General features: G+C 45.0%; 103 protein-coding genes, 1 tRNA gene and 3 pseudogenes (2 of these 107 cut by a window edge). 20 read left to right on the forward strand and 87 right to left on the reverse strand.

The genetic code is table 11. The annotated features are described in order from the left end of the window. From FDZ78_RS00335 to FDZ78_RS00435, 22 genes and pseudogenes are all read right to left on the reverse strand, one after another. A protein-coding gene (locus tag FDZ78_RS00335) for a Fic family protein (RefSeq protein ID WP_124076067.1) crosses the window boundary here: on the reverse strand, positions 1-962 show its 5' portion. 79 nt of this gene lie to the left of the window's left edge; 962 of the gene's 1,041 nt are visible here — the first part of the coding sequence; the start codon lies at positions 960-962; its stop codon lies beyond the left edge, outside the window. Between the two features lie 36 nt (positions 963-998). Beyond that, positions 999-2,660: an RNA-binding domain-containing protein gene (locus tag FDZ78_RS00340; RefSeq protein ID WP_136408925.1), complete on the reverse strand. Its 1,662-nt coding sequence runs from the start codon at positions 2,658-2,660 to the stop codon at positions 999-1,001. Between the two features lie 5 nt (positions 2,661-2,665). Next, positions 2,666-3,727 (reverse strand): Fic family protein, encoded by a 1,062-nt coding sequence (locus FDZ78_RS00345; protein ID WP_136408924.1) that lies wholly within the window; start codon positions 3,725-3,727, stop codon positions 2,666-2,668. Between the two features lie 182 nt (positions 3,728-3,909). Next, positions 3,910-4,143: pseudogene (locus FDZ78_RS00350) on the reverse strand (cell filamentation protein Fic); the annotation flags it as partial. Positions 4,144-4,180: 37 nt separating this feature from the next. Continuing rightward, positions 4,181-5,107, reverse strand: a complete 927-nt coding sequence (locus FDZ78_RS00355; protein ID WP_136408923.1) for an O-methyltransferase — start codon at positions 5,105-5,107, stop codon at positions 4,181-4,183. Continuing rightward, positions 5,079-6,443: an ATP-binding protein gene (locus FDZ78_RS00360; protein ID WP_136408922.1), complete on the reverse strand. Its 1,365-nt coding sequence runs from the start codon at positions 6,441-6,443 to the stop codon at positions 5,079-5,081. Before FDZ78_RS00360 ends, FDZ78_RS00355 begins: the two co-directional genes overlap by 29 nt. Positions 6,444-6,658: 215 nt before the next feature. Next, positions 6,659-7,885, reverse strand: coding sequence for a transposase (locus tag FDZ78_RS00370; protein ID WP_124076708.1), 1,227 nt, complete (start codon positions 7,883-7,885; stop codon positions 6,659-6,661). Between the two features lie 93 nt (positions 7,886-7,978). Then, positions 7,979-8,620: a restriction endonuclease gene (locus FDZ78_RS00375; protein WP_136408921.1), complete on the reverse strand. Its 642-nt coding sequence runs from the start codon at positions 8,618-8,620 to the stop codon at positions 7,979-7,981. Positions 8,621-8,630: 10 nt separating this feature from the next. Next, complete coding sequence (locus tag FDZ78_RS00380) at positions 8,631-10,211, reverse strand: DndE family protein (protein WP_136408920.1); 1,581 nt, start codon at positions 10,209-10,211, stop codon at positions 8,631-8,633. Beyond that, positions 10,201-11,802 carry a DNA sulfur modification protein DndD gene (locus FDZ78_RS00385; protein ID WP_240740312.1) on the reverse strand — a complete coding sequence of 534 codons (1,602 nt, stop codon included), beginning with the start codon at positions 11,800-11,802 and terminating at the stop codon, positions 10,201-10,203. The genes FDZ78_RS00380 and FDZ78_RS00385 overlap by 11 nt, the downstream gene beginning before the upstream one ends. Next, a complete protein-coding gene (locus FDZ78_RS14755) occupies positions 11,759-12,316 on the reverse strand; it encodes an AAA family ATPase (RefSeq protein ID WP_240740311.1) in 558 nt (185 codons plus the stop codon). Before FDZ78_RS14755 ends, FDZ78_RS00385 begins: the two co-directional genes overlap by 44 nt. Continuing rightward, positions 12,313-13,656, reverse strand: a complete 1,344-nt coding sequence (gene dndC, locus FDZ78_RS00390; RefSeq protein WP_136408919.1) for a DNA phosphorothioation system sulfurtransferase DndC — start codon at positions 13,654-13,656, stop codon at positions 12,313-12,315. Before dndC ends, FDZ78_RS14755 begins: the two co-directional genes overlap by 4 nt. Before the next feature lie 13 nt (positions 13,657-13,669). Beyond that, entirely contained in the window at positions 13,670-13,894 is a 225-nt protein-coding gene (locus tag FDZ78_RS00395) for a helix-turn-helix transcriptional regulator (RefSeq protein WP_136408918.1), read from the reverse strand. Between the two features lie 139 nt (positions 13,895-14,033). Further along, complete coding sequence (locus tag FDZ78_RS14535; RefSeq protein WP_160631898.1) at positions 14,034-14,537, reverse strand: hypothetical protein; 504 nt, start codon at positions 14,535-14,537, stop codon at positions 14,034-14,036. Beyond that, entirely contained in the window at positions 14,534-15,214 is a 681-nt protein-coding gene (locus tag FDZ78_RS00400) for a hypothetical protein (RefSeq protein WP_136408917.1), read from the reverse strand. The genes FDZ78_RS14535 and FDZ78_RS00400 overlap by 4 nt, the downstream gene beginning before the upstream one ends. 18 nt (positions 15,215-15,232) lie before the next feature. Further along, positions 15,233-15,424, reverse strand: a complete 192-nt coding sequence (locus FDZ78_RS00405) for a hypothetical protein (protein ID WP_136408916.1) — start codon at positions 15,422-15,424, stop codon at positions 15,233-15,235. Next, the gene (locus FDZ78_RS00410; RefSeq protein WP_136408915.1) at positions 15,408-16,208 is read right to left on the reverse strand and encodes a relaxase/mobilization nuclease domain-containing protein; all 801 of its coding nucleotides are present in this window, start codon (positions 16,206-16,208) and stop codon (positions 15,408-15,410) included. Before FDZ78_RS00410 ends, FDZ78_RS00405 begins: the two co-directional genes overlap by 17 nt. Next, the gene (mobC, locus tag FDZ78_RS00415) at positions 16,189-16,554 is read right to left on the reverse strand and encodes a plasmid mobilization relaxosome protein MobC (protein WP_136408914.1); all 366 of its coding nucleotides are present in this window, start codon (positions 16,552-16,554) and stop codon (positions 16,189-16,191) included. The genes FDZ78_RS00410 and mobC (FDZ78_RS00415) overlap by 20 nt, the downstream gene beginning before the upstream one ends. A gap of 185 nt (positions 16,555-16,739) precedes the next feature. Then, positions 16,740-17,150, reverse strand: a complete 411-nt coding sequence (locus tag FDZ78_RS00420) for a DUF3408 domain-containing protein (protein WP_136408913.1) — start codon at positions 17,148-17,150, stop codon at positions 16,740-16,742. Position 17,151: 1 nt separating this feature from the next. Beyond that, complete coding sequence (locus FDZ78_RS00425) at positions 17,152-17,937, reverse strand: DUF6371 domain-containing protein (RefSeq protein ID WP_136408912.1); 786 nt, start codon at positions 17,935-17,937, stop codon at positions 17,152-17,154. Continuing rightward, on the reverse strand, positions 17,924-18,289 hold the full coding sequence (locus FDZ78_RS00430; protein WP_124076059.1) for a DUF3987 domain-containing protein: 366 nt from the start codon (positions 18,287-18,289) through the stop codon (positions 17,924-17,926). The genes FDZ78_RS00425 and FDZ78_RS00430 overlap by 14 nt, the downstream gene beginning before the upstream one ends. Before the next feature lie 4 nt (positions 18,290-18,293). Next, entirely contained in the window at positions 18,294-18,680 is a 387-nt protein-coding gene (locus FDZ78_RS00435) for an AlpA family transcriptional regulator (RefSeq protein ID WP_136408911.1), read from the reverse strand. 351 nt (positions 18,681-19,031) lie between these two features. Here FDZ78_RS00435 and FDZ78_RS00440 point away from each other — a divergent pair, with 351 nt between their 5' ends. Then, on the forward strand, positions 19,032-19,346 hold the full coding sequence (locus FDZ78_RS00440; RefSeq protein ID WP_136408910.1) for a HigA family addiction module antitoxin: 315 nt from the start codon (positions 19,032-19,034) through the stop codon (positions 19,344-19,346). A gap of 11 nt (positions 19,347-19,357) precedes the next feature. After that, entirely contained in the window at positions 19,358-19,882 is a 525-nt protein-coding gene (locus FDZ78_RS00445) for a GNAT family N-acetyltransferase (protein WP_136408909.1), read from the forward strand. A gap of 67 nt (positions 19,883-19,949) precedes the next feature. On the opposite strand, the gene FDZ78_RS00450 is transcribed toward FDZ78_RS00445, so the two are convergent. From FDZ78_RS00450 to FDZ78_RS00565, 24 genes are all read right to left on the reverse strand, one after another. Then, on the reverse strand, positions 19,950-21,407 hold the full coding sequence (locus tag FDZ78_RS00450) for a hypothetical protein (protein ID WP_136408908.1): 1,458 nt from the start codon (positions 21,405-21,407) through the stop codon (positions 19,950-19,952). Positions 21,408-21,425: 18 nt separating this feature from the next. Further along, on the reverse strand, positions 21,426-22,205 hold the full coding sequence (locus tag FDZ78_RS00455; protein WP_107033380.1) for a hypothetical protein: 780 nt from the start codon (positions 22,203-22,205) through the stop codon (positions 21,426-21,428). Next, positions 22,202-23,146, reverse strand: coding sequence for a DUF1848 domain-containing protein (locus FDZ78_RS00460; RefSeq protein WP_124076303.1), 945 nt, complete (start codon positions 23,144-23,146; stop codon positions 22,202-22,204). The genes FDZ78_RS00455 and FDZ78_RS00460 overlap by 4 nt, the downstream gene beginning before the upstream one ends. Before the next feature lie 234 nt (positions 23,147-23,380). Next, positions 23,381-23,692 (reverse strand): helix-turn-helix domain-containing protein, encoded by a 312-nt coding sequence (locus tag FDZ78_RS00465; protein ID WP_107033382.1) that lies wholly within the window; start codon positions 23,690-23,692, stop codon positions 23,381-23,383. After that, on the reverse strand, positions 23,685-24,029 hold the full coding sequence (locus tag FDZ78_RS00470) for a type II toxin-antitoxin system RelE/ParE family toxin (protein ID WP_107033383.1): 345 nt from the start codon (positions 24,027-24,029) through the stop codon (positions 23,685-23,687). Before FDZ78_RS00470 ends, FDZ78_RS00465 begins: the two co-directional genes overlap by 8 nt. A 166-nt stretch (positions 24,030-24,195) precedes the next feature. Continuing rightward, the gene (locus tag FDZ78_RS00475; RefSeq protein ID WP_124076298.1) at positions 24,196-25,302 is read right to left on the reverse strand and encodes a site-specific integrase; all 1,107 of its coding nucleotides are present in this window, start codon (positions 25,300-25,302) and stop codon (positions 24,196-24,198) included. A 109-nt stretch (positions 25,303-25,411) separates the two neighbouring features. Next, entirely contained in the window at positions 25,412-25,810 is a 399-nt protein-coding gene (locus FDZ78_RS00480) for a helix-turn-helix domain-containing protein (RefSeq protein WP_136408907.1), read from the reverse strand. Positions 25,811-26,019: 209 nt separating this feature from the next. Further along, positions 26,020-26,886: a protein adenylyltransferase Fic gene (fic, locus tag FDZ78_RS00485; protein WP_136408906.1), complete on the reverse strand. Its 867-nt coding sequence runs from the start codon at positions 26,884-26,886 to the stop codon at positions 26,020-26,022. Then, positions 26,883-28,037, reverse strand: a complete 1,155-nt coding sequence (locus FDZ78_RS00490; RefSeq protein ID WP_136408905.1) for a Fic family protein — start codon at positions 28,035-28,037, stop codon at positions 26,883-26,885. Before FDZ78_RS00490 ends, fic begins: the two co-directional genes overlap by 4 nt. A gap of 260 nt (positions 28,038-28,297) precedes the next feature. Beyond that, on the reverse strand, positions 28,298-28,996 hold the full coding sequence (locus FDZ78_RS00495) for a hypothetical protein (protein WP_123399928.1): 699 nt from the start codon (positions 28,994-28,996) through the stop codon (positions 28,298-28,300). Between the two features lie 13 nt (positions 28,997-29,009). Next, on the reverse strand, positions 29,010-30,176 hold the full coding sequence (locus tag FDZ78_RS00500; RefSeq protein WP_123399926.1) for a DUF3800 domain-containing protein: 1,167 nt from the start codon (positions 30,174-30,176) through the stop codon (positions 29,010-29,012). An 88-nt stretch (positions 30,177-30,264) separates the two neighbouring features. Beyond that, positions 30,265-33,387, reverse strand: a complete 3,123-nt coding sequence (locus FDZ78_RS00505) for a type I restriction endonuclease subunit R (protein ID WP_123399924.1) — start codon at positions 33,385-33,387, stop codon at positions 30,265-30,267. 3 nt (positions 33,388-33,390) lie between these two features. After that, positions 33,391-33,972: a restriction endonuclease subunit S gene (locus FDZ78_RS00510; RefSeq protein WP_136408904.1), complete on the reverse strand. Its 582-nt coding sequence runs from the start codon at positions 33,970-33,972 to the stop codon at positions 33,391-33,393. Beyond that, positions 33,918-34,691, reverse strand: coding sequence for a restriction endonuclease subunit S (locus tag FDZ78_RS00515; RefSeq protein WP_137426155.1), 774 nt, complete (start codon positions 34,689-34,691; stop codon positions 33,918-33,920). The genes FDZ78_RS00510 and FDZ78_RS00515 overlap by 55 nt, the downstream gene beginning before the upstream one ends. After that, on the reverse strand, positions 34,688-36,256 hold the full coding sequence (locus FDZ78_RS00520) for a type I restriction-modification system subunit M (RefSeq protein ID WP_123399920.1): 1,569 nt from the start codon (positions 36,254-36,256) through the stop codon (positions 34,688-34,690). The genes FDZ78_RS00515 and FDZ78_RS00520 overlap by 4 nt, the downstream gene beginning before the upstream one ends. Before the next feature lie 294 nt (positions 36,257-36,550). Further along, positions 36,551-37,237, reverse strand: a complete 687-nt coding sequence (locus tag FDZ78_RS00525) for a hypothetical protein (RefSeq protein WP_123399918.1) — start codon at positions 37,235-37,237, stop codon at positions 36,551-36,553. Continuing rightward, the gene (mobC, locus tag FDZ78_RS00530; protein ID WP_123399916.1) at positions 37,221-37,598 is read right to left on the reverse strand and encodes a plasmid mobilization relaxosome protein MobC; all 378 of its coding nucleotides are present in this window, start codon (positions 37,596-37,598) and stop codon (positions 37,221-37,223) included. The genes FDZ78_RS00525 and mobC (FDZ78_RS00530) overlap by 17 nt, the downstream gene beginning before the upstream one ends. An 18-nt stretch (positions 37,599-37,616) precedes the next feature. Next, positions 37,617-38,630 (reverse strand): relaxase/mobilization nuclease domain-containing protein, encoded by a 1,014-nt coding sequence (locus tag FDZ78_RS00535; RefSeq protein WP_123399914.1) that lies wholly within the window; start codon positions 38,628-38,630, stop codon positions 37,617-37,619. Between the two features lie 175 nt (positions 38,631-38,805). Further along, entirely contained in the window at positions 38,806-39,870 is a 1,065-nt protein-coding gene (locus FDZ78_RS00540; protein ID WP_136408902.1) for a hypothetical protein, read from the reverse strand. A 160-nt stretch (positions 39,871-40,030) separates the two neighbouring features. Further along, positions 40,031-41,671, reverse strand: a complete 1,641-nt coding sequence (locus FDZ78_RS00545; RefSeq protein WP_240743520.1) for a virulence-associated E family protein — start codon at positions 41,669-41,671, stop codon at positions 40,031-40,033. Positions 41,672-41,805: 134 nt separating this feature from the next. Then, positions 41,806-42,183, reverse strand: coding sequence for a helix-turn-helix domain-containing protein (locus tag FDZ78_RS00550; protein ID WP_123399910.1), 378 nt, complete (start codon positions 42,181-42,183; stop codon positions 41,806-41,808). A 103-nt stretch (positions 42,184-42,286) separates the two neighbouring features. Next, the gene (locus FDZ78_RS00555; protein WP_136408901.1) at positions 42,287-42,877 is read right to left on the reverse strand and encodes a hypothetical protein; all 591 of its coding nucleotides are present in this window, start codon (positions 42,875-42,877) and stop codon (positions 42,287-42,289) included. A 376-nt stretch (positions 42,878-43,253) separates the two neighbouring features. Beyond that, a complete protein-coding gene (locus tag FDZ78_RS00560; protein ID WP_123399906.1) occupies positions 43,254-44,369 on the reverse strand; it encodes a site-specific integrase in 1,116 nt (371 codons plus the stop codon). A gap of 90 nt (positions 44,370-44,459) precedes the next feature. Then, positions 44,460-45,221, reverse strand: a complete 762-nt coding sequence (locus FDZ78_RS00565) for an AlpA family transcriptional regulator (protein ID WP_136408900.1) — start codon at positions 45,219-45,221, stop codon at positions 44,460-44,462. A gap of 597 nt (positions 45,222-45,818) precedes the next feature. Between FDZ78_RS00565 and FDZ78_RS00570 the strand changes: the two genes are divergently transcribed. From FDZ78_RS00570 to FDZ78_RS00600, 6 genes are all read left to right on the forward strand, one after another. Beyond that, positions 45,819-47,201, forward strand: coding sequence for an ATP-binding protein (locus FDZ78_RS00570; RefSeq protein WP_136408899.1), 1,383 nt, complete (start codon positions 45,819-45,821; stop codon positions 47,199-47,201). A gap of 312 nt (positions 47,202-47,513) precedes the next feature. After that, on the forward strand, positions 47,514-48,275 hold the full coding sequence (locus tag FDZ78_RS00580; RefSeq protein ID WP_136408897.1) for a metallophosphoesterase: 762 nt from the start codon (positions 47,514-47,516) through the stop codon (positions 48,273-48,275). A 262-nt stretch (positions 48,276-48,537) separates the two neighbouring features. Continuing rightward, positions 48,538-49,521 (forward strand): IS30 family transposase, encoded by a 984-nt coding sequence (locus FDZ78_RS00585; RefSeq protein WP_124076259.1) that lies wholly within the window; start codon positions 48,538-48,540, stop codon positions 49,519-49,521. A gap of 422 nt (positions 49,522-49,943) precedes the next feature. Then, on the forward strand, positions 49,944-51,074 hold the full coding sequence (locus FDZ78_RS00590) for a hypothetical protein (RefSeq protein ID WP_136408896.1): 1,131 nt from the start codon (positions 49,944-49,946) through the stop codon (positions 51,072-51,074). Between the two features lie 20 nt (positions 51,075-51,094). Next, positions 51,095-51,880: a metallophosphoesterase gene (locus tag FDZ78_RS00595; protein WP_136408895.1), complete on the forward strand. Its 786-nt coding sequence runs from the start codon at positions 51,095-51,097 to the stop codon at positions 51,878-51,880. Next, a complete protein-coding gene (locus FDZ78_RS00600) occupies positions 51,864-52,439 on the forward strand; it encodes a metallophosphoesterase (protein WP_136408894.1) in 576 nt (191 codons plus the stop codon). Before FDZ78_RS00595 ends, FDZ78_RS00600 begins: the two co-directional genes overlap by 17 nt. 80 nt (positions 52,440-52,519) lie before the next feature. Here the strand turns inward: FDZ78_RS00600 and FDZ78_RS00605 are convergent, their stop codons facing one another. From FDZ78_RS00605 to FDZ78_RS00715, 24 genes are all read right to left on the reverse strand, one after another. Further along, positions 52,520-53,551, reverse strand: a complete 1,032-nt coding sequence (locus FDZ78_RS00605; protein ID WP_136408893.1) for an alcohol dehydrogenase — start codon at positions 53,549-53,551, stop codon at positions 52,520-52,522. An 8-nt stretch (positions 53,552-53,559) separates the two neighbouring features. Beyond that, on the reverse strand, positions 53,560-54,582 hold the full coding sequence (locus tag FDZ78_RS00610) for a virulence RhuM family protein (RefSeq protein ID WP_136408892.1): 1,023 nt from the start codon (positions 54,580-54,582) through the stop codon (positions 53,560-53,562). Positions 54,583-54,608: 26 nt separating this feature from the next. Continuing rightward, entirely contained in the window at positions 54,609-55,370 is a 762-nt protein-coding gene (locus FDZ78_RS00615) for a DUF2971 domain-containing protein (protein ID WP_240740309.1), read from the reverse strand. 84 nt (positions 55,371-55,454) lie between these two features. Further along, on the reverse strand, positions 55,455-57,437 hold the full coding sequence (locus tag FDZ78_RS00620; protein WP_136408891.1) for a hypothetical protein: 1,983 nt from the start codon (positions 57,435-57,437) through the stop codon (positions 55,455-55,457). Positions 57,438-57,442: 5 nt separating this feature from the next. Continuing rightward, on the reverse strand, positions 57,443-58,228 hold the full coding sequence (locus tag FDZ78_RS00625; protein ID WP_136408890.1) for an ATP-binding protein: 786 nt from the start codon (positions 58,226-58,228) through the stop codon (positions 57,443-57,445). Continuing rightward, a complete protein-coding gene (locus FDZ78_RS00630) occupies positions 58,221-59,135 on the reverse strand; it encodes a hypothetical protein (RefSeq protein ID WP_136408889.1) in 915 nt (304 codons plus the stop codon). The genes FDZ78_RS00625 and FDZ78_RS00630 overlap by 8 nt, the downstream gene beginning before the upstream one ends. Continuing rightward, a complete protein-coding gene (locus tag FDZ78_RS00635) occupies positions 59,132-60,073 on the reverse strand; it encodes a hypothetical protein (protein ID WP_136408888.1) in 942 nt (313 codons plus the stop codon). Before FDZ78_RS00635 ends, FDZ78_RS00630 begins: the two co-directional genes overlap by 4 nt. Positions 60,074-60,077: 4 nt before the next feature. Continuing rightward, positions 60,078-61,373, reverse strand: a complete 1,296-nt coding sequence (locus FDZ78_RS00640) for a metallophosphoesterase (RefSeq protein WP_136408887.1) — start codon at positions 61,371-61,373, stop codon at positions 60,078-60,080. Continuing rightward, on the reverse strand, positions 61,363-63,666 hold the full coding sequence (locus FDZ78_RS00645) for an LlaJI family restriction endonuclease (protein ID WP_136408886.1): 2,304 nt from the start codon (positions 63,664-63,666) through the stop codon (positions 61,363-61,365). Before FDZ78_RS00645 ends, FDZ78_RS00640 begins: the two co-directional genes overlap by 11 nt. Further along, positions 63,666-65,723: a hypothetical protein gene (locus FDZ78_RS00650; protein ID WP_136408885.1), complete on the reverse strand. Its 2,058-nt coding sequence runs from the start codon at positions 65,721-65,723 to the stop codon at positions 63,666-63,668. The genes FDZ78_RS00645 and FDZ78_RS00650 overlap by 1 nt, the downstream gene beginning before the upstream one ends. A gap of 10 nt (positions 65,724-65,733) precedes the next feature. Beyond that, positions 65,734-67,038, reverse strand: a complete 1,305-nt coding sequence (locus FDZ78_RS00655; protein WP_136408884.1) for a DNA cytosine methyltransferase — start codon at positions 67,036-67,038, stop codon at positions 65,734-65,736. Between the two features lie 18 nt (positions 67,039-67,056). After that, the gene (locus FDZ78_RS00660; protein ID WP_136408883.1) at positions 67,057-67,260 is read right to left on the reverse strand and encodes a helix-turn-helix transcriptional regulator; all 204 of its coding nucleotides are present in this window, start codon (positions 67,258-67,260) and stop codon (positions 67,057-67,059) included. A 115-nt stretch (positions 67,261-67,375) separates the two neighbouring features. Then, positions 67,376-67,870, reverse strand: a complete 495-nt coding sequence (locus FDZ78_RS00665) for a very short patch repair endonuclease (protein ID WP_136408882.1) — start codon at positions 67,868-67,870, stop codon at positions 67,376-67,378. Between the two features lie 6 nt (positions 67,871-67,876). Beyond that, a complete protein-coding gene (locus FDZ78_RS00670) occupies positions 67,877-68,623 on the reverse strand; it encodes a hypothetical protein (RefSeq protein WP_136408881.1) in 747 nt (248 codons plus the stop codon). Positions 68,624-68,775: 152 nt separating this feature from the next. After that, positions 68,776-69,177 (reverse strand): hypothetical protein, encoded by a 402-nt coding sequence (locus FDZ78_RS00675; RefSeq protein ID WP_136408880.1) that lies wholly within the window; start codon positions 69,175-69,177, stop codon positions 68,776-68,778. Between the two features lie 14 nt (positions 69,178-69,191). Continuing rightward, positions 69,192-69,611: a hypothetical protein gene (locus tag FDZ78_RS00680; RefSeq protein WP_136408879.1), complete on the reverse strand. Its 420-nt coding sequence runs from the start codon at positions 69,609-69,611 to the stop codon at positions 69,192-69,194. A 26-nt stretch (positions 69,612-69,637) separates the two neighbouring features. Then, positions 69,638-70,429 (reverse strand): hypothetical protein, encoded by a 792-nt coding sequence (locus FDZ78_RS00685; RefSeq protein WP_136408878.1) that lies wholly within the window; start codon positions 70,427-70,429, stop codon positions 69,638-69,640. Further along, complete coding sequence (locus FDZ78_RS00690; protein WP_168182129.1) at positions 70,429-71,376, reverse strand: relaxase/mobilization nuclease domain-containing protein; 948 nt, start codon at positions 71,374-71,376, stop codon at positions 70,429-70,431. The genes FDZ78_RS00685 and FDZ78_RS00690 overlap by 1 nt, the downstream gene beginning before the upstream one ends. Beyond that, positions 71,373-71,759, reverse strand: coding sequence for a hypothetical protein (locus FDZ78_RS14540; RefSeq protein ID WP_136408876.1), 387 nt, complete (start codon positions 71,757-71,759; stop codon positions 71,373-71,375). Before FDZ78_RS14540 ends, FDZ78_RS00690 begins: the two co-directional genes overlap by 4 nt. Before the next feature lie 297 nt (positions 71,760-72,056). Then, positions 72,057-72,455: a DUF3408 domain-containing protein gene (locus FDZ78_RS00695; RefSeq protein ID WP_168182127.1), complete on the reverse strand. Its 399-nt coding sequence runs from the start codon at positions 72,453-72,455 to the stop codon at positions 72,057-72,059. A gap of 95 nt (positions 72,456-72,550) precedes the next feature. Beyond that, entirely contained in the window at positions 72,551-73,633 is a 1,083-nt protein-coding gene (locus tag FDZ78_RS00700; RefSeq protein ID WP_136408874.1) for a DUF6371 domain-containing protein, read from the reverse strand. Between the two features lie 90 nt (positions 73,634-73,723). Further along, entirely contained in the window at positions 73,724-75,091 is a 1,368-nt protein-coding gene (locus tag FDZ78_RS00705; protein ID WP_136408873.1) for a DUF3987 domain-containing protein, read from the reverse strand. 3 nt (positions 75,092-75,094) lie between these two features. After that, positions 75,095-75,478, reverse strand: a complete 384-nt coding sequence (locus tag FDZ78_RS00710) for a helix-turn-helix domain-containing protein (RefSeq protein WP_136408872.1) — start codon at positions 75,476-75,478, stop codon at positions 75,095-75,097. A gap of 187 nt (positions 75,479-75,665) precedes the next feature. Further along, positions 75,666-76,919: a hypothetical protein gene (locus FDZ78_RS00715; RefSeq protein WP_136408871.1), complete on the reverse strand. Its 1,254-nt coding sequence runs from the start codon at positions 76,917-76,919 to the stop codon at positions 75,666-75,668. Positions 76,920-77,081: 162 nt separating this feature from the next. Between FDZ78_RS00715 and FDZ78_RS00720 the strand changes: the two genes are divergently transcribed. Further along, positions 77,082-77,336 carry a toxin-antitoxin system protein gene (locus FDZ78_RS00720; RefSeq protein WP_205743441.1) on the forward strand — a complete coding sequence of 85 codons (255 nt, stop codon included), beginning with the start codon at positions 77,082-77,084 and terminating at the stop codon, positions 77,334-77,336. A 71-nt stretch (positions 77,337-77,407) separates the two neighbouring features. Here the strand turns inward: FDZ78_RS00720 and FDZ78_RS00725 are convergent, their stop codons facing one another. The 4 genes from FDZ78_RS00725 to FDZ78_RS00740 form a co-directional block, all read right to left on the reverse strand. Further along, a complete protein-coding gene (locus FDZ78_RS00725) occupies positions 77,408-78,520 on the reverse strand; it encodes a site-specific integrase (protein WP_136408870.1) in 1,113 nt (370 codons plus the stop codon). 112 nt (positions 78,521-78,632) lie between these two features. Next, positions 78,633-79,532: a helix-turn-helix domain-containing protein gene (locus FDZ78_RS00730; protein ID WP_136408869.1), complete on the reverse strand. Its 900-nt coding sequence runs from the start codon at positions 79,530-79,532 to the stop codon at positions 78,633-78,635. Positions 79,533-79,798: 266 nt separating this feature from the next. Next, on the reverse strand, positions 79,799-81,235 hold the full coding sequence (mnmE, locus tag FDZ78_RS00735) for a tRNA uridine-5-carboxymethylaminomethyl(34) synthesis GTPase MnmE (RefSeq protein ID WP_124075515.1): 1,437 nt from the start codon (positions 81,233-81,235) through the stop codon (positions 79,799-79,801). A 217-nt stretch (positions 81,236-81,452) separates the two neighbouring features. Next, entirely contained in the window at positions 81,453-83,612 is a 2,160-nt protein-coding gene (locus tag FDZ78_RS00740) for a translation factor GTPase family protein (RefSeq protein ID WP_124075504.1), read from the reverse strand. Between the two features lie 180 nt (positions 83,613-83,792). Between FDZ78_RS00740 and FDZ78_RS00745 the strand changes: the two are divergent. The 4 genes and pseudogenes from FDZ78_RS00745 (at position 83,793) to FDZ78_RS00760 (ending at position 87,067) form a co-directional block, all read left to right on the forward strand. Continuing rightward, positions 83,793-84,217 (forward strand): annotated as a pseudogene (locus FDZ78_RS00745) (FdtA/QdtA family cupin domain-containing protein). Then, positions 84,214-85,353: a DegT/DnrJ/EryC1/StrS aminotransferase family protein gene (locus FDZ78_RS00750; RefSeq protein ID WP_123398378.1), complete on the forward strand. Its 1,140-nt coding sequence runs from the start codon at positions 84,214-84,216 to the stop codon at positions 85,351-85,353. Before FDZ78_RS00745 ends, FDZ78_RS00750 begins: the two are co-directional and overlap by 4 nt. A 17-nt stretch (positions 85,354-85,370) precedes the next feature. After that, entirely contained in the window at positions 85,371-86,237 is an 867-nt protein-coding gene (locus FDZ78_RS00755) for a DNA/RNA non-specific endonuclease (RefSeq protein WP_136408868.1), read from the forward strand. A gap of 35 nt (positions 86,238-86,272) precedes the next feature. Continuing rightward, on the forward strand, positions 86,273-87,067 hold the full coding sequence (locus FDZ78_RS00760; RefSeq protein WP_136408867.1) for an ABC transporter ATP-binding protein: 795 nt from the start codon (positions 86,273-86,275) through the stop codon (positions 87,065-87,067). A gap of 38 nt (positions 87,068-87,105) precedes the next feature. Here the strand turns inward: FDZ78_RS00760 and typA are convergent, their stop codons facing one another. Beyond that, positions 87,106-88,905, reverse strand: a complete 1,800-nt coding sequence (gene typA, locus FDZ78_RS00765; protein WP_107032704.1) for a translational GTPase TypA — start codon at positions 88,903-88,905, stop codon at positions 87,106-87,108. Between the two features lie 109 nt (positions 88,906-89,014). Beyond that, positions 89,015-90,979 (reverse strand): OmpA family protein, encoded by a 1,965-nt coding sequence (locus tag FDZ78_RS00770; protein ID WP_124075503.1) that lies wholly within the window; start codon positions 90,977-90,979, stop codon positions 89,015-89,017. Positions 90,980-91,203: 224 nt separating this feature from the next. On the opposite strand from FDZ78_RS00770, the gene pta reads away from it, so the two are divergent. The 3 genes from pta (at position 91,204) to FDZ78_RS00785 (ending at position 94,450) form a co-directional block, all read left to right on the forward strand. After that, positions 91,204-92,220, forward strand: a complete 1,017-nt coding sequence (pta, locus tag FDZ78_RS00775; RefSeq protein WP_123398375.1) for a phosphate acetyltransferase — start codon at positions 91,204-91,206, stop codon at positions 92,218-92,220. A gap of 33 nt (positions 92,221-92,253) precedes the next feature. Further along, positions 92,254-93,456: an acetate/propionate family kinase gene (locus tag FDZ78_RS00780; RefSeq protein ID WP_107032707.1), complete on the forward strand. Its 1,203-nt coding sequence runs from the start codon at positions 92,254-92,256 to the stop codon at positions 93,454-93,456. Between the two features lie 97 nt (positions 93,457-93,553). Then, entirely contained in the window at positions 93,554-94,450 is an 897-nt protein-coding gene (locus FDZ78_RS00785) for a diaminopimelate dehydrogenase (protein WP_123398373.1), read from the forward strand. 92 nt (positions 94,451-94,542) lie between these two features. On the opposite strand, the gene FDZ78_RS00790 is transcribed toward FDZ78_RS00785, so the two are convergent. Both FDZ78_RS00790 and FDZ78_RS00795 read right to left on the reverse strand, forming a co-directional pair. Beyond that, positions 94,543-95,208: a carbohydrate-binding family 9-like protein gene (locus FDZ78_RS00790; RefSeq protein ID WP_123398372.1), complete on the reverse strand. Its 666-nt coding sequence runs from the start codon at positions 95,206-95,208 to the stop codon at positions 94,543-94,545. A 37-nt stretch (positions 95,209-95,245) separates the two neighbouring features. Beyond that, positions 95,246-95,938 (reverse strand): LysE family translocator, encoded by a 693-nt coding sequence (locus FDZ78_RS00795; protein WP_107032710.1) that lies wholly within the window; start codon positions 95,936-95,938, stop codon positions 95,246-95,248. A gap of 280 nt (positions 95,939-96,218) precedes the next feature. On the opposite strand from FDZ78_RS00795, the gene FDZ78_RS00800 reads away from it, so the two are divergent. Beyond that, positions 96,219-96,292 (forward strand) — tRNA-Arg (locus FDZ78_RS00800). A gap of 242 nt (positions 96,293-96,534) precedes the next feature. On the opposite strand, the gene FDZ78_RS00805 is transcribed toward FDZ78_RS00800, so the two are convergent. From FDZ78_RS00805 to FDZ78_RS00840, 9 genes and pseudogenes are all read right to left on the reverse strand, one after another. Then, positions 96,535-97,035, reverse strand: coding sequence for a hypothetical protein (locus FDZ78_RS00805; RefSeq protein ID WP_240740305.1), 501 nt, complete (start codon positions 97,033-97,035; stop codon positions 96,535-96,537). 4 nt (positions 97,036-97,039) lie between these two features. Beyond that, positions 97,040-99,307 (reverse strand): beta-glucosidase BglX, encoded by a 2,268-nt coding sequence (gene bglX, locus FDZ78_RS00810; RefSeq protein WP_123398371.1) that lies wholly within the window; start codon positions 99,305-99,307, stop codon positions 97,040-97,042. An 18-nt stretch (positions 99,308-99,325) separates the two neighbouring features. After that, a complete protein-coding gene (locus tag FDZ78_RS14920; RefSeq protein ID WP_168182190.1) occupies positions 99,326-100,249 on the reverse strand; it encodes a glycoside hydrolase family 43 protein in 924 nt (307 codons plus the stop codon). Between the two features lie 15 nt (positions 100,250-100,264). Next, a pseudogene (locus FDZ78_RS00815) lies at positions 100,265-102,445 on the reverse strand (glycoside hydrolase family 3 C-terminal domain-containing protein); the annotation flags it as partial. Positions 102,446-102,549: 104 nt separating this feature from the next. Further along, complete coding sequence (locus FDZ78_RS00820) at positions 102,550-103,722, reverse strand: SusF/SusE family outer membrane protein (RefSeq protein ID WP_168182123.1); 1,173 nt, start codon at positions 103,720-103,722, stop codon at positions 102,550-102,552. A 132-nt stretch (positions 103,723-103,854) separates the two neighbouring features. Next, positions 103,855-105,282, reverse strand: coding sequence for a glucan 1,6-alpha-isomaltosidase (locus FDZ78_RS00825; RefSeq protein ID WP_136408866.1), 1,428 nt, complete (start codon positions 105,280-105,282; stop codon positions 103,855-103,857). A 14-nt stretch (positions 105,283-105,296) separates the two neighbouring features. Further along, positions 105,297-106,856, reverse strand: coding sequence for a SusF/SusE family outer membrane protein (locus tag FDZ78_RS00830; RefSeq protein WP_160630634.1), 1,560 nt, complete (start codon positions 106,854-106,856; stop codon positions 105,297-105,299). Positions 106,857-106,884: 28 nt separating this feature from the next. Further along, on the reverse strand, positions 106,885-108,624 hold the full coding sequence (locus FDZ78_RS00835) for a RagB/SusD family nutrient uptake outer membrane protein (protein ID WP_136408865.1): 1,740 nt from the start codon (positions 108,622-108,624) through the stop codon (positions 106,885-106,887). 17 nt (positions 108,625-108,641) lie between these two features. Beyond that, positions 108,642-111,941: a SusC/RagA family TonB-linked outer membrane protein gene (locus tag FDZ78_RS00840; RefSeq protein WP_240740304.1), complete on the reverse strand. Its 3,300-nt coding sequence runs from the start codon at positions 111,939-111,941 to the stop codon at positions 108,642-108,644. Positions 111,942-112,139: 198 nt separating this feature from the next. Here FDZ78_RS00840 and FDZ78_RS00845 point away from each other — a divergent pair, with 198 nt between their 5' ends. The 3 genes in view from FDZ78_RS00845 to FDZ78_RS00855 are tightly spaced (at most 35 nt apart) and all read left to right on the forward strand, a layout consistent with a single transcriptional unit that may run on beyond the window. After that, positions 112,140-112,727 (forward strand): RNA polymerase sigma-70 factor, encoded by a 588-nt coding sequence (locus FDZ78_RS00845; protein ID WP_136408864.1) that lies wholly within the window; start codon positions 112,140-112,142, stop codon positions 112,725-112,727. Positions 112,728-112,748: 21 nt separating this feature from the next. After that, positions 112,749-113,756: a FecR family protein gene (locus tag FDZ78_RS00850; RefSeq protein ID WP_160680991.1), complete on the forward strand. Its 1,008-nt coding sequence runs from the start codon at positions 112,749-112,751 to the stop codon at positions 113,754-113,756. 35 nt (positions 113,757-113,791) lie between these two features. Next, positions 113,792-115,343 carry the 5' portion of a glycoside hydrolase family 97 protein gene (locus FDZ78_RS00855; protein WP_240740408.1) on the forward strand. 533 nt of this gene lie beyond the right edge of the window, so only the first 1,552 of its 2,085 coding nucleotides appear in the window; it begins with the start codon at positions 113,792-113,794; its stop codon lies off the right edge, out of view.

The following is a 115,343-nucleotide window of genomic DNA, read 5'->3' on the forward strand; positions in this document are numbered from 1 at the left end:
GCTCGTTCAGCTGTTTTGGATGTAACGGAAAGAGCTTTTGCCATTTCAGAATGGGTGATGCTTTGATTTGCCTGTATCAACTCATATATCTTTCTTTGTGTGTTGGTAAGTTTTACACCGACACCATTCTTGTTTACACCGACATTTACACCGACATTGTTATTAATCAAGCCATCGCCTTCTTGATACTGTAAAACCCGACGTTTGAGGTTCGATATATGGTGACGAAGCATCATATCCTGCGCTATGGTAGAATTATCATTCTCACGGCTATCAACCAACGACTGGATATACTCTCCCTTGTCTTCTTTTCTGACTATGGAAGGAACCAGTCCCAACTGCCGTTGAATCATATTCATCACCAACCTTGTAGTCCGGCCATTACCGTCCACCCAAGGGTGGATGGTAACCAGCCTAAAGTGAGCCTCAAAACTCAGACGGTAACATGTCGCAATATCCGTTGTGTCAACATTTGCAACTTCTTGATTAAGCCATTCGCAAAAATCAGCTACAGTATGTGAAACCTTGTTATAAGCCAGATAACTTCTGCCGCCAATACCTGCACTGACATTGCACAGGCGAAACTCACCCTTTGACGAATCGAAATGTCCGGCAATAGTGGAGTATTCGCTCCCTGTTCGCCGCATAACAAGGGCAGACAGTTGCTGCAATAACTGAGGCGTATATGTGGGATTCTCAGTTGCAATTTTGAAAGCATAAAGATAAGCATCTTTCAGGTCAACATTCATCATCTGCTCAGTCAGCGAACGTCCTTTGGCGGTAATACCTTCATCGAAAAGAAGTTGGTTCTCAACTTCGGTAACAGCAGAACCTTCAATGGAAGTGGAATTGGTCACGATGGAATAAAGGTAAAATTTATGATAGTCCACCTGATCCTCAACTCCCGAAGCCAGATAAGCTTTAAGAGCCTCCTTTATCTGTGTGTCAAGGTCTTTATTCATTGTTTCTGTCGTTAATTTGAGGGTAAAGTTATCCGATTATTTCTTTCGTCGGTACTTCTGATTCGGATCATTGGGCTTTTCGGGGATGGTGGGTTCAAGTACACCAGCCTCAACCAAATCATAGATATATTTCTTTCTATTATCAAAATGCGCAGAAACTCCAGCACGTTCCAATATCTCTTTACGACTTCTTGGTACGGAGCAAAAGTTGCGAATATCCTGTTGCTTTTTTGATAATTTTAGCCTAACTGGGTCGGTAGGTAGGTCGGATTTTGATGGAACTGGGTCGATAGGTGGGTCGGCTTCAAAGTGAGCTGGGTCGGTTTTACTAATAACTGGGTCGGAAACTTGGTCACTTTTGCGGTGAGGTTGGTCAGTAATTTGCTCACTTTTTGAGGATGCTTGGTCGGTAACTAAGTTACTTTGGTCAGTAACTTGGCTACTTTTCCGGGGAATGGTGATGACGAACTCATTGGAGGCATGGGTGATTTCCTTGTCGGAAACACCATTCGAGAAAACCGCATCCGGGTCATATTCCAACGCACGGCGTACACCGCTTCCAGCTCCCGTGTATGGAAGCAGATAATTTGCGTTTGTGAAAAGGAACACATTACGAGGCATGGAGGTTCCGTTCTTCACATCTTCGATAGTTAGACCATTGGGGAGTGAACCGGGACTGTGTATCTCTACCCGGTCATCAAAGATGAAGATACGAATCGGAGTCTTTATATTCAGCGACCGATGCACCAAGGCATTGACAACATACTCCGTCAGACTCTCGTAGGGAATCTCCATTTCCCCGAGAGAGTTGAAGTCGCGTTTTACCTGCACCTTCCGTAGATTGCGGGTAAAGAAGTTCATGATGGTACGGTACTGATGAAGCAAATTTCCTTCGATTTCCATGTCGTGCATCTTGTCGCGGAACTGAGTGCCTCCGACAGAATTACCGAAGAAGCAGATACATTTAGCCGTAATTTCCGGCAACCAACGCTGAGTGTATTTACCGAAAAGCATCATCGCCGCCTTCGTCATTTGACCGTCAGGACGAATGAAACGAAGATTCCGCAAAAGCCGCTCGATAGTCGCTCCCTTGATGACGAATCCCGCCATCTGGTCAAGCGAGTAGTCTTTCATCGACAGTTCGTCAATCTCCTTGCCACGGAATACCGGGGCGAAACGCTCCATCATATACAGTTTGATGGTGTTGGCATCAAGATCATCTATGGTAGCGTTGCGCACAGCCTCTTCATCGGCATCGTAACGACCGCAGTCGCCCATCATGTCGGCAAGCTCCGAATTGTCAAATACCTTACGCTTGTCCGCTCCATTCTTAACCCATATTATACCTTTATTGTCATGATAAGGCTTGTTTTTGCCTTCTGGAATTGTTGCTACGACAACCGCTCCACCCGTAGTCGGTACATTCTCAACGTCAATTAGTACATTAGGAATCACGTTTTCTGAGGCAATGCTCGTCAGCAGATTGGTTGTTTCCTGCAACTCCATATATGACAGTGCATTGATCTCTCCCGACTTGTCATTGATGCCAATAACAAGTCTGCCGCCACGAGAGTTACTGAATGCCACCATCTCGCAGCCGATGTCATATTTATCCTTTTTCTTTGTAATACGTTCCTTAAACTGCACCTGTCCGGCCTCAGCCAAGTCGCGCAATTGAAGTATTTCTTTTTCAGTCATAATCGTTATTCTTTTGATAAGATTTCCCACCAGCCGTTGCGACGACCGTTGCGACGACTTATTATGCCTTTTTTGACGAGGTCAGAGGTAATGCGCTTGACTGTAGATGCTGATTTCTTTATAGATTTTGCAATCTCAGTCTGGGTGATTTTAGGATTATCCTCGATAATCTTTAGTACGGCTAACTCTTCCAAAGTACAATTCAAAGTGTCAAATTGAGACTTTGGATTGGGCGTCGTGATACTTTGGGCAGATGTTGTCGGAAGGGATACCCCGACGAGCATATCACGGTTGCGGAGTTCATTCTTTTCGCCGAGAATCACATTGCGTAGGAATCGTTCCACAAACTCAGTCGTAGGCGCGATATTTAACCCTTTATAAGACGCTCTTACGAGAGCATTGCGGAAATACCATGAATGTTCTTTGAACATATCGTTGGTTGCCGGAATACCCATCGAGCGGAGATACTTTATGAGGAAAACCGCAGTTGTGCGAGTGTTTCCCTCCCGGAACGGGTGGATTTGCCAAAGGTCAGCAATAAACTGAGACAGATGCTTGATAATCTCTGCCATTGGACGATTTGAATAGTCAAACTCTTTCTCCCGAGATAGGTCATATTCGATAGCTTCGCGTAAGTCAACAGCCGGTTGGTAACTCACCGAGGCATTTCCTCCAAGCACCCATTCCTTTTTGCTGAGTTCGACCTGTCTCAGTTGTCCGGCAAACTTGAATACACCTTCAAAGATACGTCGATGAATAGATGTAAGTCCAACTAAAGAAAATGCGAATGACGGTTCATTGAGAATCTTTGCGATGTTGACGGAAGCCTTGTCTCCTTCTTCATCCACAGTATCATGTCCGGACTTAGTCTCATAGTAAGCCTTGATGCGGGTGCGAGCCTCATCAATGGATATGTCACCCTCGATATGCTGGCGCGCAGTGTCAAGTAGATAGGTCGAAACCTTCAACCCATCCACATCCTGAAGACCGATAGCCGTCTGCCAAGCATCCGCCTTTTCCTTCTGTCCCGGTTCTCCATGAACTATGTATTCGTCAAATTCGCTCATAACAAGTTATTCAATCTGTTAGCATCCTACATTCTATAGCTATAGACTAATTGCGTGCATATTCTTTCACTCCCGGTTTTCCAGAAGTAAAATATTGTTCAAATTCCAGATATTTATCTTCGTAAGCCATATTCTCTCATTTATTGTCAACTACCGAGGATTTCTCGGTAGTTGATTAACTCAGTTATTTCCATTTTGGAAACAGTTGAATCCTGTTTCAATTCTCCCTCAGAAAAAATATTATTCAGGTGCTTGCTTATAGCCGGCACACCCACATCAAATAGCTGCGCCATAGCCTTCTGCGTGCACCAGATACTTTCATCCCGGTACACAACCTGCACACCATCCTCCTTACCCTCAATCTGAAAGATCAGGAACTCCGCCGTGCTATTTCGTATCTCAAACTTCTTAGCCATAAAGTTTTCTTGCGGTACAAAACTTCAATAAATATTTTTATAGTCTTACATCATAAAAATGAGGTAAAAAACGATATATCCGTTTATATTTTTCCACTTCGGTTGCTGTTAATATTCTCTTATCGATTAGTTCTTTTTCTCTTTCTTCAATATCTAAAATCTGGTTTAGATAAGATGCTTCTCTGTATGTTAAGTTTGGAATATTTATTTCATAAGGTTGAATAGTTGAAATAAAATCAAATCCATCAATATTTAGGTCATCTTTTTCACATTCAGAACTAAGGACAATGCCTCCATACGTAAGCATTCTGGCACCGCGGTATTCAGCATATTTTATATTGTAAAGAGGAACAAACGATAGATTATCTCCAATTGAATTTCGTTCTTTAATAATTCTATGACAATAACCTTCTAGCATTCTCTTTATTGTTTCGCTGGAATTAACATCTGCACAACAATTTTCGGTTATATCATAAGGTACTAAGGAACCATAGATTTCTTTAAATTCTTCGTTAGTATATGGAGTATTTCCATTTTTAAGTTCCCTGTTACATGATATGATAATAATACTGCCATGTGGCACTTCTCGAAGGACCAATTCTATGTCTGTAAAAAAAGTCATTGATAGCGTATTGTCATAATCGAGCCAAACAATACTTGGTTTTGATAAATCGACTAGAGACAATTGATCTGAAGATTGGCCATGGAGAATGTTGATGCACGAATAAGGCTTGTTGAACTCCAGTTTATTAGGTTCATATTTCGCCTCTATACTATACATGTCTTTGATATGCAATTCCTTATGAAATAATTTAAAATCGGTAAAAGACAATCCACCAAAACCAATGTATTGATACTTTAATTTCAAAACGCCCATTATCCTTGCAATGGAAGCAAGAAGCATTCTCCGTTCAGCAAATTTGCATGGACGAATCTCATAATTCAACACTGTCGCACTCTTCATTTGCGAGTTCTTCTAGTTTAAGGTAATAATTGAATGTAGTCTCTCCTAATTCTTTAAAACTTTTAACCTCAGCGTGATCTTTCGCAACTTCCGCAGTCTCTTTTGAGACGTCATACGCAATACGAATCGTGCTTTTCTTCCGAGCGATAGTATCCGTATCTAGTGGAGGAGCAATAAAGGTCTTTTCTATGTTCGTAAAATTGTAAGACTTTAGTTCTACTGCTCCAATTTTTGAAGTATTTTCCCAAAGCATAGTCCTGTATTCATTTGCTTCGTCACCCATTTGAGGGATTTTTTTTAGAAACTCAAAAACTTTGAGCATACCATTCTTCATTATTGGAACAATTGCCTTATAGACTTCGGAAGTTGCATCTATTCCTTTCTTGGTTGTAGTTAAGGGCAAATTTAATGTCTCTTCCGAATCAAGGAAAAGAATTCCACGAAACATTACATAGTTAATATGCCACTTGGGTATAGGTTGAACACCCCAGCCGGTTATACTAGATGTATCAGCTTCTAAAACTAAACGATTATTACAATAGATGTACCATCCGGAAAGTTTAGGCTCACCAATTCCACCAAGTCCTGCAATCAATTTATATTTAACATTATTAATTGCCCCTTCGATATGATAAGGGATCGTATTGTTTGATAATAACAACTCTACACGCTTACCTGATAACGGTTTTTCGTTTAGATATATTGTTAGACCTTTCTGTAAACTAAAGTTCAGAAGTTTCTGGATATTATCAGCCAGTGTGGTAATAAAGCCCTCATCAGCAAATAGATTGCTTACTTCTGAATTTAAATTAGTAATACTTATTGATGTTCCATCTACTTCATCTGTATTCGGAATTTCAAGATAGGAAAAGGACCAGTCGTCAATTATATCAGATGTCCCATCCTCATTAGTTATTTTGCGGACCTTTTTGCTCCATTCGTCAACATCAACTTCTACCTTAAATGAATCTTGTTGATGTTTAGATTCAACAGTAAATTTCTTACCTATTTTAAAGAGAGATCTCTTCATACCGATTCCAAAACGACCGACTGTTCCATTACCTTTTGGAGCTTCTTCTGGCCGGCCAAATCGAAACGCATACTTTTTTGCTGTGTCGATTGAGAAACCGCCACAATTATCTTTAATTTCAAAATAGTCTTTATTAACCGTAAGGTATATATTTAGATTAGTGTAATCATTAGGATTTATTCTATTCGCTCCGTCGATAGAGTTGTCTAGTAAATCAATGATGGCGTCTTCTATTGATATATCACGAGTGATCATATCAATAAAAAACTTCTTGGTTGGGTTACCTTCAATTATATTATTTGACATAAATTTATTTTTAGCTATGATAAAACGTGGTCTAACGCATTGACATAAATGGGCAACTCTTCATGTTCGATTCCAAAATGCTTGTCTATCATGAAATCAACAATCATATTACCATCTATTAGTATTATAGGCACAGCACCTGGTTTTATGGAACTATTTTCTGCTTCCTTTGAAAAAGCAATGATTCGGTAAAATTTGAGGTTGTTCAGCCTTGGCTAAGCCGCTAACTGAGCCAACCGATGATTTATTTTCTGAATTATTTTGAGATGCGGAGATTTTCCGCAAGTCGAAATAATTGTTGAGGCGAGATAAGATTCAAACATAAGCCGTTTGAACTGCGCTACCGAAAGATCCGGATAATCCTTCCTTATGACCTCTTTGCAGACATTGAGGGCTGTGAAGGAAAGATTGAACGCAAAGTCAAGCCGCTCCCTGTCGCGGGTCTGCTGTGACTGAAGTCCGGTAAACTGCTTGGCATCGCGTATACCGAACTCGATCTGGAAGCGTGTGCGGTAGAAACCGATGATCTTTTCAGGTCTCATGTCGGTGTCGGTAGAGAAGTAAAGAAGAGGCTCTCCGTTTTCAACCGGACATACCACGATACGGATGTCGCGTTTCAATGCCCTCGAATGTACGACCGCCGTGTGACATCGGGTTTTGATTCCTTTGGAATCCTCATATATGAATGAAGTGAACACGGACATATCAAGAGTTGAGAAATCCACTTTCTCTCCATACTTTTTCTTTCTGCCGCGTCTTCGCGTGGCGGAGGAATCCGGTATGGCCAAATACCTGAGATATGAATTGGCACGTAATCTCCCGACAAACCGGAATCCCATGCCAATCACCTCATTTACAAACTCATATTTGGAGAAAAAGGCATCGGCAACCAGAATATCCGTCAGTGAGAGCAGCTCTGCCGCCTTTGACCTGACAAGTGCCACATACCAGTCAAGCATTGACATTTGTTTCTCAGATTCAAGAGTCCTGAAGTTCGGTGACTGGACAGCACCGAGCATCACACATGTATGTTTACTCAGACTTATTGCCCCGATCGCCATTATCTCCAGACCGCGTTTGACACGTTGTGCCACCCCTGACCAGAAACGGCCTATGCCATATGTCAGGCTGCCTGACTTTGAAATGAACGACGGATCGATTGCCACTGCCATGTCATCGGACGGTCCAAAACAATCCTGCGCCATACCTATGTTGACTTTCATCCAGTCTACGGGTGTCTTGAAATTGGAGGCAAAGGTCTTGGCTGTACGACCGCCATAGCGCGACAGCCGGGTAAAATTGACTTTGCCCGGAATCAACGCCACAGTGCGTATTGTTAAAATCAGCCAGTTGAGGAACCTTTTGCTCATCTTGGTTGTAGTATTTTCAAATACCGACTTACACTGAAAGGTGAAGTCTTTGAGAATCGCCAATACGTTCATATTGTTTAATGTTTTTATAATGAACGCTTTGGCGATTCATTTGTATTTGACGATTCGATATATTAACTTAAGTTTCAACCACTTCGGTGATTTTTACCGAATCATTGAAAAAGAAGACGTAGTAAAAAATAGACCTTGTTCATATTCTCCTTGAACTGCACCACGAAATGCGTCTATCTCTTTTCTACTCACCTTTCCTGTATCCCAACGTTTACATTGGAAAGCGACATTCATAAATGCAAGACCTACTTTTAATTTTCCGTGTCCATCGATACCTCCATCACGACTTTTTTTCGTGACAGTCAAATTATGGAAACCATACTTTCCAAGCAGATTCTTACAAAATGACTCAAAATCATAAGGATTTAGCCCTTTTAGTTGTTTAAGGATTTTGCCTTTAAACTCAGAGGTGTACTGTCTATGAAGTTCTCTGAGTTTAGATAGTTGTGTTATATCTTCTTTAATATTCTTCTGCTTAATATTTCGATTGACAAGACCAAAAGTACGACTTTCTTCATCATATGAAAAGAACTTCTTAGAGGAAGCAGAGGGATAATCAATACCATAAGCATGGCCTCTAAGTTCGACCCTTAAGACAGACAAAGGATCTTGGGCATGGAAATCATACAGTGAGTTTTCTATGATTTTTGCATATATTTCCGAGACAGACAGTGTCTTGTCTGAATGTTTCAGAACTTCTATCGCCGCTTGTGTTATAGTCCTTTCTTGCTTCATATGTAGTTTGTTACTTTTCCTTATAATATTGGACTACTTCAAACAATTCACCTTTTGGTAATTCTTTGATATTTGAAACACACTGACCATTCTCTAATTTCTCAAGATTTCGCATTGCGCGAGAACCATCCTTTTCGCTCAGACCAAGGAATTTGTTTATCGCCTTAGTATTGTTCAGGTCATTTATAGGTAGAAGGAAAGCTGTTTCACACTCTTGAGAGAAGTCAAAATTCCCCTGATTATATTCTGATATACCCTGTGACAAGAGAACAATAGAAACACCATAGGAACGTATCTTCCTTAAAAGAACCTCTAATATTTCTAATGATTTTTTCTCGCGGAAAAGATCATGAGCCTCGTCTATCATCAAAACATAGCGCATGCTCCTATTTCCGTCAACAACCTCAGTTCCACCCATATTAGTAAAGACATTAAATATGTAGTTAATAATGAGGAAAATTGAAGTAAAACGTACAGTGCTATCCAGTTCACCGGATAACGAGAAGTAGTAGTTATTATTTAGGAATATACTTGGATCATTGACTTTTGACGCAAAAAGTTCATACTCGCTGAGTCGTTCCATAATCTCAGTAAGTGTGTCACGAGTCTCTCCAACTGTATCGAGAACGAGATCGTAAATTTCTTTTAAGGAAGGATGTTTGCCATCTTTATGTTTGATAAAAGCCTCTTTAGTCGCGTCCTTTAATGTTTGTTGTTGCTTCTTACCTATATTAGAGTACTTAGCAATAATATCTACAAATTTATTTATTCCCACGAGTTTATTCTTTTCATTAATGTTGTCAATGAAAGAAACAGGATTTAATGGGAATGGGGTATGAGGTGCACTTATACACTCAGTATGGGTCTCGGTAAAGAAGTCACTCATCTTAGATTTATCATCCTCACTGAGTCCTTTGAAGTCAAGAAATAGAAAGTTAACCTGTCCTTGCGTTTTCTTATGAAGCTGTCGAAGGAACTCAAGCGCAAACTGAGTTTTGCCTGAGCCAGATTTTCCAGCAACAGCAATATGTTGGTTATTGTAAAGTCTTGAATTATTAAAGCAACAGTATATGTCCTCTCCTGTAGTGAGATTATATCCCACTTTAATATTTATCGGACCAGAGAAAACACTCTTAGATATGTGTTGATTTCTATTCTCTACGGAGTCAAAGCTCTCAGGGGTATCCTCTATCGCATCAACTCCATTACTAAAATATTCAGTAAGAAAATCGAAGAATGTATACTGAGGATTATGCTCGAAAAGATAGTTTATTTTTTCAAGCCCATGATCAACATGAAGTTTTATATACTTAGGAATCAGCTCATCATTTTTGGTAATTCCATAAGCTTGACAAATCAAGGCTATAAAAAAATCTCGGTACTGTCCGTCAAACAGAATGTGATCTTTATATTCTTTGCCTTGAGAATCATAGGAGGAAAACTCCTGCGGAGTAAATCTCTTCCCGGTTGACAATGAATATCCTAATGCGATACGAGCTATCACATTTTCTTTCGTTCCACCGGGGAGTTTTCTGGTTAATTGGGTTACAACATTTTGGTTCTCACCCGAAGTCCTTATATTAATTTGCATTTTCTCTATTTTTATATTCTTCGAACAGGTTTTCTGGTTTTACTTCCACAAAATGAGAACCGCCTTTTTTATTGCTAATCAAGTAGGATTTACTTACAATAGGTTCAATATAACGGTATTCATCTTCTGTAAGCTCCTTTTTAAGTAGCGGGAAAAGAATAACCTGTTTAGAAACGTTGGGATAGAACTTTGTTAGCACGTTCTTGGTGTGCAGTGGGTCAAATTTTTGCATTGGACTGTCAATGAATACTGGGAACTCTATCTCAGTTTCATCAACTAAAGCACTTAAAAGTGCAGATGCAAACATTTGGCGTTCTCCCATTGAAAGAATGCTGTTATCTATTTTTTTATCATCATAGTCATATAAGCTAATATCAACATCATCACCATTTCCATTGATGTCAACAATAACTTTTTGAACTAGATTAGTTTTATGCAAATAAGATTGAAGTTTAGTCTCTAATTTTTTTGCTAGAGCCTTTTTCTTCTCATCTTTAAAGCGAATGAGGAATTTCTGTATCTTATGAATCAAACGGGTTGCTTCATTATCTACAGCTCTGTTTTGGTCGGCCACATCAATTTTCTTTGAAAGAATCTCTTTCTGCTTCTTATGAGCGATTACTTGCTCATTAATAGATTCAATTTCTTTTCGTTTTTCTCCGATTTCCTCACCAATTGAATCAATTTCTCGATCAAGCTTTTCTTTTCGTGCACGAATCTTTTGAACGTAGTCACTTTCAGCTTTTTTCTCTGCTTCTCGGATTCTTTTTTCTATAGAAAACAGCTCAGCTTTAAGTTTCGAATACTTATTAAACAGTAGTTCAAACGAAGACTTACTATCCTTAACCTTTACGATTAAACGAGTGAAGTCTTCAATCTGTCCCTGACTAAAATCGTGAAGAGTGCTGAAATTTTCGAACTTACTATCATCAAAACCATTATAAAAATGTTTTTTGATGAGTTGCTTTATTTGAGTTTCATAGAACTCTCGCGTCTTGTAGTCAATTCGGAAAGTTATATCTTTTCTAGCTTCCTCAATATCGCCAAGTATTATATCAGTTTTATCGTTGATTCCTTCAAGTTGAAGTATATTTTGTTTGTATGCTTTTTCTGACTCTAGTTGAGATAAGAGTTCAGCCATGATTCCACCAGATAAGCCAAATGGAATAAGGCTATAAAAGTCTTTCAAACCGTCTTCAGTCTCCCTTAATGCAGTATTAAGGTCTGTTTTACGGTTATTTAGTCTATCTAATTCATCAATAGACATTAAGTCACCTTCTCGAATTAGTTGGGATTGTAACTCGGCTGATTCATGACGCTTAATTACACGATCATCTTCCAAGTTATCAATTTCATCTAGCAGGTTCTGGATACTTTCTTCTTTTATTTTTATGGCACTGATTAGCCCGTCAAACTCGAGTTTCTCTTGAGGTTTAGCGGATGCCTTTCTATAATCATCTTGAATCCTTATTAACTCAGATTTCAAGTCCTCATATTTCTGTATACCAAGAACCTGTGAATAGGCGAGACTTAAATCCTTTCTCTGTTCAGGAGTATTGATTTGAGCGAATGATACAATTTTTTTCAGCATCAAAGAAGAAGAACTTAGCAATTTCTATGGGTAGGATATAATCCCGAATAAAAATTTCCTCCTCCTTAGCTATTTCTTCCTTAGATCCAGTAAATAAATCGTTCTTTCTGCCGTCAATTAGAATCTCTAATTCATCGTCATAGTTAGTGGCACTATCGTAAGACCTTACTATAGTAATTTCAGTACAAGGGGTATCGGGTATTTCTACGTCAGTGAAAGTGACTGCCACAGAAAACTTAGTTTCTCCATTTTTCTGAGCTTCAAAATTAAGACTGTTCCCAATGTATTTGCTATAGCCACCTTTCTCGTCAATTTCCTTGCGATATAGTTCATCTACCTTTCCCATGTTTTTGCCATAAAGACACCACACAAGTGACATGAGAAAAGTAGTTTTACCGAAACCATTATTACCGCTAACGATAATCAAATTTCGGTCTCCATCGGGGGAAAGATTTATTTTATTCTTTCCTTTATAGATACGGAAGTTATTAAGTTCGATTTCTCGTATGGTCATGGTTTCTTTTTCGTTTTAACAAATTCTTCTAAACGAGATTCAATTTCAGTCTTAAGTCCACGACGTCGTTGCATCAGCGACTTACTTTTTTGGAGCATCAGAAGTTGTTCGATTAATTCGCCTTCTTCAATATTTTCTTTGCAAATCTCTCGCATTAAATCTGCTTCCAACTTATTTTTCAATTTGCCATCTTCCATAGCGAATGTGGAATTATAGATTTTATTATATATTTCTGATACCTGATGTCCGAAATTGAAATCTCTATACCAATTTACTTGAATAGCAATCAATTCTTGATCGGTAATAAGCTTTATTTGGGGATTATGCTGTTGTAATTCATGTTGTACATTTAATAGACCTTCCAACATTTGAGCACGGTATGTAAACGTATATGGTCCCATATCATTAACCGCTTTCTTACCATCGCGCCGTAGTGGAAATCTATTTTCGATAACATTACGTTCTTGATCAAGTTTTAGTCTAAAATCGTAGAGAGGTTGCATCCATTCTCTACCATTTTTGATTAATGACCGCATAGACTTGTCATCTTTAATAACCGTACAGGTCCAACAACCAAAACGGCTCTGACCACAAGAACCATGACTTTTATCCGTGACAACGGTAGGGCATTCATAATCATCAGCACTTGCGTCAAGATATATATTAAATAGTATCTTGTTGTCGAATCCCCATGGTGATGGGATGGCATTAATTATATACCAAACTTCTTCAAGCAGTAATTCTTTTATAGGAGCATATACAAATGTATTTGCCAAAAGTGTATGCTTAGTAAGGCGTTTGCCATGTATTTCATGTTTCTTGATAGAACGTGCTCTGGTTGCACTTTCTGCTTTTCTGGTGCCAATTAATATTATTGCTTCACCACATTCGTCCACTTGTTCTGTGATAAAACGCGCTGTGGGCTTTATCTTCATTTTTTCGGTACACCATCTAAAGGCAGTGTTAGGAACGGGATAACCCTTGCCTATAACGTTAACCCAAAAAGAATCTTCAAGTCGTGGTGTAGTTTTCCTTACAAATATAGGTAAATCTGCCTCTCTTGCTTTAGTTTCTATTTGCGCCAATACATCATCAACATAAGTTGCAATGATTGGGTTCTCAACCAATGTGTCATTACATACCACATATATTGGGCGTCGTAATTGGAATGGAACTGGTTGCTCTTTTAATTTTAGCATGGCAATCCAGACCAGCATAAGCAATACTGTAGAATCCTTACCGCCACTAAATCCAATTATCCATGGGCGATTTGATTCATCAGCATACGCATACTGATCTAAAATTTCATCGATTATATATTCTATACGTTGATTCTTCATAATAAATGATTTATCAACTTTTAGATACGTTTGATAAACATTGCTTATTCACTAAATCTGCTAATTCTACTTCTAAGAGATTTGCTATTTTAACTAACGTTTCAAGATCTGGTTGAGAAGAATTTGTACACCACTTTGAAACAGTTGATGGATTTACATTTAGCTGTTCACATAACCATTTATTTGTCTTCTTCTTTTCAACCAAAACTACTTTTATGCGATTTATGTCTGTTTCCATAAAATTCAAATCTATTGTTCGGCTGCAAATTTAGTGAAAATTTTTCACACAACCATAAGGGCGATATATGTTATTAAGCATAAAAATGCCCCGACAAGAGGGGATGATTCTTGTCGGGGCGAGTGAGAAGGATGAGGGATTAGTAGAGACGGACGCAGGTTATGTTGGCGGTTTTGACGTCGTATGGTGTGTCATAGTGCTCTTTCGAGAAGGCGATGGCGAGGTGTTGGATGCGGTGTTTGAGCCCAAGTCTTTTGAGGAAGATGATGAAGTTTCCGAGGAGTTCGATGAGGTAGTCATCGCCTTTGTCAGTTTTGACGTAGCCTAAGAGGATTACATTGTCGGGGAGATTGAGCATGCCCTTGGTCTGTGTCAGGACGACAAGTGCAGTAGAAAATGTCGGGTCGTCAGAGGTGAGGCTAATGCCATTGCTGTACTCTTTGTAGGTCAGATTGGAAGGCTGAGTGCCGAATTTGTCGGCGAGATAGTTCTCTACATCGGCGAGTGCATTTCGCACACGCTGGTCGGTATTGAGTGGCTGCTGTGTCGTAGATTCTGTCGGTTTTTCTTCGTTGGGAGCCTTGTGGCCGAAGAGGGTTTTCACACGGGAGAGGAGTTGATTGAGGTTGTTGGATACTTTCATTTTCTGTTGGATTTGGGGTTTGTTTGTGAATTGAGTTCGTTGATTTTTTCTTCGAGGCGGTGCTTCTGATCGAGAGCGCGGGCGGTTTCCTGCACACGGTCTTCGTAGTCTTTCACCTCTTTTTCGATTTGCTTGACACGTTCAGGGTCGCGGAACCAGCTCTGAATGCTGTCGAGTCCTTCGGAGTTAACTCCTCCGTGCATCAGGATGTAGTGATACTTGATGTCGGAGATACGGGCTCGTTCGATGCGCGACTCTTGCCAGATAGTGGCAGCTCCGAAGAAGATGAAGGTGAACACCGAGATGAACATGGTGAGATAGACTTGCCATGATTCCTTGGCGATACGGATTGTCTTTTCAATCTTCTGTACCGGTGGATTGGCGGTGAAGTTGTCAATCTTGTTGGTGATTTCAGTCTTCAGGTCATCGACTGAGGCTGTCAGATTGCTCCCGATTTCGCTGACCGTCTGCGTCTGTGTTTCGATGGATGCCTGCATCTCATCGACTTTTTCTGTAACGGCTGACGTTATGGTGGTACCCATATTGTTCAGATCGTCGGCGGTGGCGCAGTTGAGTTGCGACTCCTTGATTTCGGTGCACGTACCATTGATTGTGCTGAGGTCGTCAGCTATGTTCTGGAGAATATTCTCCGAGAAATTTTCAGAATTTCCTTTCATGTTTTTCAGTTTTTGAAATTACACACTTCTGCCTCTTTTTCTCTTTTGGCGGCGTTTCATCTCGTTGATGAAAGCCTCCTCTTCCGGGTCATAGGCAGGTCCGACTTGGAAGAGACCACCGAGTGCATTGCCGAGTCCTTCGACAATATTGGCTCCCGCTTCAAGCACTTTGCCGACTGCATTTGGTCCCTGTTTAGGCTGCTGTCGCATTGGTTTTGGCGAGGGCGATGCCGGCTGGGACTGCCGTTTTTTTGTTCCGGTCAAGAGCCTTGCAGATGACATCGTAGGAGCATCTGCCGTTGCGGTCAACCTGCGAAGCTTTGAACTTTTGCCCGTCCTTGAAATAGGAAAGACCGTCGACTTCGGTAGAGCCACGTCGGAATTTTTTCCTTACCGTTACACCTTTTTGTGAGAGTTCGCGCTGAAAAGTAGTCCAGTCCTTTGCTGATCTTTTGGCGGCTTGAACGGCGAGATAAATCTCCTGTCGGATTTTCGGCCGTCCTTTAAGACGCTCAGTTTTCACTTGGTCTTTGTTCTCACCATAGGTCAGACCGTACTTCTTTTTCATCTCGTCGCATATCTCGTTGTTGCGGTAATATTCGAAACTGTCGCTTACACATTTGCCGTCATTATCCACCCGGTTATAGACGATGTGACAGTGAGGATGCTCCTTGTCGAGGTGCCGGGCTATGATAAACTGGGTGTTTTTGATACCCATTTTATCCATATATTCCAGCGCGAGTTTCACCATAAATTCATCGCTCATGCGCTCGGCATCTTTCGGAGAATAGGACAAAGATATGTGTCCGCACCAGTGTCTGACCCTGCTGTTGAGATGTCGCTGACACTCAAAACCGTCGATAATATCTTTCGGCGTATCGGTCAGCAGACCCTCGGAATAGAGCAGACGTGCCTCTTTGTTTTTCTCTTTCAGCGCGAGAACATACTCTACGCAGCCGGAAAAACAGCTTCCTTTAGTTATGCCTCCAATCATAAGACAGTCTTGTATAAAGCGTTTTTATCTCCTTGCTCAGACCTTTGAGAGACCACTCCACGAGTTTGAAACCCGCTTCGTTGGCTTTCTTCGCAAGCTGATTCAGATTATTCGCCATGCTCCCGATCTGACGCAGAATCGCCATATCATCGGGTGTGGCTACTGCCGTAACCTTGGCGTTGAGCAGAGCGTGGCGCCAGAAGTCAGACAACTTTCTGCCGGATTTTCGACAGTTTTCCTGAACGGTCTGATACTGTTCTTCATTGAGCCTGACACTGACAACGTATGACTTGCCAGATTTCTCGGATGCTCCCGGAGGAGCTTTCTTTCTTCTTGTGAATGTCATTGTCTTGGGATTTTGAGATTCGACTTTGTGACCATCGGGAACGGACTCCAGCCGCCCGGTAACGGAGGATGCAAGGTCGGAAATGTTTACATTGCCACTACCTTGCTATCCTCCTATTCCTTACAGAATATCCGGATACCGGCGTTGCCGATGGCTTCGCCATTTTCACTGCCTTGGAGCAGTGGTCAGAACGATTTACTGATTAGTGTGAACCAGCCTTCATAATTGGCGGCGTTATTGTCAAGATGCTCATTGATGATGTGCTCGACAAAGTTGCTGACGCTGTAGCCGGGACCACCGAAGAATCGGGCAGTGCGCTCGACACGGTCAAACGTCTCATTGCTGATTGCTACCTGATGTTTGTTGTCCTTGCCGAGTTTAATCGGGGCAAAGAAAGCGGTGCGGTAATCTTCGAGTTCGCTCTTGCGCTGTTTGGCAGTGGGGCGAGGTGACTTTGACTGAGCGGCTTCGCTCTGTTCAGCGATGGGCTGAACTTCTGGGTTGGTAGGATTTTCCATAGTTTCAGAGAAAATGGAATTGTTAGACATATCAGTCATTTCGGATGACTGAGGATTTGAGATTTTTGATTGTGCCATTTCATTCAGATTTTAGAGAGCTTTCGCTCAGTTTGTATTCTTCGATGCCTACGAGTTCCAGATGTAGCGCGTCAACAAGTTGGCGCAATGCCGGATTTCGTTGCATCATTTGTTCAAGGATGCCATGTGGAGTTTGCTCGGATATCAGAAAGTCGGCAATGTCAAGACCTTGTGTACGCTGCTCATCGGTAGCCATCTGTTCAAGCGATTCAAACAGTGTCGCCTTTATTCCGGAATCATCGAATAGCGTCAGTTTCTTGCGCCAATCGTCAGTAGCGTTTAGGTCGGGGACCAGCATCACCTCTCTGTCTCGGAGTGCTTTGATTGCCTCGCGGTTGAGACAACTGCACTTGCCGCCTGTAGCGAGCCACAGATATTGCGGGAGGTAATGTGTTGCGAGTATTGCCGTCTTCTCACTCTCCACAATGGCAACCGGCTTGTCGCGGATATATGGGAGCAGATGCTCACCGAAGAAACATTGGGTTAACTTGAAGTCGGGCAATCTCAACACCGAGTGTACCCAGTTGATGTGTGGAAACGGCTCCTGAACACGATGTCCGGTCAATCGGTCATACAGCATAATCTTTCCGCCACGGACTTCACCATCATTTGAGATTTGCCAGAATACCGTGGCACCTTGCCAATGCTTTGATGTGCCTACGCGATACATTTCCATCAATCGCCGTGCTTCATCACTTCCAATTATCGCCGCCACGAAAGCAAAGAGATTATTGCGGTCGTAGCCACGCATGGTGGCCTCCACCATTGCATCATCAATCCTGCTCATCGGTAGTAACCCTGATTGTTTTCCAATCGGCATTGACCAGCGGGCGCATCACGAATGTAAGCGGATGTGATTTACAGTCTCCAGGGCGTCCGACAATCGCGATATACACGATTGCCGATTCCTGCCAGTTGCGTTTCACCTCGATTCGGTGTGTATTGCCGATTGCCACAGATATTGCAGCGAGCATAGCCGATGCCGTGTAGTCATTCGGAAATCCGCAGGTTGTGTTGAGTTCGAGTATAATCCGTTGCATCTTGGCGGGGAACACGTGGACCGGAAAATCATTGTCGGATGTTTTGGCGTGATTCATCAGTGCGCTGATTACAGAGTCCGGAGTAATATTCTTTTCCATAGGCTCAGAAATTATAGCCCCCGCGGGGACGGCGTTTCATACCGGCAGTGATGGCCGCTGCTGTTTCGGCGAGAGAAGGAGCGGCGGAATGTTTGCGCCCTCCCTCGATCCATGCGTAGATTTCATCCTCATAAAAATAGAGGAGCTTGCCGCGCTTATAGCTCGGAATGGGGTCATTCGGAACTTTGACCGCGCGGTAGAGGGTAGAAAGTGACTTGCCGATTATCTGGCAAGCCTCTTTCGCATACACGAGTCTGCATGAGGACTTGGACTGTTTGGAGAGGCCGGCGATGCCTGCCTTTTCAAGCAGGTCAAGCACTCGATCGAGTTTCTCGGATAGATCGCTTACCACATGTGGCAGCTGGTCGAAAGAGATTTTGGATGTTTCCATATCAGTACGATTTTAAATTGTTTTACGGAAATAAAACCGCGCTGATTGAAAGTGAGTTGTCAGTGTCATATGGACACCTTGAAATAACCGAAAATAACCTCATTTGATCCTGTAAGCTATTGAGTATCAATTCGGGTCGTGCATAAACTTTTCAAGTGGTGATTAAATGAATTTTAGAGTGATTTGATGGTTGGGATTACAGATAACCTAAATTTAAGCGATCTTGACTTAATGCAATATTAAGTTGCCCGATGTAGGGTTCGATGTAATGATGTAAGTTTAGATAAAACAAACTTCACAAATTTGTGAAGTTTGAAAACTGTTTATATCTTTGCATCGTAATACAGTTATATGATAGCTAACAATCTTACTCCGTTTGAACCCACTCATCCGGGAGAACTTATCCGAGATGAACTTGAGGCAAATAGCCTTACTCAGGCAAAACTCGCCGAGAGTATAGGTGTAAAGCATTCTCTGCTTAATGAGATAATCAAAGGGAAGAGAGGGGTTAATACCGAAATAGCTTTACTTATAGAAGCGGCATTGAATATACCGGCTGATTTATTGCTTAATCTGCAAAGTGATTATAATATGCAGATGGCGAAGTCAGACGCATCTTTTATGAAGCGTCTTTCTTCAATTCGTAATATTGCGGCAGTGTTGTAAAGTATTTTTGAATGATAGTTATTGAAACAGACCGATTGATTCTTCGCTCGTGGAAGCCAGGGGATTTACATTTGTTCGCCGAGATGAACAAGGACTCACGTGTTATGCGCTATTTCCCAGCAACACTGAGTAATGCTGAGACAGAGGCTTTCTACAATCGTATTCAGAATGAGTTTGACTCTAAAGGCTGGGGATTATATGCTGTGGAAATAAAATCCACATGTGAATTTATCGGATATGTAGGACTGCATGAGATTGGTTTCGATGCAGACTTCACTCCCGGAGTTGAAATAGGGTGGCGTCTTGCCGCTGACTATCACAATCAGGGATATGCAACCGAAGCAGCCAAAGTTGTGCTGAGTCTGGCAAAGAGTGCGGGGATTGAAAGGCTGTTTTCTTTCACTGCCAAGATAAATGCACCGTCAGAGCGTGTGATGCAAAAGATTGGAATGGTAAAGGCCGGAGAGTTCAGGCATCCTAATCTGTCGGATGATTCTCCGCTGTGTGTTCATGTGCTTTATAAGCTTGATTTATAACAAAAGGGCGAATAACCATGACAAAAGTCACGGCTATTCGCCAATACTATACCGGGAAGTTCCCTTGTTATTTCCTATTCTTCTTTTTAGCTGCCTCTAATTTGGCTTTAACCTCTTCCTCTGCCAATCTCTTGGGGATAATGTCGAGATTAATGGTCTTATAGCGTTTATAATGCTCGAAAAGATAATTCATTTCTTTGGCAGAGAGTAAAGGAATGCGGTCTTTCCCCGGATTCCTATCGGCAAGTTTCGCAATAATAGTTCCTACCTGCACGGAGCCGAAACTTTTAGCAAATACATTTTTGATGAATAAGGCTATGTTTTCGCCTTTCAGTTTCAGGAATTTCCCGACATTATAGCCAAGATGCTTCAGGTCTTCTTTTGACAGGTGATTGCTCCGTAGCTGAACAGCATCGAACCGGGCTAACGGATTGACTGTCCAGATTTTTGCATTATTGTGTAGTTTGTCCAGTTCGTGAGACTCCATGAACTGTTCCATCGTATGTGTGATATATGCACAGATAAACGACACTTGTTCAAGATTATATAGTTCTTCGTGACGTTTTAGTTCGTTAAACGCCTCATCACATCGCTGCTTTCGTGTCATTATCTCCTCGTGCGATTCGATATTGTCTTTATGTTTCTCATAGAAATCACAAATTGGACCCATGTCCTCGAGATAATACACCGAACCATCGGGAGTAACGTAAACCTCTTGCTCTGTTTCCTCTATCAAAGTACTTCCATCCGGATTCTTGTGAACATCCTGAATGCATACCGATGAGAAGAAACCTACATCTTCATCATATTCCCGCTTCTTTTGAATGCGGGTAACTCCGTGTTCATGGTCATAACGCTCCTCATCTGTCATAGAGTCAAGATCTACGTTGTATGCTTCCTCAAGTTCAGCATCATAGTCTCTCGAATCATTATATGATTTCTCAATCAGAATCTCATCGTCAGATAATTCCATGCCTACATAAGCATCTTCTCCATCAGGGAAACGTATATGACGCATATCGTCTACGATTTCCAATACCTCAAACGGTCGGTTTTCATTCATAGGAATGGCAACTTTCGATTCTTCTTTGTTCTCTGCTACACAAGCAGTTTTTGGAATTGGCTCAGAGCATTGCTCCTGTATTTCCGATACATCTATCGTGGTTACTGATACCTTTTCACTGGTCGGAGTTTCGGCAATAGCCATGACTTCACGGCGACGAAAAAGAGCCGAAAGGCGGTTGAACAAGTCTTCGATTACTGATTGAAAACCACAATAAAGACCGATTGATAGGACAAAGAAAACGGCAAAGAGTACATTGCCGGTAAATTGGTCGGTACCAAAACGATGAATGGAAGCGTGGCGACCAAGTAAAGCCATTATGCCACATCCGGCAACAACGGCACTCCAGATAAAAATTTTGTCCCGGGTAGGGGAAGCATAGATCCTCGTGCGCTGGGGCGTATTTCTAATAAGCAAATAGAGGATTAAAATTTTTACGTCTTTATAGACAATTCCACCCACGATTTTGTTCAGACGAAATTAATAATAAGCACTCACAAATATGCGTACCTGGCAACTGAATGGGTTTTCCCAATCATCAGTGTGTTTCTCTAATTTATATTCACATCTCATGCTACGTAACATATTGCCAAACTCATCCATGAGTGCGCCTCGTCCATTCTCTTGATAAAAAGGACTGACACATACTAAAATATGATTGTGACTCATGTCTGAATTTAAAATACTGGCAATGTTGTGACGTTCAAACTCAATGATGTCTAAAACATTCGAGAATAGATGGATTACCGTATCAGATTGCGGACGTATATCGTCTTCTGTCAATTGTCCGGCAGAGACATTATATGCTGTTATTTTAGAGTTTTCATAGAACTGCTCCAAATATTGTAATCCTAGCGTCAGTGAAGCTTTACTTGGTTCGATTACAGTGAAATCGGATATTTTATCGTTGTCAATATAATGGTTCTTAAGAAAGTCAGACAACACCATTTCTGCAATACATTGGCCACAACCATAGTCAACGACAGAGATACTTCCTTCTGACCATACCTTATGTGGGATGCGGTCATACGCTATCTGAAGCTTTTGTCTATGTATTTCTCCGTAAGAAGATATATACATATCAAGCTGCTCTTTAGTCGTGAGGTTGGCGAGGCCGTTTCCCAACTCATCTTTCAGCTTCTTTTGTTTATTCTCTGAAAGTGAGTTGATATGTTGTTTCACAGACTCCACAACATCGTCAAACGATAATCGAGAGGCATTGAATTGTGGGATAAAATGAAATGCTGATGTCTGTTTCATATAATTGAGTCGTTGTCTGGGTTCTGCTGATGCCGAAGGTAATTCTGACGGGCGGAAACCGGGGACGTGTTAGCGTAGCAGTATGCGCATCCGTGCGGGCAGGTATTGTAAGTCCCAATATCCTTTGATGTGATACAACCGCAGAGTGAGCGTTGGCCTTTGTCTGTTTTAGAATTGCGTATCAAAGGTTCTAATTCCGGCGATAATCGGCATATCAGCTCCGGGTCTATGCAGCGGTTGTGACTGATTCCAAATTCTGACAGATCAACTTTTTCGGCGCAGGTCGCAAGTTCGAGACCGAGCTTCATATCTGCCAGTCTGCGTGAAAATTCAACCATTTCGTCCTCCGACCACTCATGATAGTTTATCCCTGCATCGGAAAGATTCCGACCGACTTTGCGATACGAGGATATATCAGCAAAACTAAACACCAGTTTCTCGACATATCCGCGTAATCCGCCTGCTATATTGCTGATTTTATGCAATAAATCCTCTGCCGAAATTCTGTCTGTCAGAATCAACGGGTCGAATCGCCAAACGACTGAACCTAAGCCCAATTCATCAACCAGACGTTTGAATGTTTCAATTCGCCCGTGCAAAGGTGGAACACTCGGCTCTAATCCCTCGGCCTCGTAGTCATTAAGTGTATATTGGACGTAACAACCAATCCCTTTTTGTTTCAAGATTGGCAGGAACGGAAATAGCGGCGCAGGATTCTTCGACCAGAATACGATAAATTTGGTATTGTCAAAAGAAACGTATGAATCCTTGCCATTGTAGGGATTACGCCATCTTACATGCCCTTTGCTGAGACGATTGAAAAACCAGTTACTGTAGAACGCCGGAATATCGGTGGCTCGACTTGCTGAAACAATCAGCGGAGTCTGAGCATCGACAATATTGCCGTCATCTAATGTAAGTTTTTGCTTTTCGTTTTTCATGGTGCAAATTTAATATCAAACATGGGCAATAATAAGGCGCACTAATGCTAATAAATGTTATACATTATAATTGTGGCAAAAAAGCCATATATAAACCGAATAGAGTCTGTTTATCGGCAAAACTTTTATCAAAGTTGAGTCTAACACGGTAAAAACTTGCTGATATCGGCAAGTTTTTACAAGAGTATCCATAATTAAATATGATTGTTCTTTCGGCTCGTGCATTGGGATTATTTACAAAATCGTCAACGACACACGTCTTCCAAGACCTTCGAAGATTCGGAAGAGGGTATTGAGCTGAACATCGGATTTCCCGTTTTCAAGACGGGATATATAGGTTTTCTTTGTACCGATACGCTCAGCAAGCTGTTCCTGCGTCAGTCCCGCTTTAAGACGTTCTGCTTTAAGCGTCTCGGCCAGACAAAAGGCAGCTGCGTCGGCATCAAATTGTTCACGCTCCTGGGTGCCAGCTTTGCCGTATTCTGCATCAAGAAGCTCGTCGAATGTACGCGCCTTCATGATGGCTTCTTTCTTTGCTTTATTCATGTTCTTTATCGTTAAAGTATTCTTTCATTATTTTTTTAGCTCGCTCGATTTGCTGCTTGGGAGTCTTTTGAGTCTTCTTCTGAAAACCGTTGAAGAGAATTACAAGTGAACCCTCGTCAAAGCAACAGAAGATGCGAAATATATTATTTCCGACTTCAACGCGAATTTCATATAACCCGTCCGCATCTTCCATATTCTTCAGAATGGTCTTTGGAACTCTATCCACAGTCTTGACAACGTTGATGCAGTAGTTTATTTTGCGTCTCACTGCATCAGTCTGAGCCACGTAGAACTCCTTGAAGTAATCTTTGTATAGCTTTATGGTTCGGTTCGCCATATCTTATTATGTAACCGCAAAGTTAACTAAAAAGTTTACTTTGGCAAAATTATTCATGTATTTATTTCAGAGAGATTGAGTTGATGGCATCACAGATTATGATTCCAAACAAATCGGTGTTTTTGGGGTGATTCGCTTTTAATATTTGGGATGTTTCACTTGGACGTTATTTCAGCGAGATGGAATTAGCGACATCGCGCTTCTTTTGGTTCACGACCTCTGCATAGATCTGGGTGGTGGCCACGTTTTTATGCGTTAGCATTTTGCTGACAGTGTAGATGTCGGTGCCGTTGGTAATCAGGAGTGTAGCGTATGTGTGGCGGGCGCAGTGGAAGGTTATCCGTCTTGATATGCCTGCGGATTTAATCCACTCTTTCAGCGGATGATTCACCATGTGGCGTTTGAGCCCTTTGAAAATCAGCCCTTCCGAACGTTCACCGCAGAGTGCGAGAGTTTCATCGCTGATAGGGAGGTTGGTTTCTTCCTCGGTTTTCTCAGTACACATTCTGATAAGATAGCCTCCGTCCTGCCCCATCTGGATATGCTCCCATGAGAGTTGCAGAATGTCGCTTATGCGAAGTCCGGTCATACAGCTAAACAAAACCGCCTGTTTCAGAACGGGAATCTTACAAGGTATAGCGACAAGCAGCTTGACTTCCGCGAGTGTAAGAAACTCTTTCTTGACTTCCTTCCACTCGATTTTCTCAAGGAAGTCATTGACATTCTCGCGGAGATATTTCTCCTGATAAGCCATTTTCAGCAAGGCACGGAATGTCGACCAATATCCTGCCGCCGAATTGTGTGAGATTGGCCCTTTCCCATTGTTATGCTGACGTTGGGCAGAGAGAAGATAAGTACGGAAGCCCTTGCAGAAGTCAACTGTCAGATCGCAGAAACGGCACTTGCCCTTGCAGTAGATTTCAAAGTGTCGGAGAACGCAGTCCCATTTCTGATACTTCTGACGGCATTTCTGCTTGAAGTAGGCAAGAAAGTCCATGCGCAGCTTCTCCTTATCAAGAAAATCGAACTGCTCGTTAAGCAACTGCTCGAAGCGACGGCAGCGGATAGCTTCAGCCTTTTCAAGCATTGAGGAGTTAAACTGACGCTCCCGCTCATTCTTGGGCGAGGCATAGATATAGATACCGAGGGTTTCACGGCGGCTCATCCGGTTGGTATGAGGATTACGGATGGCAGGATAGAAATCAAGGTAGAGCGATATGCGTCCACCCGAAATAGCCTTCTGACGAAGGAAAACTTTGGTGCATGTATTCATACGCGTTTGATTTAGAGATTTGATGCGAAGGTAGGGAGTGTTCAAATAGTGGACTCAAACACCCTGTTAAGGGCAATTCCCACCGATAGCCCACCGTAGTTCCACCGCATCAAATCTTGGGTGGAGAAAACAGATTATCAAGCTCTTGCTTTGATATTTTGACGATTCTTCCGACCTTAATCTTGCTTATGCCATAGGTCTTTACATAATGATAAATTTGGTCGCGTGTCATGTTGTACTTTTCAATTGCCTCCGGAATCGTATAGTATTCCGGCTCATTGACTGCAACACCTTTTGCCTTGTCGAAATGCCATTTTGAATAGCGGGCTTCACAACCTATTTTCATTTTCGGAATTCTCTCCTTTAAGACAAGATTATAGATTGCCGAGAGCGACATGCCATAACGCTCCTGTATCTCCGCAGCGGTGTACCATTCGGTAATTTCTTCTTTCCGATGCAGTTTGGGAAGGGGGTTAAGTGTCAAGCGTTTGCGGTTTAACTGGTTCAAGCCATCTCGCAGAAAGTGACTGAAAGTGAGCGAAGTAGCAATTTTGTCATATCCTGGGCTGTCTCAGCTCCATTATGTGCAACCATATCAGTTGCTTATTTCAATGGCAAAGTTAGCGATTGTCAGACAAATAACCAAATTTGATCTGGCATCTCAGCCACTGTAATTATTACCACGGTAATAATTACGGCGGTAATAAAATTTGACAGTTATTCTTCTTCGTAGTAATATGAGTAGTCGATGCCTTTCATGAACATCTCGCGGTCAGTAATACGATCGGTGAGAGCCGGTCTGATAAGATTCTTGATTGAAGCGGAATCTACCACGCTTGCAACCATTGCATCCATATATTCCGATTTCCCGACCTTACTCCAGTCGACACAAAGTTTTAATGACCTTTTCAGCATCATATCTAGCCAGATACGTGTGCTGCGGCCATTGCCTTCCATAAATGGATGAGCCACGTTCATCTCCACATACTTGTCCATAATCTCATCGAATGTAGTTTCCGGCATCCTCTCAATAGTGGACAGCGAAGTAGGTAGATACTGCACCATAGCAAACTGAAAACCACCCTTGGCAATATTCTTAGTACGTATCTTACCGGCAAAGTCATATAATCCACCGAAGAGATATGAATGAATTTGCTGCAGACCCATTACTGTTCCTACCTCAATGGTCGACATCAACGAGCTATCCCACAACTCGTATGCCTTGTCACGACTTTTATTGTCAAGCTGGTCTTCTCCCGTGATTAGCCATTTCGCAAACGCCATTGCATTTCGGCTTGGGGTGGCATCAATGAGAGAAAGTATGTCTGCTTGCGAGAGGCAATCTGTAAGATAACGTTTCCCGTCAGCAGCAGCCATCTTCAGTTGGTTACATTTTGTAACCAACTCGTTTCCGTCTTTTGCCAGACGGTGCTTCATCACTTTCCAGTAATTGCGTGGATTCTTGCTTTCAGTGAGAATTGCAATAACATCTACTACCGAGAAGAGCCACTGAGAGTTAGCGCTATCCCATGCTGCACGCACTTCGCGGTCATTGAAAAATCGTATTGATATTTTGTCGCTCATGATTCAGATTTGTTTATGATCCAAGTGGCATTATTCTTTGCTCCGATACGTGAGAGGATTGCTTTCTCTTTTAGGGAGGCAATGGCGCGATCAACCGTTCGCTTGCTCAGTCCGGTTTTGGTTGCAATGGCTGCGATTGAGATTTGAGGATTCTCTTGAATCATCTTTATTACAGCCATCTCCTTCAGGGAAAGGTGCGCGGTTAAACGCATTGGCGTTTCCAAAACGTCATTTTGGCGTTTAGCGTCCTTTGAAACGTCAGACTGACGTTTATCTTCACTCCATCTGATGTGAAGTGTGCGATTTCGCAAGTCGGCAGGTACGCCAAACACCGCAAAGTTCATGAAGCGTTCAAGTGGCTCAAATGTGCGGTGAATCCCATTGGGGATGTTCTCATATTGAGACCTAACCAACGCATTCCGAAAGAACCATGAATGTTTGGCAAAACTCTCATTGTTGACATCAAAGCCGAAACTACGGAGATACTTTATCAGGAACACGGCAGTAGTGCGGGTATTGCCCTCGCCGAAAGCGTGAATCTGCCAAACGCTTGATATGAATCGGGCGATATGGTTGATCGCCTCCTGTGCGGAATGGCTACTATAATCAAACTTCTTTTCCTCAGAGAAATCAAATGTCATCAGGTCCATCAAATTCCCGGCATTGGCATATTCGATTGTATCACCATCAAGAATCCACTGATTCTTAGTGATATTATATGTGCGGAACAATCCGGCATGAGGCAGAATACCCTTGAAAAGATAGCCGTGAATATGTGCCAACTCCATAGGAGAGAAAGTAAAAGCCTTTTGCGCCAACAGAGCATTGATTCGTTCAGATACACCGTCCGCCTCAAGAGTTCTGTCCGCCTCTGCCTTTTCCCGCACATCTTTCTGCTGATAGTACTCTTCAAGTCGATGGCGTACATCTTCAGTGCTTATCTTCCCTTCGATATTCTCTTTAGCTTGCGATACAAGAAAATCCGATGGCGTCAACCCATCAACCTGCTGCAAGCCGATGGCAATAGACCAGTTCTTCGCCCTTTGCACCTTATCCGGCTCAGAGGAACGCAAATACTGCTCAAACTCCTGATATTTATCTTGGTATGCCATGATTACATTCATTAAAGACTTCCGATATTCGTCTGCCAAGCATCAGCCTTCTCTTTATGTCCCTGATCCTCGTGAACTATATATTCGTCAAACTCCGACATTGTTGTTAATTCGAATTCTATTGTCAAAATCGCTGGCAAATGCGCAAATCGAGCGGTATGTTCTATCTAGGTTCCAACCGTCCTTGAACTCAATACGGTTGGCTTCCACTTTTCTCTGCATCAACATACCTTCAACATTTATATGTAATGACATAATAATATAGAGACATCAAAGTAGGTTAATTCATGAAAGGATACTCAGTCGTCATATTTATAATCAGGGAAAGGTATAGCTTTAGTCATCTCAGTCAAATCAACATTCTTAAATGTGGCTATATTATGCAACCGGATGTTGAAATCGTCAATTAACTGGGTATACTTATCCTTAATATAAATGAAATTTTGATGCTCCTTAATCTCATTGTCAATAGGGTCAAAGATGCTTTTAAACTCCTTAACAGCTTTCTTGAAAAATTCTGGAGTGCCAGATCCGAATGACACCATCGTGACTTCAAGCATATATTCCTTTAGTTCGTCCAACAGCCAAGTATACCCCTCCGCCTTTTGAGGCATGGATAAAGAATAAGGAATTGCTTGCATAAGGGAAAGCACCGCATTAAGAGTCTGGAGACAATCTTTGTGATATAACCTTGCGAGGATAATATTGAATCCTTCCTGTTGTTGTAAATTTATGGAATTGGTTTCCTCTCTCTGGTGTTCAAGTTCTTTTCTCAGACTTTCGAGTTGTGATAATTTGTTCCGGAAGTCCAAAACGTTGAAAATTTGGTATCCGATTAGTAAAGTTACAGAAATGCCTATAAAAGCCCCCATAACGCCAATAAATGTTGAAATGTCAACTACACTGGATGCTTTAACCTTAACAAAGAATAAAGCAAGTGTTATTAGCGAAAACGATAAGCTTATAAAGCCACAATATATGCTCAGTTTGTTTCTCATATTCAGATAGTACTTAGTCTTTTCTTTCCATTGCTGCTAATAATGCTTTCAAACCTTTGTTTTCAGGGGTGTCAAGAATCTGAATGTTGTCAAGTGTTCCCAATCTCAAAACATCATCACATATTTTGACTCTATTAAGCATTGGCATAAGAATGGATTTGCTGTGATTGATGAAATCGTGAATTTCCTTTACTTTTGTGGGGATTTTGTAACCGCTTTTACTGCTAGCAATTACAACTCCTTCATCTCTTAAGCCAGCGATGATCTTATTACGGAATGTAGTTTTGTTCATTTCATTGTATCCTATGCGGCTAAGATGACCAATCAGTTCTTTGGTTAAAATGTAATCTCGCATAGGATTATTAATTGCTCTAAAAAGAAGATATGTCAAGATTGCAGTGCGCTGAGCTTCTACTTCGTCATCGCTTCTTTGGTGCGTAACGATATAATTATAGGCTTTTCTATAACAAATTTCAGCTATCTCTTTATCCTCATCTTCGGAAAATGCTGTATTTGATAGAAAATCATTGAAAGTTCTTGGATAATATAGAATTGGGAACATATGGTTCTTTATGATTCCGGCAAAATCTATATTGCATTTTTTATCATAAACAGATTCATCAATGTTTCGAGCCAGTGATCCAGCTATGAAATCTGCAAGTTGGATTATCACGTTTGATTTGCTATCTTCAAACGTGATGTCAAATTCATCAAACAAACTTGGATTTGGATTCCTCTTTTTTGCGTACTCTACGAATCCATTCAGGAACTCGCGGCTGCCCATACCATCATTATGTAGACGAAGTCTGCTAATGTTGGAGCGTAAATGCTCATAAATCCTCTGATAAAGGAATTTATAGAAACTTGTTTTGTATTTGAGTCCTGATTGAGAACTCAGTTTGTGCTTATCAATTACCAAAAGCAGTATATTGAAATCAAGTTTGGCAAGTTTTTGAAGAATCCTTGCTCTTCGAGTATGATTCTTACCTACAGAACTCGATTTCATTTCCCCAGATTGGAATTCCTGCTTTCTGATTATTTCCACTCCAGATTCAAGAGCTTTTACTTTCGACTCCGGCACAAGTATGGCTGCGATGATAAAATGAGAGGATGCTCCTTGTTTTGAAACATCCAAATTCGAATTCCCGAATTCATCTAAATAAACGTGCGTTAGTTCCATTGTTTGACGCTTCTATGACGGTTCTATTTATGATTGGTATTTAGATTGGTGTTAATGGCTGATTTTTTACAGATTATAGGATTAGCACTTACTCGGGTCTATAAAACTCGCCGCCAGAGATGTCGAAGAAGCGGTCAAAGAAGTCTTTGAGTTTCGCAATGACTGATTTCTTCTTTTCGGCTCTCTTGGCGCCGGCTCCTCCAAATAAGCCCATTGGCGGAAGTATCTCGGCAATGGCAGTGCCGCTCTCTTTCACTCCACCTTCGCGGAATGATTGACTGACAAAATCAAAAGTCTTATCGCGTTTGAGGTTTTCTGCGGTGATAATATCCTCAATCTGCTGTTGTTGGCTCTGACGCACAAATTCATGCCATTGGTCGTGAACGTCGTTTTCGGGCGTATGACTCTCGATGAAGTCCTCAATAAGTTCTTTCTTGTTGCGGAGGTCGGGCGAAGCCTCGACCGATTTCATGGCCTTGATAATGATTTCTCGGTCGTGGTTCTCATCTCCGTCAAGCTGACCCACAAGAAACAGGATGTAGTCGATATTGATTTCAATCGACTTCATCAGCTCCATCTCAAAAACGAGGTCATCATTGATGTTTGTCAGTTCACCTTTCTTCGGACGGTATTTGTCGTGCAGTTCATTGTAAAAGCCTCGGTAATCGACAAAATCATCGTCTGAAATGATGTGATTGTCGGCAAATTCATCGAAGGTCACAAGGATGTTGTAAGCCCGAAGTATAGTGCCGAATAGCTTGATAAACTCTTTCTCGGCGGTTTCTCCAAGTATCGGAGTGCCGAGAGGGTATTTTGCGAGAAGTTCCTCAATAAGCTCTTTCCAACCGGGATGATGTTTTCCCTGCTCATCATCATAGCCGAAGAAATAGTCATCAAAAGTCTTCAGTAATATAAGCCCGGCGGCATCTTTGTTGCCGAAAAGTTGTAGGCAGTCGTTTGTGGCCTTTTCAAGATTACGGAAACAGACTATATTGCCATGGTCTTTGATGGAATTGAGTATGCGGTTGGTACGCGAATAGGCTTGCAACAATCCGTGATAACGAAGGTTCTTGTCAACCCATAGCGTATTGAGCGTTGTGGCATCGAAGCCTGTGAGGAACATATTCACCACAATGAGCAAATCGACTTCGCGGTTTTTCATGCGAAGCGACAGGTCTTTGTAGTAATTCTGGAATTTATCGGCCGAAGTGTCGTAGCTTGTGCCAAACATATCGTTATAGTCCTCAATGCACTTTTCAAGAAAGTCCCGGCTCGGCTGGTCGAGTCCGTCGGTATCTTCAGGTGATTCATCTTCTGTGTCAACGTTAGGCGAGTAGCTGAAGATAGTTGCGATTTTAAGCCGCTTGTCGGGCGGCAGGAGTTTGTTGTGCCTCTGTAACTCAGAGTAATAGAGCTTAACAAACGGTATTGAGGCGACTGCAAAGATAGAGTTGAATCCTGTTAGTCGTGTTTTGGCTTTAATCTCTTTGACCTTGTTGCGGTCTTTGGCGGTTGCCACTTCACCGACATTGGTCAGTTTAGAGAAAGTGTAGCTGCGGGCATCACGACGAGTTTTCTGCGCAAAGTGCTCCATGATGTATTTCGATACCAGTGAGATGCGCTCCGGAGCCATCAATGCTCGCTCTCGGTCAATATTGCTCACCTGCTCATCGAGTATTTCATCTTCTTCACGCATGGTGCGGATATAGTCAACCTTAAACGGCAACACATTTTGGTCGCGGATGGCATCAACTATCGTATAGCTATGGAGTTGGTCACCAAAAGCGCCCTCGGTAGTTGTGAACTCGACGTTGCGTATTGCTCCGGCATTGTCGGGAAATATCGGTGTGCCGGTAAAACCGAACATATGGTATTTCTTGAATTTCTTGGTGATAGCCTTGTGCATATCGCCAAACTGCGAGCGGTGACATTCATCGAAAATCAAGACGGTATGCTGACCGTAAACCTTATGTTGCGGATTGCGGGCGATGAAATTGGAAAGCTTCTGAATGGTGGTGATGATGATTCGGGCATTAGGGTCATCGAGCTGCTTTTTAAGCACCGCAGTAGATCCGTTGGAGTTGGCCGCGCCTTTCTCAAAGCGGTCATACTCTTTCATCGTCTGATAGTCGAGATCTTTGCGGTCAACTACAAACAGCACCTTGTCAATCTCATCGAGCCGTGATGCAAGCCTCGCGGTCTTGAATGATGTGAGGGTCTTGCCCGATCCGGTTGTATGCCAGATATAGCCGCCTCCTTCACGCTTGCCGTATGTCTTGGCGTTGGTGGAGGTTTTTATGCGCAGCAGAATTTCTTCTGTGGCAGCAATTTGGTATGGGCGCATTACCAACAAAAGATTCTCCGACGTGAATACACAATATTTAGTAAGAATGTTCAGGAGTGTATGCTTTGAGAAGAACGTCTGAGTGAAGTCCATAAGGTCATAAACAGGCTCATTGTTTTTGGTTGCCCAATAGGACGTGAATTCAAACGAGTTTGAGGTTTGCTTCTTCCCTTTACCTTTGCCATTTTTCTGATTTGCTTTGCTGACGGCATCACGGGTGGTATTGCTGTAATACTTGGTAAGAGTGCCGTTGGAAATTACGAAAATCTGCACAAACTCATACAATCCGCTTCCTGCCCAAAAAGAATCACGCTGATAGCGGTCAATCTGGTTGAATGCATCCTTTATGCTTACACCGCGACGCTTCAATTCCACATGGACGAGCGGAAGACCGTTGACAAGGATTGTCACATCATAACGGTTGTCAAAAGCCCCACCTTCCGGCACATACTGGTTGATGACTTGAAGCGAATTGTTGTGGATGTTGATTTTATCGATAAGCGAGACATTGACAAGAGATCCGTCTGGGCGTGTCCAAGCCTTGACGTTGTCCTCCTGTATGGTCTTGGTCTTCTCAACTATACCCATATTGGGGTTACCGATAAATTCATTGAAGAAGTCAGACCATTCTTTATCTTCGAAAATAATATTGTTGAGCCGTTCAATCTGGTGACGGAGGTTGGCAATCAACTCTTTTTCCGAGGTGATTGTCAGATATTCGTATGCTTGGCGAGTGAGCCGTTTGATGAAATCGCTTTCCATCTCTGCTTCACTCTGATATTGCGCGGCATTGTAATAACCCGGCTCGAACTCGGCAACAACCGTCGATTCCGGATTCTCCGACACCATTTGATACTGCTCTGCCATATATTATGCGATTTGTTTGAAAGTCAATAATTTGTTGCGGTAATATTCATATTGCTCCTTGACAGCTGCTATTTCAGCGGGGAGGCCGGTAGTGAGGTCGTTTACCAGCGTCTCAAAGCGGTCAAGGATGGAAGCAATTTTTACTTGAAGTTCATACTCGGGTACTGGAATTATTACTTTAGCTAAATCAGTACCTGAAACGGAACATATTTTAGCTTCATTAGCATACATCCGTACCTGCTTATGATATTTAAGAGATCGACATACATGAGAAACAAAGTTAGGATACATTTCACTTTTGAAAATGAAACAGGCATCATGCACTGCTGCCGGTTCATCACCAAGCCATGCGAGAGCATTACCAAGATCATCTTTGTTTTCGCCAGCTGCCACTATAACCACATCGTTCTTGTTGGCATATCTCATTTTCTTAGCAACGTCATCATTGATGAAGCCGGGTGTCTTATCTGCATATAAGCCATAATGAGTATACATATCTCCATAGTGAATACATGGGACACCATTATCCACTATGTCTGTCCGAACAAAGCGTTTGCCACGAATAAATGTGCCAATTTCGCCCATAGCTTTCCAAGTAATTTTGTAACTATGCCCCCCCAGGTAGTTACGTCATCCATCTTTTGCTCACCATCGGTCCCGCAGCCGCAGGCGGAGGGATTGAAGGTGAGTAAAAGATTGCGATAATATTCATATTGCTCTTTACGTGCTTGCAGCTCCGCTTGCAGCTCCGCTGCGTAGTCCGCGAAGCGGTCGAGAATTTTCACAATTTCCTCCTGTACCTCAATGGGTGGAACGGGAATCGAGATTTCTGAAAGGGCCGATTGGGAGATGTTTGGGACAGAGCCAATTCCAGTAAATTTCTTAACTTCAGATTGAAAACGAGTATCTTGAAGAATATAGTTGAGATACGATGGATTGACTTGAATATTTTTTAATACAACAAGCTGAGGATTTATTGTTGCCTTACATGGGAGATTTTTGATTAACGCACATTTACCAACAGATGCAGTTTTAGTAAAAACGACGTCTCCTTCTTCAATCATTATTTCTGGAGATTCATAATATTTATCCCATGAAATATAGGTTGAATTATTATAGTCGATAACTTCATTGACTATATTCGATGGGCTTAAGGATATGGCACCTTCGTTATTTGGAACTATATCTTTTCGTGTGTAACCGCGAAAACCAATTCTACCCTTAATTTCGCATATCTGTCCTAATTGTTTGTAAGGTACTCCGTTTGGACAATGATGATTGATAAGTTCTTGTAGTTTGCTCATATTGTTTCGGCTTCAAGTTCTTTGATTATAGCATCGATTTCGGCACGGAGCTTGTTTTCATGCTCTACGATGCGGGCAATGCGGGCGTTGAGCTCTTTTATATCGGTTTGAGGGCGGGTGTCCTCGGCCTCGACGTATGAGCTGACGGAGAGGTTGTAGCCGTTTTCGGCGATGGTAGCGTTGTCTACGAGTGCTGAGAAATGTTTAACTACCTTTCGGTCTGCATATTCGACAACAATAGCATTAATATTATCGGGCGAGAGTTTGTTTTTGTTGCCCTCATGCACAAAGAGTTGGGATGCATCGATAAAAAGGGTCTTATTCTCTTTCTTAGACTTCTTCAAAACAATGATACAAGTGGCAATTCCTACTCCGAAGAAAAGGTTCTGCGGTAGTTGGATTACAGTATCAACATAGTTGTTATCAACAAGGTATTTACGAATTTTTTGTTCATCGCCACTGCGATATAGAACGCCGGGAAATTCGACTATTGCGGCTGTGCCTTCAGTGGATAGCCATGCGAGCATGTGCATGGTGAAGGCAAGGTCGCTCTTGCTTTTTGGTGCGAGAACACCGGCTGGGGCAAATCGGAGGTCATTGATGAGCAATGGGTTATCTTTGCCCACCCACTTTGTGGAATAAGGTGGGTTGCTGACTATGGCATCAAAAGGTTCGTCATCCCAATGGTATGGCTCGAGCAGCGTGTCGCCATTGTGGATGTCAAACTTATTGTAGTTGATGTTGTGGAGGAACATATTGATGCGGCAGAGGTTGTAGGTGGTGATGTTCAACTCCTGTCCGAAGAATCCCTGTTTCACATTGTCGGCACCGAGTATCTTGGCGAATTTAAGCAGCAAGGAGCCGGAGCCGCAAGCAGGGTCGTAAACCTTGTTTACCCACTGGCGGTTGTGGCTGACTATACGGGCAAGCAGTTCGCTGACCTCCTGAGGAGTGTAGTATTCGCCACCGCTCTTTCCAGCATTTGAGGCATACATCGCCATGAGGTATTCATATGCGTCGCCAAAAAGGTCAATCTGATTATCCTCATAGTCGCCTTTCAGGTCGATGCCTCCGATGTTGTTGAGGATCTTAGTGAGTTGTTCGTTTCGCTTCTCAACAGTGCCGCCGAGCTTATTGGAGTTGACATCAATGTCAGCAAAGAGTCCTTTGAGGTCATCCTCGCTCTCTGTGCCGACAGCCGATGCTTCGATAGCCTTGAATATTTCAGAGAGTGTTACATTTAGATTGGGGTCATTCTTTGCTTGCTTACGCACGTTGCAAAATAATTGCGACGGCAGAATGAAGAATCCTTTTTCACGCACAAGGTCCTCCTTGGCGGCAATAGCTTCCTCATCGGAGAATGAAGTATAGTCAAAGTCGGCATCACCGGCTTCGCGTTGCATACGGTTGATGTAATTTGTGATGTTCTCCGAAATAAAGCGGTAGAACAATATGCCGAGGACGTAGGACTTGAAATCCCAGCCATCGACCGAGTTGCGCAGGTCTTCGGCTGTAGCCCAGATAGCCTTGAAAAGTTCCTGTTTCTGTTGGGTGCTTGTCGCCATTGATAATAAAAACGCGAAAACTCCACGAAGTAGCATCTGAAGGCTGACCTAATCGAGCTATGCTCGCTTTGCATCCGCAAAGAATGCCTGTAACGACTACTCAGGAGTTCTCAAACAGTTTTCGGCTCGTGCCGGTTGTATTTTCTATTAATTGGTCATTTTCAGATAGACGTTACTATTCCTTTTACAAAATTACACATTTTATTTGAGCGAGACAAGGCGTTGAGGGAGAAAAAAGTAGCTCTACATTGGGCAAATATGGTTTTTGTCGGGTGTGGAGCTACGATGTGAGGATTATTCCGCCGGGGTGTAGAGGCGTTTCAGGCGATCAAGGGAGTGGGCGTGGCGGAGGGAGTCGCGGTAGGCGATGTCTTGTTGCCAACGGCCGGTTTGCCAGTCGCGGTATTGCTTTGGGAAGTTCTCGCGGTAGAATTGTCCGAAGGCGATGGCTTCGGCGTTGTCCTCATACCAGCGGTCGAGTTGCCCGATACGGTTCTCATAATCACGTCTTGTGTCGGATGCCGAGCGCGACACAAGTATGCTGCCCATTATGCAGATGCCGACAACCAAGCCTACAATTCCGAATGTGGGAAGGTGTAACCGGAACACGTCGCTCCAACTCTTGAAGTTGTCATCAAGACGCTTGCGGTCATCTTCGGAAAGGGTTGCATCAATGGAGGTCGGGATAGAGTCGAGTTGCCGTTCCAATCGGTCATGAAAGATGGCGCGGATAGTCGCCTCGTCGCGTAGCATCATTCGGATTTCACAGGCGTGACCAAAGTCTTTCATCGTTCCGTCATCGTCAAGCAGTGCCTCAAACACCGCTCCGGCAAGTTCCTCGCTCGATTTGGCAGAAGCCTCAAAGCAGCGTGTGGCATCCTCGATGCGTGAGACGAGTTCTGCGAGATTGGCAATATCTTTCTTATCAGGCGTTTCCGGCAGGTTTGCCGAAGATGGTACATTGTCAAATGGGTTGCTCATTATCGTTATTGTTTGTGAGTGATTGTTTTGCGTTAGAGAGTTCGGTCGCTATGTATTTCAGCGCGTCAATCGCCCATTGGTCGCATTGCTTCTGAGTGTTGACGTGGCGTGCTATCTGGTTGAGATTGTTCTTCATGCCGATGAGGTCGCGGAGCCACTGGCGCGTTTCAGGTGAACGATCAGGAATCTTGCGCCGCATAACAATCAGTCGGCAAAGGTGGCTCAATTTTACACCCCGCTCATTCGCTTTCGCCTCCAGTGTCTCGCGCTCGGAGCGTGACAGTCGGAATGTTATGCGTTCCGATAGGTTCTCAACGGGATTGCGCTTGTTTCGTTGCAAGGCAGATGGTTGTTTCTTCATATTCTGAATTTTAGAGTTTTATAATTTGTAGCCGTTCCGGCGTTTCCATTCATCGTCAAGGTCATCGGAACTATGACTGTCACGAATCTCATGTTCGGCATTACGGGAACTACCGGATGGGGCATCTTTTATTCTCGAATTATGCTTTGACTTTGAGGGAGAATAAGTTGGCCGAGATTGCTTTGAGGGAGAAGGGGCCAAAACAGTAGCAGGGAGAATACTCATGTCAATGCCGAGGTCTTTCTGCAAACTGTATTGACGTTCTTTGCCGTCGGAGTCAACCATTCTGACGCATAGCCCTTTCTTCGGGTCATGGAACAGTGTCAACCCCTCGGACGCCAATGTTCCGATAAAATCCGGAGAGTCGCGCGCGGCCTTTTCGATGATATACTTCAACCGGGCTTTGCGTTTTTTGGCTTCCTCTACGGCTCTTTTGCGGCGCATACGTTCATCAATCTGAGATTGAGAATCAGATGGCTTGTGCTGACGGCGTGTACGTTCTTTCCTCCTCCGACCCACAGCTTCCAGATGAGCCTTTTCCCGCTCGGCTGCTTTCTTTGGTGCTTCAAGTCCATATTTCATTGCAATACAGGCGGCTGCACGGTTGGCGTTCTTGTTGATGAAATTATCACGAAAACGCTTGCCGTTGACATCGGTAGTTCGGATTACGATGTGATAATGCTCGTTATCCGTATTGTCATGCCTGGCAACGATATACGGACACGCCGAAACATCATTGCCACGTGCCGAAAGCTCATCAAGAAAGTCACCGATAATAGTTCTCACCTTATCGCGTCCGTTATCAGGCATAGAGCGGAGCAGGGCTGTTTCTTCCGGTGTGAACGAGATGATAATCGTATAGCATTGTGTCCTGTAATTATTCGCGGTGGCGATCCAATCAGCGGCCTGTTCAGCCAGAGCCGCCGACAAGTCGGTGAAGTTAGCCAATAAAATTGTGCCGTCCTTCCCATGATTTTGCGCATAGCTCAGGCTATGGGAAATGTCGGACGATTTTCCTACAACGGCATTCATTTTATGGCTGAGTTAGCACGGCTCGAAACCGCAGGTTTCACAAATCGTCTGTCATACAAATCGGGTCGAGGGGTTTCCCATTGCAAGGGTGTTTTTTCGGGCCGGAGCGAAAGCGGAGTGTCTGACAAAAACACATCTTGCAGAGCCACGCGAATCCAAAAGAAATTCGAGCTTCTCATAACTTCAAGCCTCCATCCGTGCGGTCGATTACCGCGCTCTTTTTCTCACCGAGCGTCGGGGTATGTGTAACCTTTGGCTTCGGTTCGGGTTGTCGGACAATCCGCTCATCGGCTTTTACGGATTGAACGTGCTGCGTCTCCCTCCATTTTCGATAACTTTCCGGCACTTTCGGAGCGTATCTTCCAAGCAAGGAACCATAGCCACGATACAGGTCTGAACGATTGATGGCGGTGCCCTTGATTGCATCATTTATTGCGGTGAACAGACGCGCTCCGTCTTCCGTTGCAGACATAAAGCAGCGTACTTCAAGACAGTCGGGATTAGCTTTCAGATACTCGCAAGCCTCGCGGATGCCTTTTCTGCCGTTGAGAATGATATGGTAGCGACGAGCCATCACGGGATATACACCGTTACGTTCGACAGACTCCATAAGAGCCATGAAGTCGAGCGGATTCTCATACACCATGCACACCTGGTCTTTCCGCCGTTCGCCAAATACAGTCATTCCCGGCTCTCCGATTTGTCGGAATGATTTGCCGTTGAATGCGATGAAGTTGTCCGAGTCTTCCCCGCAGCGGAATGCAATGACACGCTCCGAACCTTTGCCTTTGGCTTTCGGTAACGAACCTTCAAGGGAGAAGTGCCGAACAGTATTCATAGATAGCCCGATGCGGGTTATCATACATCCGATAGCGGTATCTTTTGGATGGCAGGTATCTGTAAAATCCCAAACAGGGCGGCTGATAGGAGAGTATGGAAATTGCGATGGCAAATTCTCCCGCTCCGAATATAGTTTTTCAACCATTTGCATTGCTCTCGAGAAGTCATCGCCGTCTGCAATATCATACTTTCGTGCCAAATCGGAGGCAGAACCGAAAGAGTCCGGATTCTTGATTGCCCATTCATTACGGGCGGTGTTCACAGTCAGCTTGCCACCGTCAGGCAATAGATAATGCCGGAGAGAGCGGCGTTGCGATTGGCAAACTAGGCCGATAGCCATGCAGACATCATCAACAGGAATTATGGAGTCAAACTCCATCGCAGAGATAGATTTATTCATATTCTTGTAAAAATTGAGATTTATAACAGCTTGTCCCGAATGTCCCAATGACCCACGAAAATTTCCAAAAGCCACAGAATATTTTGATGCACAACCATAGTATTCTATTTCCCTTTTGTAAAGTTGATTGGAGTTAAGGGGGACATTTGGGTCGGTTGGGTCAGAATGGGGCGTCTTCATTTTGGCTGAAATTGAGTATCGAGGGATTGACAGGTATATTGCACCGTACCCAGGGGCGTTTAACTCGTCCGTCAGCACCGCAATAGTCCGGGTGCATGCCCGGCAGTTTCTCCTTTTCCGAACGTTCCCATCCTGAGATATGCTCCATCAGTGAATTTATGTATTGCGATGAGTAGCGGTAGGATGTCCGTATGGTGTCGTTTGGCAATTCCCGCTTGATCATTTTCGGCGAGACTATTAAAAGCGGTTCGGTTCCAATCTGCTTATATTGGTCATCAAGATACGATGAAGAATCCACCGCCCATTGTTGCCACTGCAAACGGCGTGACAGGGGCCAACCCGCGTATGCTGTCGGCACAGGACGATTTAGAAATGCCTCAATCTCCTCAAGCAGTTCATCGCCTGCGGCAGTGGTATATTCAGCCTGTCGTTGATTTGCGGCGTCCTCCAATTCTGACGAGAGATACAGCGGTTCATTGAGCGTGTAATAATGACGGGCCTCGGCCCACAGTTGCGATACCTCGGATTTCAACGCATCAATCCAATCCATAACTTCACCATTTCCTTTTATTGGGATTATCCACCAACGGCGGTTGCCATTGCAGCTTTGCAGGAACTCCGTCTCGTTGGTTGTGGCTGCGAATACATTGCTCCGGGGTATAGACTCGCTCTTCCGTGCGTATGCCGGACGCACGTCATCGCGCACACGGCTGAGAAATGCTTTGGCTGCCTCGGCGTCATGCGCACGCTTCATGCCGTTGAGTTCGGAGATTTCCACAATCCATGCTCCGGTTATATCCTCAATTTTCGTTTTGTCATCATGCGCGAATGAGAATGAATCGGAGAACCATTCACCGGCAATGATGCTGAGAAATGTACTCTTGCCGACACCCTGTGGCCCGGTGAATGTAAGGATATGGTCGAATTTGCAACCGGGAGCAAATGCACGCGCCACGGCTCCAATCATCCATTTACGAGTCTGTGCGCGAGTCAACGGAGTGTCCTCGGCACCGAGGTAGCGTATAACCACAGTGTCGATGCGCTCAACATAATCCCAGCTATCAGACATGATGAAATTCTGTACTGGATTGAAACCTCGCTCCTTCGAGGTCGTTTTCAGCATTTCAAGAATACGCGGTTGTGACAGTTGCAACCCGTATTGATTTTCAAAATACAGGCAGATTTTACCGACTGATTCATCATCAATACGATTGTCGCGCTCGTTGCAGAAGTCAGGGCATTGCGTTATATCCCGTTTTGTAAAGCGGTCAAAATGGACTTTCGACAGTTTGGGGTCGTTAAGTAGAATCAGTTTGATGTTCTGCCCGGTTTTCTCAATCTGGTTGTTATCGTTCAGGGTCAACTTCAATTCCCAGTCATCACTATCATTTGTATCATGTGTCCCGATGCCATGTATCAGCTTCTTTCTTACGGCAATATCCTCACGGCAAAGTTTGAGCATCGCTTTGTAGGAGGGGAGACGCTTCATCGCAGTCCCATCCTTAATGCTTGCATCAAGTTCGCCAAAACGGTAATGCCTGACAATGTTGAACGCATTTCTCGGCACATCGCTGTCATTACACCATGCAACCTGCCTGTCGCTGTCAATGGCAACAGTCATTTTTGTTTCACCGGGCAATGCGTATGTCCCCGGCTCATTAAGCGGAGCAAGACTTCTGGCAAGGAACTTCTCAATAGCCTCTGCACAGGTGTAAGCACGGCAAAAGGCATCTTCCAGAGCATTTGCGCCGCTTCTCATAGCAACCTCCTTCCACGCGCGCTATTGCGCATACCTTTGGTCATAGCCTCCACCTGTTCCTCGACGGTAGGCTGACCGGTGCGGCGGTTGTCGGTCAGCCATCGGCGAAGCTCCGAGGGGAGAAACAAAAGATTCCGTCCGGGTTTATAACACGGTATGCGTCCTTCCTGCACCAGCGCGTATATCCTCGATGGCGACAGATGAAGAAGTTTGGACGCTTCATCAACGCATATCATCTCCTCGTCCTTGACAGAGGCTTTGAGGGAGAAGATATGTTGCGATAGTTTATTGACTGTTTCGGTCAGGGCATCGACTTTCTCTTCAAGCCGAGCCATGTTCTGAGGCATAGCCTCAAATGTAGGTTCTTTAATCATTATGGCGGAAGCGATTGGTTTTGAATCGCACCGCAAAGGTCTCCGGAGATAAGGCGGTTATCAAGTTATTACGCTGATAACCTATGAATAACCGATAACCGAACTATGAAAGCACCGGCAAATTCTCCGTATCAGGGAAAACGTATGGAACAAGAGGCTTAGGCGGATTAATCAACGGCAACACCTTGAAATTCTCGACACGGAGTTTTGATGGGATATTACCAATATCATAACCGCTGAGGGTCATCGGAAAACTCTTTTTGAGAAACAGGGCTGTGGTCACGCCCAATTTCTTCTGAGTTCCTGATAGTAGTCTTTTACTTACATTCCAACCGAAATGAAGTAGATCGTCAGATTTCAGATGTCTGTTGATGCTTGTTTCGACAGCGATATAATTTTCATCACCAGTCAATTCCGTGATATTATTGAGCAGAATATCAATTTGTGCCGGAGTAAATATCTTTTGGAATGTCGCTTTGGTATAAGACGCAATTTCTGCCCACTGCTCCTCTTTCCTGCGTCTGTTTTCCTCCTCAGATTGTCGGATTAGTTCGGCATTATCCTGACTGATAGTCTCAGTAAGGGTTGAATCCACCTCAACAACTTTATTTGCTGGTATTATCCTCGGCCGATTCTTAATATATCCGTCAACAAGATATGCGATTAATCCAATAATGGATATAACGATAGTCATATTCATTATCAAACAGATAATCAATGAATCAGTAGTGTTTATAATATAATACCTGAGGCAGAAAATGGCGCAGATAAAAAGCGCGAGATTCGCCACGTTCCATAACCGTATATTATTATGAGTTGTGTTTCCTTTCATTTGTATAGAGTTTTTAGAGTGCAAAATTATTATGACCGGAGTGCTAAATAATAAATTCCGAACAGTTTTTTGTCCGACAAAATTATATTTCAAATTTCATCCCGGCATTGTTTTTGGACAGGTTTATTGTATCGAAATAATCAAATGACACTGACCGATATAATATGCCATCCTATGAACATGATAAAAGCCACCGTTTGGGGCGGTGGCTCGTAATGAATGGCTGAAAAAGTGACGATTATACGTCCTTTGGCTTGATGGTAATTTTGCCGAGTGTTTCGAGCAGGGCGGTCGGGACTTCGTGGGTGTAGCGCATGGTGGTGCCGATGTCCTTGTGGCACATGGATTGTTGAACGGCATACGGATTGCTGTTGGCCGCAAATTGCAGTGTGCTGTAAGTGTGTCGGAAGCAGTGGAACGTGATATGCTTCTTGATGCCTGATGACGCAACCCAGTCTTTCAACGGTTTGCCAATCATGCAACGCTTCAAGCCAACGAACACTTTACCACCGCCTCTTTCTCCCATCAGTTCTACGGCTTCATCGCATAGCGGTAGCTTAACCGGAGTTTTGGTTTTCTGAATTGTGATGACTATACACAAGCCGATACCTGTAACTGACTGGATGTTGTCCCAATGCAGATTCTCGATGTCGCTTATACGCAATCCTGTGAGGCATGAGAATAACGATGCCCGGCGCAGAACATCATGCTTGCAGGGAGTCTGAGCCAACTGAATCAACTCCTCCTGAGTGAGGAATTCCCGCACGACATCTTCCCATTCGATGTACTCCAGATAGTCGTTGATATTCTCGGTGATTAGCCGTTCCTTATAGGCTTGCTTGAGCAATGCCCGGAAGGTAGAGAAGTAGCCTGAGGCCGTGTTGCGTGACACAGTCTTCTCCGTATGTTTCAGTTGCTTTGCCGTGAGAAGATACTCTCGGAAACGCGTGCAGAGGTCAACAGTGACATCACCGAATGTGCATTTGCCACCGGTGAATTTACGGAAGTGCATGAATACAATCTTCCACTTTTCATAGCGTTTCTTGCAGACTTCCTCAAAGTAAGCGAGGAAGTCCTCCCGCTGTTGGGTATGGTCGATGAAGCCGAACTGACGGTTTATCACCTGCTCCTGGCGGCGGCAACGTATCAGCTCCGCCTTTTCAAGCATCGTCTTGTTAAAATTGCGTTGCACCTGGTTCGTTGGATTGCCGTAGAGATATATCCCCATGTATTCATGGCGTTGCGAACGGTTGGTCTTAGGATTGCGTATCGCCGGATAGTAGTCGAGATAGAGCGTAATTTTTCCCGAAGGCAACAGGCGTTGACGCAGGGTCACTTTAGTACATATATCCATAGCTTTTTTTGATTGCAAAGTTTGTGAGTGATAGTATGGTTATCAAGTTATTGGTCGGAAAACCAGGCAATAACCTATAACCGATTGATATTAGAGCATGGGAGGGCGGAGAATAGCATCAATCTCCGAACGAAGAATGTAAGTGTACTTGCCGACTTTCTTACGACGCAGACCATGATACTTCACATAATTGTGAAGCTGGTCATGCGTCAGATTGTACTCCGCTCGGACGTCTGAATATGAAATCCAGTCTTCTTCTTTCGGTGTTTCAGGTTTTGCAGTAAACACCCGGTCGCAATGCGCCTTGCTCCAGAGCGTCTTTCCACGATGATACACCTTCGGAATATTGTGCCTCTTCGCCTGAGCAAACACCCATGAATTGCTCACCCCGAACTTCTCGATAATCTCCTTTGTAGTGTAAAACTCAGTGATAGCTTCGCCGTTTTCATCGGTTGCTAATGAGGTCGCTTTCGGTTTGCGTTCGTAAGGTCGTGCTTCAATCATCGCGTCAATGTCTTTACGGAAGACTACGGTAAAACGTGAAGAGATTTTATAGGCGATTAATACCCCACGATAGATTAGCTTATAGACACCATCTCTTGTAATGCCTAATATTTTTGCAACTTCCGAAATTGAAAGATATTCTTTTACGCTGATTTCGGATTGAGCCTTCTCGTGAAGGCATTTCTGCACCTGAGCCTCGGTATAACTCTTCCTTTCCTGACGCTTACGGTCTTTATAAGCGTATTCAGCACATCGTTTACAACAGAAACGTGTTGTGCATTTTTGCGAGTAGAATTCCTTTTTGCACCACTCGCAAACTTTTTTGATCCTAATGTTTGAAGTTGCCATTTTTGAATCATTAAAAGAGCCGCTCATTGAGCCAAATATGTATACCATCGTATATCATTGTAGACCATAGTATACACCATCCACTACCAGGCAGAGCGACTTGACCCGAGTAGCAGACGAGCAACAAATATGGTTCAAAAATGGAGTGAAAAATAGGTAGAAACGGGTTCTACCAATAAAAACAGCCGAGTGCGGATATGAGAAAAGGCGCTCAAACAGAACGCCTTGACACTTATTCCTAACTATTGTTACCTATCTCTAACTGTCGGTCACTTGCCGATGCAGTGCGTAGAACACGTTGCCGCTCAGCGGATTGCAAATCTTCGGATACAAAAGCCCCAGAGTGCTCTGTTTTTACCTTCTGAAAATCGCATTTTCAGACCCTCCCGGGCCTATGTTTTTGTATTCGCAAAGTTAGCTGTTTTTACCAATATTTGCAAGTGGCCATCGTATACTCGCTTGGAAAAATGTCGTTGGCTGTTATTTATTCGTTAAGAAAAATGCTGTCGGCTCTTGTTTATTCGTTTGAAAAAGTGTAATAAAGGCTTGTCTATTCGTTCTAAAAAGTGTAATTTTGCAGACGATAAATAGAATGTCATGCTTAAAAGAAAGATAGAGACATATTTATCTGATTGGAAACGGTCAGACAACAAGAAGCCTTTGGTAATAAAAGGCGTGCGGCAGTGTGGAAAGACATATATCGTCAAGAAGTTCGCAAAGGACAATTACGAGAATGTTGTCTATATGAATTTTATCCTCGAACCTGACAAGAAGTCTGCTTTTGCCGGTAATTTGGATGTCGAGACCATCATTCTCAACCTCTCGGCATTGATACCAGACAGTCGTTTCGTTAGTGGTAAAACATGCATTATTCTTGATGAGATCCAAGAATGTAAAGAGGCAAGAACGGCCTTGAAGTCATTTAAGATGGACGGACGTTTTGATGTTATCGCCACCGGTTCTCTCTTGGGGGTAAAAGGATATGGTAAACGCAAAGACAAAAGTGAAGGAGAAGATTCTGTTCCGGTAGGATATGAAACATTAGTGGAGATGTATCCGTTGGACTTTGAGGAATTTTTGTGGGCGAACGGAATTGGAACGAATGTGATTGATACAATACGCTCTTGTTTTGAAAAAGAGACAGCCGTCCCGGAAGGTGTTCATAAAGCAATGATGGAACTGCTTTATAGATATATTATTGTCGGAGGCCTGCCCGAAGTTGTGAATTGTTTCCTTGAGACGAAGAATGTTGAACTGATATATGAGAAGCAGCGTACTCTCATTACTGAGTATGAAGAAGATATGGTCAAATACGCAGATGATTCAGATAAACCTCACATCCGGGAATGTTTCGAGTCGATACCAAGACAGTTGGCCAAAGAAAATAAGAAATTCCAATACTCGGTAGTCAAGAAAGGCGGAAGAGGCTCACAGTATTTAGGTAGTCTTCAATGGTTGGAAGATGCAGGTATTGCGGAACGGTGCTACAATACCACTATCACAGAACTCCCTTTGTCCGGTAATTCAATCCCGGATTGTTTCAAGGTCTATACTACAGATATCGGTATTCTGATGGGAATGCTTGATTATGGTACACAGGCCGATATATTGAGAGGCAATCTTCTTGGATATAAGGGAGCAATTTTTGAGAGCCTTATGGCAGATTTCCTTTGTAAGTCAGAACAAAAGCTTTACTATTTTCATAAGGACAGTGGCCTTGAAATAGACTTCTTGGTAAGATTTAAGGGGGAATGTGTTCTTATAGAAGTCAAAGCGAAGACAGGTAAAGCTAAAAGCATGTCTACCGTTCTGAAGAACAAGAATATATATCACGTTAATAATGGCATCAAGTTAGGTCAATATAATGTGGGTAGAGAGGGCGATGTGCTGACTATACCGTTATATATGGGCTTCTTGATAAAGGATAAACTTACTACATCAATCATTCCTGACGTGGATTTAAGTCAATTGACAACCTAAGCTGTAACTCTCAAATAACTCAGTGACGATAATGACAGCGAGAGAACTTATAATTAAACTACAGCAATTTGAGCCGGACACAGAGGTTTGGCTCCCTGCGACGACGAGAAAAGGGATACCGACTTACGCCGCGATTGACCACATCGTTCCGTGCGACTACGGCAACCTTGCAACCGATTTGACAGACACGCCTGATAATATAGACACGCGTTTGTTGGGAGGAAGAAAAGATAATGATACGGTAATAGTCCTGTCATCCATGTTCGACTTTAGAAAGTAAGGTCTCGAAACTTTTATAAGAGAACACAGCCCATGAAGATTCAATATTGTTCCGATCTGCACATGGAGTTTCATGAGAATATGCGCTTCATGAAGTCGCTGCCGCTTGAACCGGTCGGCGATGTGCTCGTCATAGCCGGTGATGTAGGGTATCTTGTGGATTCAACCGTTCCGCATCTGAGGTTCTGGAAATGGGCATCCGAAAACTATCGTCAAGTACTGATGATAGCCGGGAATCATGAGTTTTATAACAATGGCGATATAGCAGCACAGGGCGAAAGCTGGCAGAAGATGTTTCTGCCGAATGTTGGTTACTATCACAATAGGGTGGTACGCATCGACAATGTCGATTTCATTCTTTCAACGCTGTGGTCAAGAATACCCATTGTCGATGAGTTCGTAATCAAGAATGGTATGAACGACTATTCGCAGATTCTTTATAACAAGCGTCGCTTGATTCCCCAAAACATAAACGATGAATTTGATAAGAACTTTGCATTCATCCAGAAGGCAGTCAAAGATAGCGATGCGGAGAAGATTGTCGTTGTAACTCACCATCTCCCCACCATCTCTGCTTTAGAGCAAAGACACTTTGGCGATGTCCTGAACGCAGCTTATGCAACAGAACTCGGCAACTATATAGCCGACAGCCGAATCTCCGCATGGATTTACGGTCATTCCCATCATTCCACCGACTTGATGATTGACAACACTCACCTCGTCAGCAATCCCCTCGGCTATGTTTTCTGCGGCGAAAACACCAACTTCAACGACTCTGCTGTGATAGAAGTCTGATATATTGGACTATTCTTGTGTTTTCCCATTCATCATTCATGTTCTGAAAGTGTTGGTATGATATATTGAAGATTCCAAATCGAAGTGCAAAACTTTGAGATGGGCATTAGTCATTCTCCTCTCTCCTTCTGGCGAGGGGATGCCCAAGCGGCGGGGGCGGCCTAAACCGCCCCCAAGAGCGGACAGCAGCAGAACATACTGGCAATACAAAATAAAAAGGGAGACCGAAGTCTCCCTGAGATTAACTAATTTTGTATTGCTTATGTACAGACAATTAACCTCGCAGCAAAGGTCGCAAATTTTCGCCTTACTGCAAAAAAAAACTTCGAGAGAAGAAATTGCCCTCATAGTAGGGTGCAGTCAGTCAACGCTTTGTCGTGAACTGAAGCGCAATTCCACAACCAAAGGCCACTATCTGTGGGAAAAGGCTCATGCCAAAGCCCTTGAACGCAGAAAGCGCACCACATCCAACAAGAAGCTCGACAGCGTGTTGGTGTGGCGTATAAAACAGATGATTATTGACCACCAATGGTCACCAGAACAAATTCGTGGCGTGTTGGCCAAGGAAGGTGTTTCCGTATCCATACAGACCATTTACAACATTATAAACGCTGATGAAAGCGGAGAACTGCGCCGTCACCGCAGACATCCCGACTTCCGACGACGACCAAAAGGCGAACGCAAACCCACTAAAGCCACCAACATACCAAACCGCACAAGCATACACGACAGACCGGCCGAGGCCGACGGCAAACGCTTTGGCGATTTTGAGATGGATCTTATTGTTGATGCCTACGGGCACGCGATTCTAGTGCTGCTTGAACGCATGACTGGCTTTGTGATGATGGAGAAACTACCTTACGGAAAAAGAGCCAAGCCATTGTCAAAGACTGTCGTGAGAATGCTGTACGCATACCGTAAATATCTTAAAACCATCACTACTGACAACGGCAGCGAGTTCGCGGCACACCTCGACATAACCGCCGGATTACGCATCAAAGGTCTTGATGATGTGACTGTTTACTTTGCCGACAGCTACTGCTCATGGCAGAAAGGAGCGGTCGAAAACATCAACAAACTCATCCGTCAATACATCCCCAAAAAGTCAAATTTCAATGATTTCACTGACCTATACATCAAGAATGTCGCAAAGAAACTAAACCTCAGACCACGGAAAAAACTCGGTTTTTCAAACCCGAAAACCGAGTTCTTCAAACAAATCGCTAATTTTGCACTTGCCAGTTGAACCTGCGGTTGGTATGATATATTAGACTTTTTACGCCTCTCGTGAAAATTTATTTGGCGGATTTGTGAAAAAGTATTAACTTTGCGGCCACAAAAAAAGAAACAAATGGCAAGACAGCATTGCAACATACTAATCATCAAAAGTATTCAGAGCTTAAAAGGCTTTGAACGCAATGCATGTGTGCTTATGCCGTCAACAACAGGCACATCATATTGCGGAACTGTCCGACCGTTTCGTTTCAGTAACCCAACTGACATAAGTTAGTCTACAAATACAGACTACTGAGATATAACGACTGTCGGAAAGTCCTTACCAAGCTTCCCGACAGTCGTTTTTTTGTGTCCAAACCGATATAACCTTCTCCATCGCGATTAGCTGCGGACACACATTTCAATAATCGCGTCTTATGACGCATAACCCGAATGAAAATGAAGTTTAATGATCAAAAGAAATTATATCGCCAGAATGCTCTGACTCAGTCAGACATCCTCTACCTCCCCGACAGTCGCGGTCTTGATGTGACCGTCGTTTCGGGGAAGTGTGCTGATATCATACGCAGCATACATGGCTCGATGAGTCGTCTGGCTCCTATGGGCGATGATGAGAGGAGAAGTCTTTGGTTTGAGGTCAAGGGTAAAAGATGGGAGTGGTATAGGTTGTCGGTATCAACCTATAAGAATCGCCATTATCTCTATATCACCGGAGACACTTATGACCATCATGTATTTTGTGACAAGGATGATTGTAATTCCCGCCATTGTTTCTATGAGGATGAACTCGTCGGAATATTCTCAAAAATCGAGAAGTATGTTGCCGGACTCGTTGACAACATCTTGTCTGCGCCCGAACAATATAATTCGTATGTTGATAAATATTTGAGTTACTACCGGAGAGAAGGGTTGATAAAGAGATCAGTCCTGAACTCTTTGATTCCTGACAATAGCTATGACGGAATCGATATACCTCGGGTAATCAACTTATACGAGAATCAGGTCGAGCCTACGCAGTTTTCCGAGATGACCCTCAGACGCTATATGCACTATTGGCGTATAGCATACGAAGCTGTATATGGCAAGATGTCGGGAGATGATGTCGAAGTCTTCAGGCATTCAAGCAAAGGGCACGAGGCAAGAGAATATAATCTTGATTCTGAGGATGATTTCAGAAGATGGAAGTCCGATGTCTCACCTTATCACGGCTTTGATGTGGTGTATGCGAGAGTTCACTTGTACCCTACATATACCAATGGTCAATGGCATTTTTATGTCGGCACCGGTAGCTATTGGAATCTTGATGATTGCTTTCGAGCTGTCATAGGATTGTCTGATGCCGGAATCTCGGTTGAATTGGGAGAAGTCGATCATATTCTCGGAATCTTGAAGGAAACCGACTTTGTAGAGATTACCCCTTATGCGTATCGATATATGCAGGGCGATGACATCGGTAGCCAGATGAAACTCCCTTATGCGGACGAAGTCGGCAAGGTTGTTATAAAGGAAATAGTCGCAAACACTAAATGGAATAAGCTTGAGAAGGTAAGTCCTCTCGCTTAACAACTCAGCAATAAGGAAATATGAAAATACAATACGCATCTGACCTCCATCTGGAGTTTCATGAAAACAGCCGTTGGCTTAAAGAGAATCTGCTGGCAGCAGTCGGCGATGTTCTGATATTAGCCGGAGACATCGGCTATCTCGGTGATGACAACTACAGGCGACATCCATTTTGGGATTGGTGTGCCGAATCGTTCCGGCAGACTATCGTCATCCCCGGCAACCATGAGCTATACAAAAGCTTTGACATCAACGACCTTCACGAAGGCTGGCAGCAAGAAATACGTCCGAATGTAAAAGCGTGCTATAACTGTGTGATTCAGTTGGCTCCCAACATCGATCTCATCGCGTCAACTCTTTGGGCAAAGATTCATCCTTATGATGAGTATCAGACCGAACGCGGAGTAACTGACTTTCATCGTATCAGAAACGGACAGTTCCGTCTCTCGGCCCAGCGTTTCAATCAGGAGCATGAGCGTTGTCGTGAGTTTATCGAGAGAAGTGTGGCGGAAAGTCAGGCCAAGCACATCATAGTCGCCACACACCATGTGCCGTCTTTCGAGCTCATGGCCGACGAGTTCAAGGGTAGCCCGATAAACGGTGCCTTTACATCCGAACTTGGCGACTTTATTGCCAGTAGCCGTATCGAATACTGGATATACGGCCACTCGCATCGAAACATAAATAAAGCCATCGGCAATACCCGGTGCATCTGCAATCAGCTTGGTTACACCTTCCATGGTGAACAGGCTGATTTCCACCGGGATGCCATAATAGAAATAAATGACAATGAACTTCAAGTTTGACGGTGACCGGTTGTTCTTCACTTCCGACACCCATTTTAACCATACCAACATACTGCAATATTGCAATCGCCCGTTCAAGACTGTCGATCAGATGAATGAAACCATCATCACTAACTGGAACAATGTGGTTGAGCCTGATGATGTAGTCTTCCATCTCGGAGACTTCTGTCTCGGTGGAGCTGAAGAGTGGAATAAGATTCTTGACCGACTAAACGGCAGAATCTATCTCGTTCTCGGTAATCATGACCTCAAGAATATCCGACAAGGATTCATAGACAGGTTCGAGCACGTTGCAATGGCGATGTGCATTCAGGTCGGGAAGAAGAAAATCTACCTGAATCACTTTCCTTATCTGTGCTTTGATGGCGGCTATCATAACGATGTGTGGCAACTGTTCGGTCATATGCACACTCGCCCATCGAACACCGGGATTGACGCCGGACGCCTTCAGTACCTTTTCCCGACACAGCTTGATGTCGGTGTAGACAACAATAACTTCACACCTCTGTCTTTCTATGAAGTACGCGCCAAGATTCAAAAGCAGATTGAATCGGACTAAGTATTTACCTTCTCGACGGCGTCTCGTTTGCGAACAAGACGCCGTTGTCTTTCTATGTATAAAGTTCCCGATTATGTTCTTCAATCGGGAGAGATGGCGGTTTTGATGACGTTGTCGGCGCGGTTGGCGAAGAGGGTGTAGGCTTCCTGGATTCGGCTGAGAGGAAAGCGGTGGGTTATCAGATGGGTCGTGTCAATCTTGCCTTCGGAAATCAGCTGCATGATTTTGTCGCAGTCGCAGGCATCGACACCGCCGATCTTGAACGTCAGGTTCTTGCCATACATCCACGGAAGGGGCAATATCTGTTCCGTTTCGTATAGTGCGACAATCGTAACAATGGCATTGGGACGGGCACAACGCCATGCGAGTTCAAACGTCTCCTCGCCTCCGGCAACCTCAATCACGCGGTCGGCGCCACGACCCTCTGTCAATGTATTAAGGATTTCAAGGCATTCTGTCGGCTCAACTACATTGACATTTGGATAATGCTGGCGCACAAATTCGCGGCGACTCTTGTCAGCTTCGCAAACTACTATCTTTCGAGGGTTATACAGCTGCACACATTCGAGCGTACATAACCCTGTCGGACCGGCTCCGATGATAAGCACCGTGTCTTCCTCGGAAATTTCAGAAATCTTGGCAGCCCAATAACCCGTAGCGAGAATATCGCCGACAAACAGAGCCTGCTCATCGCTCACGTTATCGGGAATTGGAGTCAGACCGTTGTCGGCGTAGGGTACACGGACATATTCCGCCTGACCGCCATTGATGCTGCAACCAAGCATCCATCCACCGGATGTGCAGTTGTTCACGTATCCCCGTTTGCAATAGAAGCACTCGCCGCAGAACGTCTCGACATTCACGGCAACTCTGTCACCAGGCTTTACCTTGGAGACATCCGAACCGACAGCCTCAACGACGCCAACCAATTCATGCCCCACAGTAACGCCGACCTCAGCCTGAGGCACGGCCCCATGCAGAATATGAAGGTCCGACGAGCAGATGCTCGAAAGAGTAACCCTTACCACGGCATCCTTCGGATCCAAAACTTCCGGCTTCGGTTTCTCAATCAGCTCAAACCGCCCCGGCGCAATATATGTCAAAGCTTTCATCTCAAGTTTTATTCTATGTCCAATGGCAGGAGGTTGTCATCGTTGAAACGGTCAAAGTCAGACTGGAAGAGTTTGTCCTGAATGACGCGATATTTCTCAAACTCAGTTTCAGCGTATTCTTTAGCTTGTTCGGCTGATACGTTTCCGGCATCAGTCAGAACGGGACGGTCGGTAAGATCAAGGAACTTATCAAAACGCTTAGCCCAATCCTCCATTGTCATGGGAATATGACGCTTTGCCATATCTTCCGCCAAGTCAAGGAAAGAGTTGACAATTCGTCCCATATCCTCCAGCTCACTTTCTTTGAGATAATTTTTGGCGATACTTACGTCAGGCTTGACAATCTTTCCGTCAGGAGCGTTCTCCCATGTCGTCAGTCCCATGTGTTCTTTATCGGCATTGGCTCGTTCCACGATAAGCTCGGCGGCTGTATGTCCATGCACGGCATAGTGCATCTTGTTCTGAACCTTCTTAAAGAACAATCTTGTGGTAGGGGCATCGCGGTTATAGTCGATGGCAGTAGCATAAATATCCGTCAGCTTCTGATAGAAACGCCGCTCGCTGAGGCGTATCTCACGGATTTCCGCCAACAGATGCTCGAAATAGTCCTCACCAATAAATGAGCCGTTTTCCATCCGTTTCTTGTCAATCACATATCCGCGTATGGCAAACTGACGCAAAATAAAAGTACACCACTGCCTGAACTGCGTGGCCCGGGTACTGTTCACACGATAGCCGACTGATATGATGGCATCGAGATTGTAGAATTTCGTCAAATAATTCTTCCCGTCAGAAGCAGTTGCCGAGAATTTCTCGGTAACTGAATCCTCCTGAAGTTCACCGCTTTTGAAGATATTTTTCAGATGCAGACCGATGTTATCAGTGGAGCAGTCAAACAACTGCGCCATAGCTTTCTGCGTACACCACACAGATTCCTTATGGTACACAACCTGCACACCATCCTCCTTCCCCTCAATCTGAAAGATCAGGAACTCCGCAGTGCTATTTCGTATCTCAAACTTCTTCGCCATCGTAAGGATTGCAATACATTAAAGTTTTATATTCCTTCTTCTTGAACAGCTATTAGATTAAAGAAATTCGTATCGGGGAACATCTGATATACCTTTATTTCAGGATTGATCTTCTTTGCAAGACAAATTACTCGGTCTCTATCGGTATTGCTAATGTTAACACCTAAATATATTGAATCAAAACATTCCGGCCCTATTTTTATAAAGGACCTGACTTCTTTCCAATTAAGCTCATTTTTATCTTGTTGAAAAGGTAATAAAGCCATAAACATTGGGGAGGGTTTGAAAATATACAATCTCACTTCTTGTTCATGTTCCCAGGCTTTTGCTTTAGTAAATATTTGATAATTGAAAAAATCTTTATAGTCACGAAAGTAATCCGGCTTTTTTATGATATCTCTATAATTAACTTCCTGACCTTGCGTAGTTACCATCAGACCATATCCAACATGAATATATTTTTTTACATACTCCATATTAATACCTATGCAGACTCCCATATGTTTATTATAATAGCTCCACATTAACAGAGAATCGTATACTTTAGATAAACAGCAAATCCATAAATCGTTCCTATTATTTATGTATCTATTAGATTCTAAATCTTCAATTACTTTTGCATCCCATATTTTACATTTTTCAGATGGCACTTTAGAAAAGTCAATCAAGTTTGGATGACAATCAAACGGGTCATTAAATGTAGCCGCGTTAGCATACATCAAATTACTATGATGTAGCATCATTATAGCGCCGTTAATATCAAGATATTTATATAGCAGATTGCTCATCCGAAAATTCTACTAACTGTTTGTGATATTGTTAATGTCAATGACTACATTCGGGTTTATATAAACCATCTAGACGAAATAAGCCTACTTGTTTTTTTTCTCCCATATCTTTACTAACATGGAATTTAAATTTTTTGAACTGGTGAAATCCGATAAAACATCTTTGGAATAGCCTAAAGAAATAAGCGTTTCGACTACGCCCACTCTAAGCTTTTTGCAATTGTCCCAGTTTTGCCAAAATGGTAAGGACGCAAGATATGGAGATAATGCAGCCCACTCATTTTCGCTAATATTGTTCTTTGACAAAGAATTGTGAATCTTAACGAATGACAACTTTAACATTGCTAATGAAAGATTATCTTTCCAATTGCGGGCCAATGCAAACATGAAGATATAATTTCGGAGACTCTTAAAAACATTAGACGATTTATAAAAAGCTTCCCATACACCACTCCCCATAGATTTAACTAGGTAACTATTAGCGTTAAAACTTGTAACTAAATAATCAGTAGTTCTATTAGACAATCTATTTTTTCCTATCAACCATGTTAATGTTTCTTTTGGATGGTTAGATACAAAAGTAATCCAATGTGAATTATTTGTGATGGTTCCATTGTCAATGTTGTCCATTAACAAATTTACTAGATTGGAGTTCTTATTATGAAGAACTTTCATCTGTGCCATTGTGATAGCAATATTATTGGAAATCATGGACACGGTTAGTTTTGACCAATCTAAATCAATATTTGACTCGTCAGTAAGCACAAGTGCCAATATTTCATTAATTCTTGCATCAACTAAATTCATCCAATAATCCCCTGATAAAATATCGTGATTTATTGTAGCCAATCGGATGAATACATTCCAATTATTAGTAAATAAACGCGTAATCCACTCTTTGGGCAAATGTCTGGAAGCATATTCTAAAAGCCAATTACCTTTACAATTAATCTTTACTTCTTCTGAAGATAATTGTTCACAGATTGCAGTATAATTTTCAAATGATGATAGTAGATATGAGGAAGCATTTTGATTGAAATTAATCGATTCCCAATTAACAAAAATCTTATCTTTTAAAGTAGTCAATATCTCATAATAATCTAATTCTTCGCAAAAAAGTAAAGCTGTATTTTTTCCAAAAAACAACTTTTTTAAAGTTGAGCCTTCATAAGATGAGGGGAAACAACGAGTAATAGTTTCAACTATATCTGAATACGTAAGTTCTTTGGAAGCGTTGTTATACGCATTTTCCAAAGCGCTTACCAAAGCAATAACAGAATACAACTTATTAGGGTCTGACTCAATATCATCAGAGAAAAACCTAATAAGGTCGGGAAGAGTAGAACTACCCTGTGTAATGGAATCAGAAATATGGTGCAGTTGTTCGGAGTAAGCTACAGGTATTTCACATTCTTTAATTAAACCGAAAACTGAGTTTATACCGGAACAAAAAATTAAATTAAAAGAATATGAATCATTCTTCTTATGAGAAGACCACCCGCTACATGCAGTTACGTTTCTTAATATTCCCAATGGAAGGTGTTGAAGTATAGAAAGAAGTAATGTTCTATAATACCTCGATGGTTGTATGATAGGAATAATCACTTTACCAGACAAAAGTGATAGGGTATAATATGCACTTTCTATAATGTCTTTCTCTCCAGACATCTGGATTGAGCCATCTTTTATTGGTTCCTCTTTCGTGGAGATTTCAAGAGGAAGGAAGTAATTGTATTCTGAACCATCAGGACGATGAAAATAACATTCAAGCGCTGCAAAATTAAATTCATCCCCAAGATCATCTATGGGAATAATTAATGAATGGGTCCAGACACTCCCCGGTCTTTCAGCCTCTTGCGCATACCAGGTTTTTGCCACCACGTAATGAGTGCTGTCTCCTAATGGATAACAAGTGAGATACGACATATCGCCGTCTACGCCACCATCATATTCCGACCAGTCACTGAAAAGCAACATTTTATTCTCGCTTTCTATTGGGAGGGAAAGTGAGGAGGCTAACTTGTGATGGCCATTCTTGTAACCATGAAGGGACTGATGTATAATCATATTTATCAAGATATCAAATCAAGTATTTTTGTAAGATCATACCCCCGTTCATTATTGATTACTGACCATGAACGTGTATTGTTCATGGTTCTTTCTGAAAGTTCTTGACGAAGGTTTTCAGCATATTCCGCACCTTGGGCACTTACGCCAATTACTTTAGTCTTCGGGAGATAGTGTCTGATGTAATTATATAGCACCGGTGCTTTTTCCTTTAAAAAAGTATCAGGCAGATAATTATCATCATATCTATCCCAAGCGGAGATTCCAATTACAACAGATTCCCATCGAACGCACTTAAGGAGTTCTTTAAGTAATAGTAAATTTTTTACTTGGGAAGTCGTTAATTCTAATGAAAAAGGATGAATGGGTAAATTTTCCCTATTTTCTACTTCAGTAACAAAGGCTTCTTCTAAGGCATCTAATTCAAAGTCTTTAATAAGAAAAATTAGAGCATTCTTTTCCCCTCCCCAATGATTTAATATGTCAGATTGCTTTGATATAAGTCTTTCAAAATCTTCACCGGCATAATCCGGAATAGATATAGTTATCTGAGGTCCGACTTCCTTTTTAAGAGAAAACTCGAATGTCTCTGAATTTCCCAGTGCCGTCCTATTAACTGGAGTTAGGGATAACCACGGCTTGTATAATTTCGCTAGTGGAGTTAAGTCCTCTGGCCTATCTACAAACGAATAACTGCATTTCCCCATCTTTATAGCATAGGCAAGAGCCCCAATAAGGGTAGACTTGCCTGAGCCTATAAGACCTGCAATAAGAACGTTGACGTTAACCATTTTTTTTCTGTTTTATGATATTATTGACCCAATCAATCCCTTCGTAATCACGATCATTATGAGTAATTGCGGTCGTATCGAAGTTGACTATTTCAGAGAATAATTGTTTAAGTCCTTTACTATTCGCTATATTATTTGAAACAATTCTTTTGCTCACAATGTTATTGAGAGGAAATTTCTCTTTTATCAAAGCCTCAATTGTATCACTACTCTTTTGGAATTGAGTAGACAATTCAACGGCATCAATCTTATTAAACACAATTAAAATCTGTGCAGATTTTTGGATGGCTTGTGCCTGTTGAATATTGGTTAATAAGTCAGAGAGAGTATCTGAAAATTCCATCATTTGAGCACAATCTACAAGAATTGTGCTATCCACAAATAGCAGAATATAGTCAGAATGCTTCAGCAATAGATGATCGTTAATCTTGTTTTTTTGATTTGCACAATCTATATAGTCCTCTCCCGATCTATCAGTGACAATGATAATTTTTTCTCCATCTTGTGGATGGGTGAATCGCAAGGTGAGGATATGTCCCTCTCCTCGTAAAGTCCTCTTGGTCTGAGGAGCACTGTTCTCATCCAATACCGAGCACCGTCTCATATAAATTCTACGCTCAAAGCCCACAAATGTATCAGAATCAACAAAACTAAATTCATCAAGCTTACCTTCGTTCAATAAGATCTGATAAATCGTTGCTATAAAGCAAGTTTTGCCATATGCAGGGAACCCTATGATAGAAACAACTGTAGGCTTTTTATCATAGTGTAGACTGTTAACGGAACTTTCATCCTTAATAGCGTCTCCGGAAAACGTTCCGTCAATTTGTCCATTTGTATTTGTTGTAGATTCCTTAGAAATAGAATCTCCTACATTGTCCTTTACAAAATTAGTTAAATCGCTCATATCTCAGTTTGCTCGATTAAACGTTCAACAAGAAGTTCGTAAAACAGGTAAATCCCAAATTCATACACGCTGAAATGCATCTCTAATAGTTGGAGCCCTTCTGGTACGACATCGTTGTTGAGAAGCCGCAAAATTATAGATGAATTTGAAAAGACCCCATCCTCAGAGTATTTGGGTAGGACTGTTATGATATTCTTAAGTTTCTTTCGTTTTGCAACTTTGCTACCAAGACCTTGCTTTAGATAATAAACAATGTCGCACGGTGAGAGTGGAGATTTGATAGTATCTACAATATACTTAACAATATTATAGGTAGTTAAGAATTCATCTTCCTCATTCCCATGTTGAATTTTTGAAATAAACTTTTCAACATAATACAAAGACGCTTCTTGCGCTAATTCGCGCAAACTAGATACATCGGAGGCTGTAAGTTCGCTGATATCAAAATCATCATTGAATATCCTTTCTGCCAAATCATCAGCAGATCCAGTTGTAGACGTTCCTTTGGTATGTATGAGTGAGGATAAATGATGTTTATATATACTTTTTACCTCAACAGGATTAGGTATACTGTAGAAATCCTGTTTTTTTATGACAAGAAAGTTCATAAATACAGTAGTTGAGATTGCCTGAGTAAGCTCAGTGACATCATCTGTATCCATGATTATTTTCCAAACAATAAAGAATGCGATACGACGTAGCACATTTTCAGGAAGAATGATTGTAGGAGAACTTTCCGCTATCTTCAATGAAATGTGTTGTCTGTATGTGTGGGAAATTTTACCTCCCAAATAACATAGAGAGAGTTCTTCTACAATTTCATATACACGTGTGAGGTCGATATAAGAGACCGCCGCCTCTTCCAACATGCTTATTGTTGAATCGGAATATGGAAGCGCTGAGGCCCCCTCTAATAGTTTTTTTAATATTATACTCATGCCATTATTTCACTAAAGACCACAATGTAGCATACTTATGCTGGTTGTCAACAGTTTCAAGAAAATGGAAACAATTCTCATGGAGGGAAATATTGTCGTTATATGTATATATATTCATGCGTTTGATAACTGATTTCTGATCATGAAAATTAAGGAAGCGTAGACGTATTTGCCGTTTTGAAACATCAGGTGGAAGTCTTTCTGTCAATGATTTTTGTTTATTGTCATTGCTCCATCTGCTCGGAGTTCGATGTAATTGTGTCTTGAAGGAATGACCTTCGGAATCAAGAGTTTCAAACCCTTCAGATTCTGGTCTATATCTTTGAACGCTTAGATTAGCCTGCAAGAAGTCTTTTCCGTTTTCATCTGAAGTCACATTTAATTCCAATATATTGTATACCGAGAAATATTCGTCTCCGCCCTCTGAACTGGTTTGAGGCTGAAGAGCACCAGACTGAATGTGAAGACATTTATCTTCCCAGCATACAGGCTTATGCAGATGTCCAAAAATTTGGATTGGATAATGTTTATCCATAAATGTGGAAATTGACTCGGAATGAACAATTCTGTCCAATGGATGATGCATCATGGCTATGTTGATAGTCCCCGAGATATCAACAAGGGCGTGGTACCCAAGCATAGGCAAAAACAATTTGTGACCTAATCCATGATCATCTTCATCAAACCAATCACTATTGAGACAGGTATTGAATCCATAAAGCACAACTGGATACTCATTAAGAACCCCAATTTCTTGTTTATAGTAGGCCTTATCATTTTCCTCATCAAATACAGAATCTTCAGAACTTGTTAATTTGCACATTATAGAATCACAACAATCCATTTTGATAGCAAATTCTGCATATTCTCTAAATGGCGAGTATAATGCTTTGCAAGCTTCCTTATCACGGATTAACAAATTGAGGTATAGTTTTGAAGAATGCTCATGATCCGCTTTTTCAGAACTAAGTCCTTGGTTTATTAGATGTCTAAGTTCCGCTCTTACAGCGTTTAAGTTTTTGTCATGGTTGCCAGGAACCACATAAATTCTTTCATAAGCGCAACCAGATACATCACATAATTGATGAAAAAACGTTAATGCCTTATCGTATTCCGATTCCACTCCTTTGTATGCAATGTCGCCACTTACCAAAATGACGTCAAAGGCACCGTTGACAAGCTTGTATCCTTCAATATCTTGTAAAAATGCACGCCTAACCTGAGCATGAGAGTCGTGCTCAGCAGGCAGAGAAAGAAAATGTATATCCGATAGAAGTAATATTTTAAGTTTATTCTGCATTTTGGGCGTTTTTATTTACGGGATCAGATGATTCATCTATATAATCGTTCTCTACTTGGTGGTATGCGTATTGTACTTCAGGCTCCTGCGCAATTAATTTCTCATCATTCTTCTCATAAAAATACGATTGTGATTTAGCTATGACATTCTGGAGCTGGGAGTAACTCCAAATTTGGTTTGCCATGCGAGGCACGATGCCCTCGGTGCAACGGCGTTCGAGCGGATGGTAAGAGCCTATCTTGATACGAAGTGTTGGATAATTCGGGATTGATTGCCCGTCCTTCATTACCTTTGTGCGTGTCCCGAACGAGATGCGCTCAATGTCATAATATCCGTCGGTTGTGTTGTCGATAAGAGGCAAAAGGTACTTGGCTTCGGAAATGTCACCTCCTGGCATATTAAGCATAACATAAGTAGCACCCTCTGCCTCATGATTGTAGAACAGTTGATAAAGTTTTGCGACATTTTTTCGACCGTCTTCTCCAGTTTCTTCCTTGCGCACAAGACAGGTAAGGAATTTACCCATACCATCAGGACTATTTACTATACCTTTATCTTTTCGCTCTTTTTCTAACTGAACGGTCGGGTCTTTACCGAGTTCGACAGGAACAACATAAAAGTTTTCGCCGAGCAATGCCCGAAGTCGTTTGTTGTCTTCAGGATATGATTTATCTAACGCAAGTGAGAAATGATTCTGATTCTCGTATGGTCGGAATGTCTTGCCGAGGGTATCTTGAAAGTGCGCTTTGAAGTAGTCCGAAGCATTGACATCAGGGTGTGCTGCCAATGCGTAAAACTCAAATTTTTCTTTGAGCATATCCTGCACGGCACGACGGAACTTGTCACGAACGCTGTGTCGCCATGTAGCTTTTGTCCCAGCATTATTTCGGGCGTAAAGTGCAAGTACAAATAGGAAGTTGACATCGTAATGCGAGAGCAGCAGCGTGTCGCGGTCATATAGTCGGTTTTTGAACTGACGGCTGACAGGCGGCTGATTGGGATGTGGCTCGGTATAGTCTTCATACGACAATGTTTTCTTGTCGATAGAAGCAGAAATGAAGAAATTGGGGATAACATTGTAGCCCTCGGTAACTTCATCGAATAGTTGTATGCGCTCGAATGGGTCGGCCATGTTCGGCTTGTGTGGCTTGCCATTGAGCCATATATCAAGATTCCATTGGATTACATTACGCGCATAGGTGCGCTGTTTGTAGATGGATTCCTTACCGAGCGAGTTGCCGATTTTATAATACTTCGAGTCGCCAATGTAGTATATATCATCGTCGGCTTTATCGTCAATGAGCAGACCGTCGTAGGTATAGAAGTGGTCGACGAGCTTACCATCGTCTTGTTCTTTCAGGCCATGCGGTATGTCAGTATCACCGATAAGTTCGTCAATCATCGCCTCGAATACGATGTGGAAGGATTTCACAAGCAGGTATTCGCTTTGCGAGGTATTGACGCGGATTTTGTATGTCTTATCAAAGAAGGCATAGCACAAATCCCACAGTTTGACGGCGGTGTCAGAGAAATATTTATACTTTATCTGACGCAGGCGTGTGCGCCCGAATCCGTCAAGGTATCGCTTGAACTTGGCACCGGTGATGAGCTTGAAACCGAAGTTTATGTTTGAGCGGAAGCCGTATGTGTCCGAGATGTATTGCAGAATTGAGAAGAAGATCACAATGAGCTCTTCATCGAAATTCACCTGACGCTTTTTGTTGACCGGGTTAAGGTAGGTCGGGCTGCTGTCCTGAACAATGGCGGTAGTCCGGGCAATGGTCTTGCCCCAGTTTATCTTGTTGAAGCCGGAGTGCAGGTTCTTCAGTATGAAAGTGAAAAACTGCTGATTTTCCTTGTTGAAACGGATGAGCGACAGGATTACGTCAAGGAGCGTGTTGCTCTTTTTCTTGTGCGAGCCTTTCCCCTCGTCTTGAATCTGGCGGTGGAGAACGATTTCGTTCTTCTCGTGCGAGTCGTTGTAGACTATTATTGCGCGGTGAATCCACACGGCAAATTCATAGAGGAACTTACGGTGCTTCTCGTCCATCTTCGCATTGTCAAGGTGGATAAGGTCTTTCGGCTCATATTCGCCAAAGACCAATCCCTGCTCGTCGATAAGCACTTTGGGGAGAATGAAAACTATGTCGCGAACTTTGGGGTGCGGATTGTAATAATACCCAACGTAGCTGACCGACACTTTCTGTTCAACGTCTTGCAGGGTAAAAAGCCCGTCAAGCACGTTTTCAACGTCGGCTACGTTATACTGGTATTCTTCAATCAGTAGTTTCATTATGAAATACGACTAATATGGATATCCCAATCATTAGCCTTAGAAATCAACTTATCCATGTGTTGTTTTCTAAGTTGAGCAGAAACATAGAATTTACGTCCATCAGCAGTGATGAATACTTTTGAGGCTCTATTCTTAGACATATCTGTCCTTTCAGCAAATACTTGTTCAGTTTCTAGAGCATGCTTAGGCAACCCAAAGCTATTCCACACTTGAATAGCTTCTTCCGTTGAGATATCAGGATACTTCTCAAAATATTTTTTTAATACGGTCAGAACTGTGTCAATCATCGAAGAAATTTTTTCTCCGTCTACCATGAAAGTAGGTTGAACCCATTCGCCTTTCTCGTTTTGAATTTCGCCGACATGTTCAAGATCCTCGACGACATCAAGATTGAAGTTGTCGATGAAATTCCCGAGGGCCTCAGGATCTTCGAAGAAATCGGTAAAGCAGAATGAACGGTTAGCTTTCTTATTCTTGAAAAGCTCGCTCGACACATCAAAATCCTTAAACACGTCTGTCCAAAGATAGAACAATACCTTGTTCAAGAATACTTCTTCTGAAATAATGCCGGTGGTATTATCAGCCTTGGCAAAGAAATATCCCATCTGCTTGTCCGACGATTCGGTAAGCGTATATATTTCTGGATTGATTTTGCTAAGGAACTGCCCCCATGAATAGATGTTGTCTCCAATTTGGAATTTCCAATCTATTGGTTGCTGCGTTTTCTTATCGATTGGGTGGTACTCAATGGGCATATACTTCCAATTCCAACGACGTTTGAAAGCGGAGTCGATGGGGAAAAGCGACTGGTCGCTGGTGTTCATTGTAGCCCAGATATAAAGATTGGGCGGCAGGAGTAGAAGTTTGCCGTTGAGAATGTCTTGACCGACAGCTTGTGTCTTGCCGTTATCTTTGTGCAAAACAAAAGCACGGATAGTATCTTTCTGGTCGTCAGAAAGAGAAGCAAAACCTTTATCATCGCCACTGAGGAACTGCGTTATGTCCTCGTCTGCATGAATGGCATATGACGAGCTACCCGCATTGCTACGGTCAAGCAGTTGGAAAAGGTCGCCGAAAATCTGAGCGCAGTTGCCACGATTTATTTCCTCGATTATGAGGAAATAAGGTGTGTCGAGATTGCTCCATGCTGCCACGTATGCTTTCAGGAAAGCCTGTGGCACATATTTATAGACAATCTTGCGCTCTGTACCGGGATGTTTTTCTGTCTTTGTGAGATATTCTCCGTAACTGCCCTCCTTTGTCTGATAAGTGGCTGAAATGGGTACGTCCTCCATCGTAGGTTTATAAGCGCCCACAAACGAAGCATAGTCGCTGTCAGGGTGGAATGTAGTGCGTACCGAGTTCCCATCGTCGGTCTTATCGTCGATGGTGAACGATTTGCCGGTTCCCGGCGCCCCATAGTATATTTGCTGGAGTGATTCTGCTATGGGCTTTAAGGTCTCGTTCTTTTCGTTGTTGAAATTATCGAAAAAACTTTGTTTATCAGATCTGTCCATTCGATATATTATTGGGGTTGGGTCTATGTCTGTTATATTTAGTTTGCCTTCTGAAGAAAACGTCAGAATGCGAGAATAGTTGTTGATATAATTGCGGATTATGTCATCATTATTCTTGGCTTCTTCTTTGAAACATGCGAGACAGGCATCATGATAATTGCAATTTGGATGTGCCTTCACATATTCATATAGCGTTTTCAAGAAGAAAGTGGGGCACTCAATATCGTTAAATCCTTTTTTACTGATATACGGATTCGGTATATAGTAGCGTGGAAGCCAATGGTACAGATATTCTTCAGCTTCTTCCGTTGTTATATTATGATCAAACCGTGGATGGAAATACCCATCATCGGATTCATAATACAACCCCAGTTGACACGCCAGTTGGTAGGGCGTCCTAAAAAAGTCGCCATCCCATTGTGTTGACATAATGTCCCTAAAACGATCTGAAGACATTACTTCATGTGGCATTGAGTTCACTAACTCCACCACAGTTTTAGGAGTGCCATTTCTCCATCGACAAATTATATCAGCCATAAGATTGTCGTTATTCGATTATACCATATTGTGTGATATCCATTTGCTTAAGAATGGCTATCAATACATCTACAACAATACTATTGCCAGCCTGTTGATAGGCGGATGTGTCAGACACGACTATCTTAAAAGAGTCTTTGAAACCCATCAAACGCAGACATTCACGAGGAGTTAATTTCCTTATGCGCCCTTTGTGAGTTACATAGTTATCAACGCCTGCTCTGTGCATTTTATGCATTGACTGAAGTAAAGGACGCGCTACATCCAAATCTGTCTCGGTTGAAGTCTTGAAGTTCTTAGTGCCTCCTGCCAATACGTATTTGGCAACTTTCTCGGAAAGATAATACTTCTCCTCAACATCTCTAACATCGAAAATGAACTCGTCGAAATCTGTATTATGTTCTGTTAATTCAGAATCTGGATGAAATACAAAATCACCATGCCAATTGAATTGTTGGTTTCTTTTTTGACATAACTGAATGTCTCCATTGATTTGAGTATAACTCTTCATCCGATTTTTGTGACTGGTGACGAATTTAACTCCCTTTTCTCTAAGAAAATACTTTGTATCAATGAAGTCTTCGAGGAAATCGTACATGCGATACTCCAAGTCTATAGGAGCTGGATATTCAAAATCTGTTTTCTTTTTGAATCCGAGGCAGTAAATTCTCTCCCTATGCTGAGGAATGCCGTAGTCACAACTGTTGAGGACTCTGAATTTTACATCATAGCCCAGTTCTTCAAAAATGTCATGTATAACATGCCATGTTCTGCCCTTATCGTGATTAAGCAGACCTCTTACATTTTCAAACAAGAAAACTTTAGGCTGGGTTTCTTTTACCACGCGGGCAAATTCATAAAACAGGGTACCTCTGGCATCTTCGAATCCTAAACGATGCCCCACCATAGAAAAAGCTTGGCAAGGAGCACCCCCAACAACGATGTCAACTTTCCCAGCATACTTCCTTGCATCAAAATCGCGAATATCAGTAAACCAATCATCCTCGCTGATTTCATAATTAGCGAAATAGCTCTGTTTGCATTTGGCATCAATATCCCCGGCAAACATTATCCTATGCTTTAGACCAAGCCGCTGGAAAGCATGTTCAAAAGCCCCAATACCTGAAAATACTGTTCCGATGCGGACTGTATTTTCTGGATGAGAGAACGGCAACTCCTTCCATGAAGTACCTTTTGACAGAGGAGTAGGCTGAATGTCTTTTTTTTCAAGGTTTTCCGTACGTTTCTTAATTATACGTTTTACCTTAGTGATTTTTTCAGACTCTTCCTGTATATCTTTAGTGACAGTAGCCATTAGAATTGATTAGAGCGATTATTCGGGCATTCTTACAAGTTCTTGAATCTGCACATCAAGGAGCTCGGCTATCCTGAGAAGGGTGTCGAGACTCGGTTGAATTGTGTTAGTACACCATTTGGAGACTGTGGCGGGGTCTTTACCGAGCTGTTCGGCAAGCCATTTGTTGGTCCGCTTCTTCTCCACAAGCATGACTTTGATTCGGTTTATATCTTTGCCCATGATGTTTTGTCCTATTCATTAATGCAAAGTTAACGAATTTTTCCGAGAAGTCAGTCATGCTATGCCATAAAATTGAAAGGACATTTTAAGAAATTGCATTTCGTGCAATGAAATATTATCTGGAATAGTCAGCTTCTGGTTCTGCCGCCATTGGCACCTCGGTCTCTTCAAAGCTATAACCGATTCTATCAGCCGATGTAATGCTATTATAAATCTTATTGAGTGTGACCTCGCGGTTTGCCTTGTTGCGCAGTTCACACTCCCATACACGAATTACTTTCCATCTCAAATCAAGTAACGCCTGCATTGATTCTCTATCGCGCTCAATGTTGCGCTCAATCTTCTCCTTCCAGAACTCGACATTGGACTTTGGCAACCGGAAATACTTGCATCCTTCATGGCCGTGCCAGAGGCATCCGTTGACGAAAATGACTGTCTTATATTTTGGCAATACTATATCCGGATTACCCGGCAACTTTTTGACTTGAACACGGAACCGCAGACCACGAGAGAAAAGATACTTCCGCACAATTATCTCAGGCTTCGTATCCTTCCCCTTTATCGCCGCCATATTGCGACTTCTCTGCTCGGGTGTCTTCACATCAGCCATAATATTTTATTTGGCACTGTCGGGATTAGACATTTGAGAGGCGATCTTATTCAAAGTCTTTGAGATTTCTTCTAATGATACTTGGACTGTCTTATGGTTGGAAACAGAATGAGGTTTAACTAACCCTAAGACTAAATCTTCCATAGAATCTTCAAGCGGACTTTGAACAAGCATATTTATTCTCTTTACAAACGTCTTGATAGGAATCACTGCATGAAGATTATACTTATCGTTGTACTTAACATCAACAATAATATCGAAATCTTTATCACACCATTCTTTATTTATATCTTCACACCAACCAATCATACTATTCCAAGCCTTTCCTGCTGCAATATAGACAGGATTCTGAGATGTGTTGATATACATATTTTGAAATTTGCTGTCAAGACTCTGGATTAATTCATCTCCAAAGTTTATACATACATTAGAGGCATCATATCTGCTGGGATTTGAGACTTGCAAAAAGAAAGCTTTCTTATATACTATTATTCGACAAGTAAGATGGGGACGATGTTCTTCTTCCCATTGTCGTTTCATCTCCTCTAACTGCATCTTATTTTGTTTAAGAGTATGAATGGTTACAATAATCATCGCAAATGATGCTAACGCACCAATGAAGCTGCTCCAAAAAGATAACCACGTTTGTGGTTCTCCTATAATTGGTAAACCACATGGAATTTGGAGAATAAAATTCAATGCGACGGGTACTAATAATAGCCCGATAATAAGTATGAGATATTTGATTTTCATCTTGTTCATATGTCTGTTTTATATTCAAAATTACTAATAAAATCTGAGTCTGCAAAGCAAACCCGCGAAAGATAAGATTAAAACGCCCCGGCAAGAAGGAGAGTCTTATCGGGGCGTTGGTCAAAGGGTTATGGGCGTATTAGCGGATGGAATCAGAGGCGGATGCAGGCGATGCGGCAGCCGGGGACTTGGCTGGTGGCGAGGGGCTGGCAGTCTTCGTCGGCGAAGTGGAGGAAGCCGTGCGACTTGGCGGTCTGTTTCAGCCAGTGGATGAAAGCTTTCATCTCGGCGCGGATGACCTCCTGTGCGCCTCGGAAGCTGATGCGGATGATTATGAGTGTCATATCAGGGATTCCGAGATGGCCTCCGGAGCGTTCCCATAGGCGGAGCTGAATGGCGCGGTCCTCGCCGAAGTAGTGGATGCAGGCTCCGACGGAGTTCCAGTCGAGAGTGGCATCATCGGGGTTGGCTCCGAACACTTCGGAGATATAGGAACGGAAGTTCAGGAAGAAGTCCACGATGGCGTCGTGGGTTGAGGATTTGATTTCTTGCATTGTCGGATAGGGCGTTAAAGGGTTAAACAAGCGATTTTGCATCCGGGTACCTGATTCGGTGCGTCCGTGGGGCCGTGGCTCTCGTCGGCGATGTGGCGGAATCCGTTAGCTTTTGCCGCATCGCGTAACCATAAAGATACGGTATCGGCTTCTGCCTGAGGTTTCGCCACGAGCCCGGAGATGTGGAACACGGAAACGATGACGGTCATGTCGGGTATTCCGAGATGTCCGTTGGAATGCTCCCATAGACGGAACTCGAAGGCCCAGTTCTGTCCATGGTAGCGTGCGGTGGCGCCGACACAGTTCCAGTCAAGTGTGAGCTGGTCGGGAATTGCTGAATAGTTCTCTACCATGAATTCGCAGAAGTCATAGTAGAAGGCCTTGATGCTCGTCTGAGCACCTGCCGAGATGGGATTGAAAGAATTTGATTGCATTGTTTGTTGAGTTTGAGGTTTGTGAATTACCAAAGTAGATTGCCTGATTCCGGTGTCCAAGAGTCGGAGGGTCGGAAATAGACGTGGGTACGCTCGGCGCGTTTGCGGCGTTCGAGTCGGATAGTCATTTCTTTTATGCTGTCCTGCTCCTGACGGTTGCCCACCATCATCGCCTCTTCGCGGAGCATCATGTTACGGATGCCCTCAGCGTCGTAGCTGATGCGCTCGTAACGATAGAGCCATTCTACTTTCTGAAGATGTGTGTTCTCCTGATTGAGATTGTAGCACCAGATGCCAAGCCCTATCGAAGTGAGGAATAATACAGAGAAAATGAGATATACCCATTTGGGGGTGGCGAGCCACCACTGACCTGTGACAAGAGATTGCACTTTATAACGCAGGTCGCTTACTACATCATAGAGGGCCTTACGCTCCTTGGCAAACTCCTTACGGAAGCCTTCGTAGAGAGCATCCTTTACCTTTCCGTTGATATTATCGGTCAATATTTTGGCTACTCCATTTGAGAGGCTGTCCGGCAGGGCTGCAAGCATATTATTGACAGTCTCATTGGTTGAAGCTGACGGTAGTTTCTCATCAAGCAGCTTGCCTATGCTTTCGTTGGTCGCAACATTGTCGGGCAACTCAACCAGAATCTTCTGAGGACCAGAAGAAACGGGCGATGCTGTTTGCGATGGAGCTGGATTTGATACCAGCCGGGTGTCTATGCCTACAAGCATATCCTTATTCTCTTTTGCGGTTTTGAGAAGGTCGTCAATCTTCTCGTCTTGTTTCTTGACGAGTGAGTATAAATCTGCCATTACAGTGATCTTCCTTTCTTCTTTTTGGGTTTTCTTTTCATTCTGTTGATAAAGGATTGTTCCTCGGGGTCATAGCCGGGCCCAACCTGAAACAATCCTCCGATAGCCTGACATCCGGTTTCGATTATGCTCTCTACGACATTTGCCACAGGCGATTCCTTAACTTTTGTCGTTACAGAAATCGGTGCCGATTGCTGAGGCTGTGTCTCTCTTATCCCAGCGTTCTTGGCAAAGAATTTGTCAAGACGCTTGTAGGAGAAAGCACGGTCAATCTTCGAGCCGTTGAATGTAAAATCGTCGTCTGAGAAGCGTATGCCCTGCGGTTTGCCTGTGTCGCGGTCGTTGTAAAATTCAACTGTTATACCTGCCGGAGCGAGGCGGCGACGGAATTCGTCCCACGATTTGCAGCGGTACATCGCAGCCTGAATCTTGGGTTTCATCTCAGCTATTGCATCTTCATACAGTTTCTTTTTCGGCGAAAAAGTCAGTCCGTATTTCAGCTTGATTGCCTTGGTAGCATTACGACTTTTGTCGAAATTATTACTTTCGTCGATGGCTTTACCGTGGAGATTGACGCGATTATAGACGATATGAAAGTGCGGAGAGCCGGTTTCGAGATGACGAACTATCAGATATTGCGTATCCCGGATGCCCATACATTCCATATATTCTTTAGCCAACTGAACCATAAACTCATCGGTGAGACGGGGCAAATCTGCCCTGTCGAAACTCACGGCGATATGTCCGATGGGCTTGCTGATTCTCTTGTTGAGACTCGCCCCGATGTCGAAACTGTCCACAATTCGGCGGTAATCGTTGCCGAGAATCCCGTCGGAATCTATCACTCGCCAAGTATCGTCGGTGAACTGTTCCTTGTCGTGAAACTCACGCATAACGTAGCCAACAATATCGGCTGCGGCTCCTTTTGCGAGTATTTTTGCTATCATAACAATGAGGAATTTGAGGTTTTCAACTTGCCGAGTGTGGCTAAAATTCCATCGAGACAAGCCTCGGCTTTTCGCTTTGTCGAGGGCCATGCGTTAGCCTGGCACGCCTTGACTTGAGCGTTCAGATTCTTGCCTTGATACATCAGTTCCCGTATCGCCTCACGTTCAAAATCGGTGAGGCGACCGACAACGGAGAGCCGGAAGACGCAAATTCTAAGCAGCTCGGCAATGCTGACACCGGCAGCCGCAGCTTTGGCTTTCACCTCACGCTCCTCCGCATCGGTAAAATTCACAGAGACTTTTCGGTCTCTCTTATCACTGGATTCTTTCTTTGGTCGCCCACGGAGTTTCACACCGGGAGCGTCCTGATTGAACTTTCTCATTCGTTGGGTTGGGGATGGTGACCGCAGGGAACAGAGAGCGTCCTTCGGGATGCGAGGGGTTTCGGCGGGGGAATTTTTTACCTCCCGAAACATACCCTTGCATCCCCAACTAATCCACTATCGTTTCTTAGTTGTGCGCTGACGATAACCGCTCCCTGCTGTCGGGTTAATACTAACGTTATTTAGTACTGAAGTAGGTACTGAGGTACCAACGTACCTTAGGTGGAAAGGTCGGACTACCGAACGGTCTATGGGTCAGAATGTCGTTAGACCTATGAGATGTCAGATAGAAATTTTTCATAGTTTACGCCAGATTTCGATGTCGTCAGCATATATTGTTAAATGCTCGACCAGGATGGCATTGATATAGCTGCCGACAGTAGAGTCGCGGTCACCGAGGATGCGGGCGATGCGTTCGAGCTTCTCCCATACACTGTCCTCAATGTTTATCGGATGACGCTTTGACAGCTTTGACGGCATGAGATAGGCTGTCTTGAACTCAGCGAAGTCTGATTTGCGCTGTTGCTTGCCGATGCGCTGTTGCTTAGGTGGCTCGGTCGTGTCGGTTGCGGCTGTTGCTTCGGTTGCTGCCTGCGCGTTGTCAAACAGATTGTCGGCGTTGGCAGGTGTGGTGCTGTTAACAGTCTTGCCGCTGTTAACAAGATTGGTGGAGTTGATAGGGTTATCTGATTCCATAATAAAATCGGGATTAAGAGTTGATACTTTGGATTTGGTTGCATCGGTCAACTCGGTTGACTTAAATGCTGGTGTTGACGGAGCTTTCTTCGCAGTCATTGTTTTTCAGTATTTGAGGTTTTGTTGATTGCATCAGTATCAGGGTCATACCGTTCAACTGACACGAGAGTGAGTTGCAGGTCGTCAATGAGTTTCTGTAACATCGGATTATTTTTAATCATGGCTTGCAGCACGGCTTGGTCAGGCTCGATTTGCAGGAGGTAGTCTGCTATGTCAAGCCCTGCTGTTCGCTCGTTATCGGTGGCAACTTCTTCAAGAAAGTTGAAGATGCTTGCCTCGATACCGAGATTGCGGAGCAAACTAAGTTTCTGCCGCCATTGGTCGGTCGCGCCGATGTCGGGATACAGAATTACCTGACGGCCTCGGAGAACGCGGAGTGCATCAGTATTGAAGCACCCATTTTTCCCGCCGGAAGCGAGCCACACATATTCGGGCAGATAGTAAGCTGCCACAAGTGCGGTCTTTTCGCTCTCGACAATGGCAACAGGCTTGCCTCTGTTCATCGGCAAGAGATGTTCTCCGAAAAAACACTGATGCAGATTGAAATCAGGCAGTCGGAGCAACGAATGAACCCATGTAACATGGTTGAACGGTTTCTTCACGCGCTTACCTGTCTCGGCATCGTAGAGCATTACCTTTCCGGCGCGGACGCTGCCGTTGATGTCGGTTTGCCAAAACACGCATGACCCCGGCCAGTGCTTCGATGTGCCGACGCGATAATCTTTCATCAGCAGGAGAGCGTCCTCGGCTCCGAACTTGGAGCGGAGGAAAAGATAGAGGTTGTTCTTCTCATATCCGTGCAGAGTCTGTGCAACAGTCTCTGACGCGATGAAGGATGTCGGCTTTCGCTGCTCGGTCGGCTTGGCTCGCCATGCTGACGGAGCTGTGAAATCGGAGTGTAATGGCTTAGCCTCCGGATTACGTTCAAAATATTCCTTCGGTGTCAGGTGGTAGCCGCAGCTCTGCTCATGGTCGCATCTGCCAACATCATCAGGAAACGATATTTGTTTCTCGGTGTCGATATAGCGGCTAAAACAGCGTTTATTGTGGCAGGCAGGGCAAGAGTGACGGCTTCCAACCCCTTTATAGGGCTGGAGAATGAATCTATGATTATTCATAGCATTAATTATGAGATTTGTGTGGTGCAGTTTTTGCAGTTTCCGCAGTTTGCTTGACAAAACTGTCGGAACTGCGGAAGCTGCATGGAGTTAGAGTTTAAGATATTTGCCATGCGAGGACTTCTGGAATAATTTGCCAAGATTGTTTTTTAGGAATTCCATAAAGGTGCGCTCTGCCATATCATTAGCTTTTGCTATGGCGATGCCTTCTCCGGTCTCAAATTCCTGAGGGAGTGCGCTCACTATTGCCAACTGTTGCGAGGTTAGCGAAAGTTCCTTCAGAATAGTCTGAACCTTAACGGCTGATTCCTTGAAATATTCGGCGAGAGAAATGGCCCGCTCAACAGATATGAGGTCAATCATATCCTTACCGGCATCATTGCACGCCCAGCGTGCCATCTGAATAATCAGACAGAAACGTATGGCATAGATTTGTAGCTTGCAGTAGATGCCGACAATGGTCTCGTTTGGCTCACGGTCGCATATGTCTGACAGTTCATGCTGCCATCTGAACAGGCGTATCATAGCTTCCTCAGTAAACGGTATAGTTATCGGCAGAATATCGTTGTTTTCATCAACGGTACATTGTAATTCCATGAGCCTCGATAAAATGCGCTGCCATTCAGCGGCCACATCGAATGTCGGATGCTTCATCGACCACCGGGTAGAAGTTTCGTGTCGGAGCAGGACAAACAGGATGCGGTCAATGAAACCGTTGGCAGAGCGTTCCCCTTTGGCAAGTTCGGAAAGGATGCGTTTCTGCATCGTGCCGATTACGGACACAAACGGACGCTTGATAAAGATAGAGCTACGCGAGCTTTTGCGGTCGGACATGGTGGGCTTTGCGCTGAACACCGACAGCCAGAATTGTTCCTCAGAGCCGTTGTTGTAACGGTTGAAGTTCTTGACCCATGCCGACAGTTCATCGGACAGCAGACACAGACCACGGCGATTCTGCGAATGAACGAGGCTCAGACCTTCCGGAGTAATATCAGACACAAGAAAACGGCGGCGGACAGGTTCACGGGGGCAGACCTCAATACCTTTTTCTGCACGTTCCTTCCGGCTCATTTCAAGTTGCTCCAGATATTCCAGATACTGTTTCTCGTAAATCCGGTTCTGTTCGTAGTCTTGTTCCACAAACGGACGCATTGCAAAACTCAACGGATGGCTCTTGTTGGCACCGGGTCTTCCGATGAGAGCCATATATAGAATGGCGCTCTCGTCCCAGCCTTCTTTCATCCGCGCGAGATGCGTGTTGCCTATCGCTACCGACACCGCCACCAGCATTGCCGCCGCCACATAATCGACAGGAAATCCATAGCAGTCGTTCACCTCCCTGATGATACGTTGTATTTTGGAGGGATAGAGGCTAATGGGAAAACCGCCGCCTGTGATTGCGGTGCAATGGTCAATGGCCTTGTCGAGCACGAGCTGAGGAGTAATCTTATCGCTCATAGGCTAACGGCTCAAACAGTTTCGTCCGCCTGGGCGCAGACCTTTGTTCATCTCGGCAACCATTTCATCATACTTCTCCTGCTGAGATTTGGGCTTGCCGGATGCCATGTATTCGAGAAGCTCGCTCTTAATGAACCTCCACGACTTGCCGCCGGGATTCTTGCATGCCGGTATGATTCCGGCGCGAGCCTTTTCATAGAGAGTGTTCTTGCACTCTCCGAGTAGTTGACAGGCCTCCTTTGTGGTGATGAAAGGAGAACTGTCTTTTGATGGTGGAGCAAGCGCGTTGCGCAGCTCCCGTAGCTCATCTTGCAAGGCTGAGACTCGCTCGATGAGATAGACAACCGCTTCGGGCAGTCTGTCGAAAGTCACGGGTGTTGTGAACATGATGCAACCGAAACCTTAGGAAACCGTCATGCCAACGCGGCACGTCCGGGCTAAGATTTCGGTTGCAAATGTATAAGGAGAAAAAACATAGAACAATGAGGTCTAATCCCTCTCAAAACGTTCTCCAAAACGTCTCCAAAGCCTCTCCTACTGGAGATATATGATTCTCCAATAGGAGATTGAAGTTTTATCCGGCAATAAGGTTGCCACAGTCGAGACTTCTCGAATCCTTACCACGTTCCATAGAGCGTTGAACGAACTCTGCCCACTCTTCGTCATTCATAGGCTCATCGTTGTCATTATCCATATCTCTATCCTCATCGTAGTCGTTAAGATTATCGTAATCGTCGCGTTCTTCATCTGCTGGTTCTTGGGCTTCCTCTGATTCGGCAATTTTCGATTTTTCTTCGGTAGAGATTGGTGGATCGGGTTTATAAGATATGGGAGCAGCCGTTTTAGGGATTGTTTCCTTAACGACCTTTTCAGTGGCAGGCTCAATATTTGATGCTTCTGTATTTGCGGAAGTGGTTGTATACTCCTCGATATTATAATCCGCTATTGTTAGACCTTTGTCAAAACGTTCCTCAATTTTGATTACGCCTTGAAGAGGATTTTGCTTGAGCTTCTTTGGTAGTTGATTATCTGAAAGACCATCAAGGTGGTAATGGAACGTGGTCTTTAGAAAATGGTTAATAAAATTATTAGGTTTGCCAAATAGTCTTCCCATGTTCCAGCCAAAATGCAATAATGCCCACTTCTCTATCGGTGATGCGACCTCGATTCTTGCAGCCGGTATATTAGCCTCGATTTCCTCCGGAGTACGTGAATCCCAGTTTGGAGACGATGCTCTTTGAAACAATCCCAAACGGAAAAACAGCTTTTCCAAATCACAAGGTTTGACATATGGACCTAATTTCTCGGCGGTGTATTCGCAGGCAAACCGATATTTGGCGTCTTCCTGCGATTGTACCAGAGATGCGGCGGATTCCTTCATGTCATTTATATTGAAGGATACGACTCCGGTCTCATCATGTTTCTTTAATGATGCTTCCGGCGGGATTGCCGTTTCTTGCCGCAATTTAGTTACAACATTAAGCATCATATCCTCAAAATCACCACGAGATAAGGGCTTTTCTTTGGCCTGTGGAGTGGATGAATTGGTGTCAATAACCGGTTGCGATACAGGAATCTGCTGTACAATCTTCGCTTCCTTTTCTTCTGTTTCGCCGATTAGCGGCATATCTTTGCCTGAAAGAAATTCGACGAGCAAAGCATATAGTGCAAGTCCGGCGACAATGGCAATTAAAAAGAAAACGTTAGCATTGAACTCTGATTCTCCTTTTGATAAAATAGAGTGGCGGATGGTCAGTGCTGAAAAAATATCAACAGCAATCACCAGCACAAGCAACCATGGATGATGGCCTTTGAATAGGTCTTTCATTCGCGTAATTGTTTAATCGTATAGCCTTAAAAAATGATGAGTTATGCAAACAAGGTTAAAACACGGTAACACTTTCGATTGTTCATTCTCCGAAAATTGAATCAGCATTGTTGGTTGGAGATATGCTTGATTCGTTGTACCTTTGCACTCAAAAATAACATAATGGCGACATCAGCTCAAAAGAAAATAATTACGTTCTCTCTGAGAGTAGATCTCATAGAACGTCTTAAAGATATGGCTAAACAAGAGCATTGTAGCCTTGACAATTTGGTTGAGAGCATATTGTTTGAAGCTGCTTATAATGAACCTAATGAGATAACAAAGGCCGCTCTTGAGGAAGCTATTAGTGGAAAATTGAGGACTAAACCTCCCATTGATACATCATCTGTAGAGGCTATGTTTAAGTCAATCGATTAGACACTATAATAGCAATATAATTATAGACCGAGACAATGCTGATAAGGCAATTATCTCGGTCTATCTTATTATTATTTCAGAGAGATGGCGTTGGATGCCTCGCGCTTTTTCTCACTGACCACGTCGGCGTAAATTTGAGTAGTTCTTACGCTACGATGGGTTAACATCTTTGATACCACGTATACGTCGATGCCCAGCGAGATAAGGAGTGTGGCAAACGAGTGACGAAGACAATGGAACGACAGTTTTTTCTCGATTCCGGCTGCCTTTACCCATTTCTTGAATGGCTGTTGTGCCATTGAGCGGCGGAAGCCTTTGAAGATAAGTCCTTCACCACGCTCCCCACAATATTTCAGAGCCTCTTCACTTATCGGTAATGTCGCTTCTGTCTCGGTTTTCTCGGTACATAGGCGTATGCAGTGGCCACCGTCAGGACTTCGCTCAATATTATCCCATCGGAGCTGCAACAGGTCGCTAAGACGTAATCCGGTAAACAGACCGAACATAGATGCTTGTCTGAGGATAGGCACCTCACACTCGGTAGCATCAAGGATTTTCATCTCGTCGAGCGTCAGATACTCCTTCTTTACCTCCTGCCATTTGATGCCTTCAAGAAAGTCGTTGACGTTCTCGGTGATATATTTTTCCTTATATGCCATTTTCAGCAGACAGCGGAATGTTGACCAATAGCCTGAAGCAGAGTTGTTGGATAACGATATCTTTTTGCCAGGGTGGCGCAGACTATGTGCATAGAGAAGATACTCCCGGAATTCTTCGCACAGTTCCGTAGTAATATCGCCGAATGTGCATCGGCCACCGCAGAATTTTTTGAAATGGAGATAGACGCTCATCCATTTGTCATATTTGCTTTTCGCCTTCTTCTCGAAGTAGGCAAGAAAGTCCATCTTCTGTTTAGTCTTGTCAAGGAATCCGAACTGTTCGTTTACGAGGCTCTGATAACGGATGCAACGGATGGCCTCGGCTTTCTCCTCCATTTCCTGATTGAAACGGCGTTGTATCTCGTTGGCCGGTTCGGCAAAGATGACTATGCCGAGAGTTTCGCGGCGGGTCATCTTGTTTGTGTGGGGATTGCGTATCGCGGGATAATAATCGAGATAGAGCGATACCTTACCTCCGGCATACGGGCGACGACGGAGGAACACTTTGGTGCAGGTGTTTGTCATTGTTTTATGGGGTTTGAGGGTTTGAAAATCAGATACAAAAGTAGCGGGAGAAGCATGAGAGAACAATGAGTTCTCCAGCAGTCCCAAGGCTTCTCCAAAGTCTCTCTGGAGATTAAATCTCCGGAGAACCGAGGAGAGAATCAAGTTCCGAGCAGAGTATGAGAGTGTATTTTCCTTTCTTCACACGAGTGATGTTGTGGTATTTCAGATAGTGGTGGAGTTGGTCGCGGGTCAGTCCATACTTCTCCATCGCCTCTGGATAGGTGTAATACTCCGGTGCCTTTGGGACGGTCGCACCCTTTGCCAAATCGAAATGATACTTGGAATACATCACATAGTTGCCTTGCTTTTTCTTCGGAATACCCTCTTTTGATACGAGAGTATAGATTGCCGATAGTGTCATTCCATAGGCGGCTTGAATATCAGCCGCGGTGTACCACTCGTTGATTTCCTCCTTCGGCTGCTGATTGGCAAAGTAGCGGTCAACATGGCTTCGGCTCCAAAGAGTCTTTCCTCGGCTCTGAGTCTTCGGCCAGCCTTCACGCTCCGCAATCTTATACATCCCGGAGTTAGACACACCATATTTCTCTTGAATCTCCTTGGAGGTGTAGAAATCAGTGATTGGAGCTGATGGATTCTTGACCTGTGTACTCTGAATATCAAGAACTGAAAATAGTGAATCTACATCGGCTCGACGAATGAGTGTCTTGCGTTTCAGTTTCCAAACCTTGATTACTCCACGGTTTATATAATTATAGATTGTGACGTGGCATACTCCTAATAGGGTAGCTGCTTGTGTTGGAGTCAAGAACTCTTGTTTAGCGACCTCTTTCTGTCCTGATTGCTGGTATTCATATTCTCGTTGGTATGAATCCAGTTTCTCCTGACGCTTTCTTTCCTTGTATGCGAGTCCTGAGCATCGGTGGCTGCAATACTCCGTTGTTGTCTTGCGAGCAATGAACTCAGCTCCACACCAACGGCATTTCTTTTTGATTTCAATGTTGCTACTCATTTTTATCCTGTGTTAGTGTTTATTTCGCCGTTTATTTCGCCAAAAGTGTTCATGGGCGTAAACTGACGTAAACCTACGTAAACATCGTCCACGACCTTGCGGCACGCATTGACGGGGTTGACCGACTTGCTACAAATCGGGTACAAAAACACAGGTAAAAAGGGGTGAAAAGCGGTTATATTGCAGTATGAAGACGAAAAAAGCCGCCCGATAACGAGCGACTTTTCAATATTTTACACCAAATGGCACCAGTTGTCACCAATAGGCTACTTGCCGATGCAGAAGTTCTGGAAGATGGAGGTGAGGAGGTCGGTGGTGGTGATGGTGCCGGTGATGGCGGAGAGGTGGTGGATGGTTTCGCGGAGGTCCTGGGCGATGAAGTCGCCTGAGAGGTTTGCTCGAAGGCCGTCAAGGACGCGGGCTAATGATTCTGCGGCGAGTGTCAGGGCTTCGTAGTGGCGCGCGTTTGTAACCATGAGGTCTGCTCCCGCAGAATCATTGGTTCCTGATAGGGTGTGGAGTGCTTGGGTGAGCCGGTCTATGTTGTGGCCTGTCGATGCAGAGATCAATATAGGCCTTTGTGTCGATTTTTCTGTTGTGACAGGCTCTTGTGATTCAGTGAAAATGTTCTGCAAAGGGTGGGGGAGATCGGTCGGTGAGGCAAGTAGGTCTGTTTTATTCAGAACTGTAAGGAGGGTTGCTCCTTCTGCTAGATGTTTTTTTATTTCGGTATACAGTTCGGTCAGTTTCTCCTGACTGATGTCTGGTGTTACGAGCCATATGACTATGCGTGCGCGTTCGATGGCTTCAAATGAGCGGCCGATGCCGAGGTTTTCTACGTGATCTGAAGTTTCGCGTAAGCCGGCTGTGTCGATGAATCGATACATGACGCCGTCGATCTCTATTGTGTCCTCGACGGTGTCTCTTGTGGTTCCAGGTATGTCGCTGACGATGGCGCGTGACTCATTCAGCAAGGCGTTGAGCAGGGTCGATTTGCCTGCGTTTGGTTCGCCTACGATCGCTACCGGGATGCCGTTTTTAAGTGCACTGCCTGTTGAGAATGTAGCGGCAAGGCTGCTGATTTCAGTGTGGAGGTTTTTGGCCAGTTCTGCCAGGTGGATGCGCGAGGCGAATTCAACGTCTTCTTCTGAAAAATCGAGTTCGAGTTCGAGCAAAGAGGCTATTTCGATCAGTTTTTCTCTGAGTGTTCCGATCCGTTTTGAAAAATCGCCTCTCATCTGGGATGACGCAAGGCGGTGGGCGCTTCGGGAGGTGGCGGCAATTACATCGGCCACGGCTTCGGCCTGGGCAAGGTCGAGTTTGCCGTTGGCGAATGCGCGACGTGTAAATTCTCCGGGCTGAGCCAGACGGCATCCTGTGCGTATAAGCAGATTGATCAGTTCGCGCTGTATCCATACGGAGCCGTGGACCGAGATTTCAACTACGTCTTCGCCTGTGAATGTTCCGGGAGCGCGAAACACTGTGGCCACTCCGCTGTCAAGCGGTTCTGTCGGGTTTTCAGGGTCTGTTATTGTGCCCAGGTGGGCGGTATGTGTGCCGACTGATGAGAGAGGTTTTCCGCGCCAGATTTTATTGATGATGCTGATTGCATCGGGTCCGCTCACGCGGATTACTGCTATGCCTCCACAGCCGGGGGCGGTGGATATGGCGCATATGGTGTCTGAATCGTTATACTGATACATAAGTAATTCTTCGAAATTGAACGATACAATGATCATCGGGAACTCTTTCAGTGGATTGTTCCTGGAGTCTATCTGCAAAATTAGCAATTTATTCCCAAGACGCAAAACAGGCTATCGCGATGGAGAGGTGCGATAGCCTGCGGTCAAAGATATTAAGGTAGAAGAATGTCAGATTTGCAGTCTGATCACCGGGGTGCGGTCAGGCAAACGGGGTAGATCAGTCTTCAGACTGTGACTTTTCGGCATATTCTTTCAGGAGTTTTTCCTGGACGTCAGCCGGAACGAGTTCATAGGATGCGAACTTCATTGTGAAAGCCGAGCGTCCGCCGGTGATTGAGGATAATGCGGTCGAGTATGACGACATTTCTTTCAGAGGTACTCTGGCCGAGATCTTTTCAAAACCATTGTCGCTTGACATGCCCATGATTATTGCTCTACGGCCCTGCAGGTCGCTCATGACATCGCCCATGACATCACCGGGCACCATGACTTCGACGTCATAGACCGGTTCGAGCACTTTGGGGTTGGCGTTGCGGAAGGCTTCGCTGAAGGCGTTTCGGCCGGCCAGGCGGAATGAGATTTCGTTTGAGTCAACCGGGTGCATTTTACCGTCGTAGATGCAGACTCTTACGTCGCGGGCATAGCTTCCGGTCAGAGGTCCCTGTTCCATGCGGTCCATGAGGCCTTTGACGATGGCCGGGATGAATCGTGCGTCAATCGCACCGCCGACAATGCAGTTGTGGACCACGAGTTTTCCGCCCCATGAGAGTGGTAGTTCCTGAGTGTCGCGGACGCTCATCTTGTATTCCTGATTGCCGAATTTATAGGTGTCCGGTGCAGGCATGCCTTCTGTATAGGGTTCGATAATGAGGTGTACTTCGCCGAACTGGCCTGCGCCGCCTGACTGTTTCTTGTGTCGGTAGTCCGCGCGGGCTGCTTTTGTGATTGTCTCGCGATAGGGGATACGCGGTTCATCGAAGATGATCGGGAGTTTGTCATTGTTTTCAACGCGCCATTTGAGAGTGCGAAGATGGAATTCTCCCTGGCCTGACAGGATGATCTGTTTCAGTTCCTTCGACTGTTCGATTACCCATGTAGGATCTTCCTCGTGCATACGTGTGAGGATGCCCATGAGCTTTTCTGAATCGCTCTCTGTCACGGGGCGGATCGCACGGCGGTATTTCGGCTCAGGGAAGCGGATGAAATCAAAGCTGTATTCGCAGTCCTTACCGTCAAGAGTGTTGCCGGTGCGTACATCTTTCAGTTTCACGGTTGCGCCGATGTCTCCTGCGCAGAGTTTATCGACCTGAGTCTTGATGTTGCCGCAGACGCAATAGATCTGAGCGATTCTTTCGCGTGAACCGCGTGTGATATTTTCGAGGTCTACGCCAGGAGTCAGTGTGCCGGACATGACTTTGAAGTAGCTGACTTCACCGATGTGCGGTTCTACAGTGGTCTTGAAGAAGTAGAGTGAGAGCGGACCGTTGCTGTCAGGCTTCACTTCCACTCCTTCTACTGTCTCAGGAGCCGGCATGTCTTCAACAAACGGCACTACGTTGCCGAGGAATTCCATCATTCGGCGTACACCCATGTCCTTAGCTGCGCTTACGCAGAACACTGGATAGATCGAGCGGTCAATCAGGCCCTTACGTATGCCTTCGCGCATTTCGTCTTCGCTGAGATGGCCCTGGTCGAAGAATTTTTCCATCAGAGTCTCGTCATTTTCAGCCGCAGCCTCTACGAGGGCCTGGTGGAGTTCTTTGGCGCGTTCCATTTCTTCGGCCGGAATCTCTTCGATGGTCGGAGTGCCACCGTCAGGGCCCCAGGAGTATTTCTTCATAAGCAGCACGTCAATCATGGCATTGAAGCCGGCTCCGCACTGCAGAGGATATTGTATAGCCACGATCTTGTTGCCGAAATGCTCGCGCATCTGCTCCATGACGTTTTCATAGTCGGCCTTGTCGCCGTCAAGCTGGTTGAGAGCGAAAATCACTGGCTTTTTCAGAGACTGGGTTGTACGGAAGATGTTCTGTGTGCCTACCTCCACGCCATATTGCGAGTTGATCAGTATGACACCGGTGTCGGTCACATTGAGTGCGGTGATCGCATTTCCGACAAAGTCATCGGCTCCGGGGCAGTCTATCACATTAAGCTTCTTCCCAAGGAATTCCGCATAAAAAACTGTCGAGAATACGCTGTAGCCATACTCTTTCTCAACAGGGAACGAATCACTTACAGTGTTTTTTCCTTCAATGGTGCCGCGGCGTTTTATAACTCCACACTCGTAAAGCATAGCTTCGGCGAGTGTGGTTTTACCAGAGCCTTTGCTCCCAAGCAAGGCGATGTTTTTAATCTCGTTTGTTTGATAGACCTTCATATTTAATTTAGGTTTTAGTTTTAGGTAAGAAGAAAACGTCCGCAAAATAGTAATAAATTTTCGTTTTCGGTGCGCAAAAAAATGTGTTTTACAACATACTGACGTTTTTTACTCTCTCGATGCTCCAACGTCACCATAATATTATTACCTTTGCGTGTATTATTTCCAAAGAAAAAGCCTATGGATATAACAAAACCTTGCATCATTCCTCTTCCACGTATATATGACCCCCGCGGGAGTCTCACTTTTGTCCAGGACAATGATCAGATACCGTTTGAGATCGCCCGGTGTTACTGGACCTATGATGTCCCGGCTGGAGAGGCCCGTGGCGGACATTCCCACAAGGAGGCTAAATCGCTGCTGGTGGCTGTCAACGGATGCTTCAATGTGAATCTCTTTGACGGTGACACTTGGATGACCTATACGCTTAACCGCCCGTATGAAGGGCTGTATATCCCCCAGGCTATTGGCGTACGCTCGATAATTTTGCCTCCGGAAGTGTGTGTGTGGTCATGACTTCAATCCTCTATGATCCGGATGAATACATCCGTGATTACGAAGAATTCAAGCAACTGGCCTCACGGCAGAAAGGACCCTATTTATGAAATATCCTTTCCTGGATCTTGGCTGTGTGAATGAACCGTATGCCGACAGCCTTGTAGCCGCGGCAGAGCGTGTGATACGCAGCGGCCGTTATATCGGAGGCCCTGAAGTGGAGGCTTTTGAATCGCGCCTTGGCGAAATGCTTGCCTCTCCGTTTGTGATAGGTGTCAGCAACGGTCTCGATGCCCTACGGCTTATACTGAGAGCCTATTGCGTGATGGGGGTTTTCAGTCCGGGAGACGAAATCATCTATCCGGCCAATACATTTATAGCTTCAGTGCTTGCCATCAGCGATGCCGGGCTTGTTCCGGTTGCGGTAGATATAGATGAGAAGACCATGAATCTTGACACATCTCTCCTTGAGGCTGCCATCACGCCACGCACTCGTGGAATAATGGCAGTGCATCTCTACGGGCGTGTGGCCTGGGATGCGACTCTTACAGACTGTGCCGAAAAACATGGGCTGAAAATAATTGAAGACTGCGCGCAGGCTCTCGGCGCCCGCACTCTGGCTGAGGGCCTTCACGCTTCGCCGTTTGCCGGTGCGCTTGGCGATGCCGCGGGAATCAGTTTCTATCCCACCAAGAATGTCGGAGCTTTGGGCGACGGAGGTGCGGTTGTTACTCATGACGCCGGTCTGGCCAAAACTGTGAGAGCTCTGGCTAATTATGGCACAGAGTCGCGTTACAACAACATATTCAAAGGCTTCAACTGTCGTCTTGATCCATTGCAGGCGGCTTTCCTCAGCGTGAAACTTCCGTATCTGGCTCAGGAGAATGCCGACAGATTCGCGAGGGCACTGGCTTATCAGCGCACCATCTCGCATCCTGACATAGTGTTGCCATATATGTCATCAGAAGTCACAGACCACGTATGGCATCAGTATGTGATAAGGGTCACAGGCGGAAAACGGGATCAGTTCCGGCAGAAACTTGCCGAAAGGGGAGTGGACACTGACATCCATTACGCCGTGCCCCCGCATTGTCAGCCTTGTTATGCAGATCTGGCACATGGCCCGCTGCCGGTCACAGAGCGCCTTGCCGGAGAGATAGTAAGTCTTCCTATAGCCACCGGTACATCCGTGGCCGATGCGGCCGAAATAGCCAGTATTATCAATCAGGCTGACCTTGGCGGCTGAAAAATCATTCATAATATATGGCAAAATCAAGAAGGAGAACAAGAAAGAAAAAAGTAGGAAAAAGTATCAGAAATATGTGGCGAGGACTTATAGCGGTAATCCTTATGGCTGGATGTGGTTATCTTGCCTCACACCTTAGCGGTCAGGAAACAAATGAACAGGTGCTGTCCGCACATTCTGGGGACTATGGAAATCTTCTCGAAGTCAAAACAAGGCCTGGAACACCTTCGGTGCTCAAAAGTTACCGTGGGATAGATCTGTCATTCAACCCGCAATGCCATATACCCAACTGGGTTTCATGGGAATTGACCGCCAAGGAGACAAGCGGCTCCGCATCGAGGACAAATAAATTTGCGTCAGACCCTGACGTTGAAGGCTGTGCCTATACCTGGGACTATAGTTATTCCGGTTATGACCGCGGGCACATGGCGCCTGCGGGCGATATGAAATGGAGCGCTGAAGCAATGGCCGAGACATTTCTGCTTACCAATATATGTCCTCAGGCAAAGAGCCTTAATGCCGGCTCATGGAAAGGGCTTGAAGAAAAATGCCGGCAGTGGGCAGAGGCTGACAGTGCCATCTATATAGTCTGCGGGCCGGTTATAGACGGAAATCCGATTGAATATATAGGTGACTCGCGCGTCTATGTTCCGAGAAAATTTTTCAAGGCTATTATCTCACCTTATTCTGTACCGGCGAGAGGTATCGGATTTATCATGCCGAATGAAAAAGTCAAAGGCGGCATGCAGGCCTGTGCGGTCACAATTGACTCCATTGAGGCTCTTACCGGGCACGATTTCTTCTCCTCGCTGCCTGACGAGATAGAAAAAGAGGTGGAGAGCCAATGTAATTTCCACTATTGGAGCACTCACCGCAAACGGTAGAGCGCGGTAAAAACAAAAACAGACAGAAAACAGAAATGAGCCACACAGCTGTTGAACTGCACGGATTGTTGACCGGCTATCAAGGGCGTGACGGGAGCGTCAAAGTTTCCGGACCGCTTGATGCGTGTCTGAACAAAGGGGAGATGACATGTCTTCTCGGTCCGAACGGCGCCGGAAAATCAACTCTTCTTAAGACCTTGTCAGGTATGCTTTCTCCTCTTTCCGGATCAGTGACGGTTGACGGCAAGTCTCTTTCGGACTATTCTGTCTCTGAACTGGCCAAGGTGATAGGGCTGGTGCTTACGGAGAAGCCTGCTGTCGGAAACATGAAAGTGGAACAGCTCGTAGCGATGGGGCGCAGCCCTTACACAGGCTTCTGGGGGCGTCTGAGCGACTATGACCGGAAGATTGTTGACGATGCAGTGGGTCTTGTCGGTATAGGCCCGCTGTGTGGACGGCCGGTTGCTTCGCTCAGTGATGGCGAAAGGCAGAAAGTGATGATAGCCAAAGCGCTCGCCCAACAGACTCCGGTCATATTTCTCGATGAGCCTACTGCTTTTCTTGATTTTCCAAGCAAAGTCGAGATAATGCGGCTGTTGCGTTCTCTTTCACGATTCAGACAGACCACTGTGTTTATTTCAACTCACGATCTGGAGATTGCTCTTCAGATTGCCGACCGCGTGTGGTTGCTCGACAAGCATCATGGCCTTAAAACGGGAACACCCCGCGGACTTGCCGCTGACGGCAGTCTGGGGGTGTATTTTGACCGTGAAGGAATCTGCTATGATCCTGTCGGCGGGCATTTCCGCATACTGATGCAGGATCAATGATCTGTGGCGGTTCCTTCCGTTCTGCTGAGCGGGGCTGATCAGGATTTGTTGGCGCGCTTACGTTCGATTTCGTCAAGAATGATCTTGCGCAGGCGGAGGTGATGAGGGGTCACTTCCACATATTCATCTTCCTTGATATATTCGAGAGCTTCTTCAAGCGAGAATACTACCGGAGGGATGATGCGGGCCTTGTCATCGGCGCCGCTTGCACGCATGTTGGTCAGTTTCTTTGACTTGGTGACATTGACCACGATATCGTTGTCTTTGGCGTTTTCGCCTACCACCTGACCTGCATAGACTTCTTCCTGAGGGAAGATGAAGAAACGTCCGCGGTCCTGAAGCTTGTCAATGGCATAGGCATAGGCGGTTCCGCTTTCCATTGCGATGAGCGATCCGTTGGTGCGGCGTTCGATGTCACCTTTCCAAGGCTGGTATTCATGAAAGCGGTGAGCCATAATGGCCTCTCCGGCCGATGCGGTCAGCACATTGTTGCGCAGGCCTATGATGCCGCGTGAGGGGATGAGGAATTCAATATGGATGCGGTCGTTCTGAGTCATCATCGAGACCATCTCGCCTTTGCGGCGGGTCACCATGTCGATGATCTTTGATGAATATTCTTCCGGCACGTTGATGGTCAGCATTTCGATTGGCTCGCATTTCTGCCCGTCGATTTCTTTGAGGATGACCTGAGGCTGGCCTACCTGAAGTTCAAAGCCCTCGCGGCGCATTGTCTCGATGAGCACCGAGAGATGAAGCACACCGCGTCCGAATACAGTCCATGAGTCCTCGTGGTCAGCTTTGGTTATGCGCAGTGCGAGATTGCGGTCAAGCTCTTTTGTCAGGCGGTCATGGATGTGGCGTGAGGTTACGTATTTGCCATCCTTGCCGAAGAAGGGGCTGTCATTGATAGTGAAAGTCATTGACATTGTCGGCTCATCGATGGCGATACGCGGGAGCGCCTCCGGATTATTGAAATCAGCCACAGTGTCACCGATCTCGAATCCTTCGATGCCTACAAGGGCGCAGATGTCGCCGCTTTTCACTGACTGCACTTTCTTTCGGCCCATGCCTTCGAAGGTATGCAGCTCCTTGATGCGCTGACGTACAACTGTGCCGTCTTTCTTGCAGAGCGCTATGTCCTGGCCTTCGCAGAGCTCACCGCGGTGTACACGGCCTATGGCAATTCGGCCTACATAGCTGCTGAAGTCCAGTGAAGTTATCAGCATCTGTGCATCGCCTTCAAGCACTTCTGGTTCGGGGATATATTCGATGATGGCGTCAAGAACGGCAGTGATGTTGTCAGTCGGCTGGGTATAGTCGGTGCTCATCCAGCCTTGTTTTGCCGAACCGTAGACGGTGGGAAAATCAAGCTGATCTTCGCTTGCATCGAGATTGCACATAAGGTCGAACACCATTTCCTGCACTTCGTCAGGACGACAGTTGGGTTTGTCGACTTTATTGATGACAACTACCGGTTTCAGGCCCATCTGGATGGCTTTCTGAAGCACGAATCGGGTCTGGGGCATCGGGCCTTCAAAGGCATCGACAAGGAGGAGGCAGCCGTCGGCCATGTTGAGCACTCGCTCTACCTCGCCACCGAAGTCGGCGTGTCCCGGAGTGTCAATGATGTTGATCTTGTAGCCGTTGTAGTTGATTGAGACGTTTTTGGAGAGGATTGTTATCCCTCGCTCGCGTTCGAGATCATTATTGTCGAGTATGAGTTCACCGGTTGACTGATTGTCGCGAAACAGTTTTCCGGCCATTAGCATTTTGTCTACGAGCGTGGTTTTGCCGTGGTCCACGTGGGCGATGATGGCAATATTTCTAATCTTCTGCATTGTCCAAAAATTTTTCAGGGTGCAAAGTTACAACTATTTTCGCTAATATCTGCTTTGTTGCGCCAAAAATCGGCGTCGGAGGCCGATTTTGCTATTCTGAGTGCCTCTGTCAATACATCTGATAGTCTACCGAGAGCACTTGGAATTCAGTCCGGCGGTTTATCTGGTCTGCAATTTCCTGCTGCTCTTCCGGAAGGCTTTCAATGAATGCCTCGTCAAGTACCCGGCCCTCTTCAAACAGAGGAAACTCGCGGGCAAGACGCTTGGTGATCTTTTTCGGGCGCGATTTGCCATAGCCCTGATACTGAAGCCGAGCTGCCGGAATTCCTGCCTCTATCAGATAGTCGACCACGCTTTTTGCGCGGCGTTCGGAGAGGCGTATGTTATATTCGTCAGACCCCCAGCGGTCGGTGTGTGATGCCATTTCGATTGTTATGTTGGGGTTGTCGCGCAACATCTGCACGAGGCTGTCGAGAGCGCCTTTTGATTCAGGCCGCAGAGTGGCTTTGTCAAAATCGTAGAAGATATTTTCCACGATGTTTGGTTTTGAGATCGAGGCCAGTATGAAGTCTATGCCGTATTCGGCGTCTTCTTCGGCAGTATCTGATGTGAATTCCTGTTTGGCGTTGAGATAACCTTTTGCGCCGGCGAGCATCACATAGCGCACTCCGCGCTGCAGCGGGAAGGAGAACGATCCGTCGTTGCGGGCTACGGCTTTCTGGTTGGAGCCGTCATTGCCTACGATGCGTATCACGGCGTTCGGCACAGGTTCTTCATCTCGGTCCAGCACCCAGCCGCTTATCTGAATCTTGAGATCGGGGAGTTCGAATGAATAGAGATGGTCATATCCACGGCCGTCGCCGCGATTTGAACTGAAATAGCCTGACTCTTTGCCTGGGTTGGCGAAGGTGATGCCGAAATCGTCACCTTCGGAGTTTATGGGCGAGCCCATATTCTCTACCAGCCAGCCGCCGGAAGGGGTCAGCGTGGCCCGGAATATATCAAGTCCACCCAAGCCGGGATGTCCGTCAGACGAAAAATACATTATAGAGTCGGTGAGCATGTAGGGAAATACCTCATCGCCTGGTGTATTGATCGCGTCTCCGAGATTTTCAAGGCTTCCGGCCCGCTCGTTAAGTTTGATGCGCCAGATGTCTTTGCCCCCGTGTCCGGGCATGTCGGATGTGAAATAGAGATACTCTCCGGAGGGGCTTACTGCCGGATGCCCATAGCTCGAAAGCGTGTCGTTGGTGATCTCAAGCTTCACCGGTGCGCTCCATTGTGCATCGGAGCGGCGCGAGGTGTAGATGTCTACGCCCGTATTCCGGTCGGGCGTACGTATGGCGCGGGTGAGATACATGGTCGATCCGTCAGGCGAAAACGAAATGATGCCTTCGTCCCATTCTGTGTTCACTTCCCCCTCCACGGCTTCGGGCCGCTGCCAGTCGCCGCGTTCGTTCTTGCGCACCATCCAGATGTCGCTGCGTTTCATGCCGGTGATCTCGCTGCGGTTCGATCCGGTTACTTTCTCATTGGTCGTTGTGAAATACAGCACCTCGCCGTTAAACATGGGAGAGAAGTCGGAACGGCGGGAGTTGAAGAGTTTTGCATTTCTGACCACGTGGCGTGTCTTGTTGCGCTTGAGCTCTGCTGCTCGGCGCGCACCGGCAAGAGCCTGCCGGGCATGGCTGTCGTCCGGTTTGATCTTCAGATAATCTTCATAGCTTTTGATTGCTTGGGCGTAGTTGCCTTGCCCGTGTTGGGCGCTGGCAAGCTGAAGGAGTATTGTGGAGTCAGGGTATCCGTAACGCAAGGCATTCTGATAGGCGGCAGTCGCACGTGCGTCCTGGCCAAGGCGTGTGTAGCATTCGCCCATCTTCAGAGCCACTTCAGCCCGCTGGCTGCGCTGTTCGCGTGGATTGAGTTTGTTGTAGATTTTTCGATAGGTTTTCTGGGCATCGAAATATTCGCCGCGGGCAAGCTGCTCGTCGGCTACACTCATCTTTGCTCCGGAACATCCGGCCAGTGCGCCTGCTATAAGCGCTATATATATAAGGTGGTATAAACGGGTCATGACTGGTGATGATGGAAGTTTCTTATAAGGCTTGTACAGCCGTTCAGATATGCTTTTGATAATTTAACGTAGAAATCATGTGAATATTTTATTTTGGAAAAGCGGCGAAATCATTGTATCTTTGTGCGATAATTCAGCATGGCCCGACTTAAACAGCCTCTTAAGCCTGAGCGCATTCTGACAAATTGTAATTGTCAAAATCTTTAATATTAAATCACATACCTATGGGTCTTTTTGAAAAACTTACCGCTAACGCAAAAGCAAAGCGTCAACGCATCGTCCTCCCGGAAGGCACAGAACCCCGCACTCTCACCGCTGCCGACCGCATCATAGCCGACGGTATAGCCGACATCATTCTGATCGGTGATCCGGCCGAGATCATGACAATGGCCAAGGATCTCAATCTTGAGAATATCGGCAAAGCTACAATCGTCAACCCCGCTGATGAAACAGTGATTGACAAATATGCTCCTATCTATTTCGAACTGCGCAAGAAAAAAGGCATCTCGATGGAAGAGGCCCGCATGACTTCTGCCAATCCTCTCTATCTCGGCTGTCTTATGGTGAAGGCCGGCGATGCCGACGGCCAGGTTGCCGGCGCGCTCAACACTACCGGCAACGTGCTGCGCGCAGCGTTCCAGGTAATCAAGACCATGCCCGGCATTGACGTGGTTTCAGGCGCTTTCGTGATGGTGCTCCCCGAAGGATCTCCCTATGGCACAAACGGACTGCTGATTTTTGCCGATTGTGCGGTTGTGCCCGAACCCGATGCGGCCCAGCTTGCCCAGATCGCAGTGTCAGCCGGAAAAACCGCGCGTGACATCGCAGGCATCGAACCCCGTGTTGCCATCCTCAGCTTCTCAACCAAGGGCAGCGCCAAGAGCGAACGAGTCGACAAAGTAATCGAAGCTACAAAGATCGCTCATGAAATGGAACCCTCTCTCGTTCTTGACGGCGAACTTCAGGCCGATGCAGCCCTCGTCCCCGGAGTGGCAAACAGCAAGGCTCCCAACAGTCCGCTCTCAGGCCGTGCCAACGTGCTCGTATTCCCTTCGCTTGAAGTCGGCAATATTGCCTACAAGCTCGTGCAGCGTCTCGGCGGCGTTCAGGCTGTAGGTCCGGTTCTTCAGGGTCTTGCAGCTCCCGTCAACGATCTTTCGCGCGGCTGCTATCCCGAAGATATCTACAAGACCATCATCATTACCTGCAACCAGGCAATCGGTCTTAAGGAAAACAACTAATCATACCTCTCATACGCAAAGACAGACTAAAGAATGAAAATCTTAGTATTAAACTGCGGTAGCAGTTCAGTAAAATATAAGCTTATCGACACAGCGGACAACAGTGTGCTTGCCGAAGGCGGCGTTGAGAAAATCGGACTTAACGACGGATTTCTCAAGTACAAGAAAAACGATGGCTCAAAGGCTGTCATCGAACTTGGTCTTGTTGACCACAATGGTGCCGTGCAGGCTATTCTTAACCTTCTGACTGATCCTGCGGAAGGCTGCATCAAGTCATATGACGAAATCGACGCAGTGGGCCACCGCGTAGTTCACGGAGCTGAAAAATTCAGCGAAAGTGTGCTTATTAACGATGAAGTCAAAGACATGATCAAGCAGTGCTACGACATCGCGCCTCTCCACAACCCCGCCAACATGACCGGTATTGACGCTATCACCACTCTCATGCCCGGCAAGCCTCAGGTAGCAGTCTTCGATACCGCTTTCCACCAGACAATGCCTGCAAAGTCGTTCCTCTATGCTTTGCCTTACAAGTATTATGAGGAAGACGGTGTGCGCCGCTACGGTTTCCACGGAACCAGCCACCGTTATGTTTCTCAGCGTGTTTGCGAATTCCTCGGAGTAGACAGCAAAGATCAAAAAATTATTACCTGCCATGTCGGCAATGGCGGCTCGATCACAGCTGTTGACGGTGGAAAGAGCGTAGACACTTCTATGGGCCTCACCCCGACAGAGGGCCTCATGATGGGTACCCGCGTGGGCGATGTCGATCCCGGAGCGCTTGTTTATCTTATGCTCAAACACAATCTGTCAGCCACAGATCTCCAGAAAATCATCAACAAGGAGAGCGGAATGGCAGGCGTGACAGGCATCTCAAGCGATATGCGCGAAATTGAAGCCGCTGTTAATGCCGGTGACGAGCGCGCTATCCTCGGACTTGCCATGTATGAGCAGCGTATCCTCAAATACATCGGTGCTTATGCCGCTGAAATGGGCGGTGTAGACATCATCGTATTTACCGGCGGCGTAGGCGAAAATCAGACTTCACTCCGCGAAGCAGTCTGCGAGCCCCTTAAGTTTATGGGAGTCGAAATAGATAAGGAGCTGAACTCTGGTATCCGTGGCAAGGAAGCAGTTGTTTCTACAGCGGCATCTAAAGTAAAGGTCGTTGTCATTCCTACTGACGAGGAATTGATGATTGCCCGCGATACTGAAGCGATTGTTTCCAAGAAATAATCAGAGACTATAAAATTTTTGATTCCGCGCCGGATCACTGCCACGTTCCAAGCTGGCATCTCAGGCGTGGAATCATTCTGATATTAATAATGCAAATATGACAAAGATCCGTGCCGCCGTAGTTGGCTACGGCAACATCGGCCGCTTCTCGATTGAAGCTCTTGAAGCAGCCCCTGATTTTGAAATTGCCGGCGTCGTACGCCGCAATGTGGCCGAAATTCCGGCTGAACTTGCCCCTTATAAGGTTGTCACCGACATCCGTGAACTTGGTCATGTGGATGTAGCAATTCTCGCCACTCCCACACGCGAAGTTGAAAAATATGCTCTCGAATATCTGGCAATGGGAATCAACACCGTTGACAGCTTCGACATCCACACTTCGATCATCGGCCTTCGCCGCTCCCTCGATGCCGCAGCAAAAAAGGCCGGCCGCGTGGCCGTTATTTCTGCCGGATGGGATCCGGGAAGCGATTCTATCGTGCGCACACTCCTTGAGGCAGCCGCTCCGAAGGGCCTTACATACACCAACTTCGGCCCAGGCATGAGCATGGGGCATACAGTATGTGTAAAATCGAAAGCAGGTGTGAAGAATGCACTTTCAATGACCATGCCAAAAGGTGACGGCATGCACCGCCGTATGGTCTATGTAGAACTTGAAGACGGGGCACGTCTTGAAGATGTGGCAAAGGCTGTTAAGGAAGATCCTTATTTTGCGTCTGATGAAACCCATGTGATGGCAGTTGAAAGTGTCGATGCTGTAAAAGACATGGGCCACGGCGTGCACATGGTGCGCAAGGGCGTTTCCGGCAAGACCCAAAATCAGCGATTTGAATTCAATATGTCGATCAACAACCCGGCTCTCACCGCCCAGCTGCTTGTTGGAGTGGCCCGCGCATCAATGCGCCTCACACCTGGAGCATATACAATGGTCGAAATCCCCGTGATTGATCTTCTGCCCGGCGAACGCGAAGATCTGATCGCACATCTTGTCTGATCGATAATCATTCAGATATATATAGCGTTCAGCCCGTCAGTTGAGACCTCAACAGACGGGCTGAATGCCATATTTGAAATAAGGTTGGATTGTCAGTCAGACACTCCGTCAAGAATGATCTGTCCGAAGTACTGAGACTGATGGAAGTCGGGCTCAGGAGTCGGCACCGGAGCCCAGCTGAGATAGTGAGGCTGAGAAGTCCCGGAAGCACATTTGTAGAAGTTGCCACTAAGTTCGACCGGCTTTCCTTCAAACTTGATTCCAAGAAGATTCAGCGGAATTGCTGCAAGAAGGTCCCAGGTGAACAGTCCTTCCACTTCACGGAACGGCCGGCGTCCGCATGACGGAAGCACGGCTATAGTGGAGATCTCTGAATCAGAGAGGGGAGTGACGTTGACAGCCCTCGACTCTCGGTGAGAGGCTTTGATCGCACCGATGCAGTTGAACTCAAAATTCCAGTATTTTTCAGATCCGTCTGGCTTCACGAAAAACATAACGCAGGAGTCTTCGTAGACAGGTGAATTGTTCTCGAAATTCATGGCACGCAGATAGTTGCAGCGTACAAAGAAATTGATGTAGATATGGTTGTCCGAATGTGCGATGGTAAACGTGGTGAGCGGATGGTAAGGAAACAGATCCTTCCAGTTGAGTTCACCTATGCTGTGGCGTACGCCTGATGATTCCAGACGGTTGAAAATAGCATCAGTATTTAAAAAATCAAGATCAGCTATATAGGGTACGTGTAGTGTCTTTTGCATATTTGCTGTTATGAAATAGAGTGGGGGATAGAATCAGTTAATTGAAAAACAGATCTTTAATACCGGTAATGAATCCAATAGCGCCCATAATGAGAATGATGGCGGCTAAAATGCGGTTCAGCAGCCACATGGAGCGTATGTTGAAATGGCGGCGCACCTTGTTGACAAAATATGTAACGCCAAACCACCACAGCACAGCACCAAGGAATATTGAAATGTAGCCGGCCACATAGTGATAGGCCTGAAACTCAGGAGCAAGAAAACTGAAACGGGCAAAAAGGCCGATGATGAAGAAAAGTATCAGAGGATTGGAGAAAGTGAAAAGAAACCCAGTCCCGAAATCTTTCCAGTAGCTTGCCGGCTGCATTGCCGCCGGCTGAAGAGCCCGCGATGGATTAGCCACAAACAGATAGGCGGCATAGACAATCAGAACAATTGAACCGATCACCTGCAGAACGCTCTGATTTGATTGTATGAAATCAGTTACAAATGACAGGCCAAGTCCGGTCAGCAGGCAGTAGAGCAGATCGCTGACACCGGCGCCGACACCGGTGAAAAACGCCGGCCAGCGTCCGCGGTTGAGCGTCCGCTGGATACACAGCATTCCGATCGGCCCCATCGGAGCCGAAACAAGAATGCCTATAAGCAGGCCTCGGAATATTATGACAGGCAGATGTATCACAATCTGCAAAGGTACAAAATCACTCCGAGGTCTCAAAATTTTCAGCATGATTGATGCCCGGCAAAATGCAATTTAGAAGTTTTGAGTAAGTATTGAAGATAGCTTCGTTGGTGGCGTAGTGGGTGACCGATCGGCGCGTCAGTGCATATCAGCGTTGGTAAATGGAAAATAAATGCAATTGGTTAAAAAAGCGTCTCTGTTGTTATATGGCTGATATGCCACCGGATATATAATGTTATAATACAAAATAAGTAATATTTGTCAAAGACATGTAGTCACTTTTGTTGGGAATTACGAAAAAAGTTGTAACTTTGCACCGCAAAAGGCTGGTCCGGTAGCTCAGCTGGATAGAGCATCTGCCTTCTAAGCAGACGGTCCCGCGTTCGAGTCGCGGCCGGATCACAAGGTGTAGTTGATTGATATTCAGTCGGCTACACTTTCTTTTTGCGCTATTTTTTATGCATATTCAAAAACCTTTTTCTCCTTTCAACACTCTGATTGAGGGTTTTGTGTGCTCCTTAATGTTTAAATTGGTTTAAAACTAAACTAAAAGGACTGACTCCTGCAATAGGTGCCAGTCCTAATTTTGTTTTGCCTCAAAAAGTTTTATCGGACAGCAATAAAACTATATACAACTTCGACGTTTAGGTTGCCTGGGAAGCCGCATCGCCGTCAGTGCTGTGCAGTGTAAGTACAAGTGTGGTGTCTGTTGTCTGGGTGGCACTCCATATTGAATGATGAAAGCCTATGGACCCATCATGGAGACAATGCCCATAGTTGTTCTGTGGCAGTTGATAATCTATTGAATCGAGCGTAAAGCGGCCTCTGTTGATTCGGTTGCCGTATCGTCCGATAATCGCTCCGAAGTTGCCGTCGATCTCGATATAGTCACGGATGTTGTAATGCCCGAGCACGACATCGCGTGGTCGGCCGTCTTTATCCGGAACCATAAGCGACACAATTCGGCCTACGTAGTTTGTGACGCAGACTTCCATATCGCCGTTGTGCAAGGTGAACAGGGATATTTTCTGATTGTTGACAATGGTGTCAAAATCATTTTTGTCAAGGCCTGATAAAGTCGTCTTTTGATTTGATGCGCAGCCAACCATTATCAGTGCGGCTGCGAAATAGATGATATGTTTCATTGTTTTATTCGGCATAAAAAATCAAGGATTGAAGATCCTTTGAGTCTGGACCCACCATAACGCGGAATTCACCCGGATCATAACCATATTTCAGCTCGTTGTCATAATATTTGAGCATGTCGCTGTCTATCTCAAAGCTGACATTCACGGTCTCGCCCTTCGGGATGAATACCCGTTTATAAGATTTCAATTCTTTGACAGGACGGGCTATCCGGGCAACTGGATCATTGATATACAATTGCACAATTTCGTATCCATCGTAATCCCCGGCATTGCTGACATCTATTGAAAGCGATATAGCCCCTCCTTTTGCCAATCGGTCGGTGCTTATATATGGTTTTGAATAAGCGAATGTGGTATAGCTGCATCCATAACCGAACGGATAAAGAGGTTCGTTGCTCACGTCGATATAGTTGCTTCGATAGGGGTTAAACTGCGTGGAATCAAAGTCGGGATGACTTGAGGGCAGATGATTGTAATACAGCGGTATCTGGCCGATTGAACGCGGCCATGTGGTAGTCAGTTTCCCGGACGGCACCTTTTCTCCGAAGACAACGTCCGCTATGGCATCGGCTGCCTCGCTGCCTCCGAACCACACATTCAGTATGGCTGGAATGTGATTGTCCTCCCAGTCAAGCACAAGAGGACGGCCGGTGAAAAGCAACAGTATTACAGGCTTCCCGGTAGCGTATAACTGTTTGAGAAGATCGCGCTGAGTATCGGGAATTGTGATTTCCGCTCGGCTCGACGACTCACCGCTCATTTCCGCGCTTTCGCCAAGCGCACAGATTATGATATCTGCGCTATTTGCAATTTCTATGGCCTGACGATGCATCTCGTCATCGTTCCCGCGAGCGATAGAACGGCCCCAGTCGCAATTTCGTTGGGTAGTCTCATCATAGTAGATATTGCTTCCCTGCGCATAAAGCAGTTCAGCATCGGTGCCGAGGGCGTCGCGGAAAACGTCAAGTAGCGACTTGTGATTTTCAGGCTTGCAATAGCCGCTCCAAGTCCCGCTCATGTTGTTTGCGGCATTGGCGAGAGGACCGATAAGCGCAATCCGCCCTTTCTTTTGCAAAGGAAGGAGATGCTTGTCGTTTTTAAGCAATACAAAGGTTTCGGCGGCTATATCCCGTGCAATCTTGCGATGTCGGGGCGTGTACATATCTTTAGCCAGACGCTCAGGCTTGCAATATTTATATGGATTGTCGAATAGTCCGAGCTGCTGTTTGGCTGTCAGGATGCGACGGCATGCGTCATCTATCATCTTTTCAGTAACCTGTCCGCGCTCAAGAGCACATTTTAAATCGTTGAGATATCTGCCTGTAACCATATCCATATCTGTACCGGCCCTTAATGTGACAGCGGCGGCATCTTCTTTATCTGCCACTCCCATAAGCGGCAGCTCGTCTATTGAGCCGTAGTCAGTGACAACAAAACCGTCAAAACCCCAGTCGTTACGCAACACCCCGTTGATAAGCCACTCAGAGGCAGTGGCGTGCTGACCGTTGATAAGATTGAACGATGTCATCACTGAACCGATGCCGGCATCCACGGCAGCCTTATAAGGGGGCATATAATAGTTGAACATACATTCGCGGCTCATGTCAACGCCGTTGTAATCGCGTCCGCCTTCCGCCGCTCCATATAATGCGTAGTGTTTCACACAAGCCATAAGGGATGAGTCAGAACGCATCCCGTCGCCCTGATATCCATGAACATACGCTTGGGCGAGAACACTTCCGAGATACGGATCCTCGCCGGAGCCTTCGGCGATACGGCCCCAACGCGGGTCTCGGCAGATATCGACCATCGGGCTATAATTCCAGTTTACACCGTCGGCTGTAGCCTCGATAGCTGAGATACGGGCCATTTCGGCTATGGCGGTGCTGTCCCATGAACACGACAATGCCAAAGGGATTGGAAAGACTGTCTCATAACCATGTACTACATCAGCTCCCACGAGCAAGGGTATGCCGTGAGGTCCTTTCTCAACTGCCAACCTTTGAAAATGGGAAACCGCATCAACTCCTTTGACATTGAAGAAGCCGCCAATTTTTCCTTGCATGATAAGAGAGTCGAGCACGGCTGCCTGTGCTGTTCCTGACACCACATCTCCGCCGACGGGCAAATTCAGCTGCCCGATTTTCTCCTCAATGCTCATCTCAGCCATAAGACTGTCGATGAAGCCTTTGTTATCTGTATCACGAGCCTGAGCGGTAGCGGCAGACAGTAAAAGCAGGACGGCTGTGGTTATATTAGAATGATTCATACTATTGCTTCGGTTGGTTCAGAATTTTGTTGCTGGCACCCCTGTGAAAGTCATCTTCACGGGGTGTATTCTGCCATTTGAGTCGAAATGAAGCTCATCGACACATATGACGCGGTCGTTACCGTCGGTCGCTCCGAGCGGATGGCGGTGGTAGACAATATAGTATCTGTCTGTTTTCGAGGACCGGATTACGGAATGATGCCCTGCCCCCGTTCCTATCTCGGGGTCTGATTCCAGAATCGTGCCTACTCGTCTAAAAGGACCAAAAGGGGAATCAGCAATTGCATAGGCCACCCGGTAGTCATCTTTTGTCCAGTCGCCTTCACTCCACATGAAATAATATTTCCCGTCCTTAACAAGCATGAACGGCCCTTCTGTATAATCCTTTGGAGTCACTTCTTTGTAGAGCGAGCCGTCGGGGAAAGGGACAAGAGATTTGAAATCGTCGGCGAGACGGACCATGTTGCAGTGTCCCCAGCCTCCGTAATACATATAATAACTCCCATCCTTGTCTTTGAAAACGAACTGGTCGATTGGCTGCGCCTCGTTCACGATCTCATTTATCAGTGGTCGGCCAAGCAGATCCTTGAACGGACCTGCCGGCTTGTCGCTGACTGCGACACCAATACCGCCGATTTCGCCCTCGTGGACATCGTTTGCCCCGAAGAAAAGATAATACTTCCCGTCCTTCTCAAGCACTGCCGGAGCCCACATCGCACCCCAGGCCCATTTGACATCTTCTGTACTGATGATGTTTTCATGTTTAGTCCAATGGATGAGATCGGTGGTAGAGAAGCAGTCCATTGCGGTCTGCTCCTTGAAAGGAAGGCTGCGCGTAGGATATATGAACACCGTGTCGCCATACACGATTCCCTCCGGATCGGCATACCATCCGGGGAAACAGGGATTTCCCCCTATATCGGTCGCACTATCATATTTCACAGCTACTTTATGTGGTAGGTCGGCAGATGACGAACCTACGGAAAAGACATATTTACCATCCAGTATACATTCGGATGCCGTTTCCTCGTCATAATAAGCCAAATAAGAGAACGGAATGTCAACAGACACACTGCGGGTTTCGCCCGGCGCGAGATCCACTTTTGAAAAACCAACAAGTTTCTTCTTTTCCCTAAGCAGTCCTTTCAATTTAGGAGCTGATACATAAACTTGCACTGTTTCCGAACCGTATATGGACCCAATGTTGGTTACATCCATTTTCAGGTTATAGCCAATCCCAGTTCGGGTCACTATTGGTTTGCCAATGTTGAAATCCGTATAGCTGAGGCCATAACCGAACGGGAACAGTACAGGGATATCATTATAATCATACCAACGGTAGCCTATGAGTATGCCTTCATCATAATAGATGTCACAGATGGCTGAATCATCGCGCCAAATACCCGGATAGCGGCGCTGGCCGTGGGTGGGCAAGTCCTCAATGCGCATAGGGAAAGTAAACGGTAATTTCCCCGACGGATTGACTTTGCCTGTAAGTACATCGGCAAGACTGTTGCCGGCCTCACTGCCGAGATACCAGTCCTGGACGATGGCGGCAACCTTATCCGCCCAGGGCATCAAAACGGGTGTGCCGGAGATGTTCACCATAATCAAGTTCGGGTTAATATCGGCGATAGCTGAAATAAGATCATCCTGGCCATATGGTAGCTGTAAGGTCTTTCTGTCGGCATTCTCGGTGTCCTGGCAGTGAGAGTGGTTCAAGCCGCCAATGAATATCACGACATCGGCGTCTTTCGCTTTTGCAAGCATATCGGTTTTAAGTTGCTCTGGAGTTCGTTCTTCGGTCAGCATCTCAACGTCCTGACTTGTCACATTGTCTTGTACCGTACTTCCTGCTCCGATATATCCTCGTTCCCAATCGATATTCGCGTTTTCCAATGCCGATTTCAATCCGGCCAAGGGGGTAACCTCATGCTGTACCTTCAAAGAAGCCGAACCTCCTCCGACGGTCATCATCTTCACTGCGTTTTCACCTACTACAAGGATTTTGCGTATATCCTGTTTAAGAGGCAGTATGCCGTTGTTCTTTAATAGAACAATTCCTTCGGAGCCAATCTTTCGGGCTGTGGCATAATGTTCGGGACATGTGAAACGGCCCTTCCAACTGGAAGGAGCCATTGACGTACGGAAAATTGTGCGGAGTATGCGCCTCACTCTGTCATTGAGATCGTCAACGGATTCGCGGCCATCCCTCAGCCGCTCAAGATATGGGTTGGCCATATAGTAGCTGTCGTAGGCATTCATATTTACCGACACGCCGTCAGTACCGGTTCCCATTTCAAGGTCAAGGCCGCCCTCAAGAACAGCGTCGGTGTTGTGCACTCCGCCCCAATCGCTGACTGCGACACCGTCGAATCCCCACTGCCGTTTTAATATATCCCTTAAAAGTCGTGGATTCTCACAGCAGTTGCGGTTTTCAAAGAGATTATAAGCCGGCATAATAGCCCACGCACCACCTTCTACGGCAGCTTTGAACGGCTTGAGATATATTTCATGCAAGGCACGTTCTCCGACATGTACATTCGTCGTATAACGGTTGTCCTCGTTGTTGTTCAGCGCAAAATGTTTGACACATGCCGCGACATTATTGCTTTGAACTCCCTGAATATAAGGCACGACCATTGTTGACGTAAGGAACGGATCTTCGCCCATGTATTCGAAACTGCGACCATTCAGCGGTGTACGCATCATATTCACCCCGGGGCCAAGCAGAATGTCTTTGCGGCGATATCGTGCTTCTTCTCCTAAGGCTCTTCCGTATTCACGGGCTAATTCCGGGCGCCATGTGGCGGCAAGGCAGCTTAGTGCCGGGAACGCCGTGCATGAGTCATTGGTCCACTCGGCACTGTTCCACTCGTCCCATAATACTTCCGGACGGATGCCGTGAGGCCCGTCAATACACCATAGTTCCGGGATTCCGAGACGGGGCACACCGGCAGAGGAAAATTTCGACTGGGCATGAACCATCTTGACTTTTTCCTCAAGAGTCATACGCGAGAGTGCATCCTCGATACGCTCTTCCAGTGGAGCCGAATAGTCGAGGTATTTCGAATCAGCCGCTTGTGCGGTGAATGAGCATAAAATGGCGGTTGCAATGACGAATTGTTTTGTAGCCATGGTAGAAATGCGTATTGTTTGTTTCGTGAAATGAAAATAGTAAAGGCTGCAGTTCATACTCAGTCGATGGACTGCAACCCCCGATATTGTATTATATCCCTTTGTTAGCGGATGATAACTTTTCTGACTGTAGTCCCGGTTCGCTGAATGTATACTTCCCCGGCAACAGGATTCATTACACGTATACCCTGAAGGTTAAAGTATTCGCAGGTGACATCGCCGCCATCTTGAATGATCTCTGTTATTGATGTCGTGGGTTCGTTGTTGGCTGAGACTTTCATTTTGTTGAGATCGAAGCGGATTTTGTAAGTGCCCGGTTCTTTGATTGCCCAGTTGTAATCTTCGTTCTGATCCGTCTTGATATCCAGACCGTCCTTGTTGTCGATTGCCAACTCTGTATTGTCTACTTCGGGGCGAAGATGTGTTCCCCATACGGGAGCCATCGATGCGCGGAATCTTTTGCCGGACTCGCAGTTGTCGAAAGTCGCCTCAAAGACGTTAGGCGAAACCTGTTCCATTGGCTGGAAAGACCAGTTTGTAAGGTCGCCTACCAGATAGAGATGGTTAGCGATAACTTTGTCGCTGAGGTATTCTGCGCTCATCTCCATGTTACGCAAATCAAGTGTAATTTTGTACGTTCCTGCATCAGATACAGTCCACTGGTTGTCGTTCAGGTCGGCTCCGCGGAATACTTCCATAGCGCATTTTTTCAAACCGTCAGCACCGAAGGCGGTGTTCTGTACTGGATGAATCCAGTTACCATCCCATTCCTTATCATTGCGCAGGCTGAACTTTAAAGCTCCCCCCTTCATATATGTCTGATATGTGAAAATGTAGGGGTCAGTCTCATCCACTGTCAAAGGAGTGCCAAAGGCTGGAGTCCAGCCTCCTACAGTCGCATCTCCCACAGCGTATATGCTGGGAGTAATCACGGGAAGTACCTCGCTGAAGTCCTGGGAGATGGAAACGCGAGCATTCTCTAGGTCGAACACGATACGGTAGTTACCGCTTTCGCTGATATACCAGTTCTTATCGCCGCCTTCCATGTTGCCATAGTCGATCACGGCAGTGGGCGATGTCGCGGGGCTGAGGAGAGTTTTGTCCTCGACGGCATGAACCTGAGGACGGCTGAATACTGCATCCCCACCGAATGGGCTGGCGCGGAAGCTCCCGTTGGAGACGCCATCGCCGCCTTCCACCTTGCCTTGGTAGAAAAATACGTGATCGGATGTTTTGATGAGTTCGAATGCGCTCCACGAGGTTTGATATCCGACCATATAGAGCTCGGAAATTTCCGACAAGGTTGCTTGAGCTGATGCACTGCCTGATATTGACAGGGTTGCAACAGCGGCTAACCAACAGATTTTTTTCATGATTAATTGTTGTTTTTCGGAGTTGAACTATTTGTGTTATTTGGAAAGCCTTACTATTTTGCATCCATGGGGCTCGATTTGCGCGCTGATTGCCGAGGCGGAGCCTTCATCAACATGTTTCCATAGGTCGCGTACTTTCATCTCACCGGCTATCCCCAGTTCCGCGAAAGACACATCGAATTTCTTGGGTTCATCTTCCCTGTTGAATAGACCTATGATATAGTCTCCATTGGTCATTTGGCCATACCAAATATTGCTTCCAGGCGACATAAGAGTAGCATCCAAAGGTTTTCCAACGAATCGGTCTTTGTTCAGAGCCAACATTTCCTCATTGGTGTAATATGCGACATCGCCATCACCAATGGTGCAGTACTGATCTGTCACGGCTATCGGACCACCAGCCATGAGTTGGATAGATATTGCGAACTCTTTTTCTGCCGGCGTCTTATAGCTGTGCATGATTGTGAAGTCGCCATCCAGAATTACCTTGCCTCGGCCCGAAATACGGCTCCAATAGGTAAAACCGTCATATTGGTTTTCACAATTCGGCCAAGAGAGCCAATACCGACCCTGGTCTTTTGAAGAAGTGAAACCCCAACCTCCGTTGAAAGTGTCGTTTACTATCCTTACCATATTTCCATATCTGCTTTCGATTTCAGCATCATTGTAAAGATGAGGCATTACCAAGGATAGATAGATTCCATATTTTTGTGCGGTCTTGCATATGTAAGCAAGTGCATCGGCATACATCTGTCTGCCATACCCTTTACCAACCGGAGTATCGGAATGACGGAATTCACCATCTTCAAACCACGATAGGAAGTCGATTCGGATTAGCTCTACACCCAAGTCGTTATAGTGCTTGAAAAATCCGTCAATATACTCCTTCGCACCCGGATGAGAGAACACGATGTATGTATGCCATTTGTCCTTGGCCTTTGGATGCTTTACTTTATCTATGGACTTATCATACAGAAGTGAACCCACCGTATAGTCCGTCCCGGGAATCAGGGTTTCCGGATCGCACCACATTTCCAGAGGAGAGTCGTAGATTCCCACTCGCAGTCCGCGCCGCTTCGCGGCCGCTATGAGATCCTTGATGGGGACCTGCCCCAAACGTGTCATATATGGCTGTCCGCCATCGCAGTTAATTGGCAGGAATCCGTCGGTGCAGACCATATCATACCCGTAGGGGAGCAGTTCTCGGGCAACCCAATCAAAGTTGAGTTCCCATTCTTCGAGGGGAATGTTGCGGCTATCCCAATCATCGCCGTCGAGTTCGTAGGCGCGTTCGTAGACACTCCAATATAGGGGCACCTTGAATGTATGTATATTGCCGACTTCCTCAAGAGTCGGATGCTCGTGTTGGTTGGGGAGCTGCATGTCGGAATAATCCTCCTTGCAGGAGCACAAACCGAAGATTGCGCAACATGCAACGCCCGTGATTATGAATTTCTTTATCATCGTAACTATATTTTTCAATTATCTAAATACTCAAATTTTGCAGTCCAGTTTTCAAGATTGAAGGTAATGCGGTAATTTCCCGCATCAACTATATTCCAGTTGAAATCGGGGGTGGCTATATTTACGAACTCCTCTGAGGAACATCCATTTTTGCCTACCTCAAGATTGGCGACTTTGGGGCGGATATGAGCACCCCAGTCCCGTACAGTCGATGCCCTCATGCTTCCGACATTGAGCTTGCCCTCATACGTGAAGATGTATTCGCCCTGTTTGACGCAGGGAGTTGCTATTGAAATGTCCCAATTGCCCGGAGTTGCATCGCCAAGGATATATAGGACGTCAGTCTTAATCGGGGTTACCTCGGGCCAATCATACTCTGCTTCCCCAAGATAAACCGAACTCATCTTGTATGTGCGCAGGTTGAATTTCAGTCGATATTTCCCTGCCGAAACGTTCCATTTATTATCGGGCCAGGCAGTGTAAATGAAAGAGGCGTCCTTTATGTCGTCCCGGCCTATCGGCGTTCCTGCAACTGTCGGCCTGATTGCCGACTTTCCATCATAACCACCTAATTCTGTATACAGTTTCAGTTCTCCTTCCGATAGCGTGCCTTCATAGGTGAACACATACGGATCTGATGAATCTTGCTGCAACGGAGTCATTGCGTTTCCGTCCCATCCGCCCTTGGTGCTTGTACCGAGCAGGAATAGTGTGGATGTCTCTATGGGGTCGACTGGATTTACGGGATCATCCTCTCCGTCTGTCAGATATTTTGCAGAAATCTTCCAATGTTCAAGGTCAAAAGTTATGCGGTATTTCCCTGCCTTTGTTACCAGCCAATTTATATCCGGGGTTGCGACATATATGAAATCCTCGTCAGCAACACCATTCTCGTTGATTTCGGCCTGATTGTCCACAGGGCGGATATGGGTTCCCCACGAGCGTTCCGTGCATGCGCGGAATTCGCCCTCGGTCAGATTGCCCTCATATACGAAAACATATTCGCTCTGTTTTATCGTTTCGATGGCTTCGTCAATATTCCACTGAGCTGCTGTGGCGTCCCCGATAACATAAACCGACTCGGCATGAACCGGCACCACATCAGGCCGTTCCGGGCCTTTCAGATATTCGGTGCTGAAGGTCCAGTGCCTCAAATCAAAGGTGAGCCGGTATTCGCCGGCGTCGGTCACATTCCACTTGTCATCAGGAGTGATGTACATCGTGAACGGCTCGTCGACAAGATTGGTCTTGCTAATTTTTTGTCCTACTACGGTAGGCCGTATGAATGTGATGTTCCAGTCTTCCGATGGTGTCAGCAAAAGCTTCAGTTCACCCATACCGAGAGTTCCCTCCCATGTAAATATAAGAGGGTCTTCTTTAGTTGGTGTAAACGGAGTAGGGTCAGTAATCGACCATCCGCAGGGGGCGGCACTGCCGAGCATGTAGAGCGTCTCGGACATTATGGGTAAATCTTCCTCGTAAATAACGAGTTCTTTCTCGCTGTCACAGGAAGAGAACCATGCGGTCATTCCAATGATGGCCAACAATAAAAGTATATTTCTTAGTTTAATCATGATTCTTGGTGATTGGTTATACGTTAATTTAATCATTATAACCCGGATTTTGCTTTAGCGCAGGATTGGCATTGAGGACGTTTCGCATCAACGGGAATATATCTGTATGATGGTCTGCGTCCGGAGTCTTATCCCACCATGAGCTTGTGGAGAATTTGCCAAAACGGATTAGGTCGGTTCGGCGGCGTCCTTCGGCAAAGTATTCGCGTCCCCATTCTGCCAACATTTCCTCCATATCCAACTTGGCCCTTCCATCCGGCAGATACAGGACTTCGTTCAGATTCTCGGATGGATAGTTACGCTTCCGCACACTATTGAGAAGTTTGCCGGCACCCGAAGCATCGCCTGAACGAAGCTTACACTCGGCAAGTGAGTAAATTATTTCCGGAAGACGAATTTCCGTATAATCACTTTCAAGCTGATGTGCGTCAGCATCGGTATACATCGGGTATTTTACAAAGTGCCATCCCGAATTATGGTCTCCGTTCATCAGATTGCTTGTCTGACCTTGTGGCCATGTATCAGGAGCCATTCCCTGGAAATTTCCGACCGCGTCGCGGATATATAGATCATAGGAACGTTCCGGCGCACGTACACGAGCAGTCTTGCCATTATCGTCCACATATTCCAGGTAGCCAAACAGAAACATACCTTCTCGTTTGCTGTTACCGAGGTTGCGGTACAGTTTCATGCGTTCATCGCCGGGATATTTGCGGAAATTCTGTATGGGCATACCCAATTTATAATTATACAGAGTGCCATCGACATCATAGCTGGGAGAAGCGGCATATTTCACGTTATGCTCACCTGCTTTGCATTTGGAATCCTTAAGATAGAAACGAGCCTGCGAAGGAACTGCATACCAGTAGACATCGCCCGAATAGTGCCAATATGAGTAACCGGAACTTGCCGGGTAGCCGAAAATTACCTCGTCGCATGTATTGTTGTCCCAGTCAAAGGCTGCGTCCCAACGGTCGGAAACTTCATAGGGCCCATATACGCCGTCAAGTATATTCTGACAGAGTCTGGCGCAATCGTCATATCTTTCCTCGCCAATATATACCTCTGCATTCAGATAAAGGCGCACAAGCAACGCAGCGGCTCCAGCCTGAGTCCATTTACCTTGTACAAGAGCCTGAGTTCCCAATGATTCCTTGCGAGCAAGCTTATTGACACAGTCCTTCAATTCGTTTTCAATAAATGTAAACAACTCTTTGGGCGCTACCTGATAATCGGTGTTTTCGGTCTTGTCATTGAAACTTACTACAAGCGGGCAGTTGCGGAACGCATCCAACAATGTCAGATAGAACATCGCTCTGAGAGTGCGGCACTGTGCCTTGTAATCGTTGAAATCCGATTCTGTCAGGCCGAATTTGGCCGGGTCAAGAGATTCAAGATCCTCAATCACATAGTTACATTGACCTATTCCTTGATACTGACCGTTCCAAAGATAAAGGATGTCGGTACCATCTTCGGCATTCCATGTGTGGTAGTGGTACCTGCGCCAGCGGCCACCGTCATCCCACCATCCGTCACGGGTTGGTGTGATCAACTGATCCGCCGTGAGTTCCTGAAGAACCTGACGTTCTTTTATCGTGGCAAAAGCATGTTCAAACGGGCGTGCAACAGCACGTTCGATATCACTCTTCGTGTTGTAGAAATTTTTAGTTGCTACCGAGCTATAGAGTGTCTCGTCAAGATCGGTGCATGCGCATCCCATGGTCAACGCCAGTAGGACAAATGCGTACTGTATGAGTTTACTTTTCATGATAGTCATTAATTATATTAGAAGTCAACTTGCACACCAAGCATGAACTGACGTGTAGATGGGAAATAACTGCGTGTGGCAGTCGTACCCGATGTGCCTGGTGTCAGTCCGTTGACTTGATATGTTGAAGGATCAACGCCGGAAAACTTGGTAAGAGTAAACACGTTATGGATTGTACCATATACTCTGACCTTATCTATAAACCGGGCATGCTGCAAATTGATTGTATAGCCTAAGGAGAGCATGTCGAGCTTGAAATAATCACCTCGCTCAAGGAAGTAATCGGTAACGGCATGTGTTGCCGTCGGACTAATGGCAAAGTTCTTGCTGTATGCTTTCTTAAGGACATTTCCTGTAAATTTACGTGTCCCATAATAGAAATCATGTATGTTGAATATATCGAAACCGAAAGCGCCACGGAAGAACAAGGAGAGGTCAAAATTCCTGTATCGGAATTTATGTGTGGTGGACATCGTGAATTTAGGCAGCCCGTTGCCGACTTTTTGACGATCTTCCTCGGTTCCTTGGCCGGCTTTGATGACATTGCCATCCTTGTTTTCAATAAGCCACTCGCCATCAGTATCCACTCCCACATATTTCCACATATAGAAATTGCCGATAGACTCTCCCTTCTCTATGCGTTGGAGATAGTAATTTGCATATGGCGCTTCTGTCATACATAAGGAGTAGTAGTCCTGTCCGACATATTCCGAATTGCTGAAATCCACGAATTTATTGGCCATTGTCGAGCCGATCACACTGAAATTGTAGCTGAAATCTTTAGTCTCGACAGCGTTAAAGTTCAGGTCAAATTCAAATCCATAATTTTTCATTGTGCCCACGTTTACAAACGTCTCGTCAAAGAGATATGGTGGCACCGGCACTTTATAATATCCCAACAGGTCTTCGGTTCGGCGGTTGAAATAGTTGAACGATCCGTAGAATCGGTTGTTGAACATTGAAAAGTCAACTCCGACATTCCAGTTTTTAGCTTTTTCCCATTTGAGGTCGGGATTAACATTGTTGGCCGGTCCCCAAACTTGAAAGTCTTTGCCTCCCCAATTATAATAACCAAAACCTTGCATTGTGGCTATTGACAGGTAGTTGCCGAAATCCTGATTACCTGTGACGCCATAGTCGGCACGGAGTTTAAGGTCGTTGAGCCAACTCCTCGATCCTTCCATGAAAGTCTCTTGGCTGAGGCGCCATCCTATCGACACAGCGGGAAAATTACCCCATTTGTTATTGATGCCGAATTTTGAAGAGCCTTCACGTCTGATGGATGCTGTCATCAGATATTTTCCGTCGTAGTCATAGCTTAGACGACCAAAGAATGATATAAGTTTGTTGTCATCGCGATAGCTCTCCATACAAACTTCTCCTTCGTCTTTGGCAAAGGAGCCCGAACCGAGATTGTCGTATCCGAGACCATCGTTGGGAAAATCCTTATTTTCCGCATAAAGGCGCTGATATTGAGTATATTGATAGGAATAGCCCAACATAAGTTTCGCATTGTTCTTTCCCATTCTGAATCCAAGATTGGTAAGCCACTCCACAATGTACTGGCGTGTCTTATAATATTCTCTGCTTGCCTCGCCTTCACGACCGCTGTTAATGGCCATTGTGCTTGTCGAGGGACGGAACCAGGAGTTGTTATTGTCATATTGATGGTCGGCAAACGTTAGCTGACTGTTGAGAGTAAACGGACATTCTTTTTGAGAGTTCCATAGTAAAGGAAGCAGATTGATTTTCGCCGTTGCATCCCAATCAAGCAGCTTTGTTTCTCCATGATTCTTTTCAAGCTCCTGAACTTCAACGGGATTGTAAGGACATACTTGTCCTTGGAAGTTATAATAAAGCTGAGGACTATTCACATCCATAAGCGGAGTGGTTGGATTTGCCTGCTTGGCATAGCCGAACACATTCCAGTCGGCATAGTCTTTGTAAATGATGCGGGGTGCAACATTTATATTAAAATCAAAAAGATCACCTTTCGACTTCAATTCCATAGAGGCACGCGCGCCGTACTCTTCGCGATTTGAGCGCAAATCCACGCCATTTGAATTACTATAATCTGCACTAACTCTAAAATTAGCACGCTGTGTACCTCCAGAGATACTCAAGGTGTGTTTTTGGGCGAATCCTGTGCGGCTCACACCTTTGAACCAGTCATAGTTGCCACCAAGGTCGGTACCACTGTCACTCCAGCCAAGACGGATATTACGGTAATCGTCAGCGTCCATGAAATCAAGCTCATCAATAATTTTATCCCATGCCACACTTCCCGAATAAGTTACTTTGTAGCTTCCATCTTTTGCACCTTTCTTAGTGGTCACTACTATCACACCATTCGAGCCCCGCGTGCCATATATAGCAGATGCGGCACCGTCTTTCAGGATGTCAAACGAAGCAATGTCATTAGGGTTAACATTGGTTAGATCTCCTCCGGGAACACCATCTATAACAATCAATGGACCGAGACCGGCTGAACGCGAAGACACACCTCGAATCTGGATACTTGCTTGATTATTAGGATCACCTGCACCGGTATTGGTAATTGACACTCCGGGCACTTTTCCTTGTATGAGCATTGCGGGGTCCGAAGAGCTGATAGTCAAGAAGTCTTTCTCGCCAACATGGCTTATCGCCGACGTCAGTTCTTTCTTATCCATTGTGCCATAGCCGATGACCACGACTTCACTTAACAACTGAGAGTCTTCGGTTAGAGTGACATCCAGTACCCCGCTTTTCTCTGCTTTCTTTTTTTCGGAGCAATAGCCTACATATGAAAATAGAATGTTACTGCCGGCAGGCACCTCTATTTCATATCTGCCATCAATATCGGTTGACACACCGACTGCTGAAACGTCACTCCTTACCGAGGCTCCAATCAGAGGCTCCCCGGAGGGATCCGATACAATACCTGAAACTTTAATCTTATTACCTTTGGATGCAGAGTCTTTTTTATTTACCTTAGTCGGCCTACTGTTGAGTACAATTTGTTTTTTGTCGATAACATAGCTTATACCATGCGTGGCAAAAAGTTTATCAAGGACAGATGTTAAGGCCTCATCCTTGACTTTGAGTGTTACGGGAACATTTACATTTATAGTCTCTTTGCTATAAATAAACCGGTATTTTGTCTGCTGTTCTATGGATTTAAGAACATTTTCCAAGGCAATTCCATCGACATCAATGGATACCTTGCTGTTGGATGCGTAGGCCGATAGCCCATAGCCAAACATCATCAGGAAGAGCATAGCCCTAAACATCAGATGCCAACGGCTACGCATTGGATGTGAATTTGTTTTTTCCATTATTTTGATATGATTGGTATTGTTTTCTGGTATGATTTTTGAGGTAATTTATAGATTTTTATGATAATCTAAATAAAGAACGATTGTGAAAAAATAATCCACATCGAGAAAGTACAAAATTTTCAATTTATTCATTTTTTGTTTGAAGTGCTTGGAAGCGAGCGTAATAATGATTAACTTCGCAACAAATATCATAACATGGAAAACGAAAAATTTGAAAACGAAATGCTTTTAGTGGCTGCCTTGAAGATAGACAGCCATGAAGCGTTTGTTAAAATTTTTCGACATTATTATTCAGACCTTGTAATCTTCGCATCCCATTTCATCCCGGATAAGGAGACATGCGAAGATATAGTCCAGGAAGCATTTGTGAAAATCTGGACGAACCGAAAAGTTCTTGAAATTCGAACATCACTGAGGACATATCTTACATCCTTAGTACAGCATCTTGCTTTAGACGAAATCAAGCACCGCAAGGTTAAGACCCTATATCAGGATATGAACCATGAGATTATCATGTCCCTGCCAGCTGATGAACATGTCCTGTATTCGGAATTGAGTGACGCTATTGATAATCTGCTCTCACAGCTCCAACCGGATGTTCTTGAAACATATAGGTTGTCAAGAACACATAATCTGAAATATACCGAAATCGCCGAGAAACTCAATATCTCGGTCAGGACTGTGGAATCTCGCGTCAGCAAAACGATAAAATTCCTTCAACAGAATCTCAAAAATTATAAGATCATCATATATTGGATTCTAACGTTTCAACACCTTTTATAAGAAATTACGATGGATAATAACATGAATAATACGATAGATTCCTTAATTAGCCGCTATCTGATGGGTAATGCTTCATCGCATGAGATTGAGGAATTACGGCGTTGGATTGAGTCGGATGAGCAGAATAGAAAATACTTTCAGCGACAACAGGATATATGGGCAGTCTTGAATCCGACTATAGATATAAACGATATAGATACCGTAAGCGCAGAATTGAAAGTGCTTCGTAAGACCGGTATCGTATCTTCACGTTTTGCAATATTCAAGAAGTTGCTCGGATATTGGTCGCGCATTGCAGCTGTTGCTATTTTGCCACTACTTGCAGTGGTAGGATATCTGATTTATAGGCAATCGGAGGGACGAGATATTGCTGATGTGACAATCACCACATCTTTTGGCTGTCTCAGCAGCACGGTTCTTCCAGACGGCACAATCGTATGGCTTAACGCAAACAGCTCATTGCAATATGACCCCATGATGGATGACAATGTGAGGAATGTGATATTACACGGAGAGGCATACTTTGATGTCAAAGCTGATGCGAAACATCCATTTAATGTAAAGACTCCATATATGACAGTCACGGCAACCGGTACGGAATTCAATGTAAATGCCTATGACTCGTCCGCTTCCATAACATTAGTCGATGGTAAAGTAAGTGTAGAAGTAGAAAGTAAATCAATGACACTTAATCCCGGCGAACATCTGGCAGTAGCAGATGGCCGTCCAACAATTAGCAACCATATAAATACAGAAAAATATTGCTGTTGGAGAAATGGCACGTTAATCTTTGAGGATGAACCTCTTTTTAATATCTGTAATAGGCTTCAGCAAATATATGATGTTGAGTTCGATATTGCACCAGAATTGAAAGAGAGAACATTCCGGATGATTCTTAACGGCGAGAACATAAGCGAGGTGGTGCGTTTCTTTGAATTGGCCGCTCCCGTGACGTGTGAATTTGAGAACCTGAAATCCCCCGACGATACGACCAAATTTAAATCAAGAATCCGCATAATGCCTTCCTAAAATCATATAATCGAATCTTTCACATGAATGTGCCTATAAAATTATTCGCTATTGCCCTTGTCCTTACCGGCTGTAGCTCTACCACTGAAAATCTGCTTTCGCCAGACGGCAATATCGAGATTGCCTTTACTCTTACAGACAAAGGCGAGCCATCCTACTCCGCAAAGTACAAAGGCAACGACATCGTTCTGCCTTCTTTGCTGGGCTTTGTACTTAAAGATACAACCTCTCTAACCGACAATTTCAAGATAACAGGCATCGAACGCTCTGATTTCAATGAGTCATGGACACCAGTATGGGGTGAAAATGACAGTATAGAGAACTGTTACACACAGATGATCGTCAACCTCCAACAGGGCGACCGGAAAATGGACATAGAGTTCCGAGCATATAATGACGGCTTCGGCTTCCGATATATATTCCCTGAGCAGACGGCCAAAGCATTTGTAATCGCAGACGAAGCCACACAGATAGCAATGGCTGGCGACCATACGGCATGGTGGATCCCCGGAGATTATGACACCCAGGAATATGAATACACTACATCACGCCTAAGCGAAATACGCGCCCACGCCGATGATAACTTCATGGATAATGCGTCGCAACAAAGATTCTCACCTACGGGAGTGCAGACAGCCTTGATGCTAAAAACCAACGATGGCCTTTATCTTAATCTCCACGAGGCGGCATTGGTCGATTTCCCTGCGATGAGTCTCGAACTCAATGACACCACAATGACATTTAAAAGCCATCTCACGCCCGGACAAGGCGGTACGATCGCGACTATACACACTCCCTTTAAAACGCCGTGGCGCACCGTCACCGTAGGAGAGAAAGCAACTGACATTCTCGCATCAAATCTTATTTTAAATCTGAACGATCCCTGTGTTTTGGACGACGTATCATGGATTCATCCTACCAAATATATGGGAGTATGGTGGGAAATGATTACCGGCAAAAGTTCATGGAGTTATACATGGGCCGATAATTTCGATCTTGCGACTTTTGATTATTCAAAAGCCAAACCGAATGGCATTCATGGGGCTAATAATGAGAATGTGCGGAGATATATTGATTTTGCGGCAGAGCATGGTTTCGACCAACTTCTTGTCGAAGGCTGGAATATCGGTTGGGAGGATTGGTTTGGCAAAGAAAAGGACTATGTATTCGATTTTGTCACTCCTTACCCCGACTTTGACATCGCCGCACTCAATGATTATGCCCACAGCAAAGGCATCAAATTGATGATGCACCATGAAACTTCCTCATCAGTCGACAATTATGACCGGCATATGGATGCTGCCTATGACCTAATGAACCACTACGGTTACGATGCTGTAAAAAGCGGATATGTAGGCAACATTATACCAAAAGGAGAACATCACTATAGTCAGAAACAGGTAAAGCACTATCTCGACGCAGTTAAAAAGGCCGCAGACAAACATATCATGGTAAATGCACATGAGGCTGTACGCCCGACAGGCCTATGCCGCACATACCCCAATCTCATAGGCAACGAAAGTGCTATGGGGCAGGAGTTCGCCGATATGAGTCCGCAACACTGCACCATATTGCCTTTTACCCGCC

It is taken from the genome of Duncaniella sp. B8, assembly GCF_005304985.1.
In the GTDB taxonomy this organism is placed as follows: Bacteria; Bacteroidota; Bacteroidia; order Bacteroidales; family Muribaculaceae; genus Duncaniella; species Duncaniella muris.

Excerpts from the sequence above, each read along its gene's own strand:
- FDZ78_RS00340 (WP_136408925.1), bottom strand. The coding sequence starts at position 2,660 with ATGACTGAAAAAGAAATACTTCAATTGCGCGACTTGGCTGAGGCCGGA.
- FDZ78_RS00345 (WP_136408924.1), bottom strand. The coding sequence starts at position 3,727 with ATGAGCGAATTTGACGAATACATAGTTCATGGAGAACCGGGACAGAAG.
- FDZ78_RS00355 (WP_136408923.1), bottom strand. The coding sequence starts at position 5,107 with ATGAAGAGTGCGACAGTGTTGAATTATGAGATTCGTCCATGCAAATTT.
- FDZ78_RS00360 (WP_136408922.1), bottom strand. The coding sequence starts at position 6,443 with ATGTCAAATAATATAATTGAAGGTAACCCAACCAAGAAGTTTTTTATT.
- FDZ78_RS00370 (WP_124076708.1), bottom strand. The coding sequence starts at position 7,885 with ATGAACGTATTGGCGATTCTCAAAGACTTCACCTTTCAGTGTAAGTCG.
- FDZ78_RS00375 (WP_136408921.1), bottom strand. The coding sequence starts at position 8,620 with ATGAAGCAAGAAAGGACTATAACACAAGCGGCGATAGAAGTTCTGAAA.
- FDZ78_RS00380 (WP_136408920.1), bottom strand. The coding sequence starts at position 10,211 with ATGCAAATTAATATAAGGACTTCGGGTGAGAACCAAAATGTTGTAACC.
- FDZ78_RS00385 (WP_240740312.1), bottom strand. The coding sequence starts at position 11,802 with ATGCTGAAAAAAATTGTATCATTCGCTCAAATCAATACTCCTGAACAG.
- FDZ78_RS14755 (WP_240740311.1), bottom strand. The coding sequence starts at position 12,316 with ATGACCATACGAGAAATCGAACTTAATAACTTCCGTATCTATAAAGGA.
- dndC (WP_136408919.1), bottom strand. The coding sequence starts at position 13,656 with ATGAAGAATCAACGTATAGAATATATAATCGATGAAATTTTAGATCAG.
- FDZ78_RS00395 (WP_136408918.1), bottom strand. The coding sequence starts at position 13,894 with ATGGAAACAGACATAAATCGCATAAAAGTAGTTTTGGTTGAAAAGAAG.
- FDZ78_RS14535 (WP_160631898.1), bottom strand. The coding sequence starts at position 14,537 with ATGAAAGTATCCAACAACCTCAATCAACTCCTCTCCCGTGTGAAAACC.
- FDZ78_RS00400 (WP_136408917.1), bottom strand. The coding sequence starts at position 15,214 with ATGAAAGGAAATTCTGAAAATTTCTCGGAGAATATTCTCCAGAACATA.
- FDZ78_RS00405 (WP_136408916.1), bottom strand. The coding sequence starts at position 15,424 with ATGCGACAGCAGCCTAAACAGGGACCAAATGCAGTCGGCAAAGTGCTT.
- FDZ78_RS00410 (WP_136408915.1), bottom strand. The coding sequence starts at position 16,208 with ATGATTGGAGGCATAACTAAAGGAAGCTGTTTTTCCGGCTGCGTAGAG.
- mobC (WP_136408914.1), bottom strand. The coding sequence starts at position 16,554 with ATGACATTCACAAGAAGAAAGAAAGCTCCTCCGGGAGCATCCGAGAAA.
- FDZ78_RS00420 (WP_136408913.1), bottom strand. The coding sequence starts at position 17,150 with ATGGCACAATCAAAAATCTCAAATCCTCAGTCATCCGAAATGACTGAT.
- FDZ78_RS00425 (WP_136408912.1), bottom strand. The coding sequence starts at position 17,937 with ATGAGCAGGATTGATGATGCAATGGTGGAGGCCACCATGCGTGGCTAC.
- FDZ78_RS00430 (WP_124076059.1), bottom strand. The coding sequence starts at position 18,289 with ATGGAAAAGAATATTACTCCGGACTCTGTAATCAGCGCACTGATGAAT.
- FDZ78_RS00435 (WP_136408911.1), bottom strand. The coding sequence starts at position 18,680 with ATGGAAACATCCAAAATCTCTTTCGACCAGCTGCCACATGTGGTAAGC.
- FDZ78_RS00440 (WP_136408910.1), top strand. The coding sequence starts at position 19,032 with ATGATAGCTAACAATCTTACTCCGTTTGAACCCACTCATCCGGGAGAA.
- FDZ78_RS00445 (WP_136408909.1), top strand. The coding sequence starts at position 19,358 with ATGATAGTTATTGAAACAGACCGATTGATTCTTCGCTCGTGGAAGCCA.
- FDZ78_RS00455 (WP_107033380.1), bottom strand. The coding sequence starts at position 22,205 with ATGAAACAGACATCAGCATTTCATTTTATCCCACAATTCAATGCCTCT.
- FDZ78_RS00460 (WP_124076303.1), bottom strand. The coding sequence starts at position 23,146 with ATGAAAAACGAAAAGCAAAAACTTACATTAGATGACGGCAATATTGTC.
- FDZ78_RS00465 (WP_107033382.1), bottom strand. The coding sequence starts at position 23,692 with ATGAATAAAGCAAAGAAAGAAGCCATCATGAAGGCGCGTACATTCGAC.
- FDZ78_RS00470 (WP_107033383.1), bottom strand. The coding sequence starts at position 24,029 with ATGGCGAACCGAACCATAAAGCTATACAAAGATTACTTCAAGGAGTTC.
- FDZ78_RS00475 (WP_124076298.1), bottom strand. The coding sequence starts at position 25,302 with ATGAATACATGCACCAAAGTTTTCCTTCGTCAGAAGGCTATTTCGGGT.
- fic (WP_136408906.1), bottom strand. The coding sequence starts at position 26,886 with ATGAGCGACAAAATATCAATACGATTTTTCAATGACCGCGAAGTGCGT.
- FDZ78_RS00495 (WP_123399928.1), bottom strand. The coding sequence starts at position 28,996 with ATGAGAAACAAACTGAGCATATATTGTGGCTTTATAAGCTTATCGTTT.
- FDZ78_RS00500 (WP_123399926.1), bottom strand. The coding sequence starts at position 30,176 with ATGGAACTAACGCACGTTTATTTAGATGAATTCGGGAATTCGAATTTG.
- FDZ78_RS00505 (WP_123399924.1), bottom strand. The coding sequence starts at position 33,387 with ATGGCAGAGCAGTATCAAATGGTGTCGGAGAATCCGGAATCGACGGTT.
- FDZ78_RS00510 (WP_136408904.1), bottom strand. The coding sequence starts at position 33,972 with ATGGGCGAAATTGGCACATTTATTCGTGGCAAACGCTTTGTTCGGACA.
- FDZ78_RS00515 (WP_137426155.1), bottom strand. The coding sequence starts at position 34,691 with ATGAGCAAACTACAAGAACTTATCAATCATCATTGTCCAAACGGAGTA.
- FDZ78_RS00520 (WP_123399920.1), bottom strand. The coding sequence starts at position 36,256 with ATGGCGACAAGCACCCAACAGAAACAGGAACTTTTCAAGGCTATCTGG.
- FDZ78_RS00525 (WP_123399918.1), bottom strand. The coding sequence starts at position 37,237 with ATGAGCAACCCATTTGACAATGTACCATCTTCGGCAAACCTGCCGGAA.
- mobC (WP_123399916.1), bottom strand. The coding sequence starts at position 37,598 with ATGAAGAAACAACCATCTGCCTTGCAACGAAACAAGCGCAATCCCGTT.
- FDZ78_RS00535 (WP_123399914.1), bottom strand. The coding sequence starts at position 38,630 with ATGAATGCCGTTGTAGGAAAATCGTCCGACATTTCCCATAGCCTGAGC.
- FDZ78_RS00540 (WP_136408902.1), bottom strand. The coding sequence starts at position 39,870 with ATGAATAAATCTATCTCTGCGATGGAGTTTGACTCCATAATTCCTGTT.
- FDZ78_RS00545 (WP_240743520.1), bottom strand. The coding sequence starts at position 41,671 with ATGACTGTTGCCATTGACAGCGACAGGCAGGTTGCATGGTGTAATGAC.
- FDZ78_RS00550 (WP_123399910.1), bottom strand. The coding sequence starts at position 42,183 with ATGATTAAAGAACCTACATTTGAGGCTATGCCTCAGAACATGGCTCGG.
- FDZ78_RS00555 (WP_136408901.1), bottom strand. The coding sequence starts at position 42,877 with ATGACTATCGTTATATCCATTATTGGATTAATCGCATATCTTGTTGAC.
- FDZ78_RS00560 (WP_123399906.1), bottom strand. The coding sequence starts at position 44,369 with ATGGATATATGTACTAAAGTGACCCTGCGTCAACGCCTGTTGCCTTCG.
- FDZ78_RS00565 (WP_136408900.1), bottom strand. The coding sequence starts at position 45,221 with ATGGCAACTTCAAACATTAGGATCAAAAAAGTTTGCGAGTGGTGCAAA.
- FDZ78_RS00570 (WP_136408899.1), top strand. The coding sequence starts at position 45,819 with ATGCTTAAAAGAAAGATAGAGACATATTTATCTGATTGGAAACGGTCA.
- FDZ78_RS00580 (WP_136408897.1), top strand. The coding sequence starts at position 47,514 with ATGAAGATTCAATATTGTTCCGATCTGCACATGGAGTTTCATGAGAAT.
- FDZ78_RS00585 (WP_124076259.1), top strand. The coding sequence starts at position 48,538 with ATGTACAGACAATTAACCTCGCAGCAAAGGTCGCAAATTTTCGCCTTA.
- FDZ78_RS00590 (WP_136408896.1), top strand. The coding sequence starts at position 49,944 with ATGAAAATGAAGTTTAATGATCAAAAGAAATTATATCGCCAGAATGCT.
- FDZ78_RS00595 (WP_136408895.1), top strand. The coding sequence starts at position 51,095 with ATGAAAATACAATACGCATCTGACCTCCATCTGGAGTTTCATGAAAAC.
- FDZ78_RS00600 (WP_136408894.1), top strand. The coding sequence starts at position 51,864 with ATGAACTTCAAGTTTGACGGTGACCGGTTGTTCTTCACTTCCGACACC.
- FDZ78_RS00605 (WP_136408893.1), bottom strand. The coding sequence starts at position 53,551 with ATGAAAGCTTTGACATATATTGCGCCGGGGCGGTTTGAGCTGATTGAG.
- FDZ78_RS00610 (WP_136408892.1), bottom strand. The coding sequence starts at position 54,582 with ATGGCGAAGAAGTTTGAGATACGAAATAGCACTGCGGAGTTCCTGATC.
- FDZ78_RS00615 (WP_240740309.1), bottom strand. The coding sequence starts at position 55,370 with ATGAGCAATCTGCTATATAAATATCTTGATATTAACGGCGCTATAATG.
- FDZ78_RS00620 (WP_136408891.1), bottom strand. The coding sequence starts at position 57,437 with ATGATTATACATCAGTCCCTTCATGGTTACAAGAATGGCCATCACAAG.
- FDZ78_RS00625 (WP_136408890.1), bottom strand. The coding sequence starts at position 58,228 with ATGGTTAACGTCAACGTTCTTATTGCAGGTCTTATAGGCTCAGGCAAG.
- FDZ78_RS00630 (WP_136408889.1), bottom strand. The coding sequence starts at position 59,135 with ATGAGCGATTTAACTAATTTTGTAAAGGACAATGTAGGAGATTCTATT.
- FDZ78_RS00635 (WP_136408888.1), bottom strand. The coding sequence starts at position 60,073 with ATGAGTATAATATTAAAAAAACTATTAGAGGGGGCCTCAGCGCTTCCA.
- FDZ78_RS00640 (WP_136408887.1), bottom strand. The coding sequence starts at position 61,373 with ATGCAGAATAAACTTAAAATATTACTTCTATCGGATATACATTTTCTT.
- FDZ78_RS00645 (WP_136408886.1), bottom strand. The coding sequence starts at position 63,666 with ATGAAACTACTGATTGAAGAATACCAGTATAACGTAGCCGACGTTGAA.
- FDZ78_RS00650 (WP_136408885.1), bottom strand. The coding sequence starts at position 65,723 with ATGGCTGATATAATTTGTCGATGGAGAAATGGCACTCCTAAAACTGTG.
- FDZ78_RS00655 (WP_136408884.1), bottom strand. The coding sequence starts at position 67,038 with ATGGCTACTGTCACTAAAGATATACAGGAAGAGTCTGAAAAAATCACT.
- FDZ78_RS00660 (WP_136408883.1), bottom strand. The coding sequence starts at position 67,260 with ATGGGCAAAGATATAAACCGAATCAAAGTCATGCTTGTGGAGAAGAAG.
- FDZ78_RS00665 (WP_136408882.1), bottom strand. The coding sequence starts at position 67,870 with ATGGCTGATGTGAAGACACCCGAGCAGAGAAGTCGCAATATGGCGGCG.
- FDZ78_RS00670 (WP_136408881.1), bottom strand. The coding sequence starts at position 68,623 with ATGAAAATCAAATATCTCATACTTATTATCGGGCTATTATTAGTACCC.
- FDZ78_RS00675 (WP_136408880.1), bottom strand. The coding sequence starts at position 69,177 with ATGCAAGAAATCAAATCCTCAACCCACGACGCCATCGTGGACTTCTTC.
- FDZ78_RS00680 (WP_136408879.1), bottom strand. The coding sequence starts at position 69,611 with ATGCAATCAAATTCTTTCAATCCCATCTCGGCAGGTGCTCAGACGAGC.
- FDZ78_RS00685 (WP_136408878.1), bottom strand. The coding sequence starts at position 70,429 with ATGGCAGATTTATACTCACTCGTCAAGAAACAAGACGAGAAGATTGAC.
- FDZ78_RS00690 (WP_168182129.1), bottom strand. The coding sequence starts at position 71,376 with ATGATAGCAAAAATACTCGCAAAAGGAGCCGCAGCCGATATTGTTGGC.
- FDZ78_RS14540 (WP_136408876.1), bottom strand. The coding sequence starts at position 71,759 with ATGAGAAAGTTCAATCAGGACGCTCCCGGTGTGAAACTCCGTGGGCGA.
- FDZ78_RS00695 (WP_168182127.1), bottom strand. The coding sequence starts at position 72,455 with ATGGAATCAGATAACCCTATCAACTCCACCAATCTTGTTAACAGCGGC.
- FDZ78_RS00700 (WP_136408874.1), bottom strand. The coding sequence starts at position 73,633 with ATGAATAATCATAGATTCATTCTCCAGCCCTATAAAGGGGTTGGAAGC.
- FDZ78_RS00705 (WP_136408873.1), bottom strand. The coding sequence starts at position 75,091 with ATGAGCGATAAGATTACTCCTCAGCTCGTGCTCGACAAGGCCATTGAC.
- FDZ78_RS00710 (WP_136408872.1), bottom strand. The coding sequence starts at position 75,478 with ATGTTCACAACACCCGTGACTTTCGACAGACTGCCCGAAGCGGTTGTC.
- FDZ78_RS00715 (WP_136408871.1), bottom strand. The coding sequence starts at position 76,919 with ATGAAAGACCTATTCAAAGGCCATCATCCATGGTTGCTTGTGCTGGTG.
- FDZ78_RS00720 (WP_205743441.1), top strand. The coding sequence starts at position 77,082 with ATGGCGACATCAGCTCAAAAGAAAATAATTACGTTCTCTCTGAGAGTA.
- FDZ78_RS00725 (WP_136408870.1), bottom strand. The coding sequence starts at position 78,520 with ATGACAAACACCTGCACCAAAGTGTTCCTCCGTCGTCGCCCGTATGCC.
- FDZ78_RS00730 (WP_136408869.1), bottom strand. The coding sequence starts at position 79,532 with ATGAGTAGCAACATTGAAATCAAAAAGAAATGCCGTTGGTGTGGAGCT.
- mnmE (WP_124075515.1), bottom strand. The coding sequence starts at position 81,235 with ATGTATCAGTATAACGATTCAGACACCATATGCGCCATATCCACCGCC.
- FDZ78_RS00740 (WP_124075504.1), bottom strand. The coding sequence starts at position 83,612 with ATGAAGGTCTATCAAACAAACGAGATTAAAAACATCGCCTTGCTTGGG.
- FDZ78_RS00750 (WP_123398378.1), top strand. The coding sequence starts at position 84,214 with ATGAAATATCCTTTCCTGGATCTTGGCTGTGTGAATGAACCGTATGCC.
- FDZ78_RS00755 (WP_136408868.1), top strand. The coding sequence starts at position 85,371 with ATGGCAAAATCAAGAAGGAGAACAAGAAAGAAAAAAGTAGGAAAAAGT.
- FDZ78_RS00760 (WP_136408867.1), top strand. The coding sequence starts at position 86,273 with ATGAGCCACACAGCTGTTGAACTGCACGGATTGTTGACCGGCTATCAA.
- typA (WP_107032704.1), bottom strand. The coding sequence starts at position 88,905 with ATGCAGAAGATTAGAAATATTGCCATCATCGCCCACGTGGACCACGGC.
- FDZ78_RS00770 (WP_124075503.1), bottom strand. The coding sequence starts at position 90,979 with ATGACCCGTTTATACCACCTTATATATATAGCGCTTATAGCAGGCGCA.
- pta (WP_123398375.1), top strand. The coding sequence starts at position 91,204 with ATGGGTCTTTTTGAAAAACTTACCGCTAACGCAAAAGCAAAGCGTCAA.
- FDZ78_RS00780 (WP_107032707.1), top strand. The coding sequence starts at position 92,254 with ATGAAAATCTTAGTATTAAACTGCGGTAGCAGTTCAGTAAAATATAAG.
- FDZ78_RS00785 (WP_123398373.1), top strand. The coding sequence starts at position 93,554 with ATGACAAAGATCCGTGCCGCCGTAGTTGGCTACGGCAACATCGGCCGC.
- FDZ78_RS00790 (WP_123398372.1), bottom strand. The coding sequence starts at position 95,208 with ATGCAAAAGACACTACACGTACCCTATATAGCTGATCTTGATTTTTTA.
- FDZ78_RS00795 (WP_107032710.1), bottom strand. The coding sequence starts at position 95,938 with ATGCTGAAAATTTTGAGACCTCGGAGTGATTTTGTACCTTTGCAGATT.
- FDZ78_RS00805 (WP_240740305.1), bottom strand. The coding sequence starts at position 97,035 with ATGAAACATATCATCTATTTCGCAGCCGCACTGATAATGGTTGGCTGC.
- bglX (WP_123398371.1), bottom strand. The coding sequence starts at position 99,307 with ATGAATCATTCTAATATAACCACAGCCGTCCTGCTTTTACTGTCTGCC.
- FDZ78_RS00820 (WP_168182123.1), bottom strand. The coding sequence starts at position 103,722 with ATGGTCGGATATCAAACCTCGTGGAGCGCATTCGAACTCATCAAAACA.
- FDZ78_RS00825 (WP_136408866.1), bottom strand. The coding sequence starts at position 105,282 with ATGATAAAGAAATTCATAATCACGGGCGTTGCATGTTGCGCAATCTTC.
- FDZ78_RS00830 (WP_160630634.1), bottom strand. The coding sequence starts at position 106,856 with ATGATTAAACTAAGAAATATACTTTTATTGTTGGCCATCATTGGAATG.
- FDZ78_RS00835 (WP_136408865.1), bottom strand. The coding sequence starts at position 108,624 with ATGAAAAGTAAACTCATACAGTACGCATTTGTCCTACTGGCGTTGACC.
- FDZ78_RS00840 (WP_240740304.1), bottom strand. The coding sequence starts at position 111,941 with ATGGAAAAAACAAATTCACATCCAATGCGTAGCCGTTGGCATCTGATG.
- FDZ78_RS00845 (WP_136408864.1), top strand. The coding sequence starts at position 112,140 with ATGGAAAACGAAAAATTTGAAAACGAAATGCTTTTAGTGGCTGCCTTG.
- FDZ78_RS00850 (WP_160680991.1), top strand. The coding sequence starts at position 112,749 with ATGAATAATACGATAGATTCCTTAATTAGCCGCTATCTGATGGGTAAT.